The organism is Shewanella sp. KX20019 (genome assembly GCF_016757755.1).
In the GTDB taxonomy this organism is placed as follows: domain Bacteria; phylum Pseudomonadota; class Gammaproteobacteria; order Enterobacterales; family Shewanellaceae; genus Shewanella.
The window spans coordinates 4383029-4498371 of sequence record NZ_CP068437.1; the positions used below are offsets into that span (position 1 = coordinate 4383029).

Genomic DNA, 115343 nt, shown 5'->3' on the forward strand with positions numbered 1-115343 from the left:
GTTGCAATGTTGATGGATAGAATTGCTGAAACAACCCCAGGTAAGGAAGTTAAGATCACTATTATTCGCGAAGGTAAGTCTTACGATGTAACAGTGATAATGGATGAGAAGCCAGTGCACTACAATTAGGAGCAGCTAGCCTGTTCTACCAATTAAAAGCCTGCTAAATGCAGGCTTTTTACTATCTACAATCTCATTAGATATCTGCCTAGGTCAGATCCATTCAGGCTCTTAATTCCCACTGACATTAACTACATACTTACTCTAATGGGTATAACTAAAGTGCAAGTATGTTCAATTAACGGTTGTCGATTTGGGTAACGACTGCGGCTTTGTGCACAGTAAGCCAAACCAAAATGTTATCTCTAATATGACGCCTGAGAGCAGTAGCCCTATAGCCCCAGATGCAAAACCAACGGTGTAACAGGTTAATGCGGCAGATAGCAACAATATGAGTAACCCCATCCTTTGCCATAATTTCATCTATCAACTCCCTTTTAATAGTCCAATATAGAGCTCATTGCAGCTCCAGATGTTAACCATAGCAAAAACCAGTAACTAAAGTACGCTCCGCTACATTAAGCTTTATTTATATTGCTCTGGTAAGCAGGGATCTAATAAGCAGGAAGTTAAAGACATAAAAAAGCCGCTCTAATGATGAGATAGAGCGGCTGCGGAGCAGGGATAAAATGAGATTAAAGCTTAGTGACTACTTATGGATTTTAGGTAGTGCAGCTGCTCTATCAGCATAATCAGCATGACACTCACCACATGAGAACTGGGCAGTGGACCAAGGCATTTGGAACTTACCATCCTCAGTGAACTGCTTCGCTGCTGGGTCTAAGTCAATAGTGAATAAGTGAGACTTCACGTCACCGAATACCGTTGTATCATCTTTACCTAGGTGAGTCACCGCGCTCTTAGCAAGCTTAGGCATATGACAAGTGGTACATTCCGCTGCTTCGTGGAAAGATGCTGCATGTGTATTTTCCGCAAACTCTTTCTTGTACTCACCTGTATGGCAAGAAGTACACTCTTTAACTGCACCCATATGTAGGCCATCAGCACTATCTTGATTCAAGGTTGACTTGTGAGAGTCATGACAAGTAGTACACGCCATGCCACTCTTAGGACCAATTTCCTCACCCGCCTTATAAGTGCCATGATCTTCAGGAACTACACCTAATATCTCATCGCCCGTCTGGTGATGCTTTGATAAACCGCCACTAGAGATGATACGGCCACCGACTTTGCTTCCTTCAGGGAAAGCGTCGTTGTAATGGCTGACAAACGATGGATAATCTTTCTCACCATCACGTGTATGACATTCGGCACAAGTAACGGCCTTACCGTAAGCCATATCTTCGGCTAAGAAATCATCGGTAGTACGTGCAGTAGCGATCTTAGTGATATTCTCTTTTGAAGGAGACTTAACATGGAAACTACCCGCACCATGGCAAGATTCACACTGAACGCCTTGCTCTGCAAAGGTACCATTCATGCCAGGAAGATCATCTTGACGTAATGGGTTACGACTGTCGCCACCGGCTACGTCGGTAGTACGCTTCCAACCCGTTGTATGACAATTACCACAGCTGTATTTATAGTCATACTCAGTCGTTTTATAATTACCCATTACATCAGGATCTGTTGGGTGATTATCCGGAATATTCAGCTCACCTTTACCATTACGAACGTTGTATTGCACATTTTCACCAGTAACGATGTAGCCATCTTTATCTAGCCAGCGCATTTTCCAACCGTAACCACCGACGGTATATGTAACTTCGTCATAACTCTTTGGTGCTCCTAAGGTATTATTCGCTGTTGAATCAACCAATAAATCAATGGCACCTACAATGGTTTCTGCTGGGGTATAAGGGAATACTGGAGCCTCATTCCCTGGGTTTTTCATAATCTTAAAGTTATGACCCGTCTTAACAAAAGATTCATGCTTGCCACTGTGGCACGTTGCGCAGGCTGCCGAACCGACATAAGCGAGAACCTCTGGCTCAGGTAGTGCTTCAACCGTGACTGTCACTTCAGCAGAGGCTTCATCAGTACCATCTGTGATGGTGTAGTTAAACTTCACCTCACCGGCATCGCTGCCTGCGGTAAAGTCAACCTTGCCATCTTTAATAACAGCGCTGTCTGAATCAACAGAGACAATCGATAGCGAATCACCGTCGCTATCGGTATCGTTTGCCAATACATCGATAGTCACGACTGCTGATGCTAACACGTTGGCGGCATCAGCAACGGCGACAGGTGGCGTATTCTCAACCGGTGGGGTGGTATCATCATTATCGCTACCACAGGCAACCAACATGGTGATCATACTGGCTAGTAGTAGCTTTTTACATGGAATTTGTGCGTTCATACATTCATCCTCAACATTGCTCATTTTCATATCGCCGAGATAAATCTGTTTGGCGATTGATAGCCTCTATGGACATGGAGCAAGTATTGAAGAGTTACTACTAAAGAGATAGATAACCAGAGTTCACTAGAATTGATAACTTGTGAACTATTGTTATCAACCAACACCTAACCTATTGTTTATTAACAAAGTTTAATCTTGCGACAAGTTGTGATGTTGTAAAACAAACTGGCCAGTATTTGTCAAAATGTAGATCTTCTTCTCATTTTGCATGACTAGACCCGCCTTTTTTAACTGACGCAGATGAAAGTTAAACTTAGTATGATCGCCAATTTCGACTAGACGACACAAATCCATAAATTTCAAGGCTTGATGGGCCGCCAGTATTTTTAGCGCCTTACGTCGATATGGATTCGCAAGGGCGCTATAAACTAAATCTGGGTCTAGGTCAGCGCGACTTTTAAGCATCTGCTTTTCCGCCAAGCTACGTTTAATGGTGACGATGAGCTCCTCACTCTTAAAGGGTTTAGTCATTACACTGTCAGCCCCCTTTTTCATCGCATCTACGGCGGTGTCTACGGTGGCGTAAGCGGTAATAATCACGATAGCAATAAAGGGTTGATGATGACGTAAATTCGATATCGCTTCGACCCCAGTCATGCCCGACATCAGTAGATCTAACAGCGCTATATCAAAGTGTTGCAGCTCACTTTCAGCGATTGCATCTTCTGCACTCGCCACGGCCGTTACCCGGTAACCTTCAAGCTCAAGCAGTTCAACCATGTTACGCTTAAGCTCGTTATCATCTTCGGCCAATAGAATAGAGATCATTAGCAGTGCTCCCGATAAAAGACTAACTCTACAGTGGTACCTTTATCTAACTCACTCACGATATTCATTTTCCCATGATGTAATGATGTAATTTGCTCACAAATAGCCAAACCTAACCCAGTGCCTTTACCGACCGGTTTACTGGAGTAAAACAGCTCTGTAGCACGAGCTAACGCCTCTTTACTCATACCACAGCCGCCATCTTTGACTGTGATAATGACACGAGTATCAACCTCGGTAACATCAACCGTTATTCTTTGCCGAGGCTGCGATGCATCTAGCGCATTACAGAGTAAGTTGATGATTAACTCTTCCAATTTAATTTTTTCACCATAGAGACAAATATGGGCAGCACAATTCAACTGAATCTCATTCTGCTTACAGCGGTGAGCCAACAACTTTACAGCGCCATTTAATATCTCTTCAATCGCGACGTTACCGCGCCTACCAGTGGAGGGACGAGCATAGCTCAACAACTCTTTACTGATAGATGAAGCGCGCTCAATACCCAATCTAGCTCGATTCAAGTAGTCCTCTTCAGAACTAAAGTGTTTAGGGTTCTTCCGCTGCCAAAGATCTAGCGCGAGTGTAGAGGAGGCCAATGGGTTATTGATTTCGTGCGCCACCCCCATTGCCAACCGACCTATCGCTTTATATTTATCAGCCTCAAGAGCACGTTTAAGCTTGGCCGCGGTTGCTTGCTCTTTTTCCAAATCAAACACTTTTAACGCCTTAAACAGTGCAACTAAAATCAACCCCCCCGCCAAGGTTCGCAACACGGGCACACTGTGATGAAATTCGGTCGGCACCAGTCCAGAGAGCACGCCGTATATTAGTAGTCCAATACCACTGATCACAAAGTACAACCCATAATGATGCTTCTCTTGCCGTAAACTATTGCCATAAACGGCCATGCCAATTCCCGCTAAAGAGGCGCTACCAAAACCGATTAATACACGGGTATATTGGCTCGCTTCAGCAAACCCGGTGCTGTTAGTGGCCAAATCATGCAAGTCTGGAATAAGCAGCCATAGATAGCTGATTAATATCGACAGAATGACCCCATGGCCGACCATAGCAACCCTTCTGGTTGTGATACTCAATATTTGCCAAGCAAACACCATTAACGCTATATAGGATAAAAGTAACTTCGTCAGGCGGAGCCACTGGATCAGTTGTTGATACTGCTGTCCTATGTGGTCTGAAAAAATAATGATATAGAGTTCTGACCACTCATGGAAAGCATGAGAAAAACCAAACATGGCCAGCGCCCACAAAGTAGGAGCGACGGTGAGCTGGCTATACCTAAAATTTCGGAATACCACAGCGCAACCTATAGAGAAAAAGACTAGGCCGTAGAATAGATAGATATTAAAAGTGACAAAAATAGGCATGCCGAGAACATAACATTGTAAAGATGGCGATGTGTTGATCTTGTTCTGATTTAGCTGCTCGTTTATTTGCGCTAGTTCATAAAACAAAAAACCATTTAAGCAATAACGCCTAAATGGTTCTTATTTAGCAAAAAAACTTAATATGACTATGATTTTACTCGCTCAACGTGTCCACCAAGTCCTTTAAACTTTTGCTCTATATGTTCGTAACCACGATCTAAATGGTAGATGCGATCAACAATCGTTGTCCCATCAGCAACAAGGCCCGCTATTACTAAACTGGCTGACGCCCGCAAATCGGTTGCCATCACTTGTGCACCATTGAGCTTTTCAATACCGTGAATAATACAGGTGTTACCCTCTAGCTCCATTGTGGCGCCCATACGGCTCAACTCAGGAACGTGCATAAAGCGGTTCTCAAAAATGGTTTCAGTAATGGTGGCGGTGCCTTCTGCTAACGCATTAAGCACACAAAACTGCGCCTGCATATCAGTAGGGAAACCTGGGTAGGCGACCGTCTTGATATTGACAGCTTTAGGACGCTGCCCCTGCATATCAAGTTCAATCCAGTCATCACCGGTAGTGATGCTTGCGCCAGCATCTTCAAGCTTGGCCAATACCGCTTCCAGCGACTTAGGGTCCGCTTTAGTGCAACGGATTTTTCCGCGAGTAACCGCTGCAGCCACAAGAAAGCTACCGGTTTCGATACGGTCAGGCATCACTCGGTAATCACAACCTTGCAGTGATTCAACACCTTGAATACGGATAGTATCACTACCGGCACCGTCAATGTTTGCCCCCATTGCAATCAAACAATTGGCTAAATCGACAATTTCAGGCTCACGTGCCGCATTCTCGATAACGGTTTCGCCATCGGCTAATGCCGCGGCCATCAACAAGTTCTCAGTCGCACCAACACTGACCATATCCATAAAGATATGAGCACCTTTAAGACGACCATCAACTCGGGCTTTAATATAACCCTCTTTGACCTCAATCTTGGCACCCATCTGCTCTAGGCCTTGCAAATGCAAGTTAACAGGGCGAGCACCAATAGCACAGCCACCAGGCAGCGACACATCAGCCTTACCATATCGAGCCAGCAAAGGCCCTAAAATCAGTATCGATGCACGCATCGTTTTGACCAATTCATAAGGGGCACAAAACTCATTGAGGTTAGTGGTTGAGATACACACTTTATCGCCGTCTGAACGGGTAACTTCTGCACCCAAACAGCGCAATAATTCACAACTGGTATTAACATCCCTAAGACTAGGAACGTTAGATACATTAAAGTCGCTCTCGGCTAACACACCTGCCATCAATATTGGCAGTGCGGCATTTTTGGCGCCCGATATAACGACGTCGCCAGCAAGCGCGCTGCTTGCTTCAATTTTTAATTTATCCACGTTAACTCTCTAAATCTACAATTACATATTAAAGACTTTTTCACGCTTCCATTGTGTTGGCGTGAATGCATTAATCGTAATAGCGTGTAATTCACCACTAGTAATGTGAGCCATTAATGGGCCATAAATAGTCTGTTGCTGCTTAACGCGCCCCATACCGTCAAAACACTCACCGACAGCGACAATCTTGTAATGAGTCCCTTCTTGGGTCACTTTGACCTCTTCTAGGGATAATGCTTCTAACAGGATAGCTTCTATATCTTTACATTCCATGGAACTATTCACCTTACTGTGCTTCTTCATAAAAGAAGTCGTTTAAATCATATAATACGATAAATTTCTTAAGCTGCTCTGAAGCGGAGTTCAGCTTCAAACTAGCACCTTTTTCAGCAAAAATACTGACTAATTCGAGTAAAAATGCCACTCCGGCACTGTCACAATACTCAATGTTTGATAACTGTAAAAATGCAGTGTCAACATCCAATAAGCAACGTCTGTCATTCCATAGACTGATTACGGCATCCTGATCTAAGCGGCCGCTAATCGCACAAATAATACCTTGCTGCTGAAAGCTTGCCACTATTAATTGGCCTGCTCATTGGCATTTAAATCGATATGAGTCGCAGTGCGCTCAATTAACATCTCTATCACCGGTTCAATGCCTTTCTGGCGCACCAAGTTAGTTATCTCAGATTGCTTTGAGGATAATAAGCTAACCCCCTCAGCAACCAAATCAAATGCTTTCCAGGTATCATCTTTTAAACGTCTAGCTCTAAACTGTAACTTGATTTCAGGGCGCCCTTTTTCGATGATCCTAACATTAACCCTGACCATCTTCTCATCGGAAAAATTTTCTTCAGGGCTGAATTGCACCGTTTGATCAGTATATTCAGTGAACGCTTGAGCGTATGTTGAGATTAAATAACCTCGAAAAGCATCAACAAAGCGAGTACGCTCATCTTTGCTGGTATCACGTAAGTACTGCCCCAAAACTTTATATGATGCATATTTGTAATCGACATACGGCATCAACTCTTCAGTAACAATAACTTTCAAATGGTCAGGGTTATCTTTAATCAGCTGCTTGTCTTGCTTAAAGCGCGCAAACGTTTTTTGAGATACCGCTTCCACCATTGTATAAGGATTGGTTCTATCTATCTCTATATCAGTGCTATTACTGGCATCAACTGCATGCGCACTGAAGCTTATTAAAGCCACTGTAGCCAGCATAAAAACACGATAAAATCTGTTAAACATATCCATTACTCCAACCACTAATCCTTTGAACCTACGCTATAGAGGAACTGGCCGATCAACTCCTCTAATACTAATGCTGAATGAGTATCGTCAATACTGTCACCATCAGCCAACATCTCAACGTCGTCATCCATAAAGCCAGGTGACAAGCCTAAAAACTGCTCACCTAACAGACCGGACGTCAAAATAGACAAGCTGCTAGTTTCAGGGAAGTGCTTATATTGCTTATCCATAGAGAGCGTAACTAGCGGTACTAATCTTTCAGGATCTAAATTGATGGCACTAACACGGCCAACCACAACGCCACCCACTTTCACTGGTGAGCGCACTTTCAATCCACCAATATTACTGAATTTAGCATGTAGGGTATAGCTACTGTCGCCGGCTTTAACTTCTACATTGGCAACGTTGAAAACCAATATTAAAAATGCTGCCAATCCTGACAATAAAAATAGACCGACTAATACCTCAATCTTCCGTGTCAACATAACTCATTTACCACTCTATTCAATAAATCTAAACAATAATTAACCACAATTACCATCGTTGCTAGCTGCTGTTAGCTACCAAACATCATCGCTGTCAGCAGAAAATCTAACGCCAATACTGCGAGGCTAGACTGCACGACCGTTTGAGTCGTTGCTCGGCTTATACCTTCAGGATTAGGCACTACATGATAGCCGCGATAAAGCGCTATCCAAGTCACAACGACCGCAAACATTGCGCTCTTAATAATACAGTTAACAATATCCTGACGCCATTCTACTGAAGACTGCAATATTGACCAAAAGGCACCACTATCAATCCCCTTCCATTCAACACCAACAATGTGGCCGCCATAAATACCAATAGCGGTAAACATCAATGCCAACAATGGTAAGCTAATCACACCCGCCCAAAAACGCGGTGCAATAATTTGTCTGAGTGGATCAATAGCCATCATCTCTAAGCTTGATAGCTGCTCGGTACTTTTCATTAAACCAAGCTCAGCAGTTAATGCAGAACCAGCGCGCCCTGCAAATAATAATGCAGTAACAACAGGGCCTAATTCTCGCAATAAGCTCAAGGCGACCATGGGGCCCAGGCTCTCTTCGGTGCCAAAGCCGACAAGAATATTATAGCCTTGCAGCGCCAACACCATACCAATAAACAATCCAGAGACTAGAATAATCACCATAGATTGCACGCCAATTACATATAATTGCCTAATAAGTAACGGCATGCCTTTTCTAAATCTCGGGCGATGCGCTATCGCGCCCCAAAGCATCATTCCCGCTTGCCCAAGGCCAACGACAAAATCAATAACACCACGGCCCAGTTTTGCGATCTGATTAATCAAGCCCACTTAGCAGCTCCTTCCTATACTCCGCTGCCGGGTAATGAAACGGCACCGGCCCGTCGGGTTCACCGCCAATAAATTGCTTTAATTGCGGGTTGTCAGCCAAGCGCAGCTCTTCAGGGGTGCCATGGGCGATAATTTTTTTATCTGCCAGTACATAGACATAATCAGCAATGCCGAGCACCTCTTGCACATCATGGGATACTACCACTGACGTTAGATTTAGTGCATCAGACAGCTCACGAATTAATTTAACCAACACACCCATTGAGATAGGATCTTGCCCCGCAAACGGTTCATCATAGAGAATGATTTCCGGCTCCAAGGCGATTGCACGTGCCAAGGCAGCTCTACGCTGCATCCCTCCCGACAGCTCGGTCGGCATCAACTGCGCAGCGCCGCGCAGCCCAACCGCCTCGAGCTTCATCAATACGATGCGGCGTATAATAGCTTCTGGCAATCCAGAGTGTTCTCTGAGCGCAAACGCAACATTATCGAACACATTCATGTCGGTAAATAGCGCACCACTTTGAAAAAGCATGCTCATACGCTTACGCAGTGCAAACAATTGGCTGCGGCTACATTGATGCACATCGGTACCATCAAACAGCACTGTGCCTCGATCTGGTGTGAGCTGACCACCAATCAATTTAAGTAAGGTTGTTTTACCGATACCGCTTGGGCCCATTATCGCCGTAACCTTCCCCTTAGGGATTGATAGACTAATATCCTCATAAATAACATGGGGGCCTCGACTAAAGGCCATATTGTGGATTTCGACTAATGGGTTATGGTTTTGAGTCATGCATGAGCCCTGCATTCGAATTAAGAAACGTCCATTTTTCCATAGTGGAAAGGTAGAAATTGTACGTAATAGACCTTTCAGGTACAACCAAATCAACACTATCTCACCTCAATACTTTCATTTTTCTTCAATTACAGCGAAAATACGCGGCTATATCCCCAAATACTTAGAATTGATGTTATTTAATATATTTTTGTTAGTGGCTGGCTTAGGTGCTTTAGTCTGGAGTGCCGATAAATTCGTATACGGTGCCGCAGCTTTTGCGCGCAACCTAGGCCTTCCCCCTATGTTAATCGGCTTAACCATCGTTGCTATGGGCAGCTCAGCGCCAGAAATGTTTGTTGCAGCCACCGCGTCAATGAATGGTATGACGGATACCGCCATCGGTAATGTACTCGGTTCCAATATTGCGAACATCACGCTTATCTTAGGTATTACCGCACTGCTCGGTGCTATTTCTGTCAGTTCACAAACACTGAAACGTGAAATTCCGTTGATGTTAGCTGCCACTGCCATTGTGGGTTACTTCTTACATGACGGTTTTTTAACCCGAGTTGAAGGCATTTCTCTATTAGTGCTCTTTTTGGCATTGATGGGCTACCTCATCTGGCATGGTCTGACGAACAAAAATCGAGATACATTAGCCATTGATGCGGAAAATGAGATCCCAGCAAATGTTCCGACCAAGAAAGCGATTCTTTGGCTTGTCATCGGAATGATACTATTACCACTTTCAGCCGATTGGATGGTTCAAGGCGCTGTGGGTATCGCTAAGGCTTATCATCTTTCTGATCTGGTCATCGGGCTGACGATTATTGCCGTGGGCACCAGCCTCCCAGAACTTGCAGCCTGTGTTGCAGGCGTATTAAAAAAAGAAGATGATTTAGCCATCGGCAATATTGTCGGTTCAAACTTATTTAATATTTTAGCGGTACTGGCAATACCCGGCATTATCGCGCCTGGTGTCGTTGATGCGGCAGCCAGCACTAGAGATTTCTACATGGTGCTTGCAACGAGCAGTGCACTTGCAATACTGATCTTATTGAGCGGACGCGCTAGGCAGCTAAAACCTTGGCATGGCGTCGTTCTACTAATTACATTTGTCGCATACCAAGTACTACTTTTCCTATCTTAAAGATGGATACGACAAATAAAGCAGTACATTAAAGAGAGACCAAGAAATGGTAGATGAACAGCAACTACGCCGATGGGGAACCAAGGTCATTGATGTCGAGAAAAAAGCACTCGACAACCTTTACCAATATGTAAACTCGAGTGAGTTTGCCCGAGCATGCCAATTAATATTGCAGTGCACTGGCAAGGTTATCGTGATGGGAATGGGTAAATCTGGTCATATTGGTAACAAAATCTCTGCCACGCTAGCCAGCACTGGAACACCTGCATTTTTTGTCCATCCAGGTGAAGCGAGTCACGGTGACTTAGGTGTGTTAAGCGAAAATGATATCGTACTGGCGATCTCTAATTCCGGTGAATCGAGCGAGATTTTGACCTTGATGCCTGTCATCAAACGCATGGGGTTACCGATGATCTCGGTGACTGGCAAGCCTGAATCAAATATGGCTAAGTTAGCGCAACTACACCTCTGTATCGAAGTACCTGAAGAGGCTTGTCCACTCGGGCTCGCGCCAACATCAAGTACAACTGCCACCTTGGTGATGGGTGATGCATTAGCCGTTGCTTTACTGCAAGCTCGCGGGTTTACTAAAGATGACTTTGCACTATCGCATCCCGGTGGAAGCTTAGGGCGTAAGCTATTATTAAAAGTCAGTGACGTCATGCATAAAGGCAATGAGCTGCCACTGGTAAAAGATGATATCTGTATTACCGATGCCCTTTACGAGATCTCTAAGAAAGGCTTAGGCATGACCGCCATTGTCGATACAGCAAACATCCTAGTCGGTATCTTTACCGATGGTGATTTGCGCCGAGTGATTGATGCTGAAGTTAACCTGCGCACTACATCAATAGCCGATGTAATGACTAAAGGTTGTGTCACCATTACCGATAATGTACTCGCTGCAGAAGCATTAAAGGTGATGGAAGAAAAAAACATTAATGGTTTGATTGTCATCAATTCACAGCAACAACCCGTCGGCGCACTGAACATGCTCGATATGGTTAAAGCAGGAGTCATTTAGCATGTCTAAACAGGGATTATATGGCCCAATAAGCGATGATGTTTGGCAAGCAGCCAGCAAAATCAAACTACTTATTTGCGATGTCGACGGCGTGTTTTCCGATGGCCTAGTTTATATGAGCAACTCAGGCGAAGAGCTCAAAACATTCCACACCCGCGATGGTTACGGCGTGCGTTCAGTGCTTTCAAGCGGTATCAATGTGGCCATCATTACCGGCCGTAAATCGCAAATTGTCGAAGATAGAATGACCGCGCTCGGCGTCACCCATATCTACCAAGGCGTAGATAATAAGCTGGCCCCCTATAATGAGCTGTTAGCACTTTACAATGTCAGCCCAAGCGAGGTTGCCTATATCGGTGATGATATGGTTGATCTTCCCGTAATGAAAGAGGTAGGTTTATCGGTTTGTGTCGCCGATGGTCACCCCTATGTTAAGCAGCATGCTTTGATGACAACCCACATTAAAGGGGGTCACGGCGCCCTTCGAGAGCTCACAGATTTACTGTTGCTTAGCCAAGGTAAGTTTGAGTCTGCTCACGGGATGAGCATATGAATCGCGTCACGCTAGCGATTATTGCTTTATTTGGTACAGCCCTTATCCTTTATTGGCAAGTGCAGTCCAAGAAAAGCGATCCAACGTTAGACATTGATGTAAGCGAACGCCCTAACTATATCATCAACGACCTGCGCAGCACTGAATACAATGAAGCGGGCCTAGTTAATAGTAAGGTCACCGCCAAGCACATGGAACACTTTGAAGAAGCCAGTATGACCTACTTCACCGATCCTGTTTATTTGATCTACCCTGATGATGGTCAAGCCCAGTGGCGATTAAGAGCGACCAAGGGTAGTCATAATAATTTAACCGGCAAGGTCTCATTGGAAAACAATGTTATTATCGACTCTATTAGCCCAGAGGAGCCGATCCAAACATTGTCGACCTCCTATTTAGAACTTGATCTCAATACGATGATAATGACCTCTGATGAAATCATTCACGTTACTGGCAATGAATTTGTGATCCAGGGGACTGGCCTTTATGCTGATCTGAATGCCCAAAGTGTAAAGTTACTCAGTGAAGTCGAAGGGATCTACGATGCTAAATAAGCACTTAAAAAACATACTCACTCATGCTAGCAACCCAATAGCGGAGTAGAAGGACGTTATGAAATACAACCAAACAATACTTGCAGGTCTATTGTGCCTACTCAGCGTTAGTAGCTATGCTGCAGTCGATGACTTAAAGCAGAAGGTCGAAATTGCCGCTGCTCGCCAAGAAGCTGATATCAAAAACAATCAAGTGATCTTTTTTGGTCCGGTAGAAGTCACTCAAGGTTCAATTAAAATGAACGCTGATGAATTACGGGTTTTCTCCAAAGAGGCGGGCTCAGGCAAAACGCTCGTGGCAACAGGTAACCCTGCAACTTATACTCAAATAATGGAAGATGGCCGCCCTGCGACAGCAAGTGCCAAAGAGATCCGCTATGAGTTGGCAACCAGAACACTAACCTTATTAGGTAACGCCACATTGGAGCAAGAGGGTAGCCAAGTCACCGGCAATCGCATTAAATACAATATTGGACTACAGCAATTAGTCGCAGAAAGTACCGGTCAAGGTGATGATCGCGTCATCACTATCATCCAACCAGAAGCTTATCAAGAAGAGACTCCTGAAACGCCAGTCGAGCCCATTGAAAAGCAGGAGCAGCAATGATCCAAAAAACGCTGACCGCCCGCAACTTAGCAAAAAGCTATAAGAGCCGAGCCGTTGTTCAAGATGTGAGCTTAACGGTAAAAACAGGACAAATTGTTGGGCTATTAGGTCCAAACGGTGCAGGAAAAACCACAACGTTTTATATGGTTGTTGGTTTGGTACAGAGTGACAAGGGGCAAATCTTTATCGATGATGATGATTTAACCTTAGATCCAATGCACCTTCGAGCACGTAAAGGCATTGGCTACTTGCCACAAGAAGCCAGCATTTTTAGAAAGCTCTCAGTGCGTGACAACATCATGGCGGTACTACAGACTCGCAGTGATATTGATAACGAGCAGCGTGAAGAGCAGCTGGAAAACCTTCTCGAAGAGTTTCATATCACCCATATCCGTGATAGCCAAGGTATGGCGTTATCAGGGGGTGAACGACGCAGAGTTGAAATAGCACGGGCATTGGCAGCAAATCCAAAATTTATTCTACTTGATGAACCTTTTGCCGGGGTTGATCCAATATCGGTTATCGATATTAAAAAGATTATTGAGCAGTTAAAAAGCCGCGGGCTAGGCGTGTTGATAACCGATCACAATGTCCGTGAAACATTGGACGTTTGTGAGCATGCTTATATCGTAAGTCACGGAAATCTAATTGCAGAAGGCACGCCTGCCGAAATCTTAGACAATCAGCAAGTTCGAGCTGTGTACTTAGGTGAACAATTCAGGCTATAGTTAATCCACAGTATGAGCATTGAATTGTGTAGCACTAATAAAGTATGTTAATACAATCAAAGTGTTGAGCCTTTAAACTCTCTTCTTCAAGTCAACGAGCTTCAACGTTTAATTACAGTGTAGGGAATAGCGGTAAGATGAAAGCGTCACTCCAGCTCAAAATGGGTCAGCAGCTCACCATGACTCCACAGTTACAGCAGGCTATTCGCCTGCTACAACTGTCCTCTTTGGAGCTGCAACAAGAGATCCAGCAAGCATTAGAATCTAATCCACTGCTTGAATTAGATGAAGAGCAATCCGACGGCGAACCTGTCAGTAACGAAGATAGAACCACGACCGATTCTGACAGCTATTCAGAGTCTGATGGCGACAACGACTACAGTGCTAGCGCTGATGTTGACCCACAACAAGATAGTGCCGCGGTAGATACCTCAGATGCATTAACGCAAGATTCGATGCCAGATGAACTGCCAATGGATACCACTTGGGATGAAGTCTATACCGTTTCTTCCAACTCCAGCTCAGGTGGCATGCGTGATGATGACATGCCCTTTCAAGGTGAAACCACTGAAGGTTTGTACGAACACCTTGAATGGCAGAAAAATTTAACGCCCTTCTCTGACAATGACCTGGCGATTGCCACCGCGATTATTGATGCCGTCGACGAACGTGGTTATTTGACTCAGAATTGTGACGACATTCTTGAAGCGATGGGCGATCCAGAGATCGAGCTAGATGAAGTGGAAGCCGTGCTCAAACGCGTGCAACATTTTGACCCTATCGGTGTTGCAGCAAGAGATCTAAGTGAATGTCTACTAATCCAATTGGCTCAATATGCCGAAACAACCCCGCACATAGATAATGCTCGCCTGCTCATTAAAGATTACTTAGATTTGATTGCCGGACGCGACTTTAGGCAATTGATGCGTAAGACCAAGCTCAAAGAGGATGATCTGCGCGACGCTATCAGCCTTATTCAAACCTTGAACCCAAGGCCGGGTCTGGCGGTGACGCGTAGTAAAGATGAATATGTCATCCCCGACGTTTCAGTGGCGAAAAAGAAAGGCCGCTGGGTGGTGGAATTAAACCCCGACTACATGCCAAAAATCAACGTCAATCAGCATTATGCTTCGATGGCTCGCAGTACCAAAAGCCAAGCCGATGGCCAATTTATTCGTGGTCATCTACAAGAAGCTAAATGGTTTATTAAAAGCATTGAAAGTCGCAATGAAACTCTGCTTAAAGTCTCTAACTGTATTGTAAAGTTCCAGCAGGGCTTTTTTGAATATGGTGAAGAAGCCATGAAGCCTATGGTACTCAACGACATTGCCGAAGCCGTAGAGATGCATGAGTCGACAATTTCAAGGGTGACCACGCAAAAGTATATGCATACCCCTAGAGGTATTTTCGAATTAAAGTATTTCTTCTCAAGTCATGTTGGCACAGATGACGGTGGAGAGTGCTCATCAACAGCAATTAGAGCGTTTATTAAGAAGTTAGTCGCAGCTGAAAACCAAAAGAAACCATTAAGCGACAGCAAAATGGCGCAGCTTTTGGCAGAACAAGGGATTAAAGTTGCTCGACGTACTATCGCGAAATACCGCGAAGCAATGCTAATTCCGCCCTCAAACCAACGCAAGAGTTTATAACTCAAATTAGGCACTTGGAGGAATCTTTCTATGCAAATTAACCTTACTGGGCATCATGTTGAAATCACTGCGTCACTACGTAGTTATGTTGAAGAGAAATTTACAAAGCTTGAACGTCATTTCGATCAGATCAATAATGTGCACGTCATATTGAACGTTGAAAAAATGCAACAGATTGCCGAAGCTCGAATTCACCTAAAAAAAGGTGAAGTATTTGCCACTTCGGAACATGCGGACATGTACGCCGCAATAGACTCCCTGATCGATAAATTAGATCGTCAGGTTATTAAACACAAAGAGAAGCTGACCAAACACTAACGATGGAATTACGCACCATCCTGCAGCCGGAATGCACTACCTGTGCCACACCGGGCAGTAAGAAAAAGGTACTGGAGTTAATCAGCGATATTGCCGCTGTCCAGTACCCAACCCTTTCTTCACAAGAGATTTTCGAAAGCCTGTTGGCTCGCGAAAAAATGGGTAGCACAGGTATAGGCAACGGTATTGCAATCCCTCACGGGAGATTGGCTAATATTGACCATCCACTGGGCATATTAATAAAATGTGAAACACCGATCTCTTTTGACTCGATAGATAAACAGCCGGTCGATATACTGTTTGCCCTATTGGTGCCTGCGGAGCAATGTAAACAACACTTAGCAACACTGTCTTCGATGGCAGAAAAACTCAACGACAAAGCGATCGTTAAGCAGCTAAGAAAAAGCAATAGTGAATCAGAGCTATATGACTTAATCACACAATAGCTAATATTTAGGTCCTTAAATAATCGATATATAATAGGGTTATTTAAAGACCTAAGTATTTATACCCAAGCCACTTATCGACATGCTGAAAAGAGCATCTTCAAGTAGGATGGGTATATTACAACAATATGAAATGTTCTTTCCAACTAGCCTAAGCTCTTGCTTTAAGCCGGAAAAAAGTTAATCTATACCATTGTACATCTCGTATACATCTATAACACATATATTCTAACTTTTATCAGGTATTCAAAAGATGAAACTCGTTCTAGTCTCTGGTCGTTCAGGCTCAGGAAAATCAGTACTGCTAAGGATGCTAGAAGATCTCGGCTATTATTGCGTCGATAACCTCCCCTTGCCAATGATGGGAACTCTGCTTGAGCAACTTTCGGGGAACTCAGAATTAGTCGCCATTAGTGTTGATATCCGCAACATGCCAGAGAAAGAGAATGAACTGACAAAACATTTAACCCACTTGCCTGAAGGGGTGGAGTTACTCAGTTTCTTTTTAAACTCTAGTGATGAAGTGCTACTCAAGCGCTATAACGAGACCCGTCGCCTGCACCCTTTGTCTCATGCCAATATTTCATTGAAAGAAGCGATTCAGCTTGAAGGCCGCCAGCTTGAACCTCTGGCGAAAATAGTTGACCACTATATTGATACCTCAAATCTAAATATTTATGATCTCAACGACCAAGTTCGTGAAATTTTATTGGGCAATATAAATAAAGAACTGATGATTAAGTTTGAATCTTTTGGCTTTAAACATGGTATGCCAACAGAAGCCGACTTTATGTTTGATGTTCGATTTTTGCCAAACCCACATTGGGAACCAGAGCTTCGGCCCATGACTGGGCTTGATAAGCCAGTACAGGAGTTTTTAAACCTACACCCTCTGGTGAATAAGTTTATCTGGCAAATTGAGAACTTACTCGAAACTTGGTTACCTGATTTAGAGCGTAACAACCGTAGTTACCTCACCATTGCCATTGGCTGTACCGGTGGTCAACATCGCTCTGTTTATGTCACCGAACGGCTCGCTGAACACTTCAAAAAAGGCCGCCATAAAGTTACCGCCAGCCACCGCGAGTTAAAAAATGCCAACGATTGAACGGCAAGTTACCATTTGTAATAAACTCGGACTGCATGCTAGAGCGGCGACAAAGTTGGTGGTTCTGGCGTCAGAATTTGATGCTGAAATCACTATTGTTCAAGGTGAAAAACAAGCTTCAGCGGTAAGTGTACTAGGCTTACTAATGTTAGAAACTGGGATCGGTAAATCGATACAGCTTCTCGCCAATGGCCCTGATGCTGAGGCAGCGTTAGATGCCATATGTCATTTGATTAATACAAAATTCGACGAAGACAGCTAGTCCATAAATTCGATATAATAATTGTTCTTTATCCCCCTTTACTTACGTTATGATAACCGCCTTTTAAACGACCCTGTGAGGGATCCATGCCGATTGAAGTCTTAGACAACGAAACATCAGACCAGCGCCTCAATCAGCTAAATAAAGCGTTAGGTAGCGGCATGTTTGTTCATGTCCGCAATATGTTGCAGGACATGGCTGCCACCGATATCGCCTTTATTCTTGAATCTTCACCGCCCCGTACTCGCCAAGTCCTCTGGCAGCTGATTGACCAAGAGCATACCGGTGAAATTCTCGATGAATTAGGCGAAGAGCTGAAAGACAGCCTTATTCGCCAAATGAGCCCTGAGCGTGTTGCAAAAGCCGCCGAAAGCATGGACACGGATGACCTAGCTTATATTCTTAGAAGCTTACCAGACAGCGTCTTTAATGAAGTGCTGCAGTCGATGAGTACCCAAGATCGAGTGAGGGTAGAACAGGCACTGTCTTATCCCGATGATACTGCTGGCAGTATCATGAACACCGATACCGTCACCTTAAGACCTGACGTCAATATCGATGTGATATTGCGTTACTTGAGAATTCGTGGCGAACTCCCCCCAGCAACCGATATGCTGTATGTGGTCGATAAACATGACCGGGTACTCGGCGGTGTGCGTATTGCCGATCTACTCACCTGTAATCCAGATTCATCGATTCGGGATATCATGGCCGCTGATGTCGAGCCTATCCCAGTTGGTATGTCCGACAGTGAGGTAGCTCAACTGTTTGAACGTCATGACTGGGTTTCTGCGCCTGTTATTGATGATGACAACAAACTGCTTGGCCGTATTACCATTGATGATGTAGTCGATGTTATTCGAGAAGATGCCGAGCATTCGATGATGGGTATGGCGGGTATGGACGATGATACCGATACCTTTGGCCCAGTACTTAAAAGTACCTTTCGTCGTTCACTCTGGTTAACCGTCAACTTGTTTGCTGCGCTACTCGCCGCATCGGTCAGTAATATGTTCGAAGGCACATTAGAGCAGTTCGCCACGATTGCCATTTTGATGACGATTGTCCCCAGCATGGGCGGTGTTGCAGGTAATCAAACCTTAGCGCTGGTTATTCGTGGTATCGCCTTAGGCCAAATTGGTCAAAGTAACTCGAGATGGCTTATCGGCAAAGAGCTCGCCATTGGCTTTCTAAACGGCTTGCTATGGTCCATTCTAGTATTTGCCGCAGTGTGGGCTTGGAAAGGTGACATTACCTTAGGGGCAACGATTGGCGGGGCCATGCTGATTAATATGACCGTCGCGGGTCTTGCTGGCGCAAGTATTCCACTTATCCTCAAAAAGATGAATATCGACCCGGCACTCGCTGGTGGTATGGTATTAACCACGGTGACTGACGTTATCGGCTTATTTGCCTTCTTAGGGCTAGCAACCGTGTTCTTGATAAACTAGCGTGACAAAAAGTCGATTAACACAGAAGACCGCCGACGAGCATAACTAGCAGGCGGTCTTTTTGTATTCATTACCTCGCTGTATTTATCGTTTCAACGGTGCCTTAAAGCCATAGCCTGCTAAAATTGACTGGCCCTTTTCCGATAATACAAACATCGCTAGCTTCCAAGCATCGGGTTGTGCCGCCTTTAACACCACCAGGCCATAATCGGCACCGACTGCAAGCTCATTAGGGAGTTGCACTACCTGCAAACTAGGCACCTCTTTCTGTGCCAGCACAGCATTAGTGCAGTAGGTGAGAAAAATATCAGCACGATTATTCTCCATCACCCAGCCATAGGTATTACGCCCCCTCGGAGCCTTGGCACTCGTCTCTCCGCCTGTTAGTTGTAATGCTTTATGCTCTAATGTGCTCTTAGCGCCAACCACAACAGCCTCAGCCTTGGCAAAAACTTTCCACGCATAGTCACCAGACGGATCGGCTTTAGGTGTCGACGTGCCAAGGCGAATATCACTATTGAGCATCTGTTGCAATAAGTCATCATTGAGTTCAATGCTAGCTTGCGTTAACGCGCACATTTGATTTTGTGCAAACATCACCACACTTTCTGCTAGTTCATTGTGTTGTAATGTTTGCGGGTGTTTAATATTGGCAGAAGCAAACACATCAACAACCTCTCCTTTTTCAATACGTTTTCGAAGCAAGCCAGAAGGAGCAAAATCAGTATTAACAGCCTGCTTAGATTCCAGTTGATAAGCAGCAACAATATCCGACATGGCATTTTTTAAACTCCCCGCTGCACGCATCTCAATCGGTGTAGCCGCGGCCGTCAGTGGCAGTATCAATAACGACGCTGCGATCCATTTCTTCATGATGATTTCCATAGTAAGTGCTAAAAGTACAATCGATTTAGCCGATCAAAGAGCATTTACGCTTAAAAAACAACAAGCAATACTGAGGCTGCAGTACCTGCTTTAAAACTATTGAAACGGATCACCTAGAAAGCAACTTCGCCAGACAAAAAGTCGCAGTGAGTCGTAAGAAATCTAACGTATTCAAGCCAAAAAAAACCACCTGTTCGGTGGTTTTCTATCTAAAATTAAAACTGTGTTTAGCTTAGTGGGCTAAGAATAATCTCTACTCTGCGATTATCTGCTCGACCTGCTTTGGTCTCATTGGTCGCTACTGGTCTCTCTTCACCTACACCATGAGATGCCACTCGTGCAGACGGAACCTGCTGGCTCATTAAGTAGCTAGCAACTTCACTTGCTCGAACTTGAGATAGTCGCATGTTATAAGATGCAGCTCCAGAGCTATCGGTATGCCCCATCACATTTAGCTTGGTCTCATCATATTCTAACGCAACCAAAGCCACGCTATTTAACACCTGCTTTGCACGTTGGCTTAGATCGGTTTGATCGACAGCAAAAGTCACATCATTGGGCATGTTCAAAATAATATCATCACCACTGCGGGTAACGCTGACACCAGATGACTGTAGCTGTTGGCGCAACTCTGCCTCCTGCACATCCATGTAGTAACCGATCCCACCACCAAGCGCTGCGCCCGAAGCTGCGCCGATCAAAGCCCCTTTACCTCTATCACTTTTACTTGAAGAGGCAACGCCAATTACCGCACCAGTAAGTGCGCCAATCAAGGCACCATTAGTGGCTTTAGCATTTTGAGATTCATTACTGTATGGATTGGTTGTCTGACAACCTGAAACGAACACTGCTGCAACCAAACAGCTAGCGATAATACCGCTGTGCTTAACACTCATAAACTTACTCCTCACTGTCTTCACTCAAATGAAGACGACAACATATCGAGTTATTTTGTTAGTAGTATATAAGCAGGTAATTAATAGACAATGGTTACAGCTTCAAGCGAGTTAAAAATATACAATTCACCTTTAATAAACCGCTGTGGATGGTAAATATCAGCTTGTGTTAGCCAACACGATTTAATGCTAGAAAAGCCTACCTATACCGATGGGCTCGACGATGGTTGCCATAGTGGCAAGCGGAAGGGGTTTATTCGACACGTTCAAAAAAGATATCAAACTAGGGTGCTAATCGAGCTGCAGCGTTTGCAACAACGAAAGAAAGCCAACCATATAAGCCAGCAGACTGCACTTGAGCAAGAAGTGATGAAAGGCATCGACACTGACGCCCTTAACAGTCTAGCAAAGCAGTAGTGTAATAATTAGCAGACCGCGCGATAAACCACGGTCTGCTTAGCTCAATTAAAAAGTCGTTAGTCGATAGCCCAAGGGCTGTGAATCATCTTTACTCAGCACCATGGTGTAGTTACCTGCACTATCAAACACCAGTGGGTCAGATTGATAGAGTAAAGTGAGCGTTTCATTGTCATCTTCAAAGACCACGTTAATCTCGTACTCTCCAGATGCTAGGCCAATTGACTCTAACTCAGTAAACTCCAAACCTGTGATTTTATACTCCGCTGATTCAATCGTTTCCGTGGGTTTCACGAAGTAGATAGCTAAGGTTTCATAGTCAAAAACTAAGTTCGCTAAATCAATTAGGTGGGTAAAAGCCCGCGGGCGATGATCATGAGTTAGCGTCATCCCTTTGGTCACCCCGAGCTCATCGTCATAAACCAGTATCGATTTACTCTCATCCTGATTAAAGGTCACCAGTAAGTTATTGGCTAATACCTCACTTGAATCATTATTGGTAATGGTCACGCCGTAGTCGTTATAACCTATGGTCTTGAAATCACTTAAACTATGTTTGCCCAACTCATAAAGGTACTGTGTCTCCTGATTACTTGCGATCGCGATATCAATATTATCAACGCTATTTAATGCATTAAAAACACGATATTCGGCGTTGGCGTCAATATTGGCATATTGGGTTGGACTCCCCGTCGAATCAACCGCATCAATGGTTATCTTAGGTGTTCCAGGGCCAAAGCTATTGCGGATAACAAATTTGTAAACCGTATTATCACTCATATCCAATGTAGTAGTGGTGTAGATTGGCGTGCTCTCTCCTGTCTCGGTCAGATACAGCACATATTCGCCAGTATCAAACATCAACTCAGTTGAATATCCTTTATAACTAAGCGAATCGATCATGGTTGCGGCACTGAAATCCTCACCATCCAAACCGAAGTAAACATCATAAGTCGGCTCATCCATGGCAGCATGGGTAACTAACATCTGCATCTTACTGTAGTCGTCACTTTCATCACTGTTCAATTCATCCATCTCGCTACGATCGTATTGAATATCGAGTAACTCTGTTGAACTATAATCACCGAGTAAAACAAAAAAGTGATCATCTTCATTTGAAAGTGACAGCGTCGCGGTATAGAGCGACAACTCATCACCCAGCTCATCAGTGCCAACAATTTCCATCTCTGCACTGCCCGTGCTGTAAACATAACGAGGTTGAGAATCAGCGTAACTCACCGCCGTGTATTGATAATCATCTAAAACCAGGGCTGTTGCCGTGCTATTAGGTGATGCATTGTAATATTGTACGTAAGCCTCACTGCTTGATTCACTCGCATCATCTGAGCTACAACCGACCGTTGTAGCCAGCACAAAAAAGAGACCGGTAATTCCCCGAGGTGTGAATTTCATTTATTTTCCTTAACTAATTAATGACAAACTCACTACCTATGACCAATAATTCACGTCAAGAACTGTCAACAACTGCAATGTAACGAAAGACTATCAATAGCTTTGTAAATTAAGGTTATTATCGATATGAATTGAATAAAAAGTGACGCTTGCGGGAGGGTGGGATGTTAACAAATGGTATAATCAGAATGAAGTGGGCAGTAATTTACTGCCCCGTCGAATACTCTTTTAGCTGGCGAACAGTACTCTAAATTGGTTGGCTAACGCTTTATCATCTTGCTTACCATATTTAATCAATATGTCCTCTTTACCATCACCATTTAAGTCATCGCTTTGCAGCATCCCGCCATCAATAGGCAGTTTTAAATCGTGCTTTTCAGCCTCGCGACTAAATAGACGTGAGCCAGACTGGCCAAAATAGATCCTTAAGGTGTCTTCATCATCTGACAGCATTAAATCTTTCAATCCATCACCGTTAAGGTCGGCCAGTTTTACCACTGGGCTGCCACTTTGGCCTGAGCTTAAACTAAAGTTGAGCTCAACCTCTTTACTGACATTCGACTCCTTCGCAAAACGCCCTTGTTCATCCATTTTAAACAGGTGAACATCTTGATCGATACTGCCAGAAAGCAGCGCACCGATGATCTGCGATAGCCCGATATCAAATCCAGCCACCATCACCTCGACCTTATCGTCGCTATCAATATCAATAAACTGTAAGCCCGTTAATGTGCCTTCCGCTTTAACAACACTGCTAGCCACCTTAGGGAACACTAACTTTCCCTTTTGGTTTTCACCAAGGTACACCTCATAATCATTGGCTCTGTCGAATACACCAGAGCTTTTTGTATAACGCACCACGAGATCAGTAATACCGTCGTTATTAATGTCCTTAAGTTCCTCCACTTTACGGTATACCAACTCACTTTGGTCAAGCTGCTCACCAAATGCATCGCGCTTATTCCACCAATCAATGCCACTTATAGGCTGGCGTACTGACACAAACTCCGTAATAGGGTCAAACATCCCACCCTCAACTTGCCGATAAAGCTCGAGTTCACCCTCGCCAATTTTAACTATGTCGACTAACCCATCAAGATTGATATCGCTAGCATAGAGTTTTGACTGGGTATACGTGGCGCCATCTTCAAACAATCGAGATTGTGGTTTAATTGGTAATACTTGTTGTTTAAACTCTCCATTATTAGCAATAAACAACTGCACCTGATTGAAGTCGTGGATCAAGATGTCATCTTGTTTGTCGCCGTTTAAATCAGCGATAAATTCGCCACGGCTTAAGTAATCTGGGCGAGATTTAAAGGATAAGGAATTGATCTCAGCGATGGTGATTAACTCGGCAGTGGCGCTGTCTTTTTGAGGCTGAAACAGCTGTAATTCATCTTGCGATAAAAAATACAATTGTTGGCGCTTACCGGTTTGATACTCTGTAATATCAAACGAGTGCAACGCTTGGGGCAACTCGAATTTAATCGCCAGCTGATACTGACCACTTTCTAACGCATAAACCGCCATCCAGCGCTGACTTAAATCATCGATCCCAAAGGCGATTAACTCTTTACCTGGAGTCGGCAGTAGATCGGCGGACGCAATAGGGTGCGTCAAGTTAAAAGGCGCATTCAATGTTGTTTCTGTCAGTGTCAATTTAGCCGTTGACTTGGCTTCAGCGGGATGAGCAACAATCCCCCCTAGTACCACTAATCCAATACCCAAGCCTTTTAAAACCGATTCCATGTTTGATTTACTCCATCAACAATCACAAAAGTATGATGATTCAAGCTATCGGTTTTACGCTAAGAGTAAAAGCTAATTTAACAGTTTGTAACATATCACCCTCTTTAACTGGGATTAATCGATATTTAGCGCTCTAAAAGTCCAAAAGTTGGCACCAAACCAATTAAAAACTAAGCCAGCTAATACCCCAACGCTAAAAGCAAAAGCCATATCGAGGAGAGATTGCCCAAGCAGCAGTGAAATTAGGTAGAAAGCCGATATATTGGCGATAGCAGCTGTGCTCGAGACCAAAGCTGACATTAGCAACTGTCGACCTTTAGCCACTTGTTCTCGTGAGCTAAAGGTCCAGCATCGATTGGCAAACCATGACAGCACTACCGCCACAGAAAATGCCGCCACTCTCGCCAGCATTAACGGCAGAGCCAGCTGTTCGAACAGTAGGTAAAATAGCACGGCATCAGCAACAAAGACGCTTGCCCCCACCAGCAGGAAACGTGCTTCTTGCTGGTGCTTAAGCCAAAGTTGGCGTAATAAGCCTAATTGTTGCGACGACAAAGCAGTAAGCCTCTATCTTTGTTGCTGCTAATTTCATTACAATTGGCGCTGATTTGATCATCAACTTTTGAGTGCTGAATGAGCAGATAGAATGGTTTCCCGTCAGGCTTTACTTGGGTTAACGAAGTGATTTTCTCTGTCTTACCTGCGCTATAAAAGCGAGCCGAAAATGGCATCTTTCCCCAATAATACGTCGTTAACGCCTCTTGCCGTTGATCCAGCAACCAGCGCTCACTTTTGTCCTTGCCAGCGGTAAAATAGATCACCCCAACAGCGATAATCAACAATGCAGGAATGACCAATGCAATGCGGTGCAGCATAGGGACTTGACTATGTCGCCAAGCAAAAGCAATCAATATTGCCAACGCTGGGATCCCTGGTAGCACGTAAGCCGGCAATATATTACCTGCGAAGGTAAATAACACCATCGGCGCAACCATCCAGCAAATAAGATAACTCGGCAATGCTGCGCCCTGTACCGCTTTATCTTCATCACCTCTTTTTGGCGCTTCAATAATCACTTTATAAAGTGCTTGTGGTAAAAACAGCGACCAAGGCAGCGCTGCAGCAATAAAGTACAACCAAATAGTGCCACGGGTTTGATCGTGTGCACTGCCATATAAATCACCTTGCCAACCACTATCGACAAACCTCGACCAATGCTCACCAACAATAAAGTAATTTAAAAATCCCGGGGTGGTATTTTCTGCAACAACGTACCAAGGCAGGGCAATTATCAGCATTAATCCAGCCCCTTTAATCAAAGGAATTCGCTGCCACAAAAGCTGCCAAGGTCGGATCAAACCATACTGCCACAATAGCCATAACCCAGTGCCAATAGCGAAAATAACTAGCGTAACGGGGCCTTTTGCCAGCAAACCAATAGCTAGGCCGACAAAGCCCAAATAACCCCAGCGTACTTCACCTTGCCAACACAGATAAAAGCCCACCATTGCCATCGTTAAACCTAGGGTCAACGCCATGTCTGTCATCACCGCGCCAGCGCTGACAATAAACACCCCCGTTGACGCCAAAATAATTAATATTGGCAACACAGCTAAACGTAATTTTCTTGCAAAAAGTGCCACTACGCCTAGGGTCAACATGGCGGCAATCCAGTGGGGGAAACGCACGGCAAATTCTGATACGCCAAAGCCCACAATAGAGACGGCACTCATCCAGGTATGCAGCGGTGGCTTGCCCCAAAATGGTACATCGTAATCAAATAGTGGCGTGATCCAATTGCCAGTTTCCACCATCAAACGCGCCATTTCGCCATATCTTGCCTCTGTGGTATCCATTAACGGATACCAAGGCAGTAGCAGTAATCGGGTTAAAACCACCAGCAAAAGTACGGCTAGACTTTTTTGCCCAGAGCTCAAAGCTTGCATCAATTCGCCTCCAGATAGCTAACATTACTTTGTGCGACAACATCACGCTCTGGCTGCAGTGGACTAGGTTTGACTTGTGAAACAGACTGGCGGTAAGCAACCTCTTCTATCAAGTAAAGTGGTCGCTGCTTAACCTCAACAAATACCCTCCCCAGATACTCGCCAATAAGCCCTAGCGCTAATAACTGAATACCCGCCAAACCTAGTTGGACGACCATCATCGAGGGGTAACCGGCCACGGTGTCGCCATAAATAAGCGTTTTAGTCACCACCCAAGCTCCATAAGCAAAAGCACTAAAAGCGGTAATCACCCCACACCAGGTTGCAATACGCAGCGGTTTAAAACTGAAAGAGGTGATGCCGTCCATAGCTAAGCCAAACAACTTGCTGTAATTCCATTTAGTTTCACCAACAAAACGGGGGTCACGATCGAACTCCAATGTTTTTTGCGAGAAACCAGGCCAACTAAACAAGCCTTTCATAAATCGATTGCGCTCCGGCAAAGCTTTTATGCTGTCGATCACTTGTCGACTCATTAAACGAAAATCACCAACATTCTCAGGCACTGGAGAATCTGACACCCAGTTCATTAATCGATAAAAACAAGCGGCTGAAAAACGCTTAAACCAGGTTTCACCAAGACGTTTACGGCGTTTCATATTGACAATTTCGTAGCCAGCACGCCACTGGGCGAGCATTAAAGGTATTTGCTCTGGCGGATCTTGTAAGTCAGCATCAAGCAAAATGACAGCCAACCCTCTGGCATGCTCAATGCCTGCCGACATTGCCGCCTCTTTACCAAAGTTGCGGCTCAACTTGATACATTGATATTCATTATCGGCTAAAGGTAATTGGCTGACCTGCAGCCATGAATCATCGCTACTACCGTCATCAACGAAAACAATTTCGGAGCTTTCATCCAGTTCAGATAACACCGCGGTGAGCCGCGAAATGAGGGGCGCTATCATTTGTGATTCATTAAACAGCGGCACAATAACTGACAAACATATTTCGGCGTTGGGAGCACTTTGGTTGGCAGAGGAATATGGCATGAGGCATCCTAGTGGATTTATTTTTCCAGTAGCATGCCTGTATTAAGGTGAAGAAAATGTCATTGACATTTCTTCGACAAAAAAGTGGTAAAGTGGCTACAACTATCAGGCTCATTGATCGTATAACGATGACACTAAAACTACTCATTATTGAAGACAACATCGACGTTGCGGGCATTCTTGGAGACTATTTTGAGGCTCAAGGGGCTGAACTGGATTTCGCAGATAATGGCGAATTGGGCTTATCGCTGGCACAAGCATTTGACTTTGATGCCATTATATTAGATTTAATGCTGCCAAAACTCGATGGCTTAAGCTTATGCAAGGCATTGCGTTCGCTTGGCTGTTGCACGCCGATTTTGATGTTAACGGCACTTGATAACAAGGCTGACCTACTCAGCGGTTTTGGCTGTGGTGCCGATGACTACTTGGGTAAACCTTTCGATCTTGACGTTGTCGACGCTCGAGTCAAAGCCTTGATAAAACGTCACCGCGGCCAAGTCGCTCAAGCCAGTCTTAAGTTCGGCGATATCGAGCTTAATATTGCTAAACATCAAGCCTATCGTCAGCAGATGCGGCTAGCACTCACCCCAACCACCTATCAAATATTATTACTGCTAATGAAGCATGCTCCCAATGTGGTTAAACGTGAGCAGATCATCGAAGATATCTGGGGAATGTCACCTCCCAACAACGATATTTTACGCAGCCATATGTATCAACTGCGTAATCAACTCGACAAGCCCTTTAAACAGCCAATGCTCGCCACTGTGCCTAAAATCGGCTTCCGGCTACAACTCGGAGATGAGCATTGCTAAACAAGCTACTAAACAAGGTTTCATCAGCTTCAAGCTTGCCACATAAGTTAATGTGGTATTTCAGTGCTATCGCCATATTAATAGGGATGACAATCTATCTGTCGATGTTAAATATGATGCAATGGATTGAAGATGAGGTTAACCAACACGAACTTGAAAGCAGTGTGCCTTATGCCGTCAGCCTATTCCAACAGGGGGCTAGGCAGCCATTAGAAATTGGGCTGCATATACAAGTCTACTATTCACCAGAGCTGATTCCGGAAAAGTACGGAAATTTAAGCCACTTCCCGGTCGGATTTAATGGCGAAGTGCTAAATAACCATCCAGTGGGCTTTTGGAATGAGCTTATCTCGATGAACCCCTTTAGCAAGCATACGACTGCCAGCCGAAAAGAAATTTTTTTCTATCGGGGGGAGTTTCTACTCGATGGTCAATTAGAGCCTTTGTTTCTGATTATGCCAACCGAAAACGTTGAACTAAGCGACACTGAATGGAACGCCATTAATCTATTTGTGCTGTGCTTTATCGGCGTGCTATTTATGTTGTTTGGTTTTGCTATCCACAAACTTAGTCGCCGTTTAGTTGAACCTGTAGAACAGCTAAGTCGGCAATTAAAATCAACAGAGCCCAATTTAACCTTTAGCGTATCAGGCCAGTCTGCCGCCGAGTTTCGCGAACTTACCGATAGCTTGAACTATTATCGACAACAAAATGAGATGATGATTAAGCAGGAGCAAGCTTTTGCCCGTTATGCCAGTCATGAACTGAGAACGCCATTAACCGTGATCAGCGGTGCTGCAAAACTGCAAGAGCAGAACGATGCCGTTGATTTTCAAGCTCGTCAACGTGACCGTATTCAACGTGCAGCCCTTGATATGCAACACACTATTGATGCCCTACTTAATTTGGTAAAACAGGAAAGAGCGACAGGAAGTAATCCACCCAGATTACTTTCCTTAGCCGAAGTGGAGCAAATTATTCAACCATTGCAAGGGCTAGCTCAGAACAAAAATATTGGCATTAGTGTTAGCTTTGAGCAAGCCCCGATCATCAAGCCCACACCAGCAGTACTGCGTATGCTGCTGAGTAATGTCATCAGTAACGCCATTAATGCCAGTGACTCTGGAGAGATCACCATATCAATCAATAGTCAGCAAATCATTATCAACGATAAGGGTCGTGGGCTTACCGAGTCGGAGCAAGAACATGGCCATGGACTGGGCTTGTTGATCGTCGATAGCCTGTGCCATCGTTATCACTGGAAGTTCAGCCTATCAAATATCCAACCAACAGGCTGCTGTGCACGATTAACCTTTCCGCAATTAACATTGTAATGCTTGCGCTAATTGGCATTCAATTAGCGCAAAGCTTAAGTGGATATTTTTTAGTGCACCAAGTTGATTTTAGCTAGAAACCAACTTAAATAGTATGATACCAACTCCACTAAATATATGTTCAATGGAATTGGTACTAGGACTACTTGGAAAGGATCTTACGGTTAGCAAGTAAGGATTTAGCAAAAGGAAAATGGATATGGTTGCTTTCGACACTCAGGAAATCGGCATTCACGCAGACGTAAATCAAAGCTGGCAAGAGATGGTTAATTTAATCTCTGAAATATCTCAAATTCCCGCCACACTCATCATGCGAACCTACCCCAAAGAGATTGAAGTTTTCATTAGTAGCAGTTTCCCCAATAATCCCTACATAGCACAAGAACGAGAACGTTTAGGCATTGGTTTATATTGTGAGTCCGTGATCACTGGGAAGAAACTGTTATTGGTTAGCGATGCTAGCAAAGACCCCCTCTGGGCTAATAACCCCGATATAAAACTCGGTATGATTGCCTACTTAGGCTTACCTCTGAACTGGCCTAACGGTGATATCTTTGGCACCATCTGTATGCTTGACTCACAACCTAACCAGTTTGATAACCCCACCAAGCAACTACTTACTCGATTCAAGTCAGTCGTAGAGACCGACCTCAAACGCATTTATCAACAGACATTATTAGAGCGAGAGAATCAACGTCTCAGTAAACAGTTGCATCAAAAATCTTTTGAATTTGAGCAACTGCAGAGAAAAGAGCAGCAAGAGGCCTTTGAGCGAACTCACGATACAGGCTCTTAAACTGAGCACTGTCGCTGGCGATACCACAACGATTATCAGCTCACGATACTCGGCACCTTATCACGACTCGGTTGCTAGATTAGCGCTAATCTCTGCCACTATTTTTCGACTAAATAACACCGACAAATGCAAAATGATAAAGAAGGATTTATTCTCGGCTCGCGCCCAAATAGAACTCGAACTAGGCACAATAGAGAAATCTATCGGTGTACGGTAAGAGTACAGTTGGACGTTATCGAGCGTATTCTCCGTTGCAGCAAGCTTAAGCAACAACTCACTCTTAGGCCGTAATTGCTTAATGCCCTTTGAAGGATAGGGTAGATACGCCCACCAACTTCCAGCATGGGGGGCTGACAAACTGAAAAACTGGCTTACTCTATGCGCGCCATCTAAACATTGCAGATAGTAGCGGCCAACTATCCCCCCCATACTAAAACCAATTATCACTACCTCATCAGCAAAGCCAAAAGCCTGATTTATCTGCTCTTGTAAGTCTTTAGCCGCATGCTCAATTCCTAAACGACCATCGAACGAAGCCAGTGTTGGTGCAAAACACTCATGGCCAGCCAATTCTAGCTGGCGCTTCATCCAGTGCATAACATGCCCAGTATTAAAAATTCCATGTACCAGTACTATTTTCATTAACTCTTCCTTGCATTTTTTGGCTATGTGACTTGCTATAATGTGCTTACGGTCCAACACCAGTCTCTAAAGTAAAATATCCATCTCTTACACTACATGTAGGCAAAGCAGATTATTTCAATAGCAATCTAGTTTCCCAGCCTAAAAATGCCCGGTCCATCTGCGCAAGGGATATTTATCGCTACAATTTTGCTATTATTAGCGCCGTCGCAACAGCCACTATTTTAATGAGCCCAATATCTATGTCGATCACCCCATCGAACTCGACTGATTTATCAGTAACACAAGCTTTGAGTGCCGCCATTAGCAAACGAACTCACTTTTTAGCACATGCAGAGCAAAATAAAACCGACTGCTATCGAATATTTCACGGTACGGTAGAGGGGAGCAATGGGCTCAATATTGATCGCTATGGCAACGCTTGGCTGATCCAAAGTTTTCATCAAACATTAACAGCGGACGAGCTGAGCCAAATAACCACTCTGCTGACTCAAGAATCGATGTTGCCTGTCATCTATAATGACCGCTCCAACAAGAACTCTCGCGTGCTAAACACCTTAACCACCGACAATGAAGCATTCGCGACCAGTGAACAGCAGATGCAAGAGAATGGCATTTTGTTCAGCAGTAAATTGCGTCATGACGGGCAAGATCCACTACTGTTTTTAGATATGCGCATTGGCCGTGAATATGTAAAGGCACATAGCCAAAACCGTACAGTACTCAATCTATTCTCTTATACCTGCGGTATTGGCACCGCTGCAGCTGTTGGCGGTGCGACACGTGTGGTAAATATCGATTTTTCCTCATTTGCCCTGGCAGCAGGTAAGATAAATGCGCAGCTCAATCACGTTGAAAATGTCTGTGAATTTATTCAAAGTGATGCATTTCCAGCGTTAAGACAGCTGGCAGGTTTGAAAGTGGGCGGCCGTAGAAATCAGAAACTGCCCGCCTATCCAAAACTTGCTGCCACTCAATTTGATCTGGTCTTTTTAGACCCACCAAGATACGCCAAAAGCGCCTTTGGTATTGTCGATCTCATCAACGATTACCAGAGTTTGTTTAAACCAGCAATGCTTACGACTAAGCCTAAGGGCACCATAGTATGCTGTAACAATGTCGCTAAAGTTGATCGCCAAGCATGGTTCGATAGTTTAGTCCGCTGCGTCGAAAAACAGGGACGCCAGGTCAGTAGCCACACATGGCTCGACTGCCATGAAGACTTCCCCTCATTTGATGGTAATCATCCGTTAAAAATGGTGGCATTAACATTAAGCTAGTAACAGTTTTTACCCCTATCAACGATTGAATAATGGCGAGTTAACACTCGCCATTATTGCATTTACCACAACCAATGATAGCTAACTACTATAAAAGCAACTTTAGTTGGTTCTTTCCGTTATTCCCTCCAGTTTAAAAGCGTTAGCCTAAACACCTAGCAGACCCACGATAAAACCAATATTCACAGAGATAATGGGGAGTAACAAAATATGAATAAATTACAATAGGATAACCATCTACAACTCACTCCAAAGCACACCTAAAACCATCGTTTAAAAAATAAACTTTACTTTGCCTAAAAAAGGCATAGAATCCGCTTCCTCTAATTTACATCCAAACATGCAAAAGCATAACTTTAAGGAGTACAAGGTGGATAAATCTGCCTTTAAAACATCAGAAAACAGCTCTTTCACTCCAGTGACAGGTTTGGCTTTTTTCGCTATTGCTTCGGGCTTTCTTATGAGCCTTATTCCTCTATCTTTAACCTCATTTAAAATGGACACATCGCTCATTGCTTGGTTAGCAAGTATCTTCTACTTAGGCATACTAGTAGGTGCCACCTGCGTCCAGTCGGTTATAAGCAAAAGTAGTCACCGCTACGCATTAATGATGTTTCTTTCACTGCTCATTCTCACCATCATATTAATGCTGATGTTTCCAACGCCTTCGGTATGGTTAGCTGCGCGCTTTATTGCCGGTATCGCTGTGGCAGGCGTGTTTGTAGTGGTGGAATCTTGGTTACTGATGGCCGACAGTGCCAAGCAAAGAGCTAAGCGCTTAGGCTTATATATGACATCTCTCTATGGCGGTAGTGCATTGGGACAACTTGCCATCGGTCCTATTGGCATCAAGGGTTTGGCGCCCTTCTTTTGTGTCATAGGGCTATTATTGATCGCCATATTACCACCACTGCTAATTAAACAAGGTCAGCCTGTGCAGTTACAACATCAAAGAATTGGCTTGAAAGAGGCGCGAAAAATCAGTACCCCAGCCATTATTGGTTGCTTGGTGTCGGGCATGCTGCTTGGACCTATTTATGGCTTGATGCCGACCTATATCAACAACCAGCTTGCAAGTACCGAGACAACGGCATTTCTAATGGCGGTGATTGTTCTGGGCGGCATGCTTATTCAACCCTTGGTGAGTTATCTATCGATCAGAGTCAGTAAAAGCCTATTGATGGCACTGTTTTGTTTACTTGGTACGATAGGCGTTATGGGGGTGTTGGAGGGGGAGTCAATTGCATTGATCAGCATGAGTTACTTTGTTCTTGGCGCCAGCTGCTTTGCACTTTATCCCATCGCCATCACACTTGCTTGCGATGCCTTAAGCGTTGAAAAAATTGTCGCCGCAACCGAACTAATGTTACTTAGCTACAGTATTGGCTCAGTAGTTGGCCCATTAATCGCCGAACATAGTAGTTCATCAAAACACTCGCTAATATTGTATTTAGGCTTTGTGTTAACAACAACTTCAATCTACATGCTAATAAAAAGCCTACAAACAACCCGCAGCGGTCACACACCAGCGATAGGCTAATACAGCGCTTTGCCACTTGCCGATAGGAGCATAGATGTTGATGCTCTTATCGCTCGCTAAATCTAGCGGCCTCTCCTTACGAACATACCCTCTAGCCATAAAATTGCTATCGAAAAACAAACTGTAAATAGTTGATTAGAAGAAGCTTAATAAAAAGGAAGATTACCGAAAGGTTGTTGATCAAGATTTATCCTAAGCTCCACTCAATAGCTTCTATTGCGCTAACGAAGCAAGTATTCGCTAGCGCTAAATAATAACAGCAGAAGCATCATTTAAGACAAACTTTAATAGCAATGCATAAAAGGAATTAGCAATGGCCAGAGCAATAATGGGTGATGGTGTCACTAAGATCACCCAAGACAACTTAGAAGAAGCACTGCAACAGGCAATAGAGATTGAGATAGCAACTATCCCGGTTTACCTCTCAACCTACTACTCAATCAATCGTACACCGGATCAGAAAGAGCTGATTAAAGGCTTTACTAAACGGCTGATAGACAAGGGTGAAACCAAGCAGAATGCGGCAACCAAAGCACTAGCACTTTCAGCCAAAATCATGGTTTTTGCTAATAGAGCGGGCGCCAATATTATGAGTGTGGTGGTGGAAGAGATGCTACACATGTCTCTCTCTTCAAACGTAAAGCAATCACTGTTTGGCAACCCGGAGTTAGTCGGTAAATCCCCTAGTATCTGGCCTGCATACCTTGCAGGACACGAACCTGAATTTCCCATTAATCGTGCCAAGTTAAGCATTGAACAACTTGAAACTTTCAAGAAAATCGAAAGCCCTGTACCAATCGACGCTAACCTAAGGTTTACCAGCGCCATCCCCTACTTCACCATTGGTGATTTTTACCAAGGTATTGAAGATTGCATCCGTGATCATTTTTGCTGCAAGGACAATTACCACCCCGACAGGCCGCAGCTCGTTCCAAATCGCGGTTACTACGCGCAAAATAACATCGACACCATCTACTACGATAAACAGCATAAACCTGTCTATGAAAATGCTGCTGATGCGGGGGGCTTAATCCATGTCGTCGATCAAGCAAGTGCACTAAAAGCGCTAAAAACAGTGGTTGACCAAGGTGAAGGAAAAAATGTCACAGATCCTTTTGATGACGACAGTTGTCACGAATTGTCTCATTACTACAAATTTGCACTTCTGCAAGAGGAACTCAAAGATATCAAGCGTCAATTCCAAAAGGAATTTGGTTGCGAATTTGATGTCGAGAACCACTTCATCCATGACTTTGCCGATAATGCAGAAACTCAAGACTACCCCGTTACCATACAAGCGGTTTCAACATTAACCAATGCCATGTATGCCTATCTATTCATCATGTCCCAAGCCTGCTACCACGCTGAGGAACATACTCAATTTGAGATCTTTATGTTTGGCATCCACAAAAGCATGTTGTGGATTTTAAGTTCACTGTGCGGTGAGATGACAGGGCTAAAGTACCTAGGCTCTGACGGTCAGCAATATACAGCCACCGCCACCTTCGAAGAGTATCAATTTAGCAGTGCTTCTAGCCCTAAATCACAAATTATAGAGCTATTTAATCAGGCTGTTGGTGTCAACGATGGTATCGCTTATCTAGGGCAACGGATCCACGACCTTCCCAATGTTTCAATTGAGGGGTTTCTTGAACGTTCAAATACCCCATTAATGGCATAACTCAACCATAGAAGAGGATAGCAACATGTCAAAAGTATTCGATAAATCACTCAGCAATGGTTGTGGTTCAAGCAATGGTTGTGGCAACAGCAATAGTTGCAGCAGCCAACCAGTGAATAAAAAAGTACCCAACATTGTCACCCCGTTAGAGCTGCACGCATGTATGGGGCTTAATGCCTGTCGCGGCCATGACCGCTTTGGCACAAATACCTGTGCAGGAACAGGCTACTGCGCGACACAAACACACGTGTGCCACACGCTCAATAACTGTGCTGGTCAAGGCGGTTGCGGCTTATTTGGCGATGCTGCAGAACAGTCAAAACCTGGATCCAATGATTGTTCATGGCAAGGCAGCTGCGCCACACCAATCCAAGCGGAACGCTTTAGTACCTTAGGTGAGAACAAAAACAAAAGTGTCTGGTTACTAGCACGTGCCTTATTTGAACAGCGCATGGATAAGTCGCGTCGCAATGTCGCAGACGCTCCTTTTCCAGCTGGTCCTCCGCAAGCTTGGTTGGAATCGTTTGGTGAATATGATTCTTGTGGAAACTCCGGTGATAAATCTTGCTCCTTTGGTTTTAATAGCCCAGCTCAGAATACCCAAGAGCTGATTGATCGCAGCCGCGACAATGCTAGCAAACAACCAGAGTACGACTGCAAGTTAAACGACGATTAATAGAGGTAATGATGCCGAACTTTCATCGTCAAACCCAAGCCTGCCCCAATTTGGGGTTGGGCCTTGGCCTTCGCAGCCAACATTTTAATGAAATTTTAGATCGTAAACCTAAGGTTGATTGGTTTGAAATTATCTCAGAGAACTTTATGGACTCAGGGGGACGGCCTCGCCATGTTCTCAGACAAATAGCCGAACAGTATCCAATTGTTATGCACGGCGTGTCTATGTCAATCGGCAGTAGCGATCCACTCGACCTAAATTACCTTAGGCGCTTGAAGCAGCTTATCGATGAAGTACAGCCCGCTTGGGTCAGTGACCACCTATGTTGGACTGGTGCACTGAGCCTCAATAGCCACGATCTTCTGCCATTACCGCTCACTGACGCAGCTCTACGCCACGTATGTGAACGTGTTGATCAGGTACAAAATCTGCTACAGCGGCCTATTGTGCTCGAAAATCCCAGTACCTACTTGAGTTACACCCAATCCCATATTCCAGAGTGGGAGTTCTTTAGCGCGCTGACCGCCGAAACCGGTTGCGGCATGCTACTAGATGTCAACAATGTCTTTGTTTCTGCCTTCAATAATGAGTTCGACCCCTTTGAATACATAGAGGGCTTACCGCATCAATCAATTGTGCAGATGCATTTGGCCGGTCATCAGCACTGTGGTGACTATATTATCGATACCCATGACAGCCCAGTGACTAATACCGTCTGGCAGCTATTTAACTTAGCGTGGCAGCGCACCCAAGGATGTGCAACTTGCCTAGAGTGGGATGGCAATATCCCCAGCTTCTCTGAATATCATCAAGAGTTACTCAAAGCCAAAAAGTACATGCACAGCGGTACAAGCTTTAACGCTGAGCCAGACCGCTACCAAGCTAAATTAAACCCTGAACTCGCCATTTCAAATCCAATTAACTTCATGGTTCCACAAGCTAATGTTGTCGCAAATCAGGGGGGCAAATGAGCGAATTAACAACACAAAGCTTACTCGAGATGCAGCAAAGTATGCTTAAGGCGATCACCCAGCCAATGCAAACTGACCGCATTGGCTTCATCGACAGTCAGATCGCGGCCTCCAGTAAACTGTCAGCACAGGCCCACTTCAGCATATACCAGCGTAGCTACATACTCAGGCTACAACAGTGCATGGCGAGCCAATTTTCAACCCTCAAATATGCGTTAGGGGATGATCTATTTGCGCTTTTTGCAACCCAATACTTACAAACATCGCCCTCAAGTAGCTACACCCTCAATACGCTTGGTGATCGGTTTCCGCAGTTTTTGCAGCAGACTCGCCCCGATGCCGAGCTGGAAGTTAAAGAGGACTGGCCTGACTTTATGATTGAGCTAGCAACATTCGAAATAGCGCTAAACCAGCTATTTGACGCAGAATCCACAGGACTGCTCGCCGATCCGCTACAGATTCAGGCCACGGCTAACACCAAGGACGAGCAGCTGCAGTTAGTACCAATCTTGCAACTGTTTCAGCTTAGCTACCCCATCATCGATTATTACCGTCGCTATAACGATAACCAGCAACCGCCACTGCCACTAGCTAAGACAAGTTATGCTGCCGTCTTTAGACGTAACTACCGACTCGGGATCATCGACTTAAATGCCAGCCAGTACCTTTTTTTAAAGCAGCTACAGCAAACGCAATCAATCAACGCCAGTAAAAAACAACTTATAAAGCAACAGCGAGCCTCCACAGAGGCGGTCGACAAACTTTGGGCTAGGTGGCGAATGTACTTCATTGAGATGGGTATTTTTAACCACCACAACTTAGCAGAGTAATTAAACAAAACAATAAAACTCATCAACTAAGTGAGTAAATAAAAGAGTAAGTAAGTGAAAAGTAATCCAGTTAACAGCGGATGTTCAACTGACACAAAATGGAGCAACTGTCATGCATATTAAACAAACGCGATTATACGGTTCGATAAAAAAATACCGTTTAAAACAAAAAGCAATCATCTTTATCTCTGCAGCCACAGCTATGGCCAGTGCCTACGCCGCAACAGCGCAGAGTCCATCGAAAACAGAGACCGCTGTGGAGTCATTTACATTTTCAAAAGCGGATGCTCGCCTCGTCTCAAAAAAGTTTTACATCGCCAATCCCAAAGGTGGAATCCCCACTCCACAGCGAGAGCTCAATATCACTCAGAATGATACTCGCAAACAAATATTACCGTTTTTACCCAGCCAAAAACGCCCTATTGCAGATGGTGTCACCGCACCAGAATATGCAGCGAACTAAAAAGGAATTACCTGATGAGCATTTCTCAATTTCTCGGGACGAGAACGCAGCAAGACTTACTAAACAGCCGTGCATTAAAGCATCCCAAAAAGATAACCAGCCAAAACCCCTGGACCATTGAAGCCCTTAGAGAACACCTGCAATGGGCGGTCGACGTAGAGCTGTATACTATCCCGTTTTACATGTCGGCCATGTATTCGGTCATTGACCAAGCATCAGAAGCCAGACGCCTAGTACGCTCGGTCGTCAACCAAGAGATGCTGCATATGCAAAGTGCGGCCAATATTGCCAACGCCTATGGCTGCGATCTACACATCACAGCCCCCCACTATGGCGGCGAGGTACCCCATCTAGACTTTGAAGCCAACCCAAATCAACCAACAAAGATCTTCAGCCCTTACAGCACACAAATAGGCCCGATGGATGTGCTGCGTATTAATACTATGTGCATTATTGAGTGCCCAGGTGAGTTTAACAGTGCAACTTTAGATCCCAATACCGAAGAGTACAGCTCCATAGGTGAGATCTATCAAGCTATTCGCGAAGGGGCAGCCATGCTCAGTGAATGTATCATCCCCAATAATAATCAGGTTGCCCATTTTACCTCCACCTACCCAGATGTGAGTTCGCTAGTAATCAGTGAAGACTGCTGTGAAGGGCTGGTGCAAGTTAACGGCCTAATCGATCTAATTGTCGATCAGGGGGAAGGCGCAGCTTGGCCCAATGACAATATCTCGCCAAATACTACCATTGAGCAACGCTATGAAGATTACCAACAGGAGCAGCTACCGCCTGAATATCAAAACCATGTCGATGATATTCAGCCCTACTGGGATCATTTCCAAAAGTTTACCTACTTACGCAAGCAGACGCTGCCAGAAACCTTCCCCTTAGGCTTCGGCAGCCCACGCGGGCGTGAAAACCAGCGGATCCTCATTAGCCATTTTGGCCACTTCCTGCAGCTAATGAATATCGTGTTTAACCCTATCTACCAACAACAACTGGCCAACAGTAACGACATTAGCGTTGCCGCAGTGCAACAAAAGGCTGGCGCCGAGTTTGGTACCACCATGTACAAGGTAGGTGCAGCCATTGCCGCCTGCTGGGAAAATGGCGTAGTCCCCGCCTTCTCTACTTCAGCAAGCCAACAGGAGCAATAATCATGACTCAATCTATTTTTAAAATTCATCCCGCCATTGGTATTGCTCGTGTCGGCAACAGCAGCGAGTACTACCTCGCACCAGAGTCCATTGCAGCGCTGCCACAACCCGGTAAGCCTGGCGATCCAACCACAGGCGGGCTACCAATCCGCCCTGGTACAGAAGACACCATCATCAGCAGCTCCGAATTTCGCGACAGCTGTGGCGCCTTTAAACGCCAAGCGGCACGCTTTCGTATTTTTGCCTACCCCACAAAAGATGTTGGCCAGTACCCGGCCAGCAACGGCGCCGAGATAAAAATAGGCAGTAGTATCAACGGCAAAAAAGTGGTCGATATTGTATGGAGTGTGCATCTAGCCAATAAGAAATGCAGCTGGTTTGCCAATGACGATGACCACGGCGCCGTCGCCTACGACAATGGCAGCACTCCTACATTAAGAAATCTGCGCGAAGGGCTAGATCCATACAATAGCGCGAGACTGAAAAAACTGATCATTGACGCTGGTCCTCGTGCACTAAAGGGCTGTGACAGCAAAGCCAGCTTCTGCCCAGCAGAGCGGGCTAGCATAGACAAAGATGGCGAGGTAGTCAGCCTGCCTGACTACCCGCAATCATTTCCCTATATGCATTTTGAACAGCTCGACACCCCTCAGGGTCGCATCGACAGCTTAGGTGAGATGGAAACCGACAGCTGTGGTCGCCTCATTGTCGCCGGCGGCTATGGCAAGAGTAATGCGTGGAAGCTCGACGCAGAGGACAAGGTTCAGATCAATAACCCAGTCAACAACGACCAATGGTTTGACGACACCTCCGACGGCCCAGTGAATGCAACAGTGCTGTTTGACGACGGCAGCACAGAGTCGGTATTTGGCGGCTGGGTAGTGGTAACGGATCCGAGCTATGCGCCGCAAACCCTCAATGTGGTGTCACTTTTCGACGAAGCCTACGACGTGTTCCTGCGAGAGTTGGCGTTAGAGCCAGCGGTATATCATCAAGGCAAGTTTAACCCCGACTACCAACCCGCTTTTGACGATCATATCAAGCCGATATTCCGAGCCACCGCCCAGCAACTGTGGAACGCCTACCTCCCCGGCTTTGCTATTGACGCCCACAACAGTGTCGACAGCATTACCGCCGACGATAACCCCGATGAAACCATCTTGGCGGGACTGGCGTATATTCGCCAACCTAATGCAGGTAAGCAAGCAAGCTGGCGTTCGCAGTCTATCGATGTTGGCGCGCCGCTGATGCCACTATCATTAGGCGACTCTAGCCCCGCTGGTGGCAAGCCCTTCCTCAGCCCAACCGTCACCCAGTATCACGCCCTGCACTGCTGGTCGAATCATCAATACAAAAAGACCAACGACAACCCATTAGGCGCAGGCGAATACCTTGATCGCGCGACCTTGCAAAACTGCCTAGGCGGACGCTTTAGCCCTGGTATCGACATGACTTGGGTGATCCGCGAGCCGAGCATGTATGTCAGCAACTGGCAACAGGGCGCGGGCCCTTTCAGGATCCACCATAAAAACCTCGACTACGCCTCGGTAATCGATAACAGCCTCAGCTATGGCACCCCGTTACTCACGCTCGGCTGGATCCCCCGCCATGAAGATGTCGAATATCTAGGGCTAGAACCCGGCGATGCCACCAAATTTATGGCGCTGCCCTGGCATGCAGACTATAACTCCTGTGCCATTCACCAAACATCACCTAACACCCAAGACTCGCAAACCCTGTACTGGTCTTGGCCTGCACAGCGCCCGGTCACAGTCTACACAGCGCAAGACTATCAAGATCAACAGATAGAGAAAGACCGCCACGGCCTGCCACCACAACGCTACTCCGTCAGAGGCAGCGGCACAGTTCCAAGAGAAAATAGTCCAGAGGATAGCGGCAACCTCGCTAACGCAGGGCGATTCTGGGAATACCGTGAAATGCTAGAGAAGTGGAACGACATCGGCGTGATAGTCCAAGCCACCACCATCGATGATGGCGCAAGCTACCCAGACAACGTCTATCTGGAGGTTGAGAGCCGACTCTCCGGAGCTACGCCAAACCTAAAAGAGCCAGCGCCATGGCCAATGGTGGCAGGAGACAAAACTGCCATCAAAAAGACGAGGTAATCGATGCAACCACTCTATGACGTCATCATCGTCGGAGGGGGGCCCGCAGGTTGTGCAACGGCAATTGCTTTGCACAACCTAGGGGTTAAAAATACTCTTGTCATCGAGGCCAGTGATTACACTGCGCCTCGTATTGGCGAGAGCATTCCACCCGATAGCCGTCAACTGCTAGAAAAACTAGGGATCTGGGACGCATTCACTGCGCAAAAACATGCTCCCTGTTTAGGCAGTTATTCAAGTTGGGGGAGTGACCAGTTAGGGTTTAACGACTACCTCTTTAATCCGCAGGGCCATGGCTGGCATTTAAACCGAGCCTCCTTCGATAAATTTTTAGCGCTACAACTGCAAAAAAGAGGCGGAGCACTGCTGAAAAACACCCATTTTTCCAGCCTAATCCGCGATCAGCACGCCTACCCGATAAAGGTCACATTGCGTAACGATGCACAGCTAAGGTGCCGCTTCATTGTTGATGCCAGCGGCCGCAGTGCCAAAGTCGCGCGCCAGTTTGACGCCAAAGCAAATATTGAAGATCAGCTAGTGGCGGTCAGTGCCTACTTTGACGCCAGTAACATTAGTTCGGCCAACAGTTATCGGCAAATGACACTGCTTGAAGCGGTCGATTATGGCTGGTGGTATCTAGCCCACCTGCCCAACAATCAGGTGATCGTTACCGTCGCCACCGATCCCGAAACGATTCAGCAGAAACAACTCAAAAATAGTGATCATTGGCAACAAGCGCTACAGCTTACGCAGCACATCAAGCCGATTATCAATCAAGCTGCACCGAGTCGCCTGCATAGCTGGGTAGCGCAATCCGCCATTATGGATCCACCGGCAGCCGAACATTGGCTCGCCGTGGGCGATGCCGCATCAAGCTTCGACCCCATTAGTTCACAAGGTATTTATAAAGCACTTAACAATGGCATTGACGCCGCCGCCGCGATTACCGATTGGCTCAATGATGATGCGCAAACCCTCAATCAATATCGTAATAGCGTTGCTAGTAACTTCATCCAATACTTAGGCCATAAAGCTTATTTCTATAATGAGGAGCAGCGCTGGCCACAGAGCAAGTTTTGGCAGAAAAGACACCAGCCACCACAATAGTAACCGCTAATTTAATCAAGCCCTAGCAGCGCAAATAGTGGCGTTGCTTTGCTACTTTTGCGGTGAATAGCCTCATAAAGTATTCCACTGCGCTCTATCGTGCGGCTTAAACCTGCGGTTAAGATCGACCACTCCTATCAAGTAGCCCCAAGAATTGCACCAAGAATTGCACCAAGAATATCAAGTTAAAAAAATCTCAACCACATCAAGCAAATAAACATAAAAATAACAAGCCACACTCTTCTATTACATCTAAAACGGTGACATAATCAATAACGTTTTAGTCTTTAAACGCCTGATTTCAGAATTCATTTTTATTAGCTTCAGGCTAAAACCAATAGGAATGAATGAGTGCTAAGCTGTTATGCATCGCCCTATAGAACCAATGGAATGAAACTATGAGTGATACCACTTTTTTCTTCGGTGAATGGCAAATTGATCCCAGCGCTAATAGCTTGCGCGCCGGTAAACAGGTCAAGCAGCTAGAACCCAAGGCCATGGATGTGCTTACACTGTTATGCCAACGCGCAGGAGAGGTGTTGAGCAGCGATGACATCGTTAACCACTGCTGGCCCAACACCGATGTGGGTGACAATCCGCTACATAAAATCATCAATCAAATACGCCGCGCACTCGGCGACAGCGCAACCTCTCCCTTATTCATTGAAACCATTCGTAAACGCGGTTATCGCACCTTAGCTGAAGTACGCTTTCCCATTGGCCAAGAAAAAGTCGCCGACCATCAAAGTTGGCAATGTGGTTCACCCTTTCCCGGCCTACAAGCCTATGGGGCCGACTATGCCGACGTCTTCTTTGGCCGCGGTAAACAGATCAGCGTCTTGCTGGATAGAATAAGTCAGCAAATTAAATACGGCAGAGCCTTTTGCCTGACCTTAGGCCCTAGCGGCAGCGGTAAGTCATCGCTCATCAATGCCGGCGTAATGCCCAATTTAATGACTACAGCCGGTTACAACAGTGTTAAAGTCGCCTCCTATAGCGGCCTCGATTTTGCCGATGTTAGCAGTTCACAGCTGTTTATTGAGCTGGCCAGTGCCATGCTCGACTGGGAGATAAACGAGCTGCCGGTGTTTGATGGCTATAGCGCCGACACACTTGCCACCAGCTTGATTAATAATCCCAACGCCGTTATTAAGCTATGCCAACAAGCACTAAAGGCACAAACCGAGGGCTTTACCCATTTCTCGCTGTTTATCGACAGGCTAGAAATTTTACTGTCGTCCCCCCTGTTTGAAGATCAAGAACGGCATCAATTTGTCGAGCTTATCGAGCACTTGGCCACCTCGGGCACCGTACTAATACTCAGTGCTTGCCGCAATGAGTTTTACCCGCTGCTGGTGAACTACCCGACCTTAATGGCGGGTAAAAGCCGCGGTGCTCATTTCGATTTAGCGCCACCCTCTCGCAGTGAGCTACTGCAGATGATCCGTCTGCCAGCCATTGCCGCCAATCTAAGCTGGGACAACGACCCCGACACTGCCATGCCGCTAGACCAACTGCTTTGCAGTGAAGCCGCCAGCAACCCAGACGCATTGCCAATGCTGCAATATATGTTGCAGGCGTTATATCTAAAGCGCAGCAGCGATAATCAGCTGCAAGTCTCAGTCTATAAAGAACTCGGCGGCATCGAGGGCGCCATAGGTAAAAATGCCGAAGATGCTATCAATGGCTTAACCGCCGAGCAAAAAGCCTGCCTGCCACAGGTATTGTCCCTGCTGATCACTTTAAGAGAGGACGAGATCTCCATCACCAGCCGCACCGCTCGCTGGTCACAGCTACAGACAGAGTCAGAAAATATCCTAGTGCAAGCCATGGTCGACAGCCGACTTTTTGTCTCGCACCTGCAAAATGGTGAGCCCTGCTTTAGCATTGCCCACGAAGCGCTGTTAAGACGTTGGCCCCGCGCCACCAGCTGGATAAGCGAGCACAATACGAGCTTGCAGATAAAAAGCCGTTTATATCACCTTGCCAAACGCTGGCGTAAAGAGCACAAAAATAGCGCCTATCTGCTCGCGGGCGGCAAACCGCTCAAAGAGGCCCAGGCACTGCAACACAACCCCCTGTTTACCATCGAACCTCAAGAGCGCGAGCTCATTGCCGCCTCTGCCAAACAACAGCAGTTAAAGCGCTGGCGTAAACGCCTCACCATAGCAACGCTGTCCATTTTGTCTGTGCTGTCGGTAATGATGAGTATCAAGAGTAACCAAGCGGAAAAAGTCGCCCAGCAAAAGCGCTTGGCGGCAGAGAACCTGCTCGGCTTTATGGTCGGGGATTTCGCCGACAAGATGCGCGGCATCGGTCGTATGGACCTGCTCGATGGCATCAGCAATAAAGCGTTAGAATACTTTAGTGACAACAGTGTTAGTGGCAGTTCTAATAATAGCGGCGGTTACGACAACAGCATTAGCTTTGACGCTAACTTTCAACATGCACAAACCCTAGAGGCCATGGGCGAAGTCGCCTATTCGCGCAATAAACTCGATGAGGCCAGCAGCGCCTTTCACGCCGCTCGCAGCAAGTTAACCGCGTTATTAAATCAGCAGCCACACAATTTAGAGCTGCTTAAAACCTTAGGCGCTAATGCCTTTTGGATAGGCCAGCTCGATTACGATAAAAGTGACTGGGACGCGGCAAGAGTGTGGTGGGATCTCTATAAGAGTCACAGTCAGACTATGTTTGATATCGCACCTGATGATACTGAATCGTTGATGGAGTTATCTTATGCGCAAAGTTCGTTAGGTTCTGTTTCAATGAAACAGCAGGATTTTGATAGTGCACGCAATGAGTTTGATGTTTCTTTAGAGCTAAAACTTGCAGCATGGAATAAAGATAAGGACAACTCTAAACGCAGTGCAGATGTAGCAAATACAAGGTCATGGTTGGCCAGTGCAGCTTTAGCTCAAGGCGATATATATACAGCAGTAAAAAGCCATCAACAAATTCAGAAGATGTTAAATAATACTGGCTCAAGTGCATCCTATACGTTAGATAGATTAGCAAGTAGTCATCATATATTAGCAACACTCTTCTATTATCTTGGTCAAAATCCATCAGCATTTCAACATGCGCGATTAAGTTTTCAAACGATTACGGAAGCCCTCATTCGAGACCCTAAGAATCAGACTTGGAGAGTCCAACAATATAATGCCTATTTTATCATGTTGATGTTCATCGATGAGCCTTTGGAATTAGATACTAATTTTCAGCCTGAAGCTATAGGTGCGCTACTGAAAGCAGATAAATCACTTGTTCAGTCCAATCAATTTGAAGTCATGTGGGCAAAATATAACTTAGCCGCTGCAACATATTATATAAAAATAAATGCTTTTAAAGAAAGTGCTCAAAAGGCTGAAGAAGCCACAAGGCTATTTAAACAAATTACGTTAAAACATCCAAAGAATAATCTGCATTTAGGCCGCTTAGCCTCTAGTGAGCTGCTGCAAGCTCAGTTGGCAGAGAAGGTAGATGCTAGTGGCAAAGCTATACGCTTGTGTCAACAAGCAAAAGAAAGAATTTCTGACGTAGTTAAAGTCAATAAACACCCCAACTTTACGATTTCTTACATTCGTGCTCTTCACTGTCTGAACCAATTGGATAGTGAACCAGAATTGATTAGCAAATTAAAAAGTTATGGAATTAAAGTCAATTAATCATAAAAGTTAGTCCTACTTAGACTAAAAACTAGCGTTACATTAACCCCTACAATAATTTAATACGTCAAAGGAAGATGATATGTCAAACCAACACCTTGAAGAGTTCACATTAACAGTTACTTTAAATAAAGAAGACGTTCCTCAGTTTAATTATACACAGCTAGAAAATGGTCAAAATGTTCCTGTTACTGGTAGCTTTGTTGTCAGTACCCCCACAACTATTCGCTACTATTTAATAGACAAAACAGAAAAAGGACTCGAATTTACTGGAGCAGCTTTTACCACACCATTTGATAATGTGATTGATAGTGTTGAGTTAGGAGAGGATCAGCGAGGTCCCTATATTGATTTAATAGATTCTGATGCTCAACCAGGTAAAACTGGATTCCGCTTTGTACTATCAGTTAAAAACAGCAAATTACTAATGATGAGTCCAGATCCTGAAGTTATTAACCGCGGTACAGCTTAAAAAATAAAAGATGGGACAGCCATATCTTTAGATAACCATGGCTCCTAAAACGAACAAAAGATGAGGCCTCTTCGCCTCATCTTTTTCGTATTAATACATTATCCAGATCCGTTTAAAAAGGACTTTACATGAAAACCGTCAGTAAACTCAGCGCCGCTATTCTAACCAGTTTATTATTCAGCAGTGCAGCAATACAAGCGGCAACCCAGCAGCAGATTGACGCGGCACTTGCGCCAGTAAAATCAGCCGCAATGCTACAAGCCACGCTCAGCCAACCCTCAGCATTAGATGCTTTAGGTGACGAGCTACCGGCATTTATCGCTAGCATTCAATTTAGCAACGCCGCCGGCCAAGCGACCTTCGATAATAGCCAGCTGCAAACCAACCTGACAGCCACCGAGGTGTATCAGATTTTGGCACTATTCGGCCAGCAGAGCACTATCGGCCAATACCCAGATGCACTCGCCTACAGCGACACCGATAGACTGCTTCTCGAAAACGCAGTATTACCATTCTGCAGTGCAGACAGTCCCATTAAGCTACGAGTCATCCTTAAAAATGATAACCAAGTTAAATTCAACTATCGCCAAGCAGGCGTCGCCTGTGATGGTAATGTTGAGCTTACTGAAAACACCAGCATTACTTACAAGCTAGTGCACACTAAACGCACTCCGAAAGGGTTACGCATCACCGGCGCGGGGTTTACTAACCCATTTGATGCCCATATCAAGCGGGTTACCGTGGGCGAAGATGGTCAAAGTCTTACTTTAGAAAACGATATCAGCAACACTGGCGTCAGTAAGTGGCAGTTTATCTTCAGCAATGATGACAGTGACTTGATATTGGTGAGTCCAGATCCACAGGTAATTAATCGCCCAAGTTAGAAAAAAAGATGGGACAGCCATATCTTTAAATAACCATGGCTCCTAAAACGAACAAAAGATGAGGCCTGTTCGCCTAAAATTAAATATGGCCACCCATAGTTAACCCCAAAAGATGAGGCCTCTTCGCCTCATCTTTTTCGTATTAATACATTACCCAGATCCGTTTAAAAAGGACTTTACATGAAAACCGTCAGTAAACTCAGCGCCGCTATTCTAACCAGCTTATTATTCAGCAGTGCAGCAATACAAGCGGCAACCCAGCAGCAGATTGACGCGGCACTTGCGCCAGTAAAATCAGCCGCAATGCTACAAGCCACGCTCAGCCAACCCTCAGCATTAGATGCTTTAGGTGACGAGCTACCGGCATTTATCGCTAGCATTCAATTTAGCAACGCCGCCGGCCAAGCGACCTTCGATAATAGCCAGCTGCAAACCAACCTGACAGCCACCGAGGTGTATCAGATTTTGGCACTATTCGGCCAGCAGAGCACTATCGGCCAATACCCAGATGCACTCGCCTACAGCGACACCGATAGACTGCTTCTCGAAAACGCAGTATTACCATTCTGCAGTGCAGACAGTCCCATTAAGCTACGAGTCATCCTTAAAAATGATAACCAAGTTAAATTCAACTATCGCCAAGCAGGCGTCGCCTGTGATGGTAATGTTGAGCTTACTGAAAACACCAGCATTACCTATAAGCTGGTGCATACTAAACGCACTCCGAAAGGGTTACGCATCACCGGTGCCGGTTTTGCCAACCCCTTTGACGCTCATATTAAGCGGGTTACCGTGAGTGACGATGGTCAAAGTCTTACGTTAGAAAACGATATCAACAACCCCGAATTCAAGATCTAGCCTAACGAATAGTCTCCACTAGCTACAAACTAATACTTTTATCTATAGCAGCAACTATTACCAGCACTTTAGATTGACTAGAACCTATCATAAGTAAAAACAAAATCTAATTGTAACAACGACTTAAACAAGAAGATTACCGAAAGGTTAAATTTTATCCCTTTCGCTAAAGTAACAGCACAATAAACGCGAGCTTAGCGTTAAATTCATTAAAGGGATATTTGCTATGTTGCTGACTCCAACTGATACTGTTTCTAACAGGGCTTTAAGCTCAGCATCATCGGCTAAGACTATTCATAGCACCAGTAAGACAGCTAGCAAAACAGTGCCCTTTAGTCCGCTAAAAACCACACAACAACTATCGAGCGCTGAGCTGCAACCGCTTAAGATGTTAGTTAGCTTATTGATGGAAGCGGTAGTGATCGTTGATGAACACGGCACGATTCAACTCATCAACGAGCATGCTATCGATCTCTTACTCGCTGATGCTCTAGAAGCTGATGAGCCAACAACATCACCAACATTGATTGGCCAGCAGTGGCAAACCTATTTAATGGAACCACAAAAAACCCTTTACCAAAAAATGATTATTGAATCACGCACCGGCGCCCGTCCGTTAAACCACGCCCCTGCTGAGACCACACTGCGATTAGCAAACGATGCCTGCAAAGATGTCGAGGTATCAATTACACATTTTGCCTTAAGCACGCCGCTATTTGCCATTGTGATTAGAGACTTGACTAAATATCGCGCCGAATATAAGCAACTGCATCAATGGGCATCCACCGACTGTTTAACCAAATTGGCCAACCGTCGCGTGTTTGATGCTGAGTTACAAAACCATTGGCAAAGCTGTACCGATAAAAATCGCCCTGTCAGTGTATTGATCATCGATATTGACCACTTTAAATCTTTTAACGACAAATACGGCCATATTCTCGGTGACTACTGTTTACAAAAAATAGCCAAAGCTATCGAGAGCTCGCTGCCTGATCTTGATTGTACTGCCGCGCGTTATGGCGGAGAAGAGTTTGCCATTATTCTGCCCAACAGCAATGCTAGCCAGGTAGCGCAAACTGCACGACTGATCCAAAAGAACATTAACGATTTAAGCTATATAGATATAGGTTTAGATGCATCTGTTTCGGTCAGTGTAAGCCAAGGACACGCGAGTGAAATTAATGGCCAGTTCAGAACCAGTACTGCATTACTATGCGCTGCAGATACCGCACTTTATCGCGCCAAAGCTGATGGTCGTAACCGTATTAATGCTTGTGTGTAATCACTGCGCACCAGACCGATAACGAGATCCAGTTAGTTCAGGTTGACAGGAGTTAAGATGCAATATGACCCAAATAAGTATCAGATCCTACGGTTTCCTAGCCCATTATTGCTGTTTAGGGCCATTAACCCCATGTTGGCGATTAATGAATTAGTATTAGGTCAGCGACTTCCTAAAGTCACTCTCATCGAAAAAGATAGCAAGGAACCACTGCAATCCAGACAAGTGGTTCCCTGCCCACATTGCAACGCAATGAATCCAGGCAGCTTGTGGAGCAATAGCAACGCTTTTGGCCATTGGTTTGGCTACGTTTGCCCTGAGTGCAGTGGCATCATCCCCTGCTTATGGAACCTCAGTAGCTTATTGCTACTCACGCTCAGTGCGCCGGTTTGGTTGTTGCTTCAAAAAGGCCTAAAGAAACGTTGGCTAGCAATAAGCTATCGACGGGTAACATCGATGAAAGCTAAGCTTCCCACCGAGAATAAAGAGCAATCCTTCATAAAAATGGCACAAGTTTTTGCGGTGCTGCTATTTCTATTTATGCTGTTTATACAGAGCAGAGCATCAGATTTGAGCTTTCAGCAAGCCGTTATCAGCCTGGTTATAAGCAGTGTTGTAGGGGTAATGTTTGGCAAGGCGATGTCGTTAACTAAGCTTGCAACATCAAAAAAGCGCTATTGATATAGCGCTTAACAAGTGGTTTTGGTCGTATTATCAATCTTTAAGGGTGACTTTTTCGATAATGATCAGCTCCTTAGGCACATCATCGTGACCCGCTTGCGAAGCCGTTTTAGCCCTGCCAATCTTAGTCACGACATCCATCCCAGCAGTTACGGTACCAAATACCGCATATCCCCAGCCTGCATTAGTGGTAGCGGTATAATCAAGAAATGCATTGTCGGCTAAATTAATAAAAAACTGCCCCGTGGCTGAATGCGGCGCATCAGTGCGCGCCATCGCGATAGTGCCTCTAAGATTTTTAAGCCCCCTATTGGCTTCATTGACAATGGCCGCCCGAGTTGGCTTCTCCTCCATTTCAGCAGTAAAACCACCACCTTGCGCCATAAAGCCTTTAATCACCCGATGGAAAATAGTGCCCTCGTAAAAGCCATCTTCACAATACTTAATAAAATTTTTCGCGCTTACCGGCGCCTTTTCAAAATTAAGTTCTATCTCGATATCGCCAAAATTGGTGGTAAAAATAATCATATCAACTCACACAAGCCACAAAATATTGGCCTAAGTATACCTTGTGTCACTAACATCGGTACCTGCTTGTTGGTTAACCCCAAAAAAACGCAGCGCTAAACGTATTAACGCGCAACATTAACCACCGCTTCGCTAGCTTGGCTTTTATAACGTTGAAACATATCCTCAAGCGACTCTATCGGTTGGTTAAAGCCTTTGCTTGCAAGATACTCCGCACTATACAGTTTAGATGATGAGCGTTCGGCCACGTCGCAATAGAAAGTCACAATGGTATTGCCTTTGCCCATTTTAGCCGCGGCGTAGAGTGCTCCAGCTACATTGAGGGCTGAACTACTACCAAGCACGATACCGTCTTGCTCTTGCACGTGACGTGCTATGGCAATAAGGTCGAGATCTGGCAAGGTTATCGCTTTATCGACTTTCGCTTGCCTGAAGTTTTCAACCAAACGCATGATGCCAATCCCTTCGGTAAACGAACTGCCACTTGCTGCATATTGACCCGTTTTAAGGTAGGCATATATGCCCGAACCATCAGGGTCGACCAACCATGTTTGCAGCGCCGGATTTTGCTCGGATAGATAACGAGAGTTTCCGGCAATTGTGCCGCCAGTGCCTGCAACAGAGACCAATGCGTCGACCTGACCATTTGTTTGTTGCCAAATTTCAGGCCCTGTATGTTGATAATGTGCTTTAGCATTACTGGTATTTTCAAATTGATCAGCCCACCAATAATCGTCATTCGCCTCAGCAAGTCGCTTGGCGGTATGATAAAAATGGTCTGGGTTGGCAAATGGACAAGCATCGACCAACATCAATTTGGCACCATAGAGCGTAATCATCTGCTCTTTTTCAGGCGCTTGTCCCTTAGGCATCACCACCAACATGTTAAACCCCAGCGCTTTAGCGACCAGCGCCAAACCGATACCCGTATTACCCGCAGTGCCTTCCACTATCGTCATTCCAGGTTTGAGTTTGCCACTCTCAATAGCATCTGTGACCAACTGCAGTGCAGCGCGATCTTTAATCGAACCACCGGGGTTTTGCTGCTCACATTTGATTAAAATTTCACAGCCGCTCAGAGTCGATAAACTGCCAATCCGCAGTAGATCGGTATGACCGATAAGTTGGGTAATATTGCTCGATAATGAAGGATATTCCATAGATTGCCTTATCTGTTACTCGTTATATACCCGTCCTACTTGGACATGCTCGTTTCAGAGGCAATGGGTATAGCTCTCGTGAAACGGCATACGTACAATTTATCAGCGATTGAACTAACACCGACTAGACACATGTACACACAATAGAGTATTGTCGGTTTCAACGTTTGATGCAAGGGCTCTTGAGTCACCCCTCAACACCCTTGTAGGACATAAACCGCTGGTGCTAAGCCTTAAGTGATCGACACTTATTACCTTATGGCTAAACACTACAATAAAAAATCCATCAACCCAAACGTTTATAACCTTATTTGAGTGTCATGGAAGACGCTCACCCTTTTTAGCTTAGCCACTCATTAATGACGACATCGACACTGCTCGATACACCTCCCCCTATTTAGCTCCAGCAAGCTTGTTTTTAGTCGGCCCCCAAAATGTATCGATACATTCCTCCAACATTAAAGCGATTTTACATTACAAATAATCCAACTTGTAATACAGTTGAAATCAACATTGCACCGCACTCTATCTTGTTAACTATATTAGAGAAGTGAAGGATTATTTATGATGCTGGACTCTACAAAGCTACTGCCGTTGGTTATTGCCGCAAGTCTTGGTTTGTCCGCCTGTGGCGGAGGAGGTTCCACTGGAAGCGATTCAACAGAGCCACCAGCAACAGGTGGCTCTGTAACGCCGACTTGGGTACAAGGTCAGTTCGCTAGTGACGCAAGTTTAGCCAACCAATGCAGTGCTAACCAAACGGGTAGCACATTGACTGAAAAGCTTTGGCTGCGCTCCTGGAGTAATGATACTTACCTTTGGTATAACGAGATTATCGACCGCGATCCCGCACCATATTTAGTTGCAGAGTATTTTGATCTTTTGATAACAGACGAGTTATCAGATTCCGGCAGTAGAAAAGACAACTTCCACTTCTCAATGTCAACCGATGAATGGAATGCGCTAAATCAATCAGGTGCCTCAGTAGGCTACGGTATCAACTTCGAACTCACTAACGGCTCCCAAAGCGGTGCCCGAAAAGTAACAGTCACTTATAATGAACCAGACTCTCCCGCAAGTGCGGCCAATGTGACGCGCGGCGCGGTGATTGTCGAAATTGATGGTGTTAGTGTTAAAGATGCCAACGATAGCGCCAGTATCGACATATTAAATGCAGGCCTATTTCCAAGCCAAGATGGCAAGCAAACCACGTTTACCATTAGAGATCTTGGCGCAGCAGTCGACCGTACAATAACACTAACTGCACAAACGATTGTCTCGACCCCAGTGCAGAATACTAAAACCATTCAAACTACTAGCGGTAAAGTCGGTTACCTGCAGTTTAACGCTCACATCGCTACTGCAGAGCGTGGACTCTTTGATGCACTAACCACATTAAGCCAAGCGGGTGTGGATGATCTGGTCATCGACCTTAGATATAACGGCGGCGGATTGCTGGCCATGGCAAGCCAACTCGGTTACATGATTGCCGGTGAAGAGGCGACTGCCGAACGCACTTTTGAGAAAACCAACTTTAACGGCAAGCATCCTAACGTCAACCCAGTAACCAATCAGTCTTTATCGCCAATGCCATTTATAGACGAATCCCTTGGCTTTAATACAGGCCTGCTTGCAGGCGGCAGTCCACTACCGACATTGGACCTTAAACGTGTGTATGTTTTAACTACGACGGGGACGTGTTCTGCCAGTGAAGCGCTAATGAACGGCTTGCGTGGTGTGGATATTGAAGTCATTCAAATTGGCGGCACAACCTGCGGTAAACCTTATGGTTTTTACCCAACTCCCAACTGCGAAACTACCTACTTTACGATTCAGCTTAAAGGTGTGAACGACAAAGGCTTTGGCGAATACTCCGACGGTTTTGTGCCATCGACAAGCCCAACACTCGCCAGTGAAGTTCAAGGTTGTATGCTTGATGATGATTTAGGCCATGCTCTGGGCGATACAGATGAGCGCCTATTAAGCGCTGCACTTTATTATCGAGATAATGAGCGCTGCCCTACAATTGCAACAAGCACTGCACGCGTTTTAGCAGCAAACGAGTTCGTTGATGAAGGCTTCATGCTAAAAGATGAGCGAAATCAAACGCTATGGCAGAATAACCGCATCATCACCGATATTAAGGGAACTTTGTAATGCTTAAACTAATGTTAGGCGCAGCCCTAACAATTGGCTTAATGGGTTGCAGTGCATCTGCTGAGAATGACACCAAAGCCATGCCAGCGCTGTTGCTATCACCTGATCGCTATAGTACTCGCCAGCTTGCTCAGGCCATCTCCGAATTACTCAAGGTAAACGAGGTAACACTAAGCCAAACCGCATTTACTCAAACCAGTTTACTGGCCGTTGAGCGTGCGCCCCATAAAGACCCAAGCGGGCAGTTAATTATGGGGAGAAGCCATGAGATGCCACAAATGGTGCAGCTGTTTATGCAAGGGGATGTATGCATTTTGAGGCTGCAAAATAGTGATGAAGAGCGCGCATTACCTAGGCTAAAATGTAAAGCTGAGTAAGTCATTCATTAACAATACAAACGCCGCATTATGCGGCGTTTGTATTGTTCCCAAAATAGCTTAGCAGCAACTTTGCAGTATCTCGCCCGCGGTTATGACTCCGCTTTTTTTGAGGCCACGATTTCAGTCGCCAATTTTACAATCGGCACCAGTGCCCCAATGCCACCTTCACTAAAGGTTTTTATATCTTTACCTATTTTATGCATCCGCTCAATCGTCACCGCAACATCCATCGCCGAAGCTTCTAAGTCAGTTTTAAGTGCGTCTGCTAATGCATCTCTAATTTCTATAGCAGTCTCGTTGCCTGAATCATTTTTAGAATGAAGCAGTAACATGGTGGCTGGGATCAAAGTAAAAATCCCATTCAACACCACTAACCACCACGCTTTTTGCGCATAGATCCCCAGAACGGCAATGTTTAAATAGATAGCCACATTAATGGCTAACACTGTCAGTGCAAAAAAGGCTATAGAGATTGCGAGCAGTAACGCCGCTTTTCTTTGCTGTTTTATTTCGGCCTTTAATAAGCTTTTCTCCAAGCTATACAGCATCTGTAACTTTTCTATATTCATTTTCATCTGCGGTAACCTATACCCTTGTTAAAAAGTGGTTTTGATTATAATTGCGCTAATTATAGTCAATCGCCCAGCAACGGCTTCCTCTTTAAATTGCCAAGTTAACAGTGCCGCATAAATAGAATCACTCCAAAGGCTTAACAGTCTGAGCTTGATCATAGTTTTGCCTTCCGCAGTTCAAGCCTGATTCAGCTTGCTGAGGTTAAGATCATCGTAGTTTTCAAAAATGGCCTTTATACCGCTATAACTAGCCAATTGGCTTATGAGAGTTTAATGAAGATCCATGATACTGATTTAATCTACACTAACCTTCCCAGCACCATGGGACTGCTTAATTCCGTCGTTTTTATGTGGGTAATCACAGCAGTAACCTTAGGCGTTTTCTGCTGGGTAGCCATCAAACTTTGGCACCTGCATTCGTTACCTAAATACTTAGCGAAAGAGCGTGGCATGCAACAAGCAAAGCTGGTATTTTGGCTCTGCATGCTTGGGTTAATATGGAAGCCTCTTTGGGTTCTAGCTGTTATCGCAATTGTTACTGATTGGGATCGTGTTCAAGAATGGATTAGGGGGACGCGCGCATGAAAGAGATAATGCTGCCCTATATATTTATTGTTTGGTTGCTATTCAAGTTTAAGGTGATCAAATCAAGACCGCGTAACTACTTTATTAGTGTGTTGCTAGGCTGTTTAATTGCCGCGAGTCTGTTTCTCGCGCACCGATTTTACTCGCCTGCCGATCTAACAGATTCAACCACGGTAAGGGCACCACATTCCGTTCTGTCACCCGCAATTGGCCAACAAATTGAAACTATCTCGGTTGATCACAACCAGCACGTCAAAAAAGGTGAGCTGATCTACACCTTGGTAGACGATAAGGTGGCCAGTGCTATTGATGAAATTAACGCAAAAGTGAATGAAATAGAACGCGCAGTGGAGGCGACCGAGGTTAGACTCGCTCAGGCAAAGCGTAACTACAAACGTAAAGCTGAACTCGGCGAACACGTTAGTGAGCGAGACCTTGAAAATGCTGCCGACAAAGTCGAAATCACAGCGGCTGAGTTAAGGGTACAAGCAGCTCAACTTGAGGTTCAATATGCGCAACTGCGTAAACAAAATTTTGAGTTAGACAGACTACAGGTGCGCGCGCCGTTCGACGGCATGGTAACCCATGTCTATATTGCAGATGGCACGAGAGTAGGCTCTATGCACCTGTGGAATACCGGCAAAAAGTTTGTTGAAATGCGGATTCCAGATCAATCCTATGCCTTTATACAACAGGGACAGTTTGCAGAGTTTTATATCGATGCATACCCTGGACAAGTTTTCAGAGCACGAGTACACAGCAAGGTTGAAGCGACAGGTGAATCCCAAGGCGACATTATGCCTCGCGAACAAATGGTATCACGTCATATCAGCTTAGGTTCGCTACCTGTAGGAAGAACCGTGGTATTGGAGGTAGATGAAAAGACGATGGCTATGCTGCCCATTGGTGCCACTGGTTCAGCTTGGGTTAGTGCAGATAAACCTCACTCAGTATTTGGCATTTTAGATATCATAGGCGCTGCAACAGTAAGGCTCAAGGCTGTTAAAGCTTACTTAAACCCTTTATAAAGAGAGAAAATCAATATGGATAACGATTGTCGCTACTCTTATGAGCCCAATAAAGCCTTAATCTAAAGAACCAGCTGATAGCCACTGCAAAAACGAGCACCCTAATGCTTTTCAGTGGCTTGTCTGTCAGCACTATTCAGCGTTTCAACTTCTCGTTGGTTATGCCACTCCAACATTAAGCGATCGACAAAGACCTTGTCCTGCTCCTCTGTTGTCGTGGCATATAAAATAAACTCCTCGCCATCATCAATATGAACCGTCACCTCGGTGATATCTATGTCCTCATTGGGCTCGGCATAATCGACTTGGATATCTTTGACATTCTTCAATAAGCTGGTGACAACTTGCAGCTCATCATCTTCGACCCAATATGAAAAAACCGTTTGTTGAGTAAAACCATTACCATCCGCTTGGTTATCAATCCAATCTGAACTGTAAAACAGCAATGGCGTTTCGTTTGCTGCCAACACCTTATTTTGCTGCATAAAATCAATATGGTGTGACCAGAGTTCCTCCCCTTTGATGATTTTATCTTGCGCTGTTAAGCCAACGTCCTGTGCCAGCGTAAAAATCAGTAATGGCGCCATACAGGCAATAAACACCCAGTTGCGTGCATGCCACTGTGAGTTAGCGACATAAGCCTCGCTGCTTGTGCTATTTACCTTGTTTATATAAATAACTAACGGTGCAAAAACAATAAATGGAATAAGATCATCCCAATAACCTAAACTCAGCTCCCAACTCATACCATTCCAAAACAGATAACCGGCAAATAAGATTACTGCCGACCACGCCGGGATCAAAAATGATCGCTTCTGTTGCTGATCTCGATGCACATTAAGCCATGAATACAATGGGTAGTACCAAAGTGGAGCAAACAATCCCCTCGCTACGGGCCAAATATCGGGGCGATCGTTGGCATGCTTAATATATTGCCAATTCTTATAGCTCCAATAGCTGGAATATAACCCAAGACTAAATACCGACAGCACAAAAAACTTAAGTGTTGATACCGGATAAAATTGAGTTTGATGGGGACTTTTAGCTTCTAGCATTAAATTGACAAAGGCGTAGATGAAACCAAGCAGAATTAAAATAACCAATATCACCCACGGGCTTACTGGCTCGGGAGTATCGCTAGTAGCAGTAGACTCACTGGCGCTGGCTGGAGCCACTGTAGCATTTGGATAATCGACAATGCCATAGCTGTCGATAGATGAGACCTTCTTAAGGGCACTGATATAGCCGCTTAACTGCCCCACCTCAACCCGATCCACTTTAGACTGGTACGCATAAGATAAACTTAATTGCCTTTGTGACTTGTCGTAAGCGACCTGATAAACCAGCTTAAAAAATGGATTATCTTCCTCTATGGTTTCGTCGCTAAAGCTCCAGTTTGAATCACGCAGCTTAACCACGATATCGCCTTCAATCTGCAGTGGATAGCTTAGCGGTAGCGTTCTTTTGCTCAAACTTTCAGGGATAGTCAAATAGGGGGAAAGTTGCGTCTCATATAGATAGATAGTGAAGTCATTTTCATCCCCTTCAGTCCAAGGGGCGCTGAGAAGATAATCTTCACTAATAGTTAGTGTCCCCTTAGCCTTATCTTTAGTCACTTCGAGCGGGCTGTTAACCGTCAAGCCATTAAATATCTTGTCATAATACTTGGCATATTGCTCAGACAAAGCCTGTACACCACTGTCTACTATTGCCACTCTTTTACGTCGAGCTTGGTAGCCTGAATAGGTCACAGTGGAAGTGAATAGCGACGGCTTAGCTACGCCTTCACGGAAATCATAAGTTTCCGCAAACTCAATTTTGCTGCCGCTGCGCTCATCAGGCATTTTTTCAAGCGCATCAACTCCAGGTTCAACCACCAGTGCATAACCATAGTTAGGCTGATACATAGCATCTAAAGATACCTGTTGATACTGTAGGGTTGGATCAAACCAATAGCTTTTCTCATTGATTTTCGCTTTAACAATTGCATGGTTAAAGCTTTTTGCGGAGGCTAATCTATCTATCAACTCCTCACCCGTTTGACTATTAACCAACACGGGGGAAGCCTCAACACCTAAGCCCTTAAGCAATGCAATCAGCAATACTGATTTATCTTTACAATCTCCATAACGCTTAGCCAATGTATCACTTGCCTTGGCCGGGAAGTGGCTATTACTGCCTATTTCAATACCCAAATAGCGGATGTCTTGCTGCACAAAATTAAGCGCCAACATCACCTGCTGCTCCAACTCAGAAGACTGTTGAGTAATGTCGATTAGTTTATCTTGTAGAGCGGCTGACTCATCGATCTGACGCTCAAACATCGGTAGAGCCCAATCAACTACCGACTGCCAATCTTTACTCTCAGAAAATCGGGCTTTGGCAAAAGGCTCATACCAAGCAGCGGCATCATTAGCAACGGCTAAAGTGGGCTGTTGCGTAACCAGTAACTGATAGTCTGTCTCATGACCTAGGCGAGTCTCGGTAAACGTTTGTTCTGTGTTGTGCATTTTAAAATACAGAGGATTACTCTTCCCCCACAACACACGTATAAACTGTTGCTGGATCGGGACTTGCCATTGCAGTGTTCTTCCACCGGTAAAAGTATTGCCATACACCGGATTCTGTCCATATCGAGTGAAACTATACTCAACAATATCGCCAATACGGATATCATTAACAGCCCAAAATGCGGTTAACGAACCATCGTAAAGAAGATCGTTCGCGTTGTCGGTTTTATCTAAACTAAACTGGCCATCGAAGGTTTTATCTATTTCAATTCCATCACGAATAACCTTTACGCCATGGAAACTAATTCGTTCATAACTGGGATCAAATGAAACCGTAATTTGCGATACGTGATCCAGTCCTTTGGCAGAGGTAACTTTAATGGCATAGCGGTCGAATCCGCTTTGTTCACCGTTCTCTGCAACCCGATATTGGTTATCGAGTAGCAGGTGAAAAATACCATCGGCTAGCTCCTCAATAGGTTCAACCTCAGGCTCTATAACTGCCACAGTTTTAACCCAAGAAGGCTGTTGAGAAAAAGTCACCCCCTGTGCGCTATAAGCCCCCGTATGCCAATTTTCATCTAAGGCTAAGCGGCTTGATACAGAAGAGATCCCGTTCGCATGAGCGATGGGAAAAAGAGATAAATAGATCAGTGCAGTACACGCCACGGCGTACATGCTAAATGTGGCCACAGCGTAAGCTGCATGATTCCGTAGAAAAGTTAACATCGAGCCAGTCCTTTGTTTCTTATTATTAAGTAGCCTCCATCTATGGAGTTAATTGATATTAAAACATTTTCACAACATTTAATACTTCTGTTCACGCGATTTTAAGAGCAACGAAAGCAACTTTGAGTGGCGGTTAATCGACGCTATTCAGCTTTTAGCGAAGATGTGCTTGATCTAGTTTCAATCAATTATTCCTAGCAACTTAAGCGTTAGGAGTGTGGTAGTATCCACCCCTATTTTACTTTATTTGCATATAAGGCAGTGCGATGAATCCGATTCTTGCGATCTTAAAAGAACACAATATCAGTGACACACAAATCAGTGAGCTGTTCCAGACACTGACTGAAAATCCAATGATGGCGATGGCGACCGTTGGCCAGTTAGGTATTCCCGCAGAAAAGCTGCAGCAGATGATGGGCTTGGTTATGCAAACCCCGACACTAATCAAAGAAGCTGTTACCGAGCTAGGTTTAGATTTTTCTAAAGTTGAAGCAGCCAAAGCCCAGCTACAGCAATAATCAACAACTTATCCCCGATGGCCACTCAATTATTCACTCAATGTGAGTCAGCCTAGCTAGGGAAGCTTGTTTGTGGGTAGAGAGCTAGCCATTTAGCTCTCCACCCCACACCGCCAGGCACTACCCTTTCTAAGCCTTATTAGCATATTGCCGTTAAAATAAGATAACCCAAACAAAATCAATGACTCCCCCTATCGTTCTAAACCGTTGTTAAAGTGTTACCTCCGTCACGACATTCCACAGAATGATTAAATAGACTACAGCCATCACATCATTTGGTTATTTAGCCAAATGACAAACTCTAGTAACTAACAGACCTTTCGGGTTTGAATCTGGACAATGTATGACAGCACAGGAACAACTGCGACTCAATGCCCGCGCTGCGGTACTCAAGGCTATGGCACATCCAACGCGCCTTTGGTTGTTAGAACAATTACAACAACAAGAGCATTGTGTTTGCGATCTCACCGATGGCGTTAACGCTGATATTTCAACGGTATCTAAGCACCTATCTGTACTAAAGCAGGCTGGAATTGTCAGCAGTCGCCGCGATGGCAAGCAAATTTTCTATCGCTTGGAAACCCCTTGCTTATTAAAAATGTTTGCCTGTGTTGAGGCGGTATTAGCAAAGAATGCCAAATCCCAGGCCGCCTTGCTTAACCCCAGTTAAACAGGCGCAATTTACCAAGTATTAATCCAATTAAGTTTATTAAAAATAAGGTCACGATATGAAAATAGAGATTCTAGGAAGTGGTTGTAAAAAGTGTACCAATTTAGCCACAGATGTAGAGCAAATTGCCCAGCGACTAGCGGTGAATTTTGAGCTTAAAAAAGTCACCGATATGGCAGCTATTATGGATTATGGCGTTATGTCGACACCTGCAATAGTGATTGATGGCACCGTCGTCAGCGCTGGCAGCGTGCCATCGCATACCGAAATTGAGCAGCTAATAACTCAAGCTAGCAACGCTCACTAATCATCTATAAATAGTCATCTGTAGATAGCCATCTTTGGACTAGTGACTATTGCTGGCTCTATCTCAACCCTTTAGCGAGGTTAACCATGTTAGTTTGGTTTTCTGTACTTGCCGATTGGCTGGTTTATGATCTGTTAGACTTATCCAGTCAAACCCAGCTTGGTCAGGCTGTCCATTTTTTTGTTGAAGACACCAGCAAGATATTTGCCCTGCTTATCGTGATGATTTACGCCATTGGCTGGCTCCGCGCCTCGTTAAATGTCGAGCGAGTGCGTGGCTACTTAGCCGGAAAGCCTAAAATTATCGGTTATGGTTTAGGTTCAGGTTTTGGGGCTATCACCCCTTTTTGTTCCTGTTCAAGTATTCCGGTGTTTCTTGGCTTTACCTCTGCAGGCATACCCATCGGCATCACCATGGCGTTCTTACTGACATCGCCGCTGATTAATGAAGTCGCCATTTTATTACTGTTTAGCCTGTTAGGATTAAAGGTCACCTTAATTTACGTGCTCACTGGCGTAGCCATTGGCATGTTCGGCGGGGCGCTACTGGACTTATTGAAAGCCGAACGTTGGTTGCAGCCTTTAGCAGCCAAAGCCTATGCCAAGGGACTGCAACACTCTAGCAACGACACCAGCATTAGCTTATCGACGTCGGGATCACCAGCTAAGCCAACAGCTATAAGTTGGCAACAACGCCATCAATTTGCCAAGTCTGAAACGGTTGAGATTTTTGGCCGAGTTTGGAAGTGGGTCATTATCGGCGTCGGTATAGGCGCGGCGCTGCATGGCTTTGTACCTGCGGGCTGGCTGGAAGCGAATTTAGGTGATGGCCAGTGGTGGTCAGTGCCTCTTGCGGTATTGATGGGGATCCCACTGTATGCCAACGCGACAGGGGTCATTCCCATATTGGAAAGCTTATTACGACAGGGCGTGCCATTAGGAACCACATTGGCATTTTGTATGAGCACCGTTGCTGTCAGTTTTCCAGAGTTTGTAATGCTAAAGCAAGTGATGCAATGGCGCTTATTGGCGATTTTATTCGTACTGTTACTCGTGTCATTTACCATTATGGGGTGGGTATTAAACCTCGTTTAACTTGAGCCACAAAGGTTAACTCCCGCCCTCAGTTGAAATAGAGGGCGAGCGGCTACTGCTCGCCTTCAAAAGCAGCTAACCAGGTTTTGAGTAACTTATTTAATTGAGGTTTTTCTGCAGCTGATAGCTGCTGAACCAATTGATGCTGAATACGTACATGTTCTTCAATCGCTTCATCTATGGTACTCAACCCTTTTGCCGTTAACCCCACCGAAACACTGCGGCGATCTTCGGTGCTGTGCATACGCTCAATAAAGCCCTTAGATTCAAGTCTATCTAAGCGATTTGTCATCGCACCAGAAGTCAGCATCATCGACGACAACAGGGCTGAAGGGGTTAAATTAAAAGGTTCACCTGAGCGACGTAGTGTGGCGAGCACATCAAACTCCCCCAGCGTTAGCCCATATTGTTTATGGCAAGCCACGATTTTCGCCTCAATATGTTTTTGTAAACGCATAATGCGCCCAAAAATTTCCATAGGTAACGTTGCTAAATGTGGCTTTTCTTGGCCCCATTGTGCGGCGACTTTATCGATATCATCCATTTCACACCATACTCTGTTTGCTACACGACTATGTCCAGCCGAATTAAACTTAACGCAAAGATACTTCATAAGAAGATACTTTACAAAAATAGATTAGAGGTTCACAATCACCTTTATCTTTACGTAAAGATACTTCATTTAAAGGTAGTATATGAATATTTTTCTTGCCATGATCCCCGCCTTTTTCTGGGGGACGACTTATGCGGTGACCCAGTTTTCATTACCCGACTGGCCACCCTTACTACTCGGTGCTCTGCGTGCTCTGCCTGCGGGTCTTGTGCTATTGGTTATCAAGCCGAGCCTTCCAAGCAGAGTTGATTGGCCGGTATTGATTAAGCTCGGCGCTATTAATATTGCCGCCTTCTTTGGTCTAATTTTTATTATGGCGCTCACCCTACCCTCGGCAATTTCCGGTGTGGGGATGATTTCGGTACCGGTGTTTGCCATGCTGTTCCATTGGGCGGTTAATAAAAAGCGCCCAAGCTCCTTACAAGCAGTGTTTGGCGCGGTGTTAATCATATTGGCTTGGATGCTATTTGACCCCAGCGCGATCAGTCTAAGCCCAGTTGGATTATTGGCAATGCTTGCTGCTATTAGCTGTATTGTCGTCGGTAGCACCATCATTAAAGCACTCGGCAGCCGCATACATTGGTGGACGGTACTCACTTGGCAACTCATTATTGGCGGCACGTTACTGCTAATTGCTGCTGCGATTCATGCACTGTTCGCTCCAGAGCAATATGTCGCTGCGATACAACAGTTTAGTATGACTAATGGCTTTGGCTTAAGCTGGATAATCCTGCTTAATACCGTGCTTGGTTACATCATGTATGTGTGGCTATTACAGCGCATGACGGTGGTCGACTTCACCTTTGGTGGCATCGCCAATCCTATCGCGGGCATTGTTAGCGGCATGGTGTTACTTGGCGAGTCATTTACCCCGCATCAGTACTTATTGATGGCCAGTATGATCTTAGCGTCTATAGCGCCAACATTGCTCCAACTTTCGCGGCATAAATGAATCAAATCCTATGATGCAAATAAATAACGATCATGAAAGCCAGATGTTTTTAAAAGAGCGGAGCTAGCAACAGGAGGTGCTAGCTGTATTTTAACATCGGCTACTTTAAGGTGTCGTATATTAGGTGAAATAACCGATGGGGTTTATTTAGCACCCGAACTTAGACCCATAGCAACATCAGTTTATAATAAATACATGTTTAACTAATCAACTTAATAAATAATAAACATAAGAACGTCATCATCACAATCTATCATGACATAGTAATTAACCCCACTATATTACGATGAATTGAAATAGTCGAAAAACTACCAGCTAATAACTAATTGCAATAATGAAATATGATTATAACGATATGACTATCCAGTAAGTCCACGGCTATAACCAACACGCCAACAACTCAAGTAGCAACAATTGCGCTACAAAAACCAATAACCTCCACCGTCACCAAAAAGTGTTCACCCCTAAATTAGAACAATAGCTTATACTCAAACCCCTGATAAACACTACACCTCAGTACCTACTTAAGAGTACCTCTAACTAGGTATTTGTTAGATTTTTCTTATTTTATTAACAACTCACTTTTGTAAAATCATTGATCATACTCACGTTGTCGTTAATAAAAAGTATGGCCACAACAACCACCATGTTAATAATAGTCTCGTTCGATACTAATTAAACATGATGAGCTTAATTGATATTTAAAACATATTCCGCAATGTAAGAACGTGAGCAAAAAGCAACAACAGAATAAAATAAGCGGACCCTAAATAAGTAAATAATTAAAATCAAGATGACCAATAGAGTTATTTAAAGGAGTTATGATGAGATTACAAAAACTTGCTATCGCTGTAGCAGTAATGGCCGCATTATCGGGTTGTAATAGCGATGATGATTCACCTAAAACTTGTAGCGATGGCACTGTTTTAGATCCAACCACCAACACCTGTGTGCCTGAGCCTATTGATCCGGTTGATCCCGTAGATCCAGTTGATCCCGTAGAACCGGACCTCTACAACAGCGATAACTGGAAAGAGCAGTTCCCTGATCAGCATACTACCTGGTTAGAAACTGCAGAAACTAACCCGGACACAGGCGTGCCGACTGACTTGTTGGAAACAAATCCAAACCTAGTGAGTGCATGGGCTGGTTACGGTTTTGCTAAAGATTACAATCGTGCTCGCGGTCATCACTATGCATTAACCGACATTATCAAAACGCTTCGCACCGGTGCCCCTCTTGTAGGTCATGACGGCGTGGTTGTCGGTGAAGCGATGAAAGCAAGTTGCTGGTCTTGTAAGTCTCCTGACGTAGCTCGTATGTATGACGAGGTTGGCGAAGGAACATTTGCAGACAACGGTTGGTCCGTTTGGGGTGAAGAGATGTCTAATGTCATCGGCTGCGCTGACTGCCATGAACTAGGCGAAAATACACTGCGCTTAAGCCGTCCATACACTGAACGTGCGATGGATAAAGTTGAGCTAACTTTCGCAGCTCAAGATCACACTGCTCAGGCAGGCCAAACGTGTGCTCAGTGTCATGTAGAGTATTATTTCGATGGCGGAGATTCTAAGAAAGTACGTTACCCATGGGATCATTGGGTACCGAGTGTCGACACTGATTACGCAAACATTGTTGGCTACAAAGGAACTGACAATCTATATAAAGGTTTCGCAGCAGAAGCTCAGTTAGCTTTCTACGACAACATTAACTTTAAAGATTGGACAAACGCCATCTCTGGTTCGCCGTCGCTAAAAGCGCAGCACCCTGAGTTTGAAAACATGTCAGACCGAACTAAACACAAAGGACCAAATCATTTAGAGTTTAGTTGTAATACATGTCACATGCCTAAAGCCACGAACAGTAGTGGTGCTGAATATTCAAACCATAAAGTCACATTTGATGCAGACAAGCTACCAGCAAGCTGTACTGGTTGTCATAATGCCGACTATTTAGACATAGACACTATCATTGCTGAGCGTAAAGCTGACATCGACAAATTACGTTTTGAAGCCGACGGTACCGACCCTCGCCTAACCGAAGTCCACTTTAAAGCACAAGCAATTTGGGCTGCAAATGGTATCGAAGGTCTAGATGCAGGCAAGTCTATTGGCGAAGCTAAGGCGGCCTATGAAGGCGCACTTGCTGCTGGAAACGAACTTGCTACCGAGATGAACAGTCTATTAGTTAAAGTGCGTAACGCGCAGTGGTTCTGGGACAGTGCGACCGCTTCCCACGGTATCGCGGCACATAATCCAGATGAAGCTAAACGCTTGCTGATTAAAGCCAATGCTATTTTGGATGCGGCACTCATCGAAGCTGATGCCTTACTCACTAAGTATGCACCTGAATATGTGTACGATGCAGCTAAGTATAATACTAAAGCAAAAGTACAACCGCTTGCGGGTCTTGACTTAGACTCAATGAAAGCGGCTAAAGACGAGTTCGTTGAAGAGCGCGTTAAAAAAGAGTGGCCAGCTGAATTACGTTAATCACTAATGTAATTTATTAAATCACCACCTCCAAAACAGAATGCCAGTCATCCCACCGACTGGCATTTTTTTATTCAACAGTTATCTGCGGTAAGCTAATCTCTACTGACACCAAGCTGTCAGTAGCCCTGTTTTATCCTTGCTCTGTCGCTGAGTGGTAAGCCTTCATATCGAATGTTCACTCAGCTCATACAAGGAGTTAATCATGTTACATAATGCAGCCTTAGTTTGGGGCGAGATCCCTGTTACAGATATGGATAGAGCCGTCGCATTTTATACGCAACATTTTGGCGTCAGTTTCAGACGTGAAGTGATGAATGATATGGAGATGGCGGTGCTAGAAACAGCAGATAAAGACGCTGCCAGCATAGGCTTAGTGAAACATGAGATGATGCAGCCATCAGCCCATGGTAGCGTGCTTTACCTTCACCTAAGTGAACAGCTTTCAGCGTTGGTGGATAAAATAACCCAAGCAGGGGTAAAAGTACTATTGCCAGTAATGCCGATAAAGGACGGTGAATGCGGCTTTATCGCGTTATTTCAGGACTGCGAAGGCAATACGGTCGGCCTTTGGTCCAAGGAAAAATAGAGTTAGTAGCACCAGGGTTACAAGCTGATTCAATGGAGAGATCATGAGTGATATAACAATGGATGTCGTTTCACCTGAGAGAGTTACGCAAACCGCGGTTGAACTTGCAGGCTTAATGAGCAGCACCAGCAATCTTGCCGAGCAACATATAGCCACGCAAAAAATAGCCCCTCTCTGGCAACGTTATTTTACCGAGCGAGTCCAAACCCATCGCGATGGTCAGCTAATGTATGGCGTCTATTATGACTATCAATCGGATATGGATGGTGAGTTCTCGGTATTAGTGGGAACCACAACCACCGAAGAGCAAGCATGTGATCTTACCTTAATTGCTGGTGACTACCTTAAGTTTAGCGCTCAAGGGGAGATGCCTCAATGCGTGATAAACCTTTGGCAACAAGTATGGCGCTATTTCACCTCAGACACATGTGAGTATCAACGCTGTTACCTCACCGATTATGAGGTTTATCTAGATAGTCATCGTGTTGAGATCTATATTGGCATTAACTAACCACTGTTTGCCAGCATAAAAGAGTAGCCAGATTTAACGTCCAGTTAGATTTGGCTCTGTTACTTATCAGCTACTCAACTAAGGGGTAATATGCGCCGCGCCGATAGATTATTTCAACTAGTTCAAATCCTTCGCAATCGCCGTTTAACCACGGCCAAAGAGCTGGCCGAAAGGCTCGAAGTATCGACACGTACCGTCTATCGTGATGTACAAGATCTCTGCTTAAATGGTATTCCAATTGAGGGTGAAGCTGGTGTGGGATACCTGCTACGACAAGAGGTTAATGTTCCGCCACTGATGTTCAATGAAGCTGAACTAGAGGCGATTCAAGTCGGTATGCGCATGGTGCAAGCTTGGGGTGGAAAAGAGCTGTCGAGCGCCGCAAAACAAGCGATGATAAAAGTCGAAGCCGTATTACCAGCAAGGCTCAAAGAGTATCAATCATTAATGTTCGCCCCTGATTTTTACATCGATAGTGATGAGCTTCAGTTTCTCGACCAGTTAAGAAAATCTTCGCGATTAAGAGAATATCTATTGATGGATTACCGCGATGCGAAAGAGGATATTAGCCACAGAGAAGTGCGCCCTCTTGCCATCTATTTTTGGAAAGGCACATGGACCCTACTCGCTTGGTGTGAACTGCGAAATGACTTTCGTAACTTCCGTATCGATAGAATTCTTAATCTGAATAGCTTAGCAAGGTATTTTGCCATAACCCCTGGTCAAGAGATGCAAGACTATATTGCCTTGATGGAAGCCGAACATGGTTAATGCTGCATTGGATCTAACAGAATTATCTGCGCACTGCTTGATAAATCCCCTCCCCAGAAGGGCGCCTCCCAAAGACACAGCCACTCTCATTTTCGCTAAGTAAACAGCGAAAAATTCAACTAACTGAACATCTCCCATTTACCCCGCGCCCATTGATGTGGACAGCATCGACACAGAATCACTTTAGCATCTGATTTTTATAAGGAATATTATCAGAAGAGTAGCACGTGAATTTCTTAGCTATATTCATCATTCGAACTTGTTGTCATTACTTGCATCACGTTATCAATACAAAGTTGACCCTGTTCCAAGAGCGATTTCAGCAAAAATCAAATAAAGGAATATAGTATGAATCCCCCCCCTCAAAGGACTATAAGCACGTTAGTCACAGCGCTACTGTTATGTATATTTGCTAGCAGCATCTCGCAGGCCACCCCATCTGAAGAGATATACAAAGAAAGTGAATTGGTGCTGCAGACTGAAACAGTAACTAGTATCAGTTCTTCCCCTACTTCTTATAATTGCAGCGCGGATAAGAGCTGGTTTTCCTCACCGAGTCAGCCAGATGAAGTAGCGCAAAGTAATGGCCAAGGAGACAGCTCATTCTGCGACTTTTATCAATTTTCGTGGCAAACATTCGCTTATTTAATGGCGACTTCCACTACAGACTCTAGCGTACGCAACTTTCAAGATGACACGCTGTTTAACGAGCTAGAGGTAAAGCCTGATGGCACACCAGCCAACTCTTGTGATGACATTCATGACTCACAAGTACTGTTTATACGCACCGCAAAACATGAAGAAAATGACACCACCATTATAATCCCAGAGCGAATTGGTCAAGCTGGCGGCAGCGCAACCATTTATGATCAAAATGGTAATGTCGTCTATTACGATATTCGCTTCAGTAAAAACATGTGCGATGTAAAAAAAATTCAGCAGCAACAGAACTTCCCGGGTGGGACCACTGAGATGAAAACCGCGTGGAAGGTACTGGATGCAAACGATGACCCAAGTAACTACATCACCATAGATGCCAACATCACGCCGACAACGTCAGCACAGAAAAATGCCAAAACCACCACGTTGGGAATGATAGGGTTTCATGTCGCCGTTGCCACTCCAGATCACCCTGAGTTTGTTTGGGCCACCTTTGAACATAAGGTAAATGCACCAGATTGTACTCTGCCACAGACAACTACCGGTTGGTCTTTTGCCAGCCAGGCCTGTGCTACAGGTCTAAAAGATAACCAGCCTATGTGCCAATTTAATAACCCCACTCCAGGCACAGAGAGCACAGGAAAACCCTCGCAGATATGCCGCATGTATCCTTATGGCTCTGCTGCAATAGATCCGCAATTTGATGAAAACACCCAATCAATTAAAACACTGAATGCAAATGTTCTGCCCCATTTAACCGGTAACTTTAACGTGCTTAAAAACTACTTCAATGTCGGAGCTCTATGGGTAAGTGATATCCAACAAGGCTCATATACAACTCCGACAGATGGCCAGCCAACAACACAAATAAGTAACCAAAGAGGCTCGTTACGACTTGCTAATACCGTTGCAGAAACTGAATATCAAGAGGTTAACACCGCAGCAATACATCTCACCGCTGACAGCGGTAAAACAGATCCCACACATTCACCTTCAGCAGGGTTCGTCTCCAATTGTTTCGGTTGCCATAATTATCAAGGTAAAAAAAGCGGTATTAGCAACACCGCATCCAGCAGCAGCCTAAGTCATATTTTTGATGATATCAAAGCGGGTTCCAAACAATGATTAAGCTGTAAGCAGCTAGCGTCATTGACAATCAAGCGCAAGCTAAAGCCCAAGCTGATGCAATAAATAGCCACTTGGTCAATATCGGCCCTCGCTGTTGACCCTTTATGCATAACTAACAAGGAAACTCAGATGAAATTACCAACTCAATCTAAACCCGTGGAACGTACTACTTACAACTCTAATGCAGCAGGCAGTGGCGCAGAAGCCACAGGTTTTTGGAGTTCCTTAAGCAAATCCGCACTGAACATCGCTAAAAAGGTAGCGCCCAGCTTACTCGGTAAACGTTAATCTTAAGCTTGATGATAACAATGGCTAAGCTAACAGGCTATTGCTGCTCCTATGCGACAGCACTTTGTGAAACGCCATAAATATCGGCTCCCAGGGTTAATTTATACCCCGAAGCCACTAATGATTAGACTAGATCACATGAAATAGTAAAGGATGATTATTCATGAAAACACATACTCACGACCATACCTGTACCCATTGTGGCTGTAATGACCCGTTTGGTAAGAGCTTACTGAATGCAATAATAGTCGCGGCTAATATTAATACTGAGGTTTCTCTACCAACACCGCCACTACCCAAGCCAGATCAACAAAATAACTGCAAACCACTCATTATTAGTGGTGGTACCATACGCCCAGTAACACAAGGTAATGCCGATATCACCGTTGATGCAATTGGTGTACTTGGCGGAAACATTATCGCAGTGGGTACACTTCAACATGTAAAAAAAGCCGTTGAACTTGCGGTAGAGCAAAAGCAGCAACAGATTGGCGAAGACCTTAGTCAACAAGTGCGCCAAGAAAAGATTAACGAGCTAACGATTACTCACCAGAAACTAACCCCTGGCCAAACCCTACTTCCCGGCTTAATTGACCCCCATGTTCATATTTGCGGTGATGCCCTGATAAGCAACTTTATCTCCTTCTCAGGAGTAGATAAGCAGATGATGAGGCATGATTACGACTTAGATTATATTACAACAACGCTCAATATAGGTATTAGCGGTGAAGCTAATAAAGACACTGAAACAAGTAAAAACAGCCTGCAATCCAAAAACATCGTCCCTACACCAATAACAGCTGATAGCTGGATAATGGGAAAGGATATCGATCCCTCATTCATGCCTTTTGATGGGGACTTATTAACCACGCTAGACCTAGCCACCTTAGATGGGCTAAATGGGGCAACAAAGGAAGATGAAAAGTACCCACTCGCCATCCTCAGTGCTTCCGCCCATACATTGTATATCAACACTAAGGCCTCAGAAGCAACCTGGAAATTCTGGGACGAATATGACGATAGCAATTATTCGCCACTAGCAAAAATTGACTCCCTTAAAGCATGGCTAGAGAAAACCAGGTATACGACGTATCAAAGTTTTGCAAGCAACACTGACGCTCCTAACAAATTAACAAAAAATGATTTTGTTAAAAAATATAATGGCCAACTGCAAGAGATGGAGCAAATACTGTGGGCTCTGTGTGCCGTACCATATGAGCAGCTAGCACGCTATATAAACCCGCAAGCTGTAAAACGATCTCTACAGGCCCTACTATCGGAGGCGCTCGGAAAAGGGATGACTTTTTTATATGACGCTGCGTTTAGCACCCAGCAACAAACTTGGCTACGAAAAGAGCAAGATAAGAATGCTGATTTGCCGCCAGTTCGCATCGGTGGAGCGCTAGAATATGCCGATTTAAACGGTATAAAGCAAGCCGATGATTGTCCGAGAACATCTCAGTATCAGTATGCTTTTACCGGAAATATTAAGTTAGTTTCTGACGGTTCCAATCAAGGCTTAACCGGATACCAATATCAATCTTACTACTGCTACCCACCATTACCAAAGGATGTGTACGAGGAGAAATCTAAGGGGATATTCAACTTCAACATGGAGCCAAAAACCACTCAAAACGAAATGCATAATAACTTATCCTTTCCAGCGATGGTCAATACCGCCATTAACGAAAAGGGCTGGCCACTGATGATCCATGCTAATGGTGATAGTGCCATTGACAATACCATTGAGGTCTATAAAGCGGCATATACCAATGCCATCGATATCGGTTACACGCCACTAGATTGGGCCGATATGCGCCATAGAATTGAACACTGCTCACTGCTCGATGCCGACAGAATTACCAGCATGAAAGAGTTCGCGCTGTCTCCCAGTTTTTTAATTGGTCATGTCGGTTATTGGGGCTATGCATTTGAACAAATCATTTTTAAAGAGCAGGCTAAAAAATGTTTAGACTTATGCCAATCATCTATCGCCGCAGGGGCAAAAATCACCCTCCACAGTGACTTCCCGGTATCACCCATTGGCACACTACGCTTGATGGAACAGTCGATGACTCGGGTAACCGAAGCCAGCCCAGCGATAAAGGATTACACCAAAGTCTTCAGACAAAATAACAATATAAGAGCCATTAGCAGCCAAGTTAGCGACGAAAATACATTAAATATTGCGGAGCGCCTAACTGGCTCACAGGCATTAGCCGCCGCGACGTACAACGCCGCATGGCAATGTCATGCCGATGCATGGCTGGGTTCACTTGAAATCGGAAAGTTTGCCGACTTTGTTATCCTCAAAATTGATCCGGTGACAATGAAAGACCCGTTCTTAAAAATGCGTGATACCGATAATGTGCTTGAAACATGGGTAGCGGGTGAAAAGGTGTTTTCACACGAGAGCATTAAGGTAAAAGACGATGCAAAATCTGATGTGGGCAGAAATGTAGAAATCGATGTCGAAATCGATGTAGAAGTCGATGTAGCAATAAAGAGCCCAGAGTGTGCTGACTAAATAGCACCAGAGCGATTAGCAATCGTAAGCATCAAGCGGATTGCAAAATCCGCTTGATGACTTGATCAGGCAACATAACTTTTGCTCTGCGATAACGACAGCATACAGCCAATCTTTGACAGCCGGAAATGGCCTGCATTTTAAACATTAGTTAGAGCAAGAACCACAACATACACCGCTGTCACCATGTTTCGGCTTAGCATTATCAGCTTTTACCGCAGCATTAGTTGCAGCAACTTTTTCAGCTTTGTCGACAGCCTTAGTTGGGGTTACTACTGAAGCCTGGCCCTCTGATTTATTCAAACCAAATATTTTTTTGAATGATACTGACATATAAACTCCATAACTTTCTAAAGGTGCATTTTTATCGCATGTTATAATTCTTGAGTAATTTAGTCAACTATTAATCACACTCTTTGCGGTGAGTTGTGATGGAGGTTTGTCGTCAGAAAACTAAGCGCTACACCTAGGTTCATTAATCAGACAGTCAGGCACAAATAGTTATCTATCCATGGGGCTCGGATCGCATATTATGCTAAAATTCCCCTATCAGCTTTATGAATGTGCAACACAACTCATTTGTTTGACTGAGCGTAGTGAAACGCTACTTTGATTAACCAATGAGGACCCAAAATATGAGCAAGTTAAATGCTGAACAGCGTAAAGCACGAGACAACGAACGTTTTTCACAACGTGTAGATGAGCGCAGAGTAAAGGGCGAAGATGTCGTCGCTTATGTACTTGCCAATAATAAAGCCTTTAAGTTTCTGACTAAAGATGAGAAATTCAGCTTTAAGGAGAGACAAGCAACGCTTCAGGAAGAGGCAACTCTTAAGGCGCAACAACGACTTAAGCTTAAAGAGCAGGAAGAGCTAGAAAGGATTCAAGCGGAGTTTACTGAAAAGTAAAATACACTTAATAACCATGGTTCTTTATTGATTATGGATGGCTCGTATTGAAAACTAATTTATAGGCTTAACGGCCTATAAAGATAGCTATTTTAGCTTGCTAAGGACACGGATTCGTTTTTTGTCGATGCTAACGTTAGCATCGACAAGGTTTTATCAAATACACTATGTAGCTGGTTTAATGCATCTGTTTCAGAGCGACTAGCATCTGGCTGATATCCACTGATAATGTCCTTCGCCACATTCTGCATAACATTATAGGCCTGCTCCAGTTCATTAATCCATCCCCCCTCGAATAACTCATCATCTCTTAATCGTCTAATCCATTTGTCAAAATGACAACCCATATTACAGATATCAATTTTCTCCTTTGAGTCCTCCTTTATCGAATTCTCTATATTTTTAAGCCAGTGTGTGAGTATCAATTCGAGCTGTTTTACTCTCCTTACCTGTAGTGTCATCTCCTCCTGACTACTTGCTATCCATATTTGATTTGGCTGGTATTCTTTAATCCAGTCAAGGAGTTTATTAGCTGGCATAGGCTTTGATATGGCATAACCTTGTGCATTGTGACAACCCATCAGAAGTAACATAAGGCCATGCTCTGTCGTTTCGACACCTTCAGCAATAACATGTCGGTTGAATGACTTAGTCAGCCCAATCACACCATCTATGATAGAGAAGTCATTTTGATCGATTAATACATCGCGAACAAAACTTTGGTCAATCTTGATAGTGTCAGCAGGAAGCTGTCGAAGATGAGACAGTGATGAGTAACCGGTACCAAAATCATCCAAGGCGATTTTTACACCTAACTCATTACAACAGGCACGAATAATGTAGCTGATCCGCTCTATATTTCCTAAGGTGCTACTTTCTAAAACTTCCAACTTGAAGTTGCAAGCCTCAATATTACTGTGACGGTTCAGCGCCTCTTTAAGGCTGTCAAAAAAACAGGGATTTAAAAACTGCATAGAAGAAACATTAACACTCATTTCTAAATTTATACCTTGGTTATTGAGTCGTTCAAGCTGCTCCATTGCTTGATCAATCACCCAATCACCGACTTGTATTTCTATTTCTGAGCCTTCGATGAGCGGTAAGAACTCAAGCGGAGGAACAAGTCCTTTTTCAGGATGCTGCCAACGAATTAACGCTTCAACACCGATAATTTTTCCCGAGGCCATATTCACTTTTGGCTGGTAATACAAACAGAGTTCATGATTGATTAAAGCATGTTGGATCTCTTGTAATTTTACATGCCGAAGGGTCGTTTCTTGTGCTTGCTCTAAATCAAAGAATTGGTAATTTTTTTTCCCTTCTTGCTTAGCTTGATACATAGCTTGGTCTGCTTGGCGTAGTAAGGTATCTAGCTCCACCCCATCTAAAGGAGATAAACTGACACCAATGGATGCACTGATATTGATTAAGTGTTCGTCAATAAAGTAAGTGGCACTAATGGAGTGAATAATTCTTTCCAGTATTTCACAACATTGAGGCGTTGATTTAAGATCACCTAACAGCATCGAAAATTCATCGCCACCGAGACGTGAAACTGTGTCTTCTGATCTCAGCGCTAATTCAAGCCGACGAGCGACCTCAATCAGTAATTTATCGCCGATATCATGACCAAAAATATCATTCACCGGCTTGAAGTCATCTAAATCTAGGAAGCAAACAGCGAGCAATGTATCTGAACGTTTTGAATGAGCAAGAGCTTGGTAAAAACGGTCGAGTAGCAGTGTTCGATTAGGGAGCCCAGTCAGGGCATCGTAATGAGCCATTCGGCGCATACTTTCTTGTTGGCGTTTGCTATGGGTTATATCGGTGAATATACCTAAGTAGTTAACGATATGCTCATCTGAATCTTTCAGGGATGAGGTGGTGAGCAATTCGGCGTAAACCTCACCATTTTTCCGGCGGTTCCATATTTCACCCTGCCAATACCCATGCTCGGTGATTTGTTGCCACATGTCGTTATAAAATTCAGCTTCATGCTTACCAGAGCTTAGCATAGTAGGGCTTTTACCTATAACCTCCTCACGGCTGTAGCCGGTAATATCGGAAAATGCAGGGTTAACATCAACAATCATCCTATCAGCGTCTGTAATAACTATGCCTTCATGGGTGTCGCTGAAGACGCGAGATGAAAGTTTAAGCTTTTTCTCTAGACTCTTCTGTTCAGATATATCAACAATACTGACAGGAACATTGCGGAAGTTATTGGTTGATGATGGTGTTTGAAATGAGATAAGTGCTTTGATTTCTTTACCATCTAATGTCTGAAAATTTGCTTCTGATAGAAACGTTTCTTGATTAGTCCAGATGGCACACATTTCATTAATAAATACATCTATCGCATTTGCACCAAAAGTTTGCTCAATTTTACTTAAAAATTCAGATTGGTTGTTGGCACCAAAGAGTTTCAACGTGGCATTATTGACAGAATTAACTTTAACCATCCCCGCCAGATCCCAAGCAAGATCCATATTCGCGTACAAATATTCCTTAAGATCAACGACACCTTTCTGTCTAAAATTGTCTAGCGCTACCACAACAGTAGAAAAATCTTCACTCCAAATAGACACTTCGGCATTATTAAAAATAGCTTTAAAGCGTTCTTCACTTTCATTGCGAGAGTGCTCCGCCTTTCTGACGAGAAAGATAACAGAAAACGCTATGATGCCACTTGATAGGATTGTAACTATCAGCAAAAAGTATAAAGAGGTCTTACTTAAACCATAAGAACGTTGACTACTATCCTTAAACTCAAGAGCTTTACTACGAGCAAAATCGATTAAAAATTTCATGCTTAGGTTCAGCTTGTTAACATGCTCAGCTCCCTTGCCAGTGGTAATATCTGCAGCGAGTAGATGCTGGTTGTTACGTTTTAAAACAAGTACTTCGTCACGTATAGATTTCCACTCAACAAATGTCATATAAGCGACATTAATTTTTTCTTTGTCTCCAAGAAAGCGTTCTTTAATTATTTCAAAATGTCGATAGACTTCATCTTCATGTTGGTCGACTAGGGAGATAGCGATATCTAATTCATCTTTATTTTTTGCTAACACGACATCTTTCATATATCGGTGCATGGCAAGAATATCGCCATTGGCTTCTAATACCGCGATACTGACTGAAAAGGGATGTTGGTACATTCTGTCATTAAGATCAGCAAGTTTTCTGTTTTCATCTACTGCCATGAAAATGATTAGCACCACCAGCATAACCATGGTTATAAACCCGACTGAAATGATCGGCGTAGAGTACTTTCCCTGTAATAGTCCAACATTATCCATCTGCATTCAGTCTCTGATCTGTTTCACTCATAGAAACGGCTAATGCATATATTCTAGGATATATTGTTCAAGTTTGAGTTTTGTTTGATGTTAATACTGAGAAAAGGTGATGCGCGTATAAACAAACCACAGATTCTATTCGACCACTTAACCAACCTTCATCAAGTGATCATGTTGCCGTTTACCAACACTATTAAATTAGCAGATTGTTCGTTACGGATCGGTGTTACTCGCAAGATGAGCTGTAATGATTAAGCTCGATAAGTCCTTGCAGTATGATGCCGTGATAACGGGCTTTAATGAGTTGATAATCCATAGCGGGCGCAAAGTAGTAGGTCACCTCTTCGGCACCTGATTGTTTAACAGGGATCAAGCTTAACTCGCCCCAGGGTGATATGTTTGCAGTCTGCGGGTCTTGGACATAAAGTTGATAAGGTTCAATAGCATCAGAAGCTTGCCTGATTAAGGCAAACTGCGTGCGGCCTTGCAGCAGGTACTGACGAATTTGAATGGCTAAAGTATCCACATCCCGCAGAGGGATGTGAGCAGAGGTATAGTTGCTGATGTCGCCATCAATATCGACCCGAGATTGACGACCATTATTGCTAAAAGAAACCTGCATGTCTCTCGCTCTAAACCCGGTCACTTTTTGGTGAAACTTGTCAGTTATCCATTCATTGGTTTTATTCGACCAAGACAACTCAGCCCGTTGCTGGTATTGAGTGCCAATGCCTAAAATACTGGCTTCGCTTTTTGAGGTCACCACCGCCGTTTTACCCGTCCAAGTCTCGGTTCGGGCCATGGTGCCAGTATGTATACCACTGAGGTAAATATCGTAATTTGAACTGCGGTTGCACTGTTTCTCAACAGGGGCTTGTTGAGCCACCTTTGACTGATTAGCGAATACGTTACTCGCTAGGGCAGGCGTTAACGCCAGCCCTAACAGACAAGTTCTCATCGTCAATGCAAATGCTCTCGCTAAGATCAAAATACTTCATTCACATTAAGGTAGAAGTTAGTTTCGTTTTCACCGACGCCAACATCAAGACGTAGATTGATATTGTCTTTGATCTTAAAACGGAAACCTGTGCCATAAGAGGTCATTAGCTCCTCGTTCAAGTCACTCACCTTTGATGCTACGCTACCCACGCCCCCCCAAAAGACCATGCCATAACGCTGAAAAATCGGTAAACGATATTCAACTTGACCCATCATCATCTGCTTGTCGCGATAGCGCCCTTTGATATAGCCACGCATTGCACTTGAGCCGCCTAAGTCCGGCAACATGTTCCAAGGCACATCGCCATCGGTGAACTGCCCCTGCACTTGCCATGCTATAAGCCCTGGCGCAGAGCTAAGCAGTGATGTTGAACTCAAATCGATGTAATTGGCTAGTTCTAGGTTATAAGTGGAAAACGTCGAGTACTCGCTGTTTTGATAAAGACCGGCGTCGATTTGGAACAACCAGCCCTTAGTCGCATTTAAGCGATAATCTCGCGAATCATAGATACTGGTAACAACCACACCCGAGCTAAAGTTACTCGGTAAAACAGTGTCGGCATCTACTGGTACGCCAGTTTCGACCAACTCTAGCTTGTCAGCACTGACGTAAGTCAAATCAGCGCCAACGCCTAGAAAATAATTGTCGGCAACTTCTGTCATCCAACGAGGTTTGAAACTGTATAACTGCTCTTCAAACTCATGATGATTACTGTCTAGGTTGCCTTGTTCGATACCCTGACCGTAATACACAGCAGCTTCATTATATAACTCAAGCCCCAGCAATAATCGCTGCTTGCCACCATTGAAAAAGGTCATATTTTCAACTTCAACACCATAAGAGTTATTCATCGAAACGAACGAATTCAACACTAACGATGATGGCTGCTCTTCACTCGATGCACCGTCGGTTTTATACAAGCCCACCATCAATAGGCCCACACCAAACTTCTTCTCTGGGGTGTAATATGCCGTTGGCAGATAACTCATATCAATGGCTTTGCTTTCATCAAACTCACCGTCAGCACCAAACACAGACAAGATGTCATCGACCCAGGTCGGCTCCATATTTTCAGGGGTTTCAAACAGAGGTTCAACAGCGACTGCCGCATTGGAAAAAGCAAATAAGGTTAGTAATAAAATCCGTTTCATAAACGCTCTATTAGATAGTAATGGGCCATAAGGGAGGCGATATGTTGTTTGAAAAAGGGTTAAGTAAAGTCCGCTAGCACTCGAACTTTTCAACCACACAACTCGCTTAAAAGCAGTCCTTGGACTTGCCGAGCGCATTTTAACACTACAGGGATTTTCAACAATTACTTTTTCAGCTATAAGGGTTAATCTATTGCAGATGTCTCGCTTGTTAGGCTTAGCGGTTTAAGCTGCTGCTGAGATATTGCCTGCAGCAAACAGCTCAACACAAGCTTACATGCGAAGATGTTAAGCGGACTAATAAAGCCATTGAGATGATGAAAATACTAGCTAAGTAAATGGATAATAAATACCCATGTTAACACCCGACTTTGCTACCGCACCCACTGAATTAACTCGTTAGCACTTTTCACAGCAAACTGCCTTTTAATTAACTTTCCCTCTGGATCAAACAGTAAAATTTCAGCCGAGCCAGCTCGGTATTTGGCAATCAGTTGGTCTCCCTCTGGGGTATTCACTCTGGCGAGGAGAAACAACACATTGTCGCCTAGATGGGCGCGGGCCTCATTCATCTGTTCGGTCTGGCTGTTACTCAATGTAATATTAGGATCATAGACAAACACCAACGCAGGAACCCCACTACCAATCTGTTCGTGGGTCGCTTTAAAACCTTTAGGCATCACCATTAACAGCAGTCCAAAAAACATAACTATGGATGTGAGCACACCAATCACAATCCAAGGCTTGCGGCGAGTCGAGTTTGAATTTTGTGTATCCATGCTGACGATTCTCTCTTTTTAACGGTTGAAATACATGACAAAGCAATCAATTGTAATAAACATAGCTGAAACGTGTATTAAAATGCTTGAGATAGCCTTTGTTAACTCAATCTAAAATTGCGGTAAATTTAGTTAAGGTCAGTGCTTCTGGCTTGATTTTTCAAGCCTCTTAGAGTGCATTGATTTCCATTGAAGCTTTGAACTGTTCGAGTAATGAACGTTGTTGTTCAGTTAGGTTCTGCGGAGTTTCCACCTTAATTTGCACAAACAAATCACCAGTCGCTCCCTTACGATCGGTAACTCCTTTACCCTTTATCTTAAACTTACGTCCATGTTGAGTCCCGGCTGGCACTTTAAGCTTAAAGCGCTTATCCAATACGTTGACTTCAATCTCACCACCCAGTGCCACCGTCACCATATCGACAGCCTTGGTGTAAATCAGATCATTTTCTTCACGTTCAAGAAACGCATGTTTGCGGGTTGCGATCGTCAACAATAGATCACCTGCGGCCCCACCATGTACTCCAGCACCACCTTTACCGCTGAAGCGTATTTTCTCACCGTCTTTAATACCAGCAGGGATCTTAACCTTTATTTTTTTAGTTTCGCCGTTAACCGGTAGTTCGACAACTTTTTCAGCACCTTGCACCGCATCAACAAAGTCTACAGTGAACACAAAATCCTTGTCTTGCCCTTTTTGAGTTCGGCTTCGCCCACCCCTTGCTTGAGAAAACATACTTTCAAAATCATTGGCATCAAAGCTTTGATTACCAAAGCCACGTTCACGCTGGCGAAATCCTGCACCAAACATATCGTTAAATCCGCCTTGGCTATAACGATGTCCATCCTGTCCATTGTTTACAAACGAATCATGACCAAAATCATCATATTGCTGGCGCTTGTCAGTATCCGTCAGTACTTCATAGGCTTCTTTAGCATTTTTAAATTTTGTTTCTGACACTGCATCATCAGGATTTTTATCGGGATGGTACTTCATCGCCAGCTTTTTATAGGCTTTCTTTATCTCTTGATTTGAGGCGGCCTTTGAAACACCTAGCACGCTGTAATAATCTTGTTTAGACACGCTAAACCCTCACTAATGTATATCTCAAAAAAAGGGCCATGAGTTCTATCTGTGCCCTAAGGAATAACAAGCTTATGTGTTTATACCCATCCTACTTGAAGATGCTCGTTTCAGAGGCGTTGTGCCAGTTCAATTCTAGGCGCATTAATGTGGAAATGGGGATATAAGCATAAGTGACTATTTAGTCCAATCTTGCCTTGTGTACCTATTGTAATGCTATTTCATTTTTTAAACTCGTCATCTACAGTATTCTCTCGAAGATATTTATTGCCAACCACTGTAATCGCTGGCACAAAAGATCAAGCCATTCTTGTGGCAGGCCTATTTGGTTTGACTCCGCATTCTCAGGCACAAGCAACATATGCTAGCGATTCATAGTAAGAAGAAAATCAAGACATCAGTGGCAATTCGCGGCACCTTGCCTTCATTTACGTTCAAGATGATCAGAAAGACACTAGTCATTTCAAATATCCGCTAGCACGATGACATTTCCTTCACTCGCCAAACAATAGAATAACTTCGAATCAATTCAACAAGAGAAAGCTATGACTAAACTCGATCTGGCCTTTACCCAACAAAAATTCAGCAAAACGACTCAACACTCCTCCCCATCTCCCCAGCATGACACCAGCTTTATGTGGGGGTTGCTTCTACTAGTAAGTGCACTGCTACTGTTGATGAAAGAGAGTGTTAACAGCGCTTATTTCTTTAAGATTAATCAAACTGGTCAGCATTTCAGTCCGGAGCTTTTAGCAAGCATTACCGACATGGGTAATGGAGTTGTCACCGGTAGTATTCTCGTCATGATACTCTGCTTTAAACCAGCATGGATCTTACGCGTACTATTGGCAGCTGCTATCTGTCTTGTCATGACTCACCTACTAAAAAATTATTTCGACGCCCCACGTCCAGCAGCCTTATTAGAACAGTTCAATATTATTGGGGATGCTCGCCATAGTAAGAGTTTCCCGTCTGGCCATACCGCAACTATCTTCCTACTCGCAGGTACTGCCTTTTTATCATCAAAGCGACTGTTGAGCCGAATATTTTTTGTCTCTCTGGCTATTACAGTTGGAGCATCCCGAATAGCTGTTGGCGCACATTGGCCAATCGATATCGCTTTAGGGGCAATTATTGGCTGGGGCAGCATTTATGTGGCTTCGCTAATCTGCAAAGAGAGGCTACTCTCCGCGCGTTATCAATATCTTATTTTAACAGCGCTTCTGTTACTACTTGGTACGTTGAGCGCCCTGAGCAAAAGCGAATTTCCTCAAATGCCAATCGTTGACAACATACAAAGGCTGTACTTGTTATCAGCTGCACTGTGCCTATATATCAGTTACCAGCTTAACCGTCGTAATGCAGGTTCTAATGTTATAAATCAATCAAAAACTTAAAAATAAAGCCCAGTAACATCCGTTGCAGGGCTTTCCACAAGACTCCCCACTCGTTCAATTGAAAGCTCAAAGACACAGCAACCGCACAGCTTAATAACGCAAGATACCTTGCCGACTTATACCTTCTTTTAACATACGGCCAGAACAAACAGCCGTAAAAACAGCCCTCTAAAAAAGAAGTTTCCCAGAAGGCTGAAGGGGGGGACTCTAACTAAAGTAAGGGCAGATACCGGTCTAGCGTATCTAAACGATAATCTTACATATTATAAAAGGAGAAATATTATGTCTGAAGTAATCGATGTTTTAGTTGAGATGGATCTAGCAAGTATGCCGCAGTTAAGCAAAGACAAAGCGCAACCGACACAGGGGCTGAATAATTTGATCTTCCTCAGAGTTAAAGATGCTAATGGGGTAACTGGACAGGGTGGTGCAGAACTTAGGATCAAAGGCTCTGTTGGCGACAACGTTAGATGGCGATCAACATCATTGAGCGGCAACTTCGAAAAGTCAGTTGTACTGTATGACTTTAGGTCACAATCGAGCCAGGGTGGAGATCTATCGACACCAGAGCTACATGGTGGCGTTAAAAATGGCAATACATTAACGACTAGAATCATGACGCCAATCCAAGGTCCGCTACCATTGTCTTCAGAGCTAGTGGCAACGCCTTACAATTATGTGGAGTCCACCCTAGAAGCACACGGTACGATTACCTATCAATTCCTATTCCAAGTCAATGACAGCGGCAGTGGCGACTTGATCGGATACGGTACGTGGGATCCCTTTATTGATATTGAAAATTAAAGCAACTTATCTGCATGTAGTGGGGCTAGCGTATCATTGCTACGCTAGCCCCACTATTCAGTGAAATGGAATAGAGCTAAACGTTGAAATAACTGCAACAAAATAACAACAGACTGGTCATTAAGTGCTTTGCTAACATTTCCTCTGCCCTCCTTTTTAAAGTATTATTGTCAGAATTATTATCAAGTTATGTATGGATGCTGTTGATAAATGATTCTTAAAACTAAGTCACCTCAAAACGCCCTATCACCCCAAGCCGCAGCAGGCCTCAAGCAAGAGCAAAATGTCGCCTTTTTTCTTCGCCGCGCCTTTAAAGATAATCCTGAAGTGCTGGTCATTAATGACTTTAAGTTCAGCTTCAATGATGAAACCGCGCAGATAGATCATCTCATTGTTTATCCCTATGGCTTTATACTCATTGAATCTAAAAGCATTAAAGGTCATGTGAAAGTAAACAAGCAACAAGAGTGGACGCGTAGCTATAACAAGCAATGGTCAGGCATGCCCTCCCCCATCAAACAAGTTGAGCTACAACAAGCATTGCTTAAAGAACTGTTGAAATGTCATCGCAGTGAGATCATTGGTAAGTTACTAGGTATAAAGCAGCAAGGTTTTAACCTACGTAGATGGGATCATCTTTGTGCCATATCCAGCGATGCCGTAATTGAGAGAAAGTCCATGCCAACTTCGATATCTGACAAGCTGGTAAAATCTGAATTTGTGGTAGAGAAATTGAATGGAATCATGAACATTAAAAATAAGTTCATGAGAGCGATTAACTTCAACGATACTCGCCCTGACTTTAATCAAGCGGAATTAGATTTAATAGGTTAATTCTTAGTCAACCAGCATATAGATACTAAAGCGACGACTACACCAACAGCAGTCGCAAGTCCGATCCAGTCAATACCAGCTACAATGACAACGCCACAACCTCTTATTCAAGCAGGTATTCCCACTGTAACCACAGCCCATATTCAGATAACTTTATCCTGTAAACATTGTGGAGAATCAAGCAACATCACCCCAATGTATGGCAAATTTGGCTATTACATAAAATGTAATCAGTGCACGAAGAACACGCCAATGAAACAGGCCTGCCCAAAGTGCCTAAGCAAAAATACCAAGGTAAAAAAACAAAAAGAGACCTACAGCCTCAATTGCCAAGAGTGCAGCTTTGGCCAACAGATAGTCTAAGGAATAGCACTTGAAGAACATGGAAAAAGGCAAACTGGTTCGTTGGAACGCTGACAAAGGCTTTGGCTTTATTAAGCCTGATACTGCCAATGCCAGAGATGTGTTTATCCATATATCGATATTAAATCAGATGGCAAGAAAGCCCGCTGTCGGCGACCAGATCAACTATTTCTCAGAGTATCAGAGCGACGGTAAGGTCAAAGCGATAAAAGCAAATATCGAAGGCGTAGCCGTTATCGCATCAAAACAACATAGCCTGCAAAGCAGCCGCCATAACAACCCTCATCACAAACACAATAGTCAGCGGAAACCTAAGTCATCAAGCGGATTACTCATCCCGCTATTACTATTACTCGGTATCGGTATATTCGGCTTTAAAAAGTATCAAGAGATCACCGCAACGCCAGTACTGACCAACAAAGATATCGAGCAGATGAAGTTCAATCCTGTGCAGAACTTCCGCTGCGAAGCAGGAAAAACCCACTGTAGCCAAATGCGATCCTGTGCCGAAGCGACTTTTTATATCAAAAACTGTCCAGGCACCAAAATGGACGGCGACCACGACGGCGTGCCATGTGAAAGGCAGTGGTGTAATTGGTAGTTAAAAGGTCAGAGTAAAAGTTTACTCTGACCCCATTTATTACGAAAACCAAGACATCCAAAATAATTTTCAATATCTATGAGGATATCTACTTATGCAATTCTGGGTGCCTTAGTTGCCCTTAAATTAAATTTTACTCTAACCTGAATTATTAGCAGACTCTATTTATTTAAATCTATTTTTAGTGTTATTAAAACGGCTAGTCTATGCTTACGCGTGGCGAATATTTCCCTAAAAATCAGATAAGGACGATCTATGATTTACAAGAAATTATGTGGGATTTTGCTTTTATGCATAACTTTTAATGATGCATGGGCAACTAACTTAACAAATCCTACCACATCAAAGGGCCAAAACTGCGTTTCAGTAAAGACTTTGGATATAAAAGAAGTTGAGCCAGGTTTATATAATGTTGATGTAGAAATTATTGGTCATTGTATTGAGAAAATGAATGTGAAGGTGTGCCCTTCACAATCTAAAAGCAGGTGTGAATTTCACGTATTAGCGAGTGGAGAAAGAATAAAAACCCAGCTTAACACCAAGAATGAGATACCTGATGTTTATTATCAGTGGGGGTTTTATGAAATAGCCCCAACTCCCACTTCTCAAACTAGATCTCCCAATTGGAATTTTGTTGAAGCTTCCTATCTGTCAGCTGATATCGATGGTTTTAATCAAGGTATCAAGCCAGAAGGTTACGGCGTAATAGGCTCTGTATTGCTAGGAGATAATGTAATTTTAAATGCAAGTTACAGTACAGTTTCAGAGGATGTTGTAATATCAGGCGCTGATGCAGATGCCACTCTAAGCTTAGCCTCAGCAGGTATTGGATATCGCTATGGCGCCACCGACACAACAGACTTATTCGCTATGGCATCATACCTATATGTAGAACTCGACGGCTCTATAGACGGAGATAGCGGTTCATATGATGATAATGGTTATGGGTTGAAGCTTGGCATCCGCTCAATGTTAACGGAGTCTTTAGAAGCTATTGCTACAATCGAACGTGCTGAAATAGATAGTGAATCTGAAACAGCTATTGCGGTTTCTGCTTATTATCATTTCAATAAACAGTTGGCCATCGGAGTCGGATATTCAGCAGCTGATGATATCGATATGTATAGCGGTAGCTTAAGACTATCATTCTAAACAGTATTGTTGTTAGGGCCACGCATAATAATAAATGGGGTCAGAGTAAAATTTAGCGACTCCAAACACAGCCGTAGATTACGAGCAGTCCCCGTTGGATGAAGGGCTTCGCGGCTAAAGCCGCTCCTACATTTAGACTACGAATATACGGAAGCTTATACTCCAGACATAAAAAAACCGATACCCTGAGGTATCGGTTTTCTCTATTCTTTTTCAAGAAGTTTGGCTTTAGCTTTTAGGCTACAGACCGACAACGTATTTTACGTAGGATAAATCGTGTTAGTACAAGGCGCTGCGAGCGACGTGTGAATAAATGGGGTCAGAGTAAAATTTAGCGACTCCAAACACAGCCGCAGATTACGAGCAGTCCCCGTTGGATGAGGAGCTTCGCGGCTAAAGCCACTCCTACATTTAAGAATGAGAACATTCGGAAGTTCATACTCCTGACACAAAAAAGCCTCGATACAATTATGTATCGAGGCTTTCTATTATTCTTTTTCAAGAAGTTTGGCTTTAGCTTTTAGGCTATAGACCAGCAACGTATTTTACGTAGGATAAATTGATTATGACAAGGCGCCTTGAGCGACGCGTAGTCTTTCTTACGCGAGCGAATGGCAACGCAGTAAGAATCAATTTAGACCAGTAAAATTACATCATGCCGCCCATACCACCCATACCGCCCATACCACCCATGCCACCCATATCAGGCGCACCAGCAGCTTCTTGTGGAATTTCGCCAACCATAGCTTCAGTGGTGATCATAAGACCGGCAATTGAAGATGCAAACTGTAACGCGCTACGGGTTACTTTAGTTGGGTCAAGGATACCCATCTCTAGCATGTCACCGTAAGTGTCGTTACCTGCGTTGTAACCGTAGTTACCAGTACCGTTCTTCACGTTGTTAGCAACAACTGAACCCTCTTCACCAGCGTTAGCCGCGATTTGGCGCAGTGGTGCTTCCATTGCACGTAGTGCGATAACCACACCGTGCTTCTGGTCTTCGTTGATTACGGCAACGTCACCAATCTTGCTTGCTACACGTACAAGTGCAACACCACCACCAGCAACAACACCCTCTTCAACGGCTGCGCGAGTTGCGTGTAGTGCATCTTCTACGCGGGCTTTCTTCTCTTTCATTTCAACTTCAGTTGCTGCGCCTACCTTGATAACAGCTACGCCGCCAGCAAGTTTAGCCATACGCTCTTGAAGTTTTTCTTTATCGTAGTCTGAAGTTGATTCTTCAGCTTGGATTTTGATTTGTGCAACGCGAGCTTTGATTTGAACTTCTTCGCCGTTACCGTCGATGATAGTTGTATCATCTTTAGTAATGATAACGCGCTTAGCAGTACCTAGGTCTTCTAGGGTCGCTTTTTCAAGCTCTAGACCAATCTCTTCAGCAATAACAGTACCGCCCGTTAGGATAGCGATATCTTGTAGCATTGCTTTACGACGGTCGCCAAAACCAGGGGCTTTAACAGCAGCGACTTTAACGATGCCGCGCATGTTGTTCACAACCAAAGTTGCTAGTGCTTCGCCTTCAACGTCTTCTGCAACGATAAGCAGTGGCTTACCTGTTTTAGCTAGACCTTCAAGGATAGGTAGCAATTCACGGATGTTTGATACTTTCTTATCAACCAACAAGATGAATGGAGTTTCTAGTTCAACACTGCCCATCTCTGGCTTGTTGATGAAATAAGGGGACAGGTAACCACGGTCAAACTGCATACCTTCAACAACGTCTAGTTCGTTCTCTAGTGCTTGACCCTCTTCTACAGTGATAACGCCTTCTTTACCAACGCGCTCCATCGCTGTTGCGATGATTTCACCGATAGTCTCATCAGAGTTAGCTGAGATAGTACCTACTTGAGCGATAGCTGTAGTGTCACTACACTCTTGAGAAAGGTTCTTTAGCTCAGCAACTGCAGCGATAACTGCTTTGTCGATACCGCGCTTAAGATCCATCGGGTTCATGCCAGCTGCAACGGCTTTTAGACCTTCAGTCACGATAGATTGTGCAAGAACAGTTGCGGTAGTTGTACCGTCACCTGCGGCGTCATTGGCTTTAGAAGCAACTTCTTTAACCATTTGAGCGCCCATGTTCTCGAACTTGTCAGTCAGTTCAATCTCTCTCGCTACTGAAACACCATCTTTAGTGATTAGCGGTGCGCCAAAGCTTTTGTCTAATACAACGTTACGACCTTTTGGGCCTAGAGTAACTTTAACTGCGTTTGCAAGAATGTTAACGCCGGCAAGCATTTTTACGCGTGCGTCATTTCCAAATAATACTTCTTTAGCTGACATGTTTATTATCCTTTAAATTCTTTTAGGTCCGATGATGTGGCGGATGCCTGTTGTCATCGGTGATCATGGTCGGTATATGACCAGCGTAGGATTTAGCCTACTACTGCCATTAAGTCTGATTCAGATAGGATCAGTACTTCTTCACCATCAATCTTTTCTTTCTTCACGCCGTAACCTTCGTTGAAGATCACGATGTCGCCAACTTTAACGTCTAGCGCCATTACGCTACCGTTTTCAAGAATGCGTCCATTGCCTACAGCCAATACTTCACCGCGAGTAGATTGCTCAGCAGCACTACCAGTAAGTACGATGCCACCAGCTGACTTTGATTCAACTTCTGAACGTTTAACAATGACACGATCATGTAATGGGCGAATATTCATCGATGGATGCTCCTATTATTTTTGTCGCCAACGCTTATGTTGACTATTAAAGATAGTAACGACTTTGGCTGACTTCACCTTGGTGAACGCTAAAATGCCGCTTGATGTACGAGATATGGGGGTAAAGGTCGTCAGTTCCAAGTCCCATTTACAAAATATTTCCGTTTTTTTTAACTCTACTTTATAAAAATTGCGGCAAGCCTGATAGAATTCGCCGTCCGAACACAGACTAGGCAAGACTTCCCTATGAAAGACAGACACGGGCTGTTAACACAGCCAATTGGTCGTGTACTGCTAAATATGAGCCTCCCCAACCTGATTGGTATTCTAACCATTCTCGGGTTCAGTCTGGTGGACACTTTTTTTATCAGCCAATTAGGCACCGAATCGTTAGCGGCAATCAGCTTTACCTTTCCTGTGACGCTCATTATCTCCAGTATCGCTATCGGCATTGGCGCCGGAGTGTCCACTAACTTAGGTCGTTTAATTGGCGGTGGTCATGCCGATAAAGCCAAGGTATTTTTACATGACGCTCTACTGTTAACCTTCTGTATAACCGCGTTTATCTCACTGCTTGGTAGCTTGTGCATTAACCCGCTATTTAGCTTACTCGGCGCTAACCAAAGTAGCTTGCCGCTGATCCATGACTATATGTTCACCTGGTATCTCGGTGCACCGCTGTTGGTGCTGTTGATGGTGGGTAACCAGGGGCTACGCGCCACGGGGGACACCCACTCACCTGCTAAGATCATGATGTTGGCGGCGCTGATAAACCTGATTTTGGATCCACTGCTTATCTTTGGTATTGGGCCCTTTCCACGTTTGGAGATCCAAGGGGCGGCAATTGCCAGCGTGATCTCTTGGATAGTAGCGTTATCACTGTCGACCCATCTGCTGATTTTTAAGCGCCACTTAGTCGAATTTGCTGAGTTTAATCTCGCCAGAATCAAGTGTAACTGGCGGCAGTTGGCGCATATTGCCCAACCAGCCACCTTAATGAATCTTTTAAACCCTGTGGCAAATGCGATGATAATGGCGATGCTGGCGCGCATCGACCATAGCGCGGTTGCCGCCTTTGGCGCGGGCACGCGTTTAGAGTCGGTGATGTTGATTGTGGTGATGGCATTGTCATCCAGCCTTGTGCCGTTTGTGGCACAGAACTTGGGCGCAGGACAAACGGCTCGCGCCCGAGATGCGTTGCTACTATCACTTAAATTTGTATTGATTTTTCAAACGCTACTGTACCTACCGCTACTCTTTTTAGCCGAGCCTTTAGCACTGCTATTTAGTAGCGATCCATTGGTGGTTGAGTGGTTAAGTTTTTATATTCTGGTGTTACCTGCGGCATATGGACCGTTAGGCATTGTTATTTTGGTAGCTACCTCACTAAACGCCTATCATCGCCCGATGAGCTCGCTTACCTTAAATGTCTGTCGACTATTTTTGATTATGTTGCCACTGGCGGCATTGGGTTCATACTTGGGCGGTGTAAAAGGCTTGCTGCTGGCACTGCCTGTCACCAATGCATTAATGGGGCTGGCTTGCTATATTCTGGCGCGGCGCATTTCTGAACCCGAGCACGCCCCTATCGCACACTAAAGGATTGACCATGCAAGCATCGAAACAGATTTTTACCAATGAAGATTTTAGCGAGCAAGATCTGCAAGATGCCCAGTTTGAGCATTGTGAATTCCACCACTGCAGTTTTAACCATGCAGACTTAACCGATGCCAGCTTCAGCCATTGTAAGTTTGTAGTGCAAGGTGAAGATGAGGGCTGCGACTTTAGTTATGCAACGTTAGTCAGTGCCAGTTTTAAGCACTGTAATTTGAGCATGAGTTTGTTTAAAGGCGCCCGCTGTTACGGTATTGAGATGCGCGAGTGTAATCTGCAAGGTTGTGACTTTAGCCGTGCCAGTTTTGCCAATTATATTACCGCTAAAAGCTATTTCTGCTCAGCTTACATTACCGCCTGTAATCTAGCCTATGCCGACTTGCATAGCGCACTGCTTGAAGAGTGTGAACTGTTCGATAATCGCTGGCGCGGCGCCAATCTTATAGGCGCCTCAATGAAGGGCAGCGATTTAAGTGGCGGCGAGTTTTCGTCAGAGCAATGGGGCGCTTTTGAGCTTAAAGGCTGTAATCTTACCCGCATTGAATTTGAAGGATTAGATCTGCGTAGAGTGCCGCTTGAAGGCGTCATCATCAATCAGTGGCAACAGGAGCAATTGCTGGCGCCACTAGGGGTAATTATAACGGCAGACTAGTTGCCATCTGCTTACCCCCAAACAGCTATTTGTGGCTAGGTTCAATTAAGTCATTGACTTAATTGAACCTCTCACTCTAACTTCACGATCGCAATCGCCATTTTTGATACAATCTTCCATTACTTTCATCATAAAGTCGATGAAGCGCTGGCTGGCTAGGCTAATGAAGCGTCTCGATGGGTAAACCAAAAAACACTTGCCCTCATAAGGCTCTACGTCTTCAAATAACATCCTAAGTTTACCGCTGTCGACATACTCTTGGGCAAAGGCCAGTGGCATCATCGAGATCCCCCTTCCCATCAAGGTTGCCTCTAAACAGGTATCAAGGCTATTGACACAGAGATTACCTTTTACCGATAAAGTCCTGTCATTGCCAAAAGGTACTTCATTGAAAATCCTGCCGTTAGGGTAGCGAAACAGAATTGAGTTATGATTTGGTAACTCCTCCGCTGTCAGCGGAATATCAACTTTCTCAATGTATTCAGGACTGGCAAAAAAGTGCACCATCTCGGTGATCATATGCCGTGCGACCATCTCATTTTCATTAAATGCATCTTCGAGCATAAATGCTAAATCGATATTATTGCGGATCATATCTTGTGGCTCAGAGCTGACAATTATTTCAATCGTTAGCTGTGGATGCTGGTCCATAAATTCAAAGATTGCATGGGTAATATGGATAAGCTCGGGTATAGGAAAGATCAATATTCGCAAATGACCCGCAACCTCAGACTCTTGACCGGTAAGCTCCGACATCGTCTGCTCTAGGCTTGCTAACATAGAGGTGGTTTTGTCGTAAAAGTGGCTACCCGACGCCGTTAGTGTCATCGCCCTACTCTGACGATGGAACAACTTAACATTGAGTTCATCTTCTAATGTCTGTAACCGACGGCTTAACGTTGATTTAGGCAGGTTGAGTATATCTGCCGCCTCGACCAAACTACCCGTCTCAACAATGCGGTGAAACAGCGCTATATCTTCAGTTTTCATCAAAGCACCTTAAAAAAATTAACCAACCTTTTACTCGCCATTTTCAGTTTGCACACAAAAAATAGCGCAGATCAAGCTAAAACAGTTCCATTATATGGAACTCATGATTCCATATAATTCCGTTTTACTCAACACAAAGGGCTGTTATCTTAGCCAACTTAGTAATACATTCTGTCACAAAATATGGAACTCAGTTTATGAAACACTTGAAAACAGCCCTTTCACTTATCGTACTCTCTGCTTTATTATCGGGCTGCAGTGCTGAGTCCACAGAAATTGCCCCATCATCGATACGACCGGTGAAGCTACTTGAGATCACAGATGCTAATGCTAGCTCAGTACGAATATTCCCCGCTAAAGTTGCCGCTACCAAGCAAGCAGAGTTGGCTTTTAGATTGTCCGGTCACTTGGTGGAATTTTCGCTTTATGAAGGTGACTCCGTTAAAAAAGGCGCTGTGTTAGCCCGTCTAGACAGCCGTGATGCGCGTAACACCTTACTTAATCGTGAAGCCGATTATGAGCTTGCCAAAGCGGACTTTAAACGCAAAGGTGAGCTGCTGCGCCGTGAACTCATTTCACAAGCTGACTATGACTCCGCTGCAGCGCTATTAAAATCATCACAAGCCAACCTCGCCAGCGCACAAGATCAGCTCAGCTACACTGAATTAAAAGCACCATACGACGGTACTATCGCGAAGATCTCAATCGATAATTACCAGATGGTACAAGCGAACCAGTCAATTCTAGTATTGCAAAAAGACCACAATATCGACATCGTTATTCAAGTACCTGAATCGCTTGCTAGCAAAGTAACTCAATTCAACCCTAATGCAACGACACAACCTGCAGTACGTTTCGCTAATAACCCAGCCATTGCTTACCCTGTGCGTCTAAAAGAGCACGCCACTCAAGTAACACCTGGCACTCAAAGTTACGAAGTCGTGTTTAGCCTGCCACAACCGAGCGATATGACCGTCTTATCAGGGATGAGCGCCGAGTTGACCCTAGACATATCAGCCGAGATGGCGGTAACCATTCAAGCCGTATTACCCGCCAGCGCCATTATGAAGCGTGACCAAGATGGCCAACATGTAGTGTGGGCCTACGACGAAACCCAAGGCAAGGTAACCCAGCACGTAGTCACTCTCGGGAAAATCACCACCAATGGTATAGAAATTACTAACGGTATAAACGTGGGCGATCAGGTTGTCGTTGCCGGTGTGCAATACCTTTCAGAAGGTCTAACGGTTAAACCTTTACGCTGGCAGCGCGGCGTATAAGCCCGATAGTCCACCATTATCCCATTTGAATAGCGCCACTTTCTGACGCCCAATCGACGACTGCACCAGCACTAACAGCTGGCGCAGATTAAGCGACTGCGGCAGAAATGCCAGACACGTTTTACAAGAGGTTATCTCGATGAATTTTGCCGAATACTCCATTTCTCACAAAGTGATCAGCTGGATGTTTGCCTTGCTGTTGCTTGTGGGTGGCAGCATCTCCTTTTTCAGTTTAGGCCAACTGGAATTCCCAGAGTTTACGATTAAAAACGCCCTGGTAGTGACTAGCTACCCTGGCGCATCGCCACAACAGGTCGAAGAGGAGGTAACACTGCCGCTTGAAGATGCATTGCAGCAACTCGACGGCATTAAGCACATTACTTCAATCAACAGTGCAGGCCTTTCGCAAATTGAGATTGAAATGAATGAGAACTACGGCGCCGATGAACTGCCACAAATATGGGATGAAGTGCGCCGCAAAATAAACGACAAAGCCGTTTCGTTGCCGCAAGGTGTTATGGCGCCTAAGGTGATCGATGACTTTGGCGATGTTTATGGCATCTTGCTCAATGTTAGTGGCGACGGTTACAGCAGTCGTGAGTTGCAGAACTACGCCGACTTTTTAAGACGTGAACTGGTACTCGTTGATGGCATTAAAAAGGTCACCATCGCTGGGATCATTAACCAACAAGTGGTGGTTGAGATCTCTCAACAAAAGCTCAACGCGTTAGGCTTAGATCAAGACTATGTCTATAACCTTATCAACAGTCAGAATGTGGTCTCCAACGCTGGCAGTATGCTCGTTGGCGATAATCGTATTCGCATTCACCCTACTGGTGAGTTTGATAATGTACAGCAAATGGAGCGCTTACTGATTAGTCCGCCTAGCAGTGCCAAGCTTATCTATTTAGCTGACATTGCCAAGATCTACAAGGATAACCAAGAGACCCCCTCTAGCATCTACCATGCCGGTGGTAACACCGCTTTATCCATAGGTATCGCTTTTTCAAGCGGTGTTAACGTCGTCGATGTTGGGGCAGCCGTTAATGCGCGTATGAGCGAACTTAATAGTGAGCTACCGATCGGCATGTCACTCGATACTGTGTATGACCAAAGTAAGATGGTTGACGATACGGTGAGTGGTTTTCTCATTAACTTGGCCGAATCCATTGCCATCGTAATTGGTGTACTGCTTATCTTTATGGGGGTGCGCTCTGGGCTTTTGATGGGCCTAGTGTTGCTACTGACGATTCTTGGTACCTTTGTGGTGATGAATATTCTCAATATTGAGCTGCAGATCATCTCGCTTGGCGCACTGATCATTGCGCTGGGGATGCTGGTTGATAATGCCATTGTGGTTACCGAAGGCATATTAATTGGGATCAAGCGTGGCCAAACCCGCTTAGCGACCGCCAAGCAAGTGATCTCACAAACCCAGTGGCCGCTATTAGGCGCGACCATTATTGCGATCATCGCCTTCGCTCCTATCGGGCTATCGGATAACGCCACCGGTGAGTTTTGTGCATCGCTGTTTCAGGTACTGCTGATCTCACTGTTTATCAGCTGGATCACCGCCATGACGCTGACGCCTTTTTTCTGCAACATCATGTTTAAAGATGGCGTACCCAGTGAAGATGAAAATGATGACCCTTACAAGGGTTGGTTATTTCAGATTTACCGCCAGACCTTAAATGTGGCCATGCGTTTTCGTTCAGTAACACTGTTGTTGATAGTTGCGGCGCTGATTACTGCTATTGTGGGTTTTGGTCATGTGAAAAATGTGTTCTTTCCGGCTTCAAACACGCCGATGTTTTTTGTTGATGTATGGATGCCAGAAGGCTCTGATATCAAAGCCACCGAAAGATTATTAGGCCGGATTGAAACTGACTTACTTGAGCAGCAAGCAGTCCACAATATAGGTTTAGTCAACCTAACCACTGTTGTAGGCCAAGGCGCACAGCGCTTTGTATTGTCATACGTACCAGAAAAAGGCTATAGCGCCTACGGGCAGTTATTGATTGAGATGACAGATCTCAACAGCCTCAACGACTACATGCGTAAACTCGAAACCCAGCTAAGCCTTAGGTATCCAGAAGCGGAATACCGTTTCAAATATATGGAAAATGGCCCAAGCCCGGCCGCAAAAATTGAAGCTCGCTTTTTTGGTGAAGATCCACAAGTTTTACGTCAACTAGCCGCCCAAGCAGCACAGATCCTAAAGCTCGAACCGACTGCAGTTGGAGTGCGACACAGCTGGCGAAATCAAACCACACTTGTAAGGCCTCAGCTCGCTTTAGCGCAAGCCAGAGAAACCGGCATTAGCAAGCAAGACTTGGATAACGCCTTACTGACTAATTTCAGCGGCAAACAGATTGGCACTTACCGCGAAAATAGTCACCTAATGCCTATTATTGCCCGAGCACCAGCCAGTGAGCGACTCGACGCGGAGAGCATCTGGAAGCTGCAGATCTGGAGCAGCGAGAACAACACCTTTGTGCCTGTCACGCAGGTGGTGTCGGACTTTGATACTGAATGGGAAGACCCACTGATTATGCGCCGCGATCGTAAGCGAGTGATCTCAGTGCTGGCCGATCCAGTTAATGGCACTGATGAAACTGCCGATTCTGTTTTTAGAAAGGTTAAAGCCGATATCGAAGCCATCTCACTGCCTAGAGGCTACGAGTTTGAATGGGGTGGTGAGTATGAAACTTCGCTAGAGGCGCAAGAGTCAGTATTTAGCTCAATCCCTTTGGGTTATCTCGGTATGTTTTTGATTACAGTGCTGCTGTTTAACTCAGTAAGACAACCTTTGGTGATCTGGTTTACAGTGCCACTGGCCATTATTGGTGTGGTAGCTGGCTTACTGTTATTTGATGCTCCCTTTAGCTTTATGGCGCTACTAGGCTTATTAAGTCTAACTGGCATGATCATTAAAAATGGCATTGTCTTGGTCGATCAAATCAACCTAGAACTTAGTGAAGGCAAAGATGCTTATCGAGCCGTTGTAGACTCCGCAGTCAGCCGAGTACGACCGGTATTAATGGCGGCGATAACGACGATGCTGGGGATGATACCGCTGCTAAGCGATGCTTTTTTTGGCTCTATGGCCATTACCATCATCTTCGGTTTAGGCTTTGCGTCAGTGTTAACACTCATCGTACTGCCGGTGACTTATACATTAATGTTCCGTATTCCTTATCCAACCAAGCAACAGAGATAAGGGGGTCATCACGGATTAAATAACCCAATAGAACGATAACGCTAGTGTTATAAAAAATGCTTCCCGGCAGTTCAGGCCCAACACAGTAATGTGTTGGGCCTGAATACTTTTATCGACTTAATGGAGGATCCATTCAGCCACTTGATTAACAAAATTTTATGAGTAATCAGTAACCGAGGCTGTTAATGTAACCACTTGCTCCATTGACGGCTGCCCCTATGAAACACTCCGTATCCAATCATCACGGTCTTTCAGTTAGATTAACCACTACGCTATTGTGCAGCAGCTTACTGTCGTTCTCGGTGTTAGCTAACTGCGACGCCCCTATTGCGCAGCAAGAGCGTGAGATTGGCGCGATGGTGCAGGCCATCGATAGAGCGATTGCTGCTCCACAAACTAACTCCCTCGAAATAATCTACCAATATGGTACTGACTCGCGTTATTACGTGATGATAAGAGGCTGGTTAGTGCAAGAATTGGCAGGGGTTAATAGCCAACTTGAAGCCTATAAACAGCAAGATGAACCGCGTCGAGTACTTGAACAAAAGGTGAGTTTTTTGCAGCAAGCTATTCGTCGTATCGATCTTGAATAAACGCGATTAGCCTGTAGCAGATGAGCACATATTTATCCAGGGACATACCATGAAGACTTCAGTAAAAGCAGCCTTACTATCGGCATTTATTTGTCCTGGCGCGGGGCATTTCTATTTAAAGCAGCGAGGGGTTGGCAATCTCATTCTCGTCACCGCTATCGCCTCTTTATCCTACTTGTGCTGGCATGCTTACCAGCGTGCACAGCTAATCTCCGGGCAGATCCTTAATGGTGAAATCCCCTTGCAACTTGATGCCATATACAGCGCTGTCACCCAAGCGCCTGTGGGTAATGAAGCAGTTTGGATTAACTTAGCCACCGCTGGCTTTATATTAGCTTGGGTTATTGGTATTGCCGATGCTTACCGCTTAGGTCGCCGCCAGGATAGTGAGTAAACTGCCATAAACTCCACTAAAAAGGGTTACTCATTGAGTAACCCTTTTCTATTAGTAACGCTGATTTAAAACAAAGCTCAATCGCGGTAGCGATTACATGAATGACTCTTTCGCTGCATCAGTTTTAGAGAAATCATGTTGCGTAGTAGGGTGACGCTGCTGATGCATCTCTGACTTTACATTCTTTGAAAAGTCATAAGCCCTAGTCGCCGCTAACGTCTTTGAAAAATCATGACGACTTGAGATCCGCTGAATATTGTTTGGCTGATCTGCAGCAGGTACATTTTTAGAAAAATCGTAATCAGCACGTGCTGCTGCTGTTTTAGAAAAATCTGGTCGTTCAGCCATCGCTGATGTCGAAACTAAGGTAATAACTACAGATAAGGCTACGCTGGTTAACATTTTCATATACAACTCCAATCTTATTTGCCCATTTCATTAACAAACAGTCTAATTGATTTACCTGTTTTAGAGAACAAAAAAGGGGCGAATTTTGCAATTTGATACATATAACATACAAAAGTTTAAAACTATGCTAGTTGACTATGCTATTGGAGGGGGATTAACTATATGAAGGGTAACTGTTTTAACTGACCATAGCGGATCAGCAACTCTTTCACTCTCGAGATTGAATTGTAAGGCTAGCGAAACAAGATGGTATAAGCCTGATGTACAACCACCGTGAGTCGTACAATGTCCTGATGCCAATTCCTGACAAAAGGTTTCACAATCGAGCACGTAATCGCTTTCTAAATCGCCAAGTTGAGCTAACTGCTGTTGTGACTCCGTTATTTCAGAATCTACGGAGAAAAAATTAATCAACTTGGCTTGAGCACTTGCTGAAGATGTTCGCTGTAGATACAACTCCGATGCTGCGGTTTGATTTTTGCTTGCTGTGTGTAACAGATCTGGCAACGCCATCGCTGGCGTGAGCAAAAACTGCCCCAACAACGAGATGACTAAAAACAGATGTGTTATTCGTTTAAGCAAAAGAGTTCCTAAATTTCAGTATATAGAATGATTACTCAAATATAGACAAGTCGGCCTCAGAAAAGTTTCATTTCGCCACCAATAAAAAAGCGCCTAGTTATAGCTAAGCGCTTTTCATATTAAGAGACAATCTTGGGTAAACCTAGACCCTAAATAGGGGAACCCGGTGGCATAGGTAAAGGCTTAGCAATAAGCTTAGCCTTTGCGTCTTTCATGCCCTTTTCAATGCCTTGCTGCAGCCAAGCAAAGTGCGCAGCTTCGTACGCACTGACACGCTTCACTTTGCGCTTTAATTGCTTAATGGTGTAGTTCAAACGCTCTGCAAGCTGCGCTTTAACTTCAGGCCGAGTCTTTTCGTTATGATACGCCTGTAGCAGGACATCTAGCGTGACGGCATTGACTCGCATCCACACTCCTAGCTCAGGCCCATTCGGAATATCAGCAAAAACGGTTTTGGCTAAGACTTTATCGGTCACTTTTGACACCGACCACTGCTCTTTGTCATTTAGATAAGCTTGGTTAACACGATTCAGCCGCTCTGGCACAAAAATTTGTGCCAGCGCATGTCGACTTAATACTTCAGCCATTCCTAGTGGATCTGCAACCACGCCGAGTCCTGAATGGAAGCTCTCTCGGGTATGGCTATAGTTACCCGCCTTAGGCACTAACATCTGCTGCAGTGACTCAGTAATGGCCAACTCACTCGGTGCTAAAGTCGCCAGTACTGCCTGCAACGCTTGTTGCTGTAGTGCCGGAGCAAGATAGTGCCACGACTGACCATCCACACCATCAGCATAGCTGTAGTCGGTACCGCCGATAAACTTGGCTGCAGCGGTTATTTGGAATCGAGTTAATAGATAAATAGGCACAAAGGCGTCACTGAGCTCACCCTTGGGTTGCTCAGCTAATAATGCTTCGGCAGAAAAATCTTCTATCGCTTTTGCTCGCACTGCGCTTAGTCGGCTCAATTCAGCAACCGGATCGTTGCCGTTATCCCACAAGCTGGCATAAGCGTTACTTGCCCCTGCACTTCTTGAGTCTGCTTCACCGATATATCTAAGCCCTTGACGCTCAACCTCTACACGCATATCGCTGAGAGCTACCTTTTCCTGCTCTAGATCTGAGTACTCAGCATAACCATAAGCAACGGTATATTTATCCCAAACGCCAATACCTTCATCATAAGGCCGAGAGATATCGATCTTGCCACCGTTAACCATGACCATCGGGTGTGGATAGTCCATCACCGAGGCATTGCTATTACTCGATGCGGCAAAGTTATGATCTAACCCTAATGTGTGACCAACTTCATGGGCTGCAAGCTGCCGTATTCTCGCCAGTGATAACGCCATTGCAGCATCGTCAGCAGCGGATCGGTCTTGCCAACCAGCAGTGAGACCGCGAGCAATAAGGTGGTCCTGTCGCACACGCTGGCTACCAAGCGTGACATGGCCTTTAATGATTTCACCCGTGCGTGGATCGGTCACCGCAGATCCATAAGACCACCCCCGTGTTGCACGATGCACCCACTGGATCACGTTATAACGCACATCTTGGGGATCGGCGTCTTCTGGCAATAGCTCGACTTTAAAGCCATTGATAAAACCGGCATCGGTAAAGGCGTCCTCCCACCAGCTTGCGCCCTCAAGTAGCGCTGAGCGGATAGGCTCGGGCACACCAGGATCTAGGTAGTAAGTAATCGGTTTAACCACCTGGCTCGGCGCAGTACCCGGGGTAATTTTTTCTAATCGGTGGCGCAACAGCATGCGTTGGCGAATATCTTGGTCAACACGAGTGCCATAATCGAGATAATCATCGGATAGGTAGCCGCTCATAGGATGGTAAGCACGCGTCTGATATTGCTCTTCGGGCAACGCGATAAACGAGTAGCGTAAACGCACTGACATATGCTTGGCATCGGGCGTGACCTGGGCAACATAGTTACCCTCTTTGGCACTATTGAAAGTCAGCAGTACATCCACATCGCTATTTCGCTCAAACGATTTCACCCCTTCAGGTAAAATCAAAGACTTGGCTTTGTCTAACTGGTAGCTACCCTGTTTAGTTTGCTCTAAGACATCACTAATACCATGTAGATCGTTAACGACCAGATCATTTATGGCGACTAAGTTACGCTTACCCGTAACGACTTTTCCGCGCCATAAAACAGATTCAGCAAATGCCTCTTTCACTGCACGTTGTTCGGCTGCATTATCAGTACTTGCGCGGTAAGCGGTATTGAGCTGTTTAAGAATAAGGTATGGGCCGTGGCGCTCAAACTGCACCATTCGGGTGCGGCCTAGCTGGCCTCTATCAAGACCAATATCATTGGAACCTACCCCATGAGGTAAGCTGGTGAGTAATAGAAAAGGTTGATTGAGTTTGTTGGCTTCAATGTAGAGTTCACCAGATGCTTTTTCATAAAACAGATTGATGAAACCTGTAGCTGCTTGGCTTTTTTTAATAATCGTCGTGGTGTTAATTGCAGCATACGAACTGGTCAATGGCACCGTCGCCAAGGCGATTGCCAGTGCAAGTTTGTAGGGTTTCATGGTCTCTCCTTGAGCCTTATTGTTCGCTATCGTATCGATACAATAGTCTTTATTATTGGTTAGCTTAATAAATAGGCTGGCACTATTGCAAGCCTATACCCATCCTATATCAATAGTTATTCCGCCAAATCATGATTTTCTACCACATACGCTAATCCAATGAGTTATTGTTTCAAATAACTCATTAAGGACAATAGGTTTAGTAATATGTGCATTCATCCCTGCTGACAGACTTTTCTCTCTATCGCCAGACATTGCATGGGCCGTCATCGCGATAACCGGCAGCTCTGATACTGGATAACGTTTACGCAGCTCTCTGGTTGCGGTTAAACCATCCATCACAGGCATCTGAATATCCATCAGTACCGCATCATAATTCCCAGCATCAATCATATCTAAGGCTATTTGACCGTTATCGGCCACATCGACCATATAACCGGCACTCTTCAGTAGCTCAGTCGCAACCTGCTGGTTAATAAAGTTATCTTCTACCAATAATATGTAGCCAGCGTCTTTATCTGACACATCTTCAATCACCTCTGGCAGCTGATTTAAACTAGGTTCATCAGAGAATGCCGAGATAATTTCATCAAACAGAGATGAGGCTTTAAAGGGCTTTTGCAGCAGGGCAAATACATTAGAGGCTTCAACGTCCTTATGCATTGGCTCTGCCGCGTAAGCAGTCATCATGATGATCACTGGACGCTTAGCCAGTTTGCCTTCAGCCACCATGGCGTCGATCTCTTTAATCACCGCAATGCCATCCATCTCAGGCATCATCCAATCGAGCAGTAACAGATCGACCGGATTCTTACTGAGTTTATATAACCCCTCGGGACCACTCGCGGCAGTATCGACTGTGAAGTGAAAATCACGCATGACACTAGAATAGATCTGCAATGCGGTAGGGTTATCGTCGATGACTAAGGTCTTTAAGTTGCCTAACGTTGCCGGCACGATTAATGGAAGTACTTCAGCTTCTTCGGCAATCTCAAAGCTAATGGTAAAGCTAAAGCTACTACCCACCCCCATCTCACTTTCAACTTGCATGGTACCGCCCATCATCGACACTAGGTGTTTACTGATGGACAGCCCAAGGCCGGTACCACCATATTTACGCGTGGTTGAACCATCAGCTTGGGCAAAGGCGTCAAACAAAATAGCTTGCTGCTCTTTGCTGATCCCGATGCCTGTATCACGTACCCAGAATTTAAGTGTAATACGATGATCTCGCTCACCTACATCTTCACAGCCAAGCTCAATCTCTCCAGACTGAGTGAACTTAACCGCATTAGAGAGCATGTTAATTAGCACTTGCCCAAGACGCAGTGGATCGCCCTCAAGGATAAGCCCTGCTGTGACTGGTGCATACAACAGTAGTTCGACCCCCTTCTCCTGCGCTTTGAGGGCATTGAGATCCAGTGCATGATCCAGCACTTTATCGAGTGGGAATGCTACCCGTTCAAGCTCAAGTTTACCGGCTTCAATCTTTGAGAAGTCGAGAATGTCGTTGATAATTCGCAGTAATGAATGAGCAGAGAAACCTGCTTTGTCGAGGTAATCTTTTTGCTGCGCCGTTAACGACGTACGCTGCGCCAGCTGTAACATACCAATAATGGCGTTCATCGGTGTGCGGATCTCGTGGCTCATATTAGCCAAGAATTCACTCTTATAAAGGTTTGCCATTTCAGCGTCTTGCTTAGCTTCAAGCATGGCAACTTCGTTACGCTTATGGCGAGTAATGTCTTTATGGGTGCCCACCATGCGTTTAGGTTGGTTGGTGGGGGTAAACTCAACCACTCGTCCACGCGATAGCAGCCAATGGTACTCGCCATTTTTACCTAGCATTCTAAATTCTACGTCGTAGGTGCCAACAGGATCGCTCAAGTACTCGTTACGATGTTCCTCGACCCGTATACGGTCATCAGGGTGAATAAGCTCATCGATTGTTGACACTAACGCGGGAAACTCATTGCTCTTATAACCCAACATTGAGTAATAAGCTGGATTACAAATAATTTGCTCTGAATCTAAATACCAATCCCACAGACCATCTTCTACTGCATCCATTGCGAGATGATAACGCTCTTCAGACAAACGCAGCTGCTCTGCAGATTCATACTCACGAGTGACATCACGCCATACCGCAATCAAACCCAATAACTCATCACGGCGGTTATAGAATGGGATTTTAAGGGTATCGAGCAGTACAGGCTTACCCGCCAACTCCACTTTCTCTTGGTAACGTAACGGTACTCGGTTAGTTAGGACTCTTTCATCTTCCGCTCGAATACGAACCGCTTGCTCGCTCGGTATCAATGCATCGGCATACTGACCGATGAGCTCATTCTCGGTGTAACCAAGCATTCGCTCTGCTGATTTATTACACCCCAAATAACGACCATCTTTATCTTTAAACACAATGGCTTCTGGAATCGAATCGAGTAGCGAACGTAGCAAGGCATACTCTTGTTCACGCCGCTCGGTGGTGTCTTTTAATCGCTCAGTACGTTGTGCAACGAGCTTGTCCAACCGCCGGTTTTGTTCTGCTAGGTGTCGGGTATATTGCTTGTTCTCTTCAAAAATCCGACTCACTAATTGGAACCAGGGAGCCCACCCCTCAGTGATCTTCTCCGGGGGTTTAATCGGTTCAGCCGAGCACTCTTCTAAGTGGGTTAACAATCGCGTCGCAGGATTAACGAATGAGCGACGTGTCTGCCAATGTACAATGGTGACCAAGATCGATAACGCCATCACCACCAACACAAATGACATCTCTAGTTTTTCCCAAGAATCCTTAAATAGGTCATCCACATCTTGCAGATACAGTAGTCGCCAAGGGGCATTATTTAACGCAACAGAATGAATGTAGTAACCATTGCGAATGATTCCTTCATGGGCATCAAACAGCTCTGACTCTGGAACCGAGTGCAACTCAGAGGGAATTTTTTGGCTGATATGGTAGACCCGACTAAAGTCAGAGGTATCGATATCGCTGTGGGACAAAATATTGTTATCTTGATCCAGCAAGATAACGGTACCCGGCATTTTAAAGTAGAGGCGGATCTGTTTTGCCAATGAGGATAATGTCATGTCTAGATTGATTGAGCCGATAAACTCATCTTCTAGATAAATAGGTACCCCTAAAGTTGTCAGCAAGCCCTTTTCAGTAGGCTCTACGTACGCTGGACTCCAGGCAATACTGCGCTGTGGGTTCATCGCAGGGGTGACGAGCTGAAACTGTTTTTTATTCAGTAGTTCATCACGAAAACGTTGCTCATCCGATGGCCACGGATAGTAGGACATGATGCGACGCTTGGATATGTAGTAAACCGATGATGCTTTTGGCGCGGCTTGTTTTGCTACCGGAAACGACAGCGACAGTTCAAAAAGCATCTCCAGCTCTTGGTAAAACTTGTCACTGCGTCCATTGAGAGAACCCGCTCCGGTGATCCGCCCCATACTGGTGAATGGGTCGCCGGTATGGGCATAATTGGGTTCAAGGGTAAAAAACTGGCCACTTTCATCAAACTTTTCATATTGAGGTAAGCGGTCTTTACGCACCAACTCACCCAGTTTTAGATGGTCAATGGCAACATCTCGCAAGCTTTTAACCGCGCGAATACTGGATTCAAGCAGCAAATCAATCTGCATAACGTGACGTTCGACGAGCTCTTCACGCTGCTCCATTACCTGGGTCTTTTGTCTTTCAAAAAAGAGCCCTGCTGTCAGCAAGGCCATAATAATCACACCGATATAAGTGTAAAAAACAGCTCTACTATAGTTTTTTTGTATCGGTGACTTTAACTGCGGAGCCGGATCAGTCGGTTTCATTTACAACCCTTGCTAATACTCAATCAGAATGCGTGATCATTAGTGCCAATGCCTAAGCAAATGCTTACCAATAGTATCAGGAAGATAGCTTATTGGAATACTCAATATTAGTTTAAAATGTAACGAGTATGAGGAGAAGAGGCCTCAATATAGGTGAGGCCTCTGAGTTTACCAAAATCTAGCTTAAAATGACTGGTTGAACTTATAGATTTTCTTCGGCAAACTCCGCTAAACGTGAGCGGACCACGCCATTTAAGTACACATTCGCGCTACCGTCAAAATCTTTAAATCGCTCAACAATGTATGTCAGGCCTGAAGTTACTGCAGTTAAATAGTTTGAATCTATCTGCGCCAAATTACCGCTACAAATCAGTTTAGTCCCCTCCCCCATACGCGTGATCATGGTTTTGATCTGCGACGCGGTTAAGTTTTGACACTCATCAAGCAGCACTATTGAGTTTTGAATTGAGCGCCCACGCATAAAGTTGATAGATTTAAACTGGATATTGGCCTTGTCCATGATGTAGTTCATGCTACCACTGGGGTTAACATCATTTTTATGTAGCACTTCCAGCGTATCGGTAATCGCTGCTAACCAAGGTGCCATCTTCTCCTCTTCTGTGCCGGGTAGGAAACCTATCGACTCGGCAATTTCAGGGGTGTTTCGAGTGACGATAATTTTTTCATATTTACCCCGCTCCACTACCATTTCCAGCGCCGCAGCCATCGCGAGTAAGGTTTTACCACAGCCAGCGGGACCAGTTAGGATCACGAGATCAATCGCCGGATCGAGTAGCGCCTGCATTGCCATACCTTGATAGATATTCTTCGGCCTAATTCCCCATGCATTGAGGTTCATCAATCGTTCTTGCCCGAGATCTAAAAACTTAAGTTCGGTCGGGGTTTTCTCGATAATGCGACCACAGAACTCCTTCCCCTCGTCCAACAGGTATTGATTGGTATAAAAAGTATCGTCGCCGAGCTTATCCAGCGGCACCTTGTGCACCGTATGTCGACCATTACTTTCAGTGGTGACATCGTCTGTGTGCTGCCAAAAGTCTCCGCCAAATTTATGGAAGCCTTTGGTTAAAAAGCGAATGTCATCGATTAACTGGTCGGTGCGATAGTCTTCAACGCGCTGTATACCAGCGCCTTTTGCCTTAAGACGCATATTGATGTCTTTCGTGACCAGAACCACTGTACGGGGTTGATGTGTCTCTTGTAGGTGTAATGCGGTGTTAATAATGCGATTATCGTTATTGTCGCCAGGCATACTGCCGATGGTAAATTCGATTTGATGGTCGGGGAAAATGGACAAGGTGCCATTGGCATCACTGTGATCTTCTCGTCTAGGCAATGGTACGCCCTGAACGATTTGCTCGGGGGTCGTCTGCCCGCCAAGTATGTCTTCTAATGCTCTAATCGCGACCCTTGCATCGCGGCTGACGTCTCTTTTTCTATCCTTGATGAGATCCAGTTCTTCTAGAACTGTCATTGGTACGACTACGTCATGTTCCTTAAATGAGTAAATAGCCAAAGGTTCATGCAGTAATACGTTGGTATCCAGTACAAACAACTTTCTGTCGTCTTGTTCCATGGCGCCTCCAATTGTGCATTAGTTTTGCTTACGAGATAAATAAAGCTCCTTCTATAAATGGTGTTGGTTACATTTCATTAACTTTATACTGCCACCAATATCGCCGAGCTTCAATGCCCTCGTACGGTTTTTAATCGTAAGCTAAGGTTTCATAGTTTCGCCATCAGGTGACAAGCTGATGACACAAAAAAATACTCACATTCAACTGGATGATTTATAATCTATCGTCAGCAGAATTAGGCTAATATTAGTAGGTTCAATTTCAAAATGTGTGGGATTGTTATAACATACGCCCCCCTTGTGATTCACCCAGTATATGAGAGTTTTAAATGCCGTTTTCCCTAGGTCAACGTTGGATCAGCGATACCGAATCTGAATTAGGTTTGGGTACAGTCGTCGGTATGGAAGGCCGTATGGTCACTGTACTTTTTTCTGCGACTGGCGAGAATAGATTATTTTCTCGTTCAGAAGCCCCGCTAACACGCGTTATCTTCAATCCAGGCGACAAAGTAGAGAGCCACGACGAATGGAGCTTGACCGTTACTGAAGTTGAAGAAAAAGATAACCTTATTATCTACCACGGCACTCATAACGAAACAGGCGAGCAAGTTAGCCTGCGTGAAACGTTATTGAATCACAATATTCGTTTTAATAAACCGCAAGATCGTCTATTTGCAGGCCAAATTGATCGCATGGACCGTTTCGGTGTGCGCTATCAGTGCCAGTTATTGAGAAATAAGCTAGCAACCTCTGATCTACTTGGACTGCAAGGGCCTAGAGTTGGATTGATCCCTCATCAACAGTGGATTGCTCATGAAGTCGGTCAGCGTTTTGCGCCGCGCGTATTGCTGGCCGATGAAGTGGGCTTGGGTAAAACCATCGAAGCTGGTTTGATCATTCATCAACAACTTCTTACAGGCCGCGCGGAACGTATTTTAGTTATCGTGCCTGATACCTTGCGCCACCAATGGCTGGTCGAAATGTTGCGCCGCTTTAACTTGCGCTTCTCTGTTTTCGACGAAGACCGCTGCGTTGAAGCTTATGCTGATAACGACAACCCTTTCTATACTGAACAATTGGTTATCTGTTCACTTGAGCTATTACGTAAGAAAAAACGTTTAGAGCAAGCATTAGATGCAGACTGGGACTTAATGGTCGTTGATGAAGCGCATCATTTAGAGTGGTCTGAAGATGCCCCAAGCCGTGCTTATAAAGTTGTTGAAGCCTTAAGTAAAGTGGTTCCGGGTGTATTGCTATTGACTGCAACCCCCGACCAATTAGGTCACCAGAGCCATTTTGCCCGCCTACGCTTACTCGATCCTGACCGCTTCTATGACTACCCATCTTTCTTAAAAGAGGAGGAGGGTTATAAAGATGTCGCTACCGCAGCAGATGCATTAGCCAGCGGCGATTCCCTATCAACTGAGGCAGTGACCAGCCTAACTGAACTGTTATCTGAAAAAGATATCAGTGGCAGCATTGCCCTTATTCAAGACGAAAGCGCCAACGATGATAAACGTCATCAGGCCCGTGAAGAGCTGCTGCAAGAGCTACTAGACCGTCATGGTACCGGCCGCGTGCTATACCGTAACAGTCGTGCATCGGTTAAAGGTTTCCCAACCCGTAACCTACATATTCATCCGCAAGCGATGCCGGAGCAGTACGTGACAGCTTCTCGCGTTAGCGCGATGATGAACAAACACTTAGACACTGATGCCAAGGTGAGACAGGTACTCAGCCCTGAGAAAATCTATCACGATTTTGACAGCAGCAGTGCCAGTTGGTGGAAGTTCGATCCGCGTGTTGATTGGCTAATTGATTTCCTTAAGACTAATCGCAGCAAGAAAGTACTTATTATCGCTAGCCAAGCTGAAACAGCCCTGAGCTTAGAGGAAGCATTGCGTACCCGTGAAGGCATTCAAGCTACGGTATTCCACGAAGGTATGTCGATTATCGAGCGTGATAAAGCGGGTGCATATTTTGCGCAAGAAACCGGTGGCGCACAGGCATTGATCTGTAGTGAGATTGGTTCTGAGGGTCGTAACTTCCAGTTCGCCAGCAACCTAGTGTTATTTGATCTGCCGCTAAACCCAGATCTGCTAGAGCAGCGTATCGGTCGTCTTGACCGTATTGGACAAAAGAATGATGTTGAAATCCATCTACCTTACTTAGCAGGTACCGCTCAAGAGCGATTAATGCAGTGGTATCATCAGGGACTCAATGCCTTTGAATGCACTTGTCCAAGTGGCCATATTCTGTTTGGTGAATTTGCCGGCGAATTGCTTGAGACCTTAGTTAGCAGCGATGACTCAACACTTGAGAGTTTACTGGATAACACCAAAGCACGTTACCAAGAGCTTAAAGTAGCCATGGAGCAAGGTCGCGATAAGCTGCTTGAGATCAACTCTCATGGCGGCGAACGTGCAAACAAGTTGGTCGACAGTCTTGCAGCAAGAGATGAAGATACTCACTTAATAGGCTCGGTTATCCGCCTTTGGGACATCATTGGTGTTGAGCAAGAAGACAGCGGTGAAAATGCCATTGTACTGCGCCCAAGTGAACATATGATGTTCCCTACTTACCCTGGTTTGCCTGAAGATGGCATTACGGTCACCTTCGATCGTGATATGGCACTGTCTCGAGACGATATCGCTTTAATCACTCAGGAACATCCGATAGTGCAGACGGGGCTAGATTTAATTACCTCTTCAGAAACCGGCACCACCAGTGTTGCAGTGCTAAAGAACAAAGCCTTGCCCGCGGGCACAATATTTTTAGAGCTTATCTATATGGCCGATGCTTCGGCACCAAAATCGAGCCAGCTCTATCGTTATTTGCCGCCGACCCCTATCCGCATCTTACTAGATAAGACGGGTAATAATTTGTCTGAAAAAGTGACTTACGAAAGCTTTGATAGACAATTGAGCGCTGTTAATCGCCACATAGCCAGTAAGCTAGTCAGCGCCTCACAAGCCATTTTGCATCCGTTATTTGCCAAAGCTGAAGCCTTTGCAACAACAGAGCTTAAATTGCTAACCGAAAGCGCTCGCGAGAAGATGACGCAACAACTATCAACTGAGCTTGAGCGACTAAAAGCACTTAAAGCGGTTAACCCGAATATCCGTGAGGAGGAGTTAACTCACTTAAGTGGACAAATGAGTGAACTAAACCGTTATTTGGATGCTAGCCAGCTACAGCTGGATGCTGTTCGCTTGGTGCTAGTTAGCCACGCATAGTCGAACGGAAGCTGGTAAATAATAGCTTTTAGATGACCAAAGCCCTGCTTTTAAAGCGGGGCTTTTTAGTTGCTGCAGTAACCATATGCGATATACTGCGCAACACATTCAGCTCTACTATTTGTGCTCTAAGGTTGTCTTTAGCGTATGTATCATCACTTTAACCTCAACTCTCGCTGGCTGACTCTAGTCTGTGCACTGCTTGGCTCGGTAGTCTCTTTTACCACTACAGCCTCATCACCAGAGTTTCATTACCTGCCTGAAAGTGAGGTCAGCAATGTGCAAGTTGATGATCAAGACTATCCAGTGCTATTGAGGTCTTGGCAAGGAAAGAAGAAACTTGGACTGGCAATCATAGTTCCTGGCCTCGGCCTCAGTCCTGATGATGGTGGATTTACGGCTTTTTTACGCCGTCAACTAAACAAAGCAGGATGGGCCACATTGGCCATCACACCGCCACAAAAACCTGCCATGCCTAACTACGCCACGCAAGCCGTCGATGTTGCCAACGCCGGGGAAAATCAACTGAGCCAACAAAGCACCCAAGCCATGCCTGTTTTTAGTGAAGAGCAGCAAACACTTAATATACAACTGCAACAGAGTTTCCTTATCAGCACAATGTCGCAGCTCGACAGTCTTGGTAAGCAGTTTCAAGGCAAACGGATGTTAATTAGCAGTGACGACAGCGCAGGTGTTATCATCGAACTGCTCAAAGACAATAAGCTCCCCATGCCCGATATGCTGGCTGTGATTAACCCCTACAGTGATCGCCCCGGTCAAAACCAAGCACTTGCAACTCAATTGGCTGAGTTGAGAATTCCGGTACTCGATATTCAGTCTAGAGATGGTACATCGGCCTCACTTGCCACCCAACAGAGTCGATTTGATCTGTCTCCTCAAAACGCGCCTTTTAGATATCATCAATATAAAATCTCACTTGATCTGCAACATAAAGAAGGCTGGAGTAGTGGTTTGAAAATTATTGAAGGGTTCGCGTTGCGAATTAATACCAATTCCAATAAGTAGTTGTTCATTCAGCGGGAATTAAAAGCCCTGTAGGTAAGGGCTGTATTTGCTCCTGCAATACAGACATTCGCCACATCTATGTGGCTAGCGGATGATTGAAGCTAATAGTTATTCTATATCATGAGCATTTAACGTAGCATGCGGGGCTTTTAAACCCGCACAACGTGAGCTTCTCAGGACTTTCACTGTGGCGTTGCTTTGTTTCAAAAGGGAATAACCATTTCTTCAACGATGCGCCTTACATTGAAGCGACCTGAGAGAGCTCTGAATTGAGCACATATTTAATGGAATTGGTATAAAAGCCTACCCGAACAGATAGACTAATTGTGAAGTAGGTCACAAATTGAGTGATTTATAAAACTACCAACCAGATTGTCTATTTTTGTACTCTTTCTGAGAGTCTTTTGTTTGCCTAATCGCCGCAATAATTCGATTCTTCCCTGCTAGCAACCTCACTTGATAACAGGACTCTCTACGCAATAACTGCCTAATCGGCGCGCTCCAACTTTTTTGGATACTCTGCTTTATCGCTGCGTTAGCATCGGGAGAGGTTTGCAGTAATCGCTGCGCTAATTCCGTGGCAGAGGCCATAGGGTCCGCTGCTACTGAAGTGACTAAATTGAAAGATTTTGCTTGCTCAGCCGTTAATATATCAGCCGTCATCGTTAGCATAAGCACCTGATCTTTAGGCATTAGCTCTCTAAGCCCAACAAAACCTGCCATATCAGGTACTAACCCCCAACGCGCCTCCATTATCGACAATTTACAATCTGGCGCTGCAATCCTAAAATCAGCCCCAAGCGCAATTTGCACACCACCGCCGTAGCAAACACCCTCAAGCACGGCGATAACAGGAACCGGTAATCGTCGCCAGCCAATGGAAACACGCTGAGCCAAATTAGCGCTACCTGGTAACCATTTAAACAGCAACTTCACTGCATCGAAAGGCGTACGATTTACACTCTTTACATCGAGACCAGAGCAAAAATTTTGCCCCTCACCAAACAGAATGACAGCTCGCAGTGTTTTATCCTTTTTAAGACTACCGATGCAGGCATCTATTTGCTTAAAAAGCTCATAATTCAAAGCATTATACTTATCGGGACGATTAAGAGACACGTAAGCAATATCATCTTCTTTTCTCACGCAAACTAAATTACTACCCATTTTCAAATCCTTTTAGTTAACACTGGTCTGTCCAGGTTAATAAGTTAACATATTTGGAATAATCAGTTAATACCTATAACATGCACAGAAAATTTGACTAGCGTCAAAGAAATGGCAAGCTCTAATGAGCAGCTTGGTTAACGAAAGTCTATTTAAGGCACAACAAAATAATTAAAAATGCCCATTTTATGCAATTGATAGGAAACAAATTCAATTGCAACGTAGCAACTAACGTAGCAAACTAACGTAGCTAGCTATTAGCGATTTAAGTGAATAAATAAACTGTAATCGCAATGTTTATATTCAAAAGAAAATAGCCATTGCTTTAGTCGTTCAGCTTTTAAAAATAATAACAAATAGCTAATTTGAGCGCGAAAACTAGGATATAAGAAGAATAATGCCATTTCCTGTACTAATATGTGACGATTCTGCGCTCGCAAGAAAGCAGATGGCGCGAACCTTGCCAAAAGAGTGGGACGTAGAACTCACCTATGCCGCTAATGGAGCAGAGGGGATTGATGCGATTCGCGAAGGGAAAGGCGAGATTGTTTTTCTAGATTTGAACATGCCCGTGATGGATGGCTATGAAGTTCTTGAAGCCATTCAAAGAGAAGATCTTCCTGCGTTGGTTATTGTTGTCTCTGGCGACATTCAAATACGCGCGCATGAGCGGGTTAAAGTACTCGGCGCCCTCGATTTTATTCAAAAACCCGTTAGCGTTGACGCCATTAGCCATATTCTGCAAGAGTATGGCATTTTGGAGCTCGCCGTTGGCTCAGGCCAAACACAAAACCCCATGGTTGAGGTCGACCTACGTGATGCTTGTCAGGAGGTCGCTAACGTCGCTATGGGTCGTGCTGCCGATCTACTTTCAAAGCTGCTCAACGTGTTTGTGTTACTGCCGATCCCTAACGTCAATGTACTCGAAGTTAGCGAACTGACGATGACGCTAAAAGCCACAGAAGAAAATGGTACTGTATCAGCCCTATGCCAAGGCTTTATTGGTGCAGGTATCGCTGGTGAAGCACTGCTGTTATTTCATGACTCCTCTTTTCAGGACATGGCAAAGCTGATGAAGCTTGAAAATCCCGAAGACGAAAATACAGAGCTTGAAGTCATGATGGATACAGGCAACGTACTCATCGGTGCTTTTCTTAATGGGATCTCTGAACAACTGCATATGAAGTTCAGCCAAAGCCACCCTGTGGTGCTTGGCAGACACTGTACAGCCAATGACCTTATTCATGAAAATGCTGATAAATGGGAACGCACGCTGGCAATGGAGATTAACTATCGTATTAAAGATCACGACATTCAATGCGATTTACTCCTGCTGTTTACCGAAGACTCTTTGCCCACGCTTAATTATAAGCTCGGCTATTTGCTAGATTAAGATGGATCATAAGATGGCAGACGATCTAAGCGCAATGCATGAACTCCACTGGCTAATTGATATGGTGCAAACCATTGAAGTGGGCTTAGTCGTACTCGATCGGGATTACAATATCCAACTGTGGAATGGTTTTATGGAAAACCACAGTGGTGTTTCACCCAACTCGATTAAGGGAAAAAACCTTTTTGAGCAGTTTGAGTACTTACCTTCTAAGTGGCTTAAACATAAGATGGAATCAGTATTCCTACTTAAAAACCGTGCTTTTATCAGCTGGGAACAACGACCGTTTGTTTTTCAATTTAAAAACTACCGCCCCATTACTGGCCGTGCTGATTTCATGTACCAGAATGTGACTTTGTTACCGCTATCATCTCTTACTGGCGAGGTGACCCACCTCAGCATGATTGTTTATGATGTGACTGATGTTGCTATCAACAAACTGCAGCTTAAAGCGGTCAACGAGAGCCTTGAAGTACTAAGTCAGATCGATGGTTTGACTCAACTCTACAACCGTCGCCACTGGCAGTTATCCATGCAGAAAGAGTTCGATCGTAATAGTCGTTACGGTGATGACACCACTCTGGTGATGCTCGATATTGATCATTTTAAAGTGGTTAATGACACCTATGGCCATCAGGCGGGCGACAAGGTGATTCAGAATGTGTCTCACTTGATTAAAAAATCGTTGCGTGAGACCGATTGTGCCGGCCGTTATGGTGGCGAGGAGTTTGGCGTAGTATTAGCTAATACCCCGGCAGCTAATGCGCTCTTTTTTGCCGAGCGATTACGTAAAAAAATTGAACAGTCTGAAACCATATATGAAGACAAGATCATTAAGGTCACTATCAGTATTGGTATTTGTGATATCCAAGCGGAGATCTTGACTAGTGAGTCTTGGTTGTCTTTAGCAGACCAAGCTTTATATAAGGCAAAAGAGGCCGGAAGAAATTCCTGTGTTATTCACCAGCACACGCAAAGTTAAGACCGCTAGCTAATAGATTAAATCGTTACGCTAAATACCAGATACAAAAATGCCCATCGCTGATGGGCATTTTTGGTTCAGATGTAGAATAAAAGCGTTGATGCCTTAATCCAAC

104 protein-coding genes and 1 pseudogene (2 of these 105 running past the window's edge) are annotated in these 115343 nt (G+C 44.7%); 65 read left to right on the top strand and 40 right to left on the bottom strand.

Going from position 1 to position 115343, the window contains the following annotated elements; all coding sequences use genetic code 11:
• Nucleotides 1-129, top strand: partial view of an outer membrane-stress sensor serine endopeptidase DegS gene (gene degS, locus JK628_RS18975; protein ID WP_202286482.1) — the 3' portion only. 954 nt of this gene lie to the left of the window's left edge; 129 of the gene's 1083 nt are visible here — the last part of the coding sequence; the start codon falls outside the window, past its left edge; it ends in the stop codon at nucleotides 127-129.
• Between the two features lie 165 nt (nucleotides 130-294).
• Here degS and JK628_RS18980 read toward each other — a convergent pair whose 3' ends face one another.
• The 11 genes from JK628_RS18980 to mlaF all read right to left on the bottom strand — a co-directional run bounded on the left by JK628_RS18980 (nucleotide 295) and on the right by mlaF (nucleotide 9415).
• The gene (locus tag JK628_RS18980) at nucleotides 295-483 is read right to left on the bottom strand and encodes a hypothetical protein (protein WP_202286483.1); all 189 of its coding nucleotides are present in this window, start codon (nucleotides 481-483) and stop codon (nucleotides 295-297) included.
• Nucleotides 484-709: 226 nt separating this feature from the next.
• Nucleotides 710-2380, bottom strand: coding sequence for an Ig-like domain-containing protein (locus JK628_RS18985; RefSeq protein ID WP_202286484.1), 1671 nt, complete (start codon nucleotides 2378-2380; stop codon nucleotides 710-712).
• 192 nt (nucleotides 2381-2572) lie between these two features.
• The gene (locus JK628_RS18990) at nucleotides 2573-3211 is read right to left on the bottom strand and encodes a response regulator (RefSeq protein ID WP_202286485.1); all 639 of its coding nucleotides are present in this window, start codon (nucleotides 3209-3211) and stop codon (nucleotides 2573-2575) included.
• A complete protein-coding gene (locus JK628_RS18995) occupies nucleotides 3211-4605 on the bottom strand; it encodes a sensor histidine kinase (protein WP_202286486.1) in 1395 nt (464 codons plus the stop codon). The genes JK628_RS18990 and JK628_RS18995 overlap by 1 nt, the downstream gene beginning before the upstream one ends.
• 146 nt (nucleotides 4606-4751) lie before the next feature.
• Nucleotides 4752-6014 carry a UDP-N-acetylglucosamine 1-carboxyvinyltransferase gene (gene murA, locus JK628_RS19000; RefSeq protein WP_202286487.1) on the bottom strand — a complete coding sequence of 421 codons (1263 nt, stop codon included), beginning with the start codon at nucleotides 6012-6014 and terminating at the stop codon, nucleotides 4752-4754.
• A gap of 21 nt (nucleotides 6015-6035) precedes the next feature.
• Nucleotides 6036-6287 carry a BolA family protein gene (locus JK628_RS19005; protein WP_202286488.1) on the bottom strand — a complete coding sequence of 84 codons (252 nt, stop codon included), beginning with the start codon at nucleotides 6285-6287 and terminating at the stop codon, nucleotides 6036-6038.
• 13 nt (nucleotides 6288-6300) lie between these two features.
• Nucleotides 6301-6594, bottom strand: a complete 294-nt coding sequence (locus tag JK628_RS19010; protein ID WP_202286489.1) for an STAS domain-containing protein — start codon at nucleotides 6592-6594, stop codon at nucleotides 6301-6303.
• A gap of 2 nt (nucleotides 6595-6596) precedes the next feature.
• Entirely contained in the window at nucleotides 6597-7271 is a 675-nt protein-coding gene (locus JK628_RS19015; protein ID WP_202286490.1) for an MlaC/ttg2D family ABC transporter substrate-binding protein, read from the bottom strand.
• Between the two features lie 17 nt (nucleotides 7272-7288).
• Nucleotides 7289-7759 carry an outer membrane lipid asymmetry maintenance protein MlaD gene (mlaD, locus tag JK628_RS19020; RefSeq protein WP_202286491.1) on the bottom strand — a complete coding sequence of 157 codons (471 nt, stop codon included), beginning with the start codon at nucleotides 7757-7759 and terminating at the stop codon, nucleotides 7289-7291.
• Nucleotides 7760-7830: 71 nt separating this feature from the next.
• Nucleotides 7831-8616 carry a lipid asymmetry maintenance ABC transporter permease subunit MlaE gene (gene mlaE, locus JK628_RS19025; protein WP_202286492.1) on the bottom strand — a complete coding sequence of 262 codons (786 nt, stop codon included), beginning with the start codon at nucleotides 8614-8616 and terminating at the stop codon, nucleotides 7831-7833.
• Nucleotides 8603-9415: a phospholipid ABC transporter ATP-binding protein MlaF gene (gene mlaF, locus JK628_RS19030; RefSeq protein ID WP_202289889.1), complete on the bottom strand. Its 813-nt coding sequence runs from the start codon at nucleotides 9413-9415 to the stop codon at nucleotides 8603-8605. Before mlaF ends, mlaE begins: the two co-directional genes overlap by 14 nt.
• Before the next feature lie 175 nt (nucleotides 9416-9590).
• On the opposite strand from mlaF, the gene JK628_RS19035 reads away from it, so the two are divergent.
• The 12 genes from JK628_RS19035 to mgtE all read left to right on the top strand — a co-directional run bounded on the left by JK628_RS19035 (nucleotide 9591) and on the right by mgtE (nucleotide 19250).
• Entirely contained in the window at nucleotides 9591-10550 is a 960-nt protein-coding gene (locus tag JK628_RS19035; protein ID WP_202286493.1) for a calcium/sodium antiporter, read from the top strand.
• Nucleotides 10551-10596: 46 nt separating this feature from the next.
• Nucleotides 10597-11574 carry a KpsF/GutQ family sugar-phosphate isomerase gene (locus JK628_RS19040; protein ID WP_202286494.1) on the top strand — a complete coding sequence of 326 codons (978 nt, stop codon included), beginning with the start codon at nucleotides 10597-10599 and terminating at the stop codon, nucleotides 11572-11574.
• 1 nt (nucleotide 11575) lies between these two features.
• Nucleotides 11576-12127, top strand: a complete 552-nt coding sequence (kdsC, locus tag JK628_RS19045; protein WP_202286495.1) for a 3-deoxy-manno-octulosonate-8-phosphatase KdsC — start codon at nucleotides 11576-11578, stop codon at nucleotides 12125-12127.
• Nucleotides 12124-12681, top strand: coding sequence for an LPS export ABC transporter periplasmic protein LptC (lptC, locus tag JK628_RS19050; RefSeq protein WP_202286496.1), 558 nt, complete (start codon nucleotides 12124-12126; stop codon nucleotides 12679-12681). The genes kdsC and lptC overlap by 4 nt, the downstream gene beginning before the upstream one ends.
• Nucleotides 12682-12739: 58 nt before the next feature.
• Nucleotides 12740-13288, top strand: a complete 549-nt coding sequence (lptA, locus tag JK628_RS19055; RefSeq protein WP_202286497.1) for a lipopolysaccharide transport periplasmic protein LptA — start codon at nucleotides 12740-12742, stop codon at nucleotides 13286-13288.
• Entirely contained in the window at nucleotides 13285-14016 is a 732-nt protein-coding gene (gene lptB / locus JK628_RS19060; protein ID WP_202286498.1) for an LPS export ABC transporter ATP-binding protein, read from the top strand. The genes lptA and lptB overlap by 4 nt, the downstream gene beginning before the upstream one ends.
• Nucleotides 14017-14153: 137 nt before the next feature.
• Nucleotides 14154-15665 (top strand): RNA polymerase factor sigma-54, encoded by a 1512-nt coding sequence (locus JK628_RS19065; RefSeq protein WP_202286499.1) that lies wholly within the window; start codon nucleotides 14154-14156, stop codon nucleotides 15663-15665.
• A 30-nt stretch (nucleotides 15666-15695) separates the two neighbouring features.
• A complete protein-coding gene (gene hpf, locus JK628_RS19070) occupies nucleotides 15696-15983 on the top strand; it encodes a ribosome hibernation promoting factor (protein WP_202286500.1) in 288 nt (95 codons plus the stop codon).
• Nucleotides 15984-15985: 2 nt separating this feature from the next.
• Entirely contained in the window at nucleotides 15986-16429 is a 444-nt protein-coding gene (gene ptsN / locus JK628_RS19075; RefSeq protein WP_202286501.1) for a PTS IIA-like nitrogen regulatory protein PtsN, read from the top strand.
• Between the two features lie 253 nt (nucleotides 16430-16682).
• Entirely contained in the window at nucleotides 16683-17537 is an 855-nt protein-coding gene (gene rapZ, locus JK628_RS19080; protein WP_202286502.1) for an RNase adapter RapZ, read from the top strand.
• Nucleotides 17524-17799 (top strand): HPr family phosphocarrier protein, encoded by a 276-nt coding sequence (locus JK628_RS19085; RefSeq protein ID WP_202286503.1) that lies wholly within the window; start codon nucleotides 17524-17526, stop codon nucleotides 17797-17799. Before rapZ ends, JK628_RS19085 begins: the two co-directional genes overlap by 14 nt.
• 86 nt (nucleotides 17800-17885) lie before the next feature.
• Nucleotides 17886-19250, top strand: a complete 1365-nt coding sequence (gene mgtE, locus JK628_RS19090) for a magnesium transporter (RefSeq protein WP_202286504.1) — start codon at nucleotides 17886-17888, stop codon at nucleotides 19248-19250.
• A gap of 84 nt (nucleotides 19251-19334) precedes the next feature.
• Here mgtE and JK628_RS19095 read toward each other — a convergent pair whose 3' ends face one another.
• Complete coding sequence (locus JK628_RS19095) at nucleotides 19335-20123, bottom strand: molybdate ABC transporter substrate-binding protein (protein ID WP_237524063.1); 789 nt, start codon at nucleotides 20121-20123, stop codon at nucleotides 19335-19337.
• Nucleotides 20124-20362: 239 nt separating this feature from the next.
• The gene (locus tag JK628_RS19100; protein WP_202286506.1) at nucleotides 20363-21031 is read right to left on the bottom strand and encodes an OmpA family protein; all 669 of its coding nucleotides are present in this window, start codon (nucleotides 21029-21031) and stop codon (nucleotides 20363-20365) included.
• Between the two features lie 186 nt (nucleotides 21032-21217).
• Here JK628_RS19100 and JK628_RS19105 point away from each other — a divergent pair, with 186 nt between their 5' ends.
• Entirely contained in the window at nucleotides 21218-21448 is a 231-nt protein-coding gene (locus JK628_RS19105; protein ID WP_202286507.1) for a hypothetical protein, read from the top strand.
• A gap of 48 nt (nucleotides 21449-21496) precedes the next feature.
• Here JK628_RS19105 and JK628_RS19110 read toward each other — a convergent pair whose 3' ends face one another.
• From JK628_RS19110 to JK628_RS19130, 5 genes are all read right to left on the bottom strand, one after another.
• A complete protein-coding gene (locus tag JK628_RS19110) occupies nucleotides 21497-22861 on the bottom strand; it encodes a DUF4397 domain-containing protein (protein WP_202286508.1) in 1365 nt (454 codons plus the stop codon).
• Between the two features lie 228 nt (nucleotides 22862-23089).
• Nucleotides 23090-24613 carry an FG-GAP repeat domain-containing protein gene (locus JK628_RS19115; RefSeq protein WP_202286509.1) on the bottom strand — a complete coding sequence of 508 codons (1524 nt, stop codon included), beginning with the start codon at nucleotides 24611-24613 and terminating at the stop codon, nucleotides 23090-23092.
• Nucleotides 24614-24727: 114 nt separating this feature from the next.
• Nucleotides 24728-25168: a GtrA family protein gene (locus tag JK628_RS19120; protein ID WP_202286510.1), complete on the bottom strand. Its 441-nt coding sequence runs from the start codon at nucleotides 25166-25168 to the stop codon at nucleotides 24728-24730.
• Nucleotides 25150-26559, bottom strand: coding sequence for an ArnT family glycosyltransferase (locus tag JK628_RS19125; RefSeq protein ID WP_202286511.1), 1410 nt, complete (start codon nucleotides 26557-26559; stop codon nucleotides 25150-25152). Before JK628_RS19125 ends, JK628_RS19120 begins: the two co-directional genes overlap by 19 nt.
• Nucleotides 26559-27611, bottom strand: a complete 1053-nt coding sequence (locus tag JK628_RS19130; RefSeq protein ID WP_202286512.1) for a glycosyltransferase family 2 protein — start codon at nucleotides 27609-27611, stop codon at nucleotides 26559-26561. Before JK628_RS19130 ends, JK628_RS19125 begins: the two co-directional genes overlap by 1 nt.
• Nucleotides 27612-27739: 128 nt before the next feature.
• Here JK628_RS19130 and JK628_RS19135 point away from each other — a divergent pair, with 128 nt between their 5' ends.
• From JK628_RS19135 to JK628_RS19145, 3 genes are all read left to right on the top strand, one after another.
• Nucleotides 27740-28429, top strand: a complete 690-nt coding sequence (locus tag JK628_RS19135; RefSeq protein WP_202289890.1) for a response regulator transcription factor — start codon at nucleotides 27740-27742, stop codon at nucleotides 28427-28429.
• Nucleotides 28423-29763, top strand: coding sequence for a sensor histidine kinase (locus JK628_RS19140; protein WP_237524064.1), 1341 nt, complete (start codon nucleotides 28423-28425; stop codon nucleotides 29761-29763). The genes JK628_RS19135 and JK628_RS19140 overlap by 7 nt, the downstream gene beginning before the upstream one ends.
• 199 nt (nucleotides 29764-29962) lie before the next feature.
• A complete protein-coding gene (locus tag JK628_RS19145; RefSeq protein ID WP_202286513.1) occupies nucleotides 29963-30559 on the top strand; it encodes a GAF domain-containing protein in 597 nt (198 codons plus the stop codon).
• Nucleotides 30560-30619: 60 nt separating this feature from the next.
• Here the strand turns inward: JK628_RS19145 and JK628_RS19150 are convergent, their stop codons facing one another.
• Nucleotides 30620-31201, bottom strand: a complete 582-nt coding sequence (locus JK628_RS19150) for a lipase family alpha/beta hydrolase (RefSeq protein WP_202286514.1) — start codon at nucleotides 31199-31201, stop codon at nucleotides 30620-30622.
• Between the two features lie 242 nt (nucleotides 31202-31443).
• Between JK628_RS19150 and JK628_RS19155 the strand changes: the two genes are divergently transcribed.
• From JK628_RS19155 to JK628_RS19230, 16 genes are all read left to right on the top strand, one after another.
• Nucleotides 31444-32481, top strand: a complete 1038-nt coding sequence (locus JK628_RS19155; RefSeq protein WP_237524065.1) for a class I SAM-dependent rRNA methyltransferase — start codon at nucleotides 31444-31446, stop codon at nucleotides 32479-32481.
• A 370-nt stretch (nucleotides 32482-32851) separates the two neighbouring features.
• Nucleotides 32852-34021: an MFS transporter gene (locus tag JK628_RS19160; RefSeq protein ID WP_237524066.1), complete on the top strand. Its 1170-nt coding sequence runs from the start codon at nucleotides 32852-32854 to the stop codon at nucleotides 34019-34021.
• A 313-nt stretch (nucleotides 34022-34334) separates the two neighbouring features.
• Nucleotides 34335-35702: a ferritin-like protein gene (locus JK628_RS19165; RefSeq protein ID WP_202286517.1), complete on the top strand. Its 1368-nt coding sequence runs from the start codon at nucleotides 34335-34337 to the stop codon at nucleotides 35700-35702.
• Nucleotides 35703-35727: 25 nt separating this feature from the next.
• Nucleotides 35728-36378 (top strand): hypothetical protein, encoded by a 651-nt coding sequence (locus JK628_RS19170; RefSeq protein WP_202286518.1) that lies wholly within the window; start codon nucleotides 35728-35730, stop codon nucleotides 36376-36378.
• Nucleotides 36379-36386: 8 nt separating this feature from the next.
• On the top strand, nucleotides 36387-37349 hold the full coding sequence (bufB, locus tag JK628_RS19175; RefSeq protein WP_202286519.1) for an MNIO family bufferin maturase: 963 nt from the start codon (nucleotides 36387-36389) through the stop codon (nucleotides 37347-37349).
• Complete coding sequence (locus JK628_RS19180) at nucleotides 37346-38179, top strand: HvfC/BufC N-terminal domain-containing protein (protein WP_202286520.1); 834 nt, start codon at nucleotides 37346-37348, stop codon at nucleotides 38177-38179. The genes bufB and JK628_RS19180 overlap by 4 nt, the downstream gene beginning before the upstream one ends.
• Before the next feature lie 112 nt (nucleotides 38180-38291).
• Nucleotides 38292-38642 (top strand): hypothetical protein, encoded by a 351-nt coding sequence (locus JK628_RS19185; protein WP_202286521.1) that lies wholly within the window; start codon nucleotides 38292-38294, stop codon nucleotides 38640-38642.
• Between the two features lie 14 nt (nucleotides 38643-38656).
• Nucleotides 38657-39802 carry a ferritin-like domain-containing protein gene (locus JK628_RS19190; protein WP_202286522.1) on the top strand — a complete coding sequence of 382 codons (1146 nt, stop codon included), beginning with the start codon at nucleotides 38657-38659 and terminating at the stop codon, nucleotides 39800-39802.
• 2 nt (nucleotides 39803-39804) lie between these two features.
• A complete protein-coding gene (locus JK628_RS19195; protein WP_202286523.1) occupies nucleotides 39805-41928 on the top strand; it encodes a LodA/GoxA family CTQ-dependent oxidase in 2124 nt (707 codons plus the stop codon).
• A gap of 3 nt (nucleotides 41929-41931) precedes the next feature.
• A complete protein-coding gene (locus tag JK628_RS19200; protein ID WP_202286524.1) occupies nucleotides 41932-43035 on the top strand; it encodes an FAD-dependent monooxygenase in 1104 nt (367 codons plus the stop codon).
• Between the two features lie 398 nt (nucleotides 43036-43433).
• Nucleotides 43434-46703: an nSTAND1 domain-containing NTPase gene (locus JK628_RS19205; protein ID WP_202286525.1), complete on the top strand. Its 3270-nt coding sequence runs from the start codon at nucleotides 43434-43436 to the stop codon at nucleotides 46701-46703.
• An 82-nt stretch (nucleotides 46704-46785) separates the two neighbouring features.
• The gene (locus JK628_RS19210) at nucleotides 46786-47175 is read left to right on the top strand and encodes a DP-EP family protein (RefSeq protein ID WP_202286526.1); all 390 of its coding nucleotides are present in this window, start codon (nucleotides 46786-46788) and stop codon (nucleotides 47173-47175) included.
• Nucleotides 47176-47303: 128 nt separating this feature from the next.
• Nucleotides 47304-48059 carry a DP-EP family protein gene (locus JK628_RS19215; RefSeq protein ID WP_202286527.1) on the top strand — a complete coding sequence of 252 codons (756 nt, stop codon included), beginning with the start codon at nucleotides 47304-47306 and terminating at the stop codon, nucleotides 48057-48059.
• A gap of 180 nt (nucleotides 48060-48239) precedes the next feature.
• Entirely contained in the window at nucleotides 48240-48917 is a 678-nt protein-coding gene (locus JK628_RS19220) for a DP-EP family protein (protein WP_202286528.1), read from the top strand.
• A gap of 226 nt (nucleotides 48918-49143) precedes the next feature.
• Entirely contained in the window at nucleotides 49144-50199 is a 1056-nt protein-coding gene (locus JK628_RS19225) for a sensor domain-containing diguanylate cyclase (RefSeq protein ID WP_202286529.1), read from the top strand.
• 57 nt (nucleotides 50200-50256) lie between these two features.
• A complete protein-coding gene (locus JK628_RS19230) occupies nucleotides 50257-50880 on the top strand; it encodes a hypothetical protein (protein ID WP_202286530.1) in 624 nt (207 codons plus the stop codon).
• A 33-nt stretch (nucleotides 50881-50913) separates the two neighbouring features.
• Here JK628_RS19230 and JK628_RS19235 read toward each other — a convergent pair whose 3' ends face one another.
• Both JK628_RS19235 and JK628_RS19240 read right to left on the bottom strand, forming a co-directional pair.
• The gene (locus tag JK628_RS19235) at nucleotides 50914-51408 is read right to left on the bottom strand and encodes a peptidylprolyl isomerase (protein WP_202286531.1); all 495 of its coding nucleotides are present in this window, start codon (nucleotides 51406-51408) and stop codon (nucleotides 50914-50916) included.
• Nucleotides 51409-51512: 104 nt separating this feature from the next.
• Nucleotides 51513-52568 (bottom strand): cysteine synthase A, encoded by a 1056-nt coding sequence (locus tag JK628_RS19240; protein WP_202286532.1) that lies wholly within the window; start codon nucleotides 52566-52568, stop codon nucleotides 51513-51515.
• A 564-nt stretch (nucleotides 52569-53132) separates the two neighbouring features.
• Here JK628_RS19240 and JK628_RS19245 point away from each other — a divergent pair.
• Nucleotides 53133-54725 carry a S41 family peptidase gene (locus JK628_RS19245; RefSeq protein ID WP_202286533.1) on the top strand — a complete coding sequence of 531 codons (1593 nt, stop codon included), beginning with the start codon at nucleotides 53133-53135 and terminating at the stop codon, nucleotides 54723-54725.
• Entirely contained in the window at nucleotides 54725-55102 is a 378-nt protein-coding gene (locus tag JK628_RS19250) for a hypothetical protein (protein ID WP_202286534.1), read from the top strand. The genes JK628_RS19245 and JK628_RS19250 overlap by 1 nt, the downstream gene beginning before the upstream one ends.
• A gap of 92 nt (nucleotides 55103-55194) precedes the next feature.
• Here the strand turns inward: JK628_RS19250 and JK628_RS19255 are convergent, their stop codons facing one another.
• The gene (locus tag JK628_RS19255) at nucleotides 55195-55680 is read right to left on the bottom strand and encodes a hypothetical protein (RefSeq protein WP_202286535.1); all 486 of its coding nucleotides are present in this window, start codon (nucleotides 55678-55680) and stop codon (nucleotides 55195-55197) included.
• 270 nt (nucleotides 55681-55950) lie between these two features.
• Here JK628_RS19255 and JK628_RS19260 point away from each other — a divergent pair, with 270 nt between their 5' ends.
• Together JK628_RS19260 and JK628_RS19265 are read left to right on the top strand one after the other, a co-directional pair.
• Nucleotides 55951-56262, top strand: coding sequence for an Mg2+ and Co2+ transporter (locus tag JK628_RS19260; protein ID WP_202286536.1), 312 nt, complete (start codon nucleotides 55951-55953; stop codon nucleotides 56260-56262).
• Entirely contained in the window at nucleotides 56259-57290 is a 1032-nt protein-coding gene (locus JK628_RS19265; protein ID WP_202286537.1) for an HlyD family secretion protein, read from the top strand. Before JK628_RS19260 ends, JK628_RS19265 begins: the two co-directional genes overlap by 4 nt.
• A gap of 101 nt (nucleotides 57291-57391) precedes the next feature.
• Here JK628_RS19265 and JK628_RS19270 read toward each other — a convergent pair whose 3' ends face one another.
• Nucleotides 57392-60529 (bottom strand): DUF3857 domain-containing transglutaminase family protein, encoded by a 3138-nt coding sequence (locus tag JK628_RS19270; protein WP_202286538.1) that lies wholly within the window; start codon nucleotides 60527-60529, stop codon nucleotides 57392-57394.
• A gap of 266 nt (nucleotides 60530-60795) precedes the next feature.
• Here JK628_RS19270 and JK628_RS19275 point away from each other — a divergent pair, with 266 nt between their 5' ends.
• From JK628_RS19275 to JK628_RS19290, 4 genes are all read left to right on the top strand, one after another.
• Complete coding sequence (locus JK628_RS19275; RefSeq protein ID WP_202286539.1) at nucleotides 60796-61047, top strand: DUF2999 family protein; 252 nt, start codon at nucleotides 60796-60798, stop codon at nucleotides 61045-61047.
• 343 nt (nucleotides 61048-61390) lie between these two features.
• Nucleotides 61391-61717, top strand: coding sequence for an ArsR/SmtB family transcription factor (locus JK628_RS19280; protein ID WP_202286540.1), 327 nt, complete (start codon nucleotides 61391-61393; stop codon nucleotides 61715-61717).
• A gap of 58 nt (nucleotides 61718-61775) precedes the next feature.
• Complete coding sequence (locus tag JK628_RS19285; RefSeq protein ID WP_202286541.1) at nucleotides 61776-62024, top strand: thioredoxin family protein; 249 nt, start codon at nucleotides 61776-61778, stop codon at nucleotides 62022-62024.
• Nucleotides 62025-62110: 86 nt separating this feature from the next.
• Complete coding sequence (locus JK628_RS19290; RefSeq protein WP_202286542.1) at nucleotides 62111-63118, top strand: permease; 1008 nt, start codon at nucleotides 62111-62113, stop codon at nucleotides 63116-63118.
• Nucleotides 63119-63170: 52 nt separating this feature from the next.
• On the opposite strand, the gene JK628_RS19295 is transcribed toward JK628_RS19290, so the two are convergent.
• Complete coding sequence (locus tag JK628_RS19295) at nucleotides 63171-63662, bottom strand: MarR family winged helix-turn-helix transcriptional regulator (protein WP_202286543.1); 492 nt, start codon at nucleotides 63660-63662, stop codon at nucleotides 63171-63173.
• Between the two features lie 151 nt (nucleotides 63663-63813).
• Here JK628_RS19295 and JK628_RS19300 point away from each other — a divergent pair, with 151 nt between their 5' ends.
• The 8 genes from JK628_RS19300 (at nucleotide 63814) to JK628_RS19335 (ending at nucleotide 73649) form a co-directional block, all read left to right on the top strand.
• Complete coding sequence (locus JK628_RS19300) at nucleotides 63814-64683, top strand: DMT family transporter (RefSeq protein ID WP_202286544.1); 870 nt, start codon at nucleotides 63814-63816, stop codon at nucleotides 64681-64683.
• An 824-nt stretch (nucleotides 64684-65507) separates the two neighbouring features.
• Nucleotides 65508-67175 carry an ammonia-forming cytochrome c nitrite reductase subunit c552 gene (locus tag JK628_RS19305; protein ID WP_202289892.1) on the top strand — a complete coding sequence of 556 codons (1668 nt, stop codon included), beginning with the start codon at nucleotides 65508-65510 and terminating at the stop codon, nucleotides 67173-67175.
• A 205-nt stretch (nucleotides 67176-67380) separates the two neighbouring features.
• Nucleotides 67381-67764, top strand: a complete 384-nt coding sequence (locus JK628_RS19310) for a VOC family protein (RefSeq protein WP_202286545.1) — start codon at nucleotides 67381-67383, stop codon at nucleotides 67762-67764.
• Between the two features lie 43 nt (nucleotides 67765-67807).
• Nucleotides 67808-68275, top strand: coding sequence for a GyrI-like domain-containing protein (locus tag JK628_RS19315; protein ID WP_237524067.1), 468 nt, complete (start codon nucleotides 67808-67810; stop codon nucleotides 68273-68275).
• Nucleotides 68276-68365: 90 nt separating this feature from the next.
• Nucleotides 68366-69046: a helix-turn-helix transcriptional regulator gene (locus JK628_RS19320; RefSeq protein WP_202286546.1), complete on the top strand. Its 681-nt coding sequence runs from the start codon at nucleotides 68366-68368 to the stop codon at nucleotides 69044-69046.
• Nucleotides 69047-69394: 348 nt separating this feature from the next.
• A complete protein-coding gene (locus JK628_RS19325; RefSeq protein WP_202286547.1) occupies nucleotides 69395-70831 on the top strand; it encodes a mannan-binding protein in 1437 nt (478 codons plus the stop codon).
• Nucleotides 70832-70963: 132 nt separating this feature from the next.
• Nucleotides 70964-71122 (top strand): hypothetical protein, encoded by a 159-nt coding sequence (locus JK628_RS19330; protein WP_202286548.1) that lies wholly within the window; start codon nucleotides 70964-70966, stop codon nucleotides 71120-71122.
• A 163-nt stretch (nucleotides 71123-71285) separates the two neighbouring features.
• Nucleotides 71286-73649, top strand: coding sequence for an amidohydrolase family protein (locus JK628_RS19335; RefSeq protein ID WP_202286549.1), 2364 nt, complete (start codon nucleotides 71286-71288; stop codon nucleotides 73647-73649).
• A gap of 147 nt (nucleotides 73650-73796) precedes the next feature.
• On the opposite strand, the gene JK628_RS19340 is transcribed toward JK628_RS19335, so the two are convergent.
• A complete protein-coding gene (locus JK628_RS19340) occupies nucleotides 73797-73982 on the bottom strand; it encodes a CCGSCS motif protein (protein ID WP_202286550.1) in 186 nt (61 codons plus the stop codon).
• A gap of 302 nt (nucleotides 73983-74284) precedes the next feature.
• Between JK628_RS19340 and JK628_RS19345 the strand changes: the two genes are divergently transcribed.
• Nucleotides 74285-74557: a DNA polymerase III subunit epsilon gene (locus JK628_RS19345; protein ID WP_202286551.1), complete on the top strand. Its 273-nt coding sequence runs from the start codon at nucleotides 74285-74287 to the stop codon at nucleotides 74555-74557.
• Nucleotides 74558-74649: 92 nt separating this feature from the next.
• Here the strand turns inward: JK628_RS19345 and JK628_RS19350 are convergent, their stop codons facing one another.
• The 5 genes from JK628_RS19350 to JK628_RS19370 form a co-directional block, all read right to left on the bottom strand.
• The gene (locus tag JK628_RS19350) at nucleotides 74650-77865 is read right to left on the bottom strand and encodes an EAL domain-containing protein (RefSeq protein ID WP_202286552.1); all 3216 of its coding nucleotides are present in this window, start codon (nucleotides 77863-77865) and stop codon (nucleotides 74650-74652) included.
• Nucleotides 77866-78085: 220 nt separating this feature from the next.
• Complete coding sequence (locus tag JK628_RS19355; protein WP_202286553.1) at nucleotides 78086-78817, bottom strand: hypothetical protein; 732 nt, start codon at nucleotides 78815-78817, stop codon at nucleotides 78086-78088.
• A gap of 26 nt (nucleotides 78818-78843) precedes the next feature.
• A complete protein-coding gene (locus JK628_RS19360) occupies nucleotides 78844-80010 on the bottom strand; it encodes a BamA/TamA family outer membrane protein (protein WP_202286554.1) in 1167 nt (388 codons plus the stop codon).
• A gap of 374 nt (nucleotides 80011-80384) precedes the next feature.
• Nucleotides 80385-80789 (bottom strand): hypothetical protein, encoded by a 405-nt coding sequence (locus JK628_RS19365; protein WP_202286555.1) that lies wholly within the window; start codon nucleotides 80787-80789, stop codon nucleotides 80385-80387.
• A gap of 169 nt (nucleotides 80790-80958) precedes the next feature.
• The gene (locus tag JK628_RS19370; protein WP_202286556.1) at nucleotides 80959-81873 is read right to left on the bottom strand and encodes a DnaJ C-terminal domain-containing protein; all 915 of its coding nucleotides are present in this window, start codon (nucleotides 81871-81873) and stop codon (nucleotides 80959-80961) included.
• Between the two features lie 545 nt (nucleotides 81874-82418).
• Between JK628_RS19370 and JK628_RS19375 the strand changes: the two genes are divergently transcribed.
• The 5 genes and pseudogenes from JK628_RS19375 to JK628_RS19395 all read left to right on the top strand — a co-directional run bounded on the left by JK628_RS19375 (nucleotide 82419) and on the right by JK628_RS19395 (nucleotide 87024).
• Nucleotides 82419-83270, top strand: a complete 852-nt coding sequence (locus tag JK628_RS19375; protein ID WP_202286557.1) for a phosphatase PAP2 family protein — start codon at nucleotides 82419-82421, stop codon at nucleotides 83268-83270.
• Nucleotides 83271-83552: 282 nt separating this feature from the next.
• A complete protein-coding gene (locus JK628_RS19380; RefSeq protein WP_202286558.1) occupies nucleotides 83553-84074 on the top strand; it encodes an AidA/PixA family protein in 522 nt (173 codons plus the stop codon).
• Nucleotides 84075-84284: 210 nt separating this feature from the next.
• Nucleotides 84285-85271 (top strand): annotated as a pseudogene (locus tag JK628_RS19385) (nuclease-related domain-containing protein).
• Between the two features lie 19 nt (nucleotides 85272-85290).
• Nucleotides 85291-85872, top strand: a complete 582-nt coding sequence (locus JK628_RS19390) for an excalibur calcium-binding domain-containing protein (RefSeq protein WP_202289894.1) — start codon at nucleotides 85291-85293, stop codon at nucleotides 85870-85872.
• A gap of 255 nt (nucleotides 85873-86127) precedes the next feature.
• Entirely contained in the window at nucleotides 86128-87024 is an 897-nt protein-coding gene (locus JK628_RS19395) for a porin family protein (RefSeq protein WP_202286559.1), read from the top strand.
• 648 nt (nucleotides 87025-87672) lie between these two features.
• On the opposite strand, the gene groL is transcribed toward JK628_RS19395, so the two are convergent.
• Both groL and JK628_RS19405 read right to left on the bottom strand, forming a co-directional pair.
• Nucleotides 87673-89325, bottom strand: a complete 1653-nt coding sequence (gene groL, locus JK628_RS19400; protein WP_202286560.1) for a chaperonin GroEL — start codon at nucleotides 89323-89325, stop codon at nucleotides 87673-87675.
• Between the two features lie 92 nt (nucleotides 89326-89417).
• A complete protein-coding gene (locus tag JK628_RS19405) occupies nucleotides 89418-89708 on the bottom strand; it encodes a co-chaperone GroES (RefSeq protein ID WP_202286561.1) in 291 nt (96 codons plus the stop codon).
• Between the two features lie 246 nt (nucleotides 89709-89954).
• Here JK628_RS19405 and JK628_RS19410 point away from each other — a divergent pair, with 246 nt between their 5' ends.
• Nucleotides 89955-91307: an MATE family efflux transporter gene (locus JK628_RS19410; protein WP_202286562.1), complete on the top strand. Its 1353-nt coding sequence runs from the start codon at nucleotides 89955-89957 to the stop codon at nucleotides 91305-91307.
• A 10-nt stretch (nucleotides 91308-91317) separates the two neighbouring features.
• Complete coding sequence (locus JK628_RS19415; RefSeq protein ID WP_202286563.1) at nucleotides 91318-91974, top strand: Qnr family pentapeptide repeat protein; 657 nt, start codon at nucleotides 91318-91320, stop codon at nucleotides 91972-91974.
• A 45-nt stretch (nucleotides 91975-92019) separates the two neighbouring features.
• Here the strand turns inward: JK628_RS19415 and JK628_RS19420 are convergent, their stop codons facing one another.
• Nucleotides 92020-92964, bottom strand: a complete 945-nt coding sequence (locus JK628_RS19420; protein ID WP_202286564.1) for a LysR family transcriptional regulator — start codon at nucleotides 92962-92964, stop codon at nucleotides 92020-92022.
• Between the two features lie 197 nt (nucleotides 92965-93161).
• Between JK628_RS19420 and JK628_RS19425 the strand changes: the two genes are divergently transcribed.
• The 4 genes from JK628_RS19425 (at nucleotide 93162) to JK628_RS19440 (ending at nucleotide 98451) form a co-directional block, all read left to right on the top strand.
• On the top strand, nucleotides 93162-94244 hold the full coding sequence (locus JK628_RS19425; protein WP_202286565.1) for an efflux RND transporter periplasmic adaptor subunit: 1083 nt from the start codon (nucleotides 93162-93164) through the stop codon (nucleotides 94242-94244).
• Nucleotides 94245-94383: 139 nt separating this feature from the next.
• On the top strand, nucleotides 94384-97464 hold the full coding sequence (locus JK628_RS19430; RefSeq protein ID WP_202286566.1) for an efflux RND transporter permease subunit: 3081 nt from the start codon (nucleotides 94384-94386) through the stop codon (nucleotides 97462-97464).
• Nucleotides 97465-97682: 218 nt separating this feature from the next.
• Entirely contained in the window at nucleotides 97683-98057 is a 375-nt protein-coding gene (locus JK628_RS19435; RefSeq protein WP_202286567.1) for a hypothetical protein, read from the top strand.
• Between the two features lie 49 nt (nucleotides 98058-98106).
• Nucleotides 98107-98451: a hypothetical protein gene (locus tag JK628_RS19440; protein ID WP_202286568.1), complete on the top strand. Its 345-nt coding sequence runs from the start codon at nucleotides 98107-98109 to the stop codon at nucleotides 98449-98451.
• Nucleotides 98452-98544: 93 nt separating this feature from the next.
• On the opposite strand, the gene JK628_RS19445 is transcribed toward JK628_RS19440, so the two are convergent.
• From JK628_RS19445 to JK628_RS19465, 5 genes are all read right to left on the bottom strand, one after another.
• The gene (locus JK628_RS19445) at nucleotides 98545-98859 is read right to left on the bottom strand and encodes a hypothetical protein (protein WP_202286569.1); all 315 of its coding nucleotides are present in this window, start codon (nucleotides 98857-98859) and stop codon (nucleotides 98545-98547) included.
• A 135-nt stretch (nucleotides 98860-98994) separates the two neighbouring features.
• Nucleotides 98995-99441: a hypothetical protein gene (locus tag JK628_RS19450; RefSeq protein ID WP_202286570.1), complete on the bottom strand. Its 447-nt coding sequence runs from the start codon at nucleotides 99439-99441 to the stop codon at nucleotides 98995-98997.
• 149 nt (nucleotides 99442-99590) lie between these two features.
• Nucleotides 99591-101993 (bottom strand): zinc-dependent metalloprotease, encoded by a 2403-nt coding sequence (locus JK628_RS19455; RefSeq protein WP_202286571.1) that lies wholly within the window; start codon nucleotides 101991-101993, stop codon nucleotides 99591-99593.
• Between the two features lie 129 nt (nucleotides 101994-102122).
• Complete coding sequence (locus JK628_RS19460) at nucleotides 102123-105827, bottom strand: response regulator (RefSeq protein WP_202286572.1); 3705 nt, start codon at nucleotides 105825-105827, stop codon at nucleotides 102123-102125.
• 202 nt (nucleotides 105828-106029) lie between these two features.
• Complete coding sequence (locus JK628_RS19465; RefSeq protein ID WP_202286573.1) at nucleotides 106030-107424, bottom strand: PhoH family protein; 1395 nt, start codon at nucleotides 107422-107424, stop codon at nucleotides 106030-106032.
• A 329-nt stretch (nucleotides 107425-107753) separates the two neighbouring features.
• On the opposite strand from JK628_RS19465, the gene rapA reads away from it, so the two are divergent.
• Both rapA and JK628_RS19475 read left to right on the top strand, forming a co-directional pair.
• On the top strand, nucleotides 107754-110660 hold the full coding sequence (gene rapA, locus JK628_RS19470) for an RNA polymerase-associated protein RapA (protein ID WP_202286574.1): 2907 nt from the start codon (nucleotides 107754-107756) through the stop codon (nucleotides 110658-110660).
• A gap of 147 nt (nucleotides 110661-110807) precedes the next feature.
• Complete coding sequence (locus JK628_RS19475) at nucleotides 110808-111686, top strand: DUF3530 family protein (RefSeq protein WP_202286575.1); 879 nt, start codon at nucleotides 110808-110810, stop codon at nucleotides 111684-111686.
• Nucleotides 111687-112046: 360 nt separating this feature from the next.
• On the opposite strand, the gene JK628_RS19480 is transcribed toward JK628_RS19475, so the two are convergent.
• Nucleotides 112047-112853, bottom strand: coding sequence for a crotonase/enoyl-CoA hydratase family protein (locus JK628_RS19480; RefSeq protein WP_202286576.1), 807 nt, complete (start codon nucleotides 112851-112853; stop codon nucleotides 112047-112049).
• A gap of 397 nt (nucleotides 112854-113250) precedes the next feature.
• Here JK628_RS19480 and JK628_RS19485 point away from each other — a divergent pair, with 397 nt between their 5' ends.
• Nucleotides 113251-114246 (top strand): response regulator, encoded by a 996-nt coding sequence (locus JK628_RS19485; RefSeq protein ID WP_202286577.1) that lies wholly within the window; start codon nucleotides 113251-113253, stop codon nucleotides 114244-114246.
• Nucleotides 114247-114259: 13 nt separating this feature from the next.
• Nucleotides 114260-115228: a sensor domain-containing diguanylate cyclase gene (locus JK628_RS19490; protein ID WP_202286578.1), complete on the top strand. Its 969-nt coding sequence runs from the start codon at nucleotides 114260-114262 to the stop codon at nucleotides 115226-115228.
• Between the two features lie 105 nt (nucleotides 115229-115333).
• On the opposite strand, the gene rraB is transcribed toward JK628_RS19490, so the two are convergent.
• Nucleotides 115334-115343: the 3' portion of a ribonuclease E inhibitor RraB gene (gene rraB / locus JK628_RS19495; protein WP_202286579.1), read on the bottom strand. Its footprint extends 386 nt past the window's final position; the window shows 10 of its 396 coding nt (coding positions 387-396); its start codon lies off the right edge, out of view; its stop codon occupies nucleotides 115334-115336.

Excerpts from the sequence above, each read along its gene's own strand:
- JK628_RS19180 (WP_202286520.1), top strand. The coding sequence starts at position 37,346 with ATGAGCGAATTAACAACACAAAGCTTACTCGAGATGCAGCAAAGTATG.
- JK628_RS19350 (WP_202286552.1), bottom strand. The coding sequence starts at position 77,865 with ATGCAGATGGATAATGTTGGACTATTACAGGGAAAGTACTCTACGCCG.
- JK628_RS19035 (WP_202286493.1), top strand. The coding sequence starts at position 9,591 with ATGTTATTTAATATATTTTTGTTAGTGGCTGGCTTAGGTGCTTTAGTC.
- JK628_RS19065 (WP_202286499.1), top strand. The coding sequence starts at position 14,154 with ATGAAAGCGTCACTCCAGCTCAAAATGGGTCAGCAGCTCACCATGACT.
- JK628_RS19310 (WP_202286545.1), top strand. The coding sequence starts at position 67,381 with ATGTTACATAATGCAGCCTTAGTTTGGGGCGAGATCCCTGTTACAGAT.
- JK628_RS18985 (WP_202286484.1), bottom strand. The coding sequence starts at position 2,380 with ATGAACGCACAAATTCCATGTAAAAAGCTACTACTAGCCAGTATGATC.
- JK628_RS19445 (WP_202286569.1), bottom strand. The coding sequence starts at position 98,859 with ATGAAAATGTTAACCAGCGTAGCCTTATCTGTAGTTATTACCTTAGTT.
- hpf (WP_202286500.1), top strand. The coding sequence starts at position 15,696 with ATGCAAATTAACCTTACTGGGCATCATGTTGAAATCACTGCGTCACTA.
- ptsN (WP_202286501.1), top strand. The coding sequence starts at position 15,986 with ATGGAATTACGCACCATCCTGCAGCCGGAATGCACTACCTGTGCCACA.
- JK628_RS19210 (WP_202286526.1), top strand. The coding sequence starts at position 46,786 with ATGTCAAACCAACACCTTGAAGAGTTCACATTAACAGTTACTTTAAAT.
- JK628_RS19335 (WP_202286549.1), top strand. The coding sequence starts at position 71,286 with ATGAAAACACATACTCACGACCATACCTGTACCCATTGTGGCTGTAAT.
- JK628_RS19415 (WP_202286563.1), top strand. The coding sequence starts at position 91,318 with ATGCAAGCATCGAAACAGATTTTTACCAATGAAGATTTTAGCGAGCAA.
- JK628_RS19015 (WP_202286490.1), bottom strand. The coding sequence starts at position 7,271 with ATGTTTAACAGATTTTATCGTGTTTTTATGCTGGCTACAGTGGCTTTA.
- JK628_RS19420 (WP_202286564.1), bottom strand. The coding sequence starts at position 92,964 with ATGAAAACTGAAGATATAGCGCTGTTTCACCGCATTGTTGAGACGGGT.
- JK628_RS19340 (WP_202286550.1), bottom strand. The coding sequence starts at position 73,982 with ATGTCAGTATCATTCAAAAAAATATTTGGTTTGAATAAATCAGAGGGC.
- JK628_RS19320 (WP_202286546.1), top strand. The coding sequence starts at position 68,366 with ATGCGCCGCGCCGATAGATTATTTCAACTAGTTCAAATCCTTCGCAAT.
- JK628_RS19205 (WP_202286525.1), top strand. The coding sequence starts at position 43,434 with ATGAGTGATACCACTTTTTTCTTCGGTGAATGGCAAATTGATCCCAGC.
- JK628_RS19290 (WP_202286542.1), top strand. The coding sequence starts at position 62,111 with ATGTTAGTTTGGTTTTCTGTACTTGCCGATTGGCTGGTTTATGATCTG.
- JK628_RS19475 (WP_202286575.1), top strand. The coding sequence starts at position 110,808 with ATGTATCATCACTTTAACCTCAACTCTCGCTGGCTGACTCTAGTCTGT.
- JK628_RS19115 (WP_202286509.1), bottom strand. The coding sequence starts at position 24,613 with ATGGAATCGGTTTTAAAAGGCTTGGGTATTGGATTAGTGGTACTAGGG.
- JK628_RS19170 (WP_202286518.1), top strand. The coding sequence starts at position 35,728 with ATGTCAAAAGTATTCGATAAATCACTCAGCAATGGTTGTGGTTCAAGC.
- rapA (WP_202286574.1), top strand. The coding sequence starts at position 107,754 with ATGCCGTTTTCCCTAGGTCAACGTTGGATCAGCGATACCGAATCTGAA.
- lptA (WP_202286497.1), top strand. The coding sequence starts at position 12,740 with ATGAAATACAACCAAACAATACTTGCAGGTCTATTGTGCCTACTCAGC.
- JK628_RS19040 (WP_202286494.1), top strand. The coding sequence starts at position 10,597 with ATGGTAGATGAACAGCAACTACGCCGATGGGGAACCAAGGTCATTGAT.
- JK628_RS19095 (WP_237524063.1), bottom strand. The coding sequence starts at position 20,123 with ATGAAGAAATGGATCGCAGCGTCGTTATTGATACTGCCACTGACGGCC.
- JK628_RS19280 (WP_202286540.1), top strand. The coding sequence starts at position 61,391 with ATGACAGCACAGGAACAACTGCGACTCAATGCCCGCGCTGCGGTACTC.
- JK628_RS19460 (WP_202286572.1), bottom strand. The coding sequence starts at position 105,827 with ATGAAACCGACTGATCCGGCTCCGCAGTTAAAGTCACCGATACAAAAA.
- JK628_RS19365 (WP_202286555.1), bottom strand. The coding sequence starts at position 80,789 with ATGGATACACAAAATTCAAACTCGACTCGCCGCAAGCCTTGGATTGTG.
- JK628_RS19130 (WP_202286512.1), bottom strand. The coding sequence starts at position 27,611 with ATGCCATATTCCTCTGCCAACCAAAGTGCTCCCAACGCCGAAATATGT.
- JK628_RS19270 (WP_202286538.1), bottom strand. The coding sequence starts at position 60,529 with ATGTTAACTTTTCTACGGAATCATGCAGCTTACGCTGTGGCCACATTT.
- JK628_RS19145 (WP_202286513.1), top strand. The coding sequence starts at position 29,963 with ATGGTTGCTTTCGACACTCAGGAAATCGGCATTCACGCAGACGTAAAT.
- JK628_RS19465 (WP_202286573.1), bottom strand. The coding sequence starts at position 107,424 with ATGGAACAAGACGACAGAAAGTTGTTTGTACTGGATACCAACGTATTA.
- JK628_RS19195 (WP_202286523.1), top strand. The coding sequence starts at position 39,805 with ATGACTCAATCTATTTTTAAAATTCATCCCGCCATTGGTATTGCTCGT.
- JK628_RS19135 (WP_202289890.1), top strand. The coding sequence starts at position 27,740 with ATGACACTAAAACTACTCATTATTGAAGACAACATCGACGTTGCGGGC.
- lptB (WP_202286498.1), top strand. The coding sequence starts at position 13,285 with ATGATCCAAAAAACGCTGACCGCCCGCAACTTAGCAAAAAGCTATAAG.
- JK628_RS19285 (WP_202286541.1), top strand. The coding sequence starts at position 61,776 with ATGAAAATAGAGATTCTAGGAAGTGGTTGTAAAAAGTGTACCAATTTA.
- JK628_RS19490 (WP_202286578.1), top strand. The coding sequence starts at position 114,260 with ATGGCAGACGATCTAAGCGCAATGCATGAACTCCACTGGCTAATTGAT.
- JK628_RS19230 (WP_202286530.1), top strand. The coding sequence starts at position 50,257 with ATGCAATATGACCCAAATAAGTATCAGATCCTACGGTTTCCTAGCCCA.
- groL (WP_202286560.1), bottom strand. The coding sequence starts at position 89,325 with ATGTCAGCTAAAGAAGTATTATTTGGAAATGACGCACGCGTAAAAATG.
- JK628_RS19255 (WP_202286535.1), bottom strand. The coding sequence starts at position 55,680 with ATGAAAATGAATATAGAAAAGTTACAGATGCTGTATAGCTTGGAGAAA.
- JK628_RS19455 (WP_202286571.1), bottom strand. The coding sequence starts at position 101,993 with ATGAAACCCTACAAACTTGCACTGGCAATCGCCTTGGCGACGGTGCCA.
- JK628_RS19085 (WP_202286503.1), top strand. The coding sequence starts at position 17,524 with ATGCCAACGATTGAACGGCAAGTTACCATTTGTAATAAACTCGGACTG.
- JK628_RS19330 (WP_202286548.1), top strand. The coding sequence starts at position 70,964 with ATGAAATTACCAACTCAATCTAAACCCGTGGAACGTACTACTTACAAC.
- mgtE (WP_202286504.1), top strand. The coding sequence starts at position 17,886 with ATGCCGATTGAAGTCTTAGACAACGAAACATCAGACCAGCGCCTCAAT.
- JK628_RS19165 (WP_202286517.1), top strand. The coding sequence starts at position 34,335 with ATGGCCAGAGCAATAATGGGTGATGGTGTCACTAAGATCACCCAAGAC.
- JK628_RS19360 (WP_202286554.1), bottom strand. The coding sequence starts at position 80,010 with ATGAAACGGATTTTATTACTAACCTTATTTGCTTTTTCCAATGCGGCA.
- JK628_RS19240 (WP_202286532.1), bottom strand. The coding sequence starts at position 52,568 with ATGGAATATCCTTCATTATCGAGCAATATTACCCAACTTATCGGTCAT.
- JK628_RS19300 (WP_202286544.1), top strand. The coding sequence starts at position 63,814 with ATGAATATTTTTCTTGCCATGATCCCCGCCTTTTTCTGGGGGACGACT.
- JK628_RS19185 (WP_202286521.1), top strand. The coding sequence starts at position 38,292 with ATGCATATTAAACAAACGCGATTATACGGTTCGATAAAAAAATACCGT.
- JK628_RS19235 (WP_202286531.1), bottom strand. The coding sequence starts at position 51,408 with ATGATTATTTTTACCACCAATTTTGGCGATATCGAGATAGAACTTAAT.
- JK628_RS19425 (WP_202286565.1), top strand. The coding sequence starts at position 93,162 with ATGAAACACTTGAAAACAGCCCTTTCACTTATCGTACTCTCTGCTTTA.
- JK628_RS19315 (WP_237524067.1), top strand. The coding sequence starts at position 67,808 with ATGAGTGATATAACAATGGATGTCGTTTCACCTGAGAGAGTTACGCAA.
- JK628_RS18980 (WP_202286483.1), bottom strand. The coding sequence starts at position 483 with ATGAAATTATGGCAAAGGATGGGGTTACTCATATTGTTGCTATCTGCC.
- JK628_RS19100 (WP_202286506.1), bottom strand. The coding sequence starts at position 21,031 with ATGAGTGTTAAGCACAGCGGTATTATCGCTAGCTGTTTGGTTGCAGCA.
- JK628_RS19405 (WP_202286561.1), bottom strand. The coding sequence starts at position 89,708 with ATGAATATTCGCCCATTACATGATCGTGTCATTGTTAAACGTTCAGAA.
- JK628_RS19480 (WP_202286576.1), bottom strand. The coding sequence starts at position 112,853 with ATGGGTAGTAATTTAGTTTGCGTGAGAAAAGAAGATGATATTGCTTAC.
- JK628_RS19485 (WP_202286577.1), top strand. The coding sequence starts at position 113,251 with ATGCCATTTCCTGTACTAATATGTGACGATTCTGCGCTCGCAAGAAAG.
- JK628_RS19155 (WP_237524065.1), top strand. The coding sequence starts at position 31,444 with ATGTCGATCACCCCATCGAACTCGACTGATTTATCAGTAACACAAGCT.
- JK628_RS19325 (WP_202286547.1), top strand. The coding sequence starts at position 69,395 with ATGAATCCCCCCCCTCAAAGGACTATAAGCACGTTAGTCACAGCGCTA.
- JK628_RS19110 (WP_202286508.1), bottom strand. The coding sequence starts at position 22,861 with ATGAAATTCACACCTCGGGGAATTACCGGTCTCTTTTTTGTGCTGGCT.
- JK628_RS19250 (WP_202286534.1), top strand. The coding sequence starts at position 54,725 with ATGCTTAAACTAATGTTAGGCGCAGCCCTAACAATTGGCTTAATGGGT.
- JK628_RS19265 (WP_202286537.1), top strand. The coding sequence starts at position 56,259 with ATGAAAGAGATAATGCTGCCCTATATATTTATTGTTTGGTTGCTATTC.
- JK628_RS19215 (WP_202286527.1), top strand. The coding sequence starts at position 47,304 with ATGAAAACCGTCAGTAAACTCAGCGCCGCTATTCTAACCAGTTTATTA.
- JK628_RS18990 (WP_202286485.1), bottom strand. The coding sequence starts at position 3,211 with ATGATCTCTATTCTATTGGCCGAAGATGATAACGAGCTTAAGCGTAAC.
- JK628_RS19305 (WP_202289892.1), top strand. The coding sequence starts at position 65,508 with ATGAGATTACAAAAACTTGCTATCGCTGTAGCAGTAATGGCCGCATTA.
- JK628_RS19295 (WP_202286543.1), bottom strand. The coding sequence starts at position 63,662 with ATGGATGATATCGATAAAGTCGCCGCACAATGGGGCCAAGAAAAGCCA.
- JK628_RS19245 (WP_202286533.1), top strand. The coding sequence starts at position 53,133 with ATGATGCTGGACTCTACAAAGCTACTGCCGTTGGTTATTGCCGCAAGT.
- JK628_RS19435 (WP_202286567.1), top strand. The coding sequence starts at position 97,683 with ATGAAACACTCCGTATCCAATCATCACGGTCTTTCAGTTAGATTAACC.
- JK628_RS19430 (WP_202286566.1), top strand. The coding sequence starts at position 94,384 with ATGAATTTTGCCGAATACTCCATTTCTCACAAAGTGATCAGCTGGATG.
- JK628_RS19200 (WP_202286524.1), top strand. The coding sequence starts at position 41,932 with ATGCAACCACTCTATGACGTCATCATCGTCGGAGGGGGGCCCGCAGGT.
- mlaD (WP_202286491.1), bottom strand. The coding sequence starts at position 7,759 with ATGTTGACACGGAAGATTGAGGTATTAGTCGGTCTATTTTTATTGTCA.
- JK628_RS19125 (WP_202286511.1), bottom strand. The coding sequence starts at position 26,559 with ATGCAAGCTTTGAGCTCTGGGCAAAAAAGTCTAGCCGTACTTTTGCTG.
- JK628_RS19380 (WP_202286558.1), top strand. The coding sequence starts at position 83,553 with ATGTCTGAAGTAATCGATGTTTTAGTTGAGATGGATCTAGCAAGTATG.
- bufB (WP_202286519.1), top strand. The coding sequence starts at position 36,387 with ATGATGCCGAACTTTCATCGTCAAACCCAAGCCTGCCCCAATTTGGGG.
- JK628_RS19440 (WP_202286568.1), top strand. The coding sequence starts at position 98,107 with ATGAAGACTTCAGTAAAAGCAGCCTTACTATCGGCATTTATTTGTCCT.
- JK628_RS19260 (WP_202286536.1), top strand. The coding sequence starts at position 55,951 with ATGAAGATCCATGATACTGATTTAATCTACACTAACCTTCCCAGCACC.
- lptC (WP_202286496.1), top strand. The coding sequence starts at position 12,124 with ATGAATCGCGTCACGCTAGCGATTATTGCTTTATTTGGTACAGCCCTT.
- JK628_RS19190 (WP_202286522.1), top strand. The coding sequence starts at position 38,657 with ATGAGCATTTCTCAATTTCTCGGGACGAGAACGCAGCAAGACTTACTA.
- JK628_RS19355 (WP_202286553.1), bottom strand. The coding sequence starts at position 78,817 with ATGAGAACTTGTCTGTTAGGGCTGGCGTTAACGCCTGCCCTAGCGAGT.
- JK628_RS19410 (WP_202286562.1), top strand. The coding sequence starts at position 89,955 with ATGAAAGACAGACACGGGCTGTTAACACAGCCAATTGGTCGTGTACTG.
- rapZ (WP_202286502.1), top strand. The coding sequence starts at position 16,683 with ATGAAACTCGTTCTAGTCTCTGGTCGTTCAGGCTCAGGAAAATCAGTA.
- JK628_RS19220 (WP_202286528.1), top strand. The coding sequence starts at position 48,240 with ATGAAAACCGTCAGTAAACTCAGCGCCGCTATTCTAACCAGCTTATTA.
- JK628_RS19005 (WP_202286488.1), bottom strand. The coding sequence starts at position 6,287 with ATGGAATGTAAAGATATAGAAGCTATCCTGTTAGAAGCATTATCCCTA.
- JK628_RS19105 (WP_202286507.1), top strand. The coding sequence starts at position 21,218 with ATGCTAGAAAAGCCTACCTATACCGATGGGCTCGACGATGGTTGCCAT.
- kdsC (WP_202286495.1), top strand. The coding sequence starts at position 11,576 with ATGTCTAAACAGGGATTATATGGCCCAATAAGCGATGATGTTTGGCAA.
- JK628_RS18995 (WP_202286486.1), bottom strand. The coding sequence starts at position 4,605 with ATGCCTATTTTTGTCACTTTTAATATCTATCTATTCTACGGCCTAGTC.
- JK628_RS19390 (WP_202289894.1), top strand. The coding sequence starts at position 85,291 with ATGGAAAAAGGCAAACTGGTTCGTTGGAACGCTGACAAAGGCTTTGGC.
- JK628_RS19150 (WP_202286514.1), bottom strand. The coding sequence starts at position 31,201 with ATGAAAATAGTACTGGTACATGGAATTTTTAATACTGGGCATGTTATG.
- JK628_RS19395 (WP_202286559.1), top strand. The coding sequence starts at position 86,128 with ATGATTTACAAGAAATTATGTGGGATTTTGCTTTTATGCATAACTTTT.
- JK628_RS19225 (WP_202286529.1), top strand. The coding sequence starts at position 49,144 with ATGTTGCTGACTCCAACTGATACTGTTTCTAACAGGGCTTTAAGCTCA.
- mlaF (WP_202289889.1), bottom strand. The coding sequence starts at position 9,415 with ATGACTCAAAACCATAACCCATTAGTCGAAATCCACAATATGGCCTTT.
- JK628_RS19345 (WP_202286551.1), top strand. The coding sequence starts at position 74,285 with ATGAGCAAGTTAAATGCTGAACAGCGTAAAGCACGAGACAACGAACGT.
- JK628_RS19375 (WP_202286557.1), top strand. The coding sequence starts at position 82,419 with ATGACTAAACTCGATCTGGCCTTTACCCAACAAAAATTCAGCAAAACG.
- JK628_RS19275 (WP_202286539.1), top strand. The coding sequence starts at position 60,796 with ATGAATCCGATTCTTGCGATCTTAAAAGAACACAATATCAGTGACACA.